This is a genomic window from Pseudomonas sp. DTU12.3 (genome assembly GCF_004124275.1).
GTDB classification, from domain to species: Bacteria; Pseudomonadota; Gammaproteobacteria; order Pseudomonadales; family Pseudomonadaceae; genus Aquipseudomonas; species Aquipseudomonas helmanticensis.
Map to the genome: position 1 here is coordinate 3058581 of NZ_CP027218.1, position 115343 is coordinate 3173923.

General features: G+C 60.4%; 99 protein-coding genes, 1 tRNA gene and 2 pseudogenes (2 of these 102 cut by a window edge). 43 read left to right on the top strand and 59 right to left on the bottom strand.

The features are described from left to right. On the top strand, positions 1–1698 hold the 3' portion of the coding sequence (locus C2E19_RS14030) for a U32 family peptidase (RefSeq protein WP_129393207.1). Its footprint begins 291 nt before the window's first position; the window shows 1698 of its 1989 coding nt (coding positions 292–1989); its start codon lies off the left edge, out of view; its stop codon occupies positions 1696–1698. Between the two features lie 78 nt (positions 1699–1776). Here C2E19_RS14030 and phnE read toward each other — a convergent pair whose 3' ends face one another. The 8 genes from phnE to C2E19_RS14070 form a co-directional block, all read right to left on the bottom strand. Further along, positions 1777–2544 carry a phosphonate ABC transporter, permease protein PhnE gene (phnE, locus tag C2E19_RS14035; protein WP_129393210.1) on the bottom strand — a complete coding sequence of 256 codons (768 nt, stop codon included), beginning with the start codon at positions 2542–2544 and terminating at the stop codon, positions 1777–1779. Next, on the bottom strand, positions 2541–3368 hold the full coding sequence (locus C2E19_RS14040) for an ABC transporter permease (RefSeq protein WP_129393214.1): 828 nt from the start codon (positions 3366–3368) through the stop codon (positions 2541–2543). Before C2E19_RS14040 ends, phnE begins: the two co-directional genes overlap by 4 nt. Then, positions 3362–4159 carry a phosphonate ABC transporter ATP-binding protein gene (locus C2E19_RS14045; protein WP_129393217.1) on the bottom strand — a complete coding sequence of 266 codons (798 nt, stop codon included), beginning with the start codon at positions 4157–4159 and terminating at the stop codon, positions 3362–3364. The genes C2E19_RS14040 and C2E19_RS14045 overlap by 7 nt, the downstream gene beginning before the upstream one ends. Further along, positions 4156–5019 carry a putative selenate ABC transporter substrate-binding protein gene (locus C2E19_RS14050; protein WP_129393220.1) on the bottom strand — a complete coding sequence of 288 codons (864 nt, stop codon included), beginning with the start codon at positions 5017–5019 and terminating at the stop codon, positions 4156–4158. Before C2E19_RS14050 ends, C2E19_RS14045 begins: the two co-directional genes overlap by 4 nt. A gap of 258 nt (positions 5020–5277) precedes the next feature. Continuing rightward, positions 5278–5400 (bottom strand): hypothetical protein, encoded by a 123-nt coding sequence (locus tag C2E19_RS29180; protein WP_256661302.1) that lies wholly within the window; start codon positions 5398–5400, stop codon positions 5278–5280. A 23-nt stretch (positions 5401–5423) separates the two neighbouring features. Further along, a complete protein-coding gene (locus C2E19_RS14060) occupies positions 5424–6038 on the bottom strand; it encodes an HD domain-containing protein (protein ID WP_129393223.1) in 615 nt (204 codons plus the stop codon). 75 nt (positions 6039–6113) lie between these two features. After that, positions 6114–6671, bottom strand: a complete 558-nt coding sequence (locus C2E19_RS14065; protein ID WP_129393226.1) for a DNA-binding transcriptional regulator — start codon at positions 6669–6671, stop codon at positions 6114–6116. A gap of 73 nt (positions 6672–6744) precedes the next feature. Continuing rightward, the gene (locus tag C2E19_RS14070; protein WP_129393229.1) at positions 6745–7146 is read right to left on the bottom strand and encodes a RidA family protein; all 402 of its coding nucleotides are present in this window, start codon (positions 7144–7146) and stop codon (positions 6745–6747) included. Between the two features lie 114 nt (positions 7147–7260). Here C2E19_RS14070 and C2E19_RS14075 point away from each other — a divergent pair, with 114 nt between their 5' ends. Continuing rightward, complete coding sequence (locus C2E19_RS14075; protein WP_129393232.1) at positions 7261–8154, top strand: LysR family transcriptional regulator; 894 nt, start codon at positions 7261–7263, stop codon at positions 8152–8154. 122 nt (positions 8155–8276) lie between these two features. After that, positions 8277–9437, top strand: coding sequence for a radical SAM/SPASM domain-containing protein (locus C2E19_RS14080; protein WP_129393235.1), 1161 nt, complete (start codon positions 8277–8279; stop codon positions 9435–9437). On the opposite strand, the gene C2E19_RS14085 is transcribed toward C2E19_RS14080, so the two are convergent. Next, on the bottom strand, positions 9386–10294 hold the full coding sequence (locus tag C2E19_RS14085; protein WP_129393238.1) for a LysR substrate-binding domain-containing protein: 909 nt from the start codon (positions 10292–10294) through the stop codon (positions 9386–9388). The two genes, C2E19_RS14080 and C2E19_RS14085, sit on opposite strands and share 52 nt — an antisense overlap. Positions 10295–10405: 111 nt before the next feature. Here C2E19_RS14085 and C2E19_RS14090 point away from each other — a divergent pair, with 111 nt between their 5' ends. Genes C2E19_RS14090 through C2E19_RS14110 form a run of 5 tightly spaced genes read left to right on the top strand, consistent with a single transcriptional unit; the run spans position 10406 to position 15724 of the window. Further along, positions 10406–11458 (top strand): agmatine/peptidylarginine deiminase, encoded by a 1053-nt coding sequence (locus tag C2E19_RS14090; protein ID WP_129393241.1) that lies wholly within the window; start codon positions 10406–10408, stop codon positions 11456–11458. Positions 11459–11462: 4 nt separating this feature from the next. Then, the gene (gene aguB, locus C2E19_RS14095; RefSeq protein ID WP_129393244.1) at positions 11463–12371 is read left to right on the top strand and encodes an N-carbamoylputrescine amidase; all 909 of its coding nucleotides are present in this window, start codon (positions 11463–11465) and stop codon (positions 12369–12371) included. Position 12372: 1 nt separating this feature from the next. Next, positions 12373–13476: an extracellular solute-binding protein gene (locus tag C2E19_RS14100; protein WP_129393247.1), complete on the top strand. Its 1104-nt coding sequence runs from the start codon at positions 12373–12375 to the stop codon at positions 13474–13476. 50 nt (positions 13477–13526) lie between these two features. Beyond that, a complete protein-coding gene (locus C2E19_RS14105; RefSeq protein WP_129393250.1) occupies positions 13527–14648 on the top strand; it encodes an agmatine/peptidylarginine deiminase in 1122 nt (373 codons plus the stop codon). A gap of 50 nt (positions 14649–14698) precedes the next feature. After that, positions 14699–15724, top strand: a complete 1026-nt coding sequence (locus C2E19_RS14110) for a GlxA family transcriptional regulator (protein ID WP_129393253.1) — start codon at positions 14699–14701, stop codon at positions 15722–15724. 25 nt (positions 15725–15749) lie between these two features. On the opposite strand, the gene C2E19_RS14115 is transcribed toward C2E19_RS14110, so the two are convergent. From C2E19_RS14115 to gstA, 3 genes are all read right to left on the bottom strand, one after another. Then, entirely contained in the window at positions 15750–16778 is a 1029-nt protein-coding gene (locus C2E19_RS14115) for an alpha/beta fold hydrolase (protein ID WP_129393256.1), read from the bottom strand. Between the two features lie 249 nt (positions 16779–17027). Further along, complete coding sequence (locus C2E19_RS14120; RefSeq protein WP_129393259.1) at positions 17028–17408, bottom strand: RidA family protein; 381 nt, start codon at positions 17406–17408, stop codon at positions 17028–17030. 158 nt (positions 17409–17566) lie between these two features. Beyond that, a complete protein-coding gene (gene gstA / locus C2E19_RS14125) occupies positions 17567–18178 on the bottom strand; it encodes a glutathione transferase GstA (RefSeq protein ID WP_129393262.1) in 612 nt (203 codons plus the stop codon). 110 nt (positions 18179–18288) lie between these two features. Between gstA and C2E19_RS14130 the strand changes: the two genes are divergently transcribed. Beyond that, positions 18289–19197 (top strand): transcriptional regulator GcvA, encoded by a 909-nt coding sequence (locus C2E19_RS14130; RefSeq protein ID WP_129393265.1) that lies wholly within the window; start codon positions 18289–18291, stop codon positions 19195–19197. Between the two features lie 144 nt (positions 19198–19341). Here the strand turns inward: C2E19_RS14130 and C2E19_RS14135 are convergent, their stop codons facing one another. Continuing rightward, on the bottom strand, positions 19342–19551 hold the full coding sequence (locus C2E19_RS14135) for a hypothetical protein (protein ID WP_129393268.1): 210 nt from the start codon (positions 19549–19551) through the stop codon (positions 19342–19344). Between the two features lie 102 nt (positions 19552–19653). Further along, the gene (locus C2E19_RS14140) at positions 19654–21513 is read right to left on the bottom strand and encodes an ABC transporter ATP-binding protein (RefSeq protein ID WP_129393272.1); all 1860 of its coding nucleotides are present in this window, start codon (positions 21511–21513) and stop codon (positions 19654–19656) included. A gap of 544 nt (positions 21514–22057) precedes the next feature. Between C2E19_RS14140 and C2E19_RS14145 the strand changes: the two genes are divergently transcribed. Next, positions 22058–22621, top strand: a complete 564-nt coding sequence (locus tag C2E19_RS14145) for a hypothetical protein (RefSeq protein WP_256661303.1) — start codon at positions 22058–22060, stop codon at positions 22619–22621. Positions 22622–22957: 336 nt separating this feature from the next. Here the strand turns inward: C2E19_RS14145 and C2E19_RS29185 are convergent, their stop codons facing one another. From C2E19_RS29185 to C2E19_RS14160, 3 genes are all read right to left on the bottom strand, one after another. Next, on the bottom strand, positions 22958–23089 hold the full coding sequence (locus C2E19_RS29185; RefSeq protein WP_256661304.1) for a lipoprotein: 132 nt from the start codon (positions 23087–23089) through the stop codon (positions 22958–22960). Positions 23090–23216: 127 nt separating this feature from the next. Then, complete coding sequence (locus C2E19_RS14155; protein ID WP_129393278.1) at positions 23217–23843, bottom strand: hypothetical protein; 627 nt, start codon at positions 23841–23843, stop codon at positions 23217–23219. Between the two features lie 232 nt (positions 23844–24075). After that, a complete protein-coding gene (locus C2E19_RS14160; RefSeq protein WP_129393281.1) occupies positions 24076–24465 on the bottom strand; it encodes a hypothetical protein in 390 nt (129 codons plus the stop codon). 384 nt (positions 24466–24849) lie between these two features. Between C2E19_RS14160 and C2E19_RS14165 the strand changes: the two genes are divergently transcribed. Next, positions 24850–25056, top strand: a complete 207-nt coding sequence (locus C2E19_RS14165) for a YceK/YidQ family lipoprotein (RefSeq protein ID WP_129393284.1) — start codon at positions 24850–24852, stop codon at positions 25054–25056. 313 nt (positions 25057–25369) lie between these two features. On the opposite strand, the gene C2E19_RS14170 is transcribed toward C2E19_RS14165, so the two are convergent. Next, positions 25370–25457 (bottom strand) — tRNA-Ser (locus tag C2E19_RS14170). Between the two features lie 122 nt (positions 25458–25579). Between C2E19_RS14170 and C2E19_RS14175 the strand changes: the two genes are divergently transcribed. Further along, positions 25580–26251 (top strand): Bax inhibitor-1/YccA family protein, encoded by a 672-nt coding sequence (locus C2E19_RS14175; RefSeq protein ID WP_129393287.1) that lies wholly within the window; start codon positions 25580–25582, stop codon positions 26249–26251. 86 nt (positions 26252–26337) lie between these two features. On the opposite strand, the gene C2E19_RS14180 is transcribed toward C2E19_RS14175, so the two are convergent. After that, a complete protein-coding gene (locus tag C2E19_RS14180; protein ID WP_129393290.1) occupies positions 26338–26667 on the bottom strand; it encodes a YceK/YidQ family lipoprotein in 330 nt (109 codons plus the stop codon). A 58-nt stretch (positions 26668–26725) separates the two neighbouring features. Beyond that, positions 26726–27163: an Lrp/AsnC family transcriptional regulator gene (locus C2E19_RS14185; protein ID WP_129393293.1), complete on the bottom strand. Its 438-nt coding sequence runs from the start codon at positions 27161–27163 to the stop codon at positions 26726–26728. 149 nt (positions 27164–27312) lie between these two features. On the opposite strand from C2E19_RS14185, the pseudogene C2E19_RS14190 reads away from it, so the two are divergent. Next, a pseudogene (locus C2E19_RS14190) lies at positions 27313–28222 on the top strand (DMT family transporter). Here the strand turns inward: C2E19_RS14190 and C2E19_RS29190 are convergent. From C2E19_RS29190 to C2E19_RS14215, 6 genes and pseudogenes are all read right to left on the bottom strand, one after another. Further along, positions 28209–28388, bottom strand: coding sequence for an SGNH hydrolase domain-containing protein (locus tag C2E19_RS29190; RefSeq protein ID WP_256661312.1), 180 nt, complete (start codon positions 28386–28388; stop codon positions 28209–28211). The pseudogene C2E19_RS14190 and the gene C2E19_RS29190 sit on opposite strands and share 14 nt — an antisense overlap. Then, a pseudogene (locus tag C2E19_RS14195) lies at positions 28383–28628 on the bottom strand (acyltransferase family protein); the annotation flags it as partial. The gene C2E19_RS29190 and the pseudogene C2E19_RS14195, both read right to left, overlap by 6 nt. Before the next feature lie 83 nt (positions 28629–28711). Then, positions 28712–29752, bottom strand: a complete 1041-nt coding sequence (locus tag C2E19_RS14200; protein ID WP_174823934.1) for an FUSC family protein — start codon at positions 29750–29752, stop codon at positions 28712–28714. Positions 29753–29809: 57 nt separating this feature from the next. Further along, entirely contained in the window at positions 29810–30769 is a 960-nt protein-coding gene (locus C2E19_RS14205) for an HlyD family secretion protein (RefSeq protein WP_129393299.1), read from the bottom strand. A gap of 3 nt (positions 30770–30772) precedes the next feature. Then, complete coding sequence (locus tag C2E19_RS14210; protein ID WP_129393302.1) at positions 30773–31138, bottom strand: DUF3302 domain-containing protein; 366 nt, start codon at positions 31136–31138, stop codon at positions 30773–30775. Between the two features lie 128 nt (positions 31139–31266). After that, on the bottom strand, positions 31267–32892 hold the full coding sequence (locus C2E19_RS14215) for an NADP-dependent glyceraldehyde-3-phosphate dehydrogenase (RefSeq protein ID WP_129393305.1): 1626 nt from the start codon (positions 32890–32892) through the stop codon (positions 31267–31269). Between the two features lie 350 nt (positions 32893–33242). Between C2E19_RS14215 and C2E19_RS14220 the strand changes: the two genes are divergently transcribed. The 14 genes from C2E19_RS14220 (at position 33243) to C2E19_RS14290 (ending at position 47398) form a co-directional block, all read left to right on the top strand. Beyond that, positions 33243–33599 carry a cytochrome c5 family protein gene (locus C2E19_RS14220; RefSeq protein WP_129393308.1) on the top strand — a complete coding sequence of 119 codons (357 nt, stop codon included), beginning with the start codon at positions 33243–33245 and terminating at the stop codon, positions 33597–33599. Positions 33600–33675: 76 nt separating this feature from the next. Next, positions 33676–35004 (top strand): D-arabinono-1,4-lactone oxidase, encoded by a 1329-nt coding sequence (locus tag C2E19_RS14225; protein WP_164979472.1) that lies wholly within the window; start codon positions 33676–33678, stop codon positions 35002–35004. Positions 35005–35078: 74 nt separating this feature from the next. Further along, complete coding sequence (locus tag C2E19_RS14230) at positions 35079–36287, top strand: DSD1 family PLP-dependent enzyme (protein ID WP_164979473.1); 1209 nt, start codon at positions 35079–35081, stop codon at positions 36285–36287. Positions 36288–36517: 230 nt separating this feature from the next. Beyond that, positions 36518–37129 carry a transposase gene (locus tag C2E19_RS14235; protein WP_129393318.1) on the top strand — a complete coding sequence of 204 codons (612 nt, stop codon included), beginning with the start codon at positions 36518–36520 and terminating at the stop codon, positions 37127–37129. A gap of 56 nt (positions 37130–37185) precedes the next feature. After that, entirely contained in the window at positions 37186–38784 is a 1599-nt protein-coding gene (locus tag C2E19_RS14240) for a ShlB/FhaC/HecB family hemolysin secretion/activation protein (protein ID WP_129393321.1), read from the top strand. Between the two features lie 14 nt (positions 38785–38798). Next, entirely contained in the window at positions 38799–40595 is a 1797-nt protein-coding gene (locus tag C2E19_RS14245) for a DUF2341 domain-containing protein (protein ID WP_129393324.1), read from the top strand. Between the two features lie 11 nt (positions 40596–40606). After that, positions 40607–41032, top strand: coding sequence for a biopolymer transporter ExbD (locus C2E19_RS14250; protein WP_129393327.1), 426 nt, complete (start codon positions 40607–40609; stop codon positions 41030–41032). 3 nt (positions 41033–41035) lie between these two features. Then, on the top strand, positions 41036–41740 hold the full coding sequence (locus C2E19_RS14255) for an energy transducer TonB (protein ID WP_129393330.1): 705 nt from the start codon (positions 41036–41038) through the stop codon (positions 41738–41740). A gap of 52 nt (positions 41741–41792) precedes the next feature. Then, a complete protein-coding gene (locus tag C2E19_RS14260) occupies positions 41793–43496 on the top strand; it encodes a putative porin (protein WP_129393333.1) in 1704 nt (567 codons plus the stop codon). 17 nt (positions 43497–43513) lie between these two features. Then, complete coding sequence (locus tag C2E19_RS14265; RefSeq protein ID WP_129393336.1) at positions 43514–44143, top strand: DNA repair protein; 630 nt, start codon at positions 43514–43516, stop codon at positions 44141–44143. A gap of 17 nt (positions 44144–44160) precedes the next feature. Further along, complete coding sequence (locus C2E19_RS14270; RefSeq protein WP_129393339.1) at positions 44161–44631, top strand: YbjN domain-containing protein; 471 nt, start codon at positions 44161–44163, stop codon at positions 44629–44631. Further along, complete coding sequence (locus C2E19_RS14275; protein ID WP_129393343.1) at positions 44628–45575, top strand: peptidylprolyl isomerase; 948 nt, start codon at positions 44628–44630, stop codon at positions 45573–45575. Before C2E19_RS14270 ends, C2E19_RS14275 begins: the two co-directional genes overlap by 4 nt. Positions 45576–45735: 160 nt before the next feature. Continuing rightward, on the top strand, positions 45736–46713 hold the full coding sequence (locus C2E19_RS14285; protein ID WP_129393349.1) for a LysR family transcriptional regulator: 978 nt from the start codon (positions 45736–45738) through the stop codon (positions 46711–46713). A 166-nt stretch (positions 46714–46879) separates the two neighbouring features. After that, positions 46880–47398: a GNAT family N-acetyltransferase gene (locus C2E19_RS14290; RefSeq protein WP_129393352.1), complete on the top strand. Its 519-nt coding sequence runs from the start codon at positions 46880–46882 to the stop codon at positions 47396–47398. Between the two features lies 1 nt (position 47399). Here C2E19_RS14290 and C2E19_RS14295 read toward each other — a convergent pair whose 3' ends face one another. Beyond that, a complete protein-coding gene (locus tag C2E19_RS14295; protein WP_129393355.1) occupies positions 47400–48092 on the bottom strand; it encodes an aspartate/glutamate racemase family protein in 693 nt (230 codons plus the stop codon). 207 nt (positions 48093–48299) lie between these two features. On the opposite strand from C2E19_RS14295, the gene C2E19_RS14300 reads away from it, so the two are divergent. After that, on the top strand, positions 48300–48791 hold the full coding sequence (locus tag C2E19_RS14300; RefSeq protein ID WP_129393358.1) for a hypothetical protein: 492 nt from the start codon (positions 48300–48302) through the stop codon (positions 48789–48791). Between the two features lie 191 nt (positions 48792–48982). On the opposite strand, the gene C2E19_RS14305 is transcribed toward C2E19_RS14300, so the two are convergent. Together C2E19_RS14305 and ccoN are read right to left on the bottom strand one after the other, a co-directional pair. Further along, the gene (locus tag C2E19_RS14305; protein ID WP_129396121.1) at positions 48983–49201 is read right to left on the bottom strand and encodes a cbb3-type cytochrome c oxidase subunit 3; all 219 of its coding nucleotides are present in this window, start codon (positions 49199–49201) and stop codon (positions 48983–48985) included. 18 nt (positions 49202–49219) lie between these two features. Continuing rightward, the gene (gene ccoN, locus C2E19_RS14310) at positions 49220–50647 is read right to left on the bottom strand and encodes a cytochrome-c oxidase, cbb3-type subunit I (RefSeq protein ID WP_129393361.1); all 1428 of its coding nucleotides are present in this window, start codon (positions 50645–50647) and stop codon (positions 49220–49222) included. A 339-nt stretch (positions 50648–50986) separates the two neighbouring features. Here ccoN and C2E19_RS14320 point away from each other — a divergent pair, with 339 nt between their 5' ends. The 3 genes from C2E19_RS14320 to C2E19_RS14330 all read left to right on the top strand — a co-directional run bounded on the left by C2E19_RS14320 (position 50987) and on the right by C2E19_RS14330 (position 54448). After that, positions 50987–52660: a nitrite/sulfite reductase gene (locus C2E19_RS14320; protein ID WP_129393365.1), complete on the top strand. Its 1674-nt coding sequence runs from the start codon at positions 50987–50989 to the stop codon at positions 52658–52660. Next, positions 52657–53136: a DUF934 domain-containing protein gene (locus tag C2E19_RS14325; RefSeq protein WP_129393368.1), complete on the top strand. Its 480-nt coding sequence runs from the start codon at positions 52657–52659 to the stop codon at positions 53134–53136. The genes C2E19_RS14320 and C2E19_RS14325 overlap by 4 nt, the downstream gene beginning before the upstream one ends. Positions 53137–53476: 340 nt before the next feature. After that, complete coding sequence (locus C2E19_RS14330) at positions 53477–54448, top strand: hypothetical protein (protein ID WP_129393372.1); 972 nt, start codon at positions 53477–53479, stop codon at positions 54446–54448. A 104-nt stretch (positions 54449–54552) separates the two neighbouring features. Here C2E19_RS14330 and C2E19_RS14335 read toward each other — a convergent pair whose 3' ends face one another. Next, a complete protein-coding gene (locus C2E19_RS14335; RefSeq protein ID WP_129393375.1) occupies positions 54553–56913 on the bottom strand; it encodes a tetratricopeptide repeat protein in 2361 nt (786 codons plus the stop codon). 212 nt (positions 56914–57125) lie between these two features. On the opposite strand from C2E19_RS14335, the gene C2E19_RS14340 reads away from it, so the two are divergent. Beyond that, positions 57126–57803, top strand: a complete 678-nt coding sequence (locus C2E19_RS14340) for a DUF3313 domain-containing protein (protein ID WP_129393380.1) — start codon at positions 57126–57128, stop codon at positions 57801–57803. Positions 57804–57969: 166 nt separating this feature from the next. Here C2E19_RS14340 and C2E19_RS14345 read toward each other — a convergent pair whose 3' ends face one another. The 13 genes from C2E19_RS14345 to C2E19_RS14405 form a co-directional block, all read right to left on the bottom strand. Then, positions 57970–60474: a fused MFS/spermidine synthase gene (locus C2E19_RS14345; RefSeq protein WP_129393383.1), complete on the bottom strand. Its 2505-nt coding sequence runs from the start codon at positions 60472–60474 to the stop codon at positions 57970–57972. Positions 60475–60661: 187 nt separating this feature from the next. Then, the gene (locus C2E19_RS14350) at positions 60662–62248 is read right to left on the bottom strand and encodes an arylsulfatase (protein ID WP_129393386.1); all 1587 of its coding nucleotides are present in this window, start codon (positions 62246–62248) and stop codon (positions 60662–60664) included. A gap of 71 nt (positions 62249–62319) precedes the next feature. Next, on the bottom strand, positions 62320–63342 hold the full coding sequence (locus tag C2E19_RS14355; protein ID WP_129393390.1) for an HAD family phosphatase: 1023 nt from the start codon (positions 63340–63342) through the stop codon (positions 62320–62322). Then, a complete protein-coding gene (locus C2E19_RS14360; protein ID WP_129393393.1) occupies positions 63339–64763 on the bottom strand; it encodes a BatD family protein in 1425 nt (474 codons plus the stop codon). The genes C2E19_RS14355 and C2E19_RS14360 overlap by 4 nt, the downstream gene beginning before the upstream one ends. Further along, positions 64760–66340: a VWA domain-containing protein gene (locus C2E19_RS14365; protein WP_129393396.1), complete on the bottom strand. Its 1581-nt coding sequence runs from the start codon at positions 66338–66340 to the stop codon at positions 64760–64762. The genes C2E19_RS14360 and C2E19_RS14365 overlap by 4 nt, the downstream gene beginning before the upstream one ends. Before the next feature lies 1 nt (position 66341). Next, on the bottom strand, positions 66342–67334 hold the full coding sequence (locus C2E19_RS14370) for a VWA domain-containing protein (RefSeq protein WP_129393401.1): 993 nt from the start codon (positions 67332–67334) through the stop codon (positions 66342–66344). After that, positions 67321–67920 carry a DUF4381 domain-containing protein gene (locus tag C2E19_RS14375; RefSeq protein WP_129393404.1) on the bottom strand — a complete coding sequence of 200 codons (600 nt, stop codon included), beginning with the start codon at positions 67918–67920 and terminating at the stop codon, positions 67321–67323. The genes C2E19_RS14370 and C2E19_RS14375 overlap by 14 nt, the downstream gene beginning before the upstream one ends. After that, entirely contained in the window at positions 67917–68852 is a 936-nt protein-coding gene (locus C2E19_RS14380; RefSeq protein ID WP_129393408.1) for a DUF58 domain-containing protein, read from the bottom strand. The genes C2E19_RS14375 and C2E19_RS14380 overlap by 4 nt, the downstream gene beginning before the upstream one ends. Beyond that, a complete protein-coding gene (locus C2E19_RS14385; RefSeq protein ID WP_129393411.1) occupies positions 68849–69829 on the bottom strand; it encodes a MoxR family ATPase in 981 nt (326 codons plus the stop codon). The genes C2E19_RS14380 and C2E19_RS14385 overlap by 4 nt, the downstream gene beginning before the upstream one ends. A gap of 23 nt (positions 69830–69852) precedes the next feature. Then, positions 69853–70803 carry a transporter gene (locus C2E19_RS14390; protein WP_129393414.1) on the bottom strand — a complete coding sequence of 317 codons (951 nt, stop codon included), beginning with the start codon at positions 70801–70803 and terminating at the stop codon, positions 69853–69855. Between the two features lie 12 nt (positions 70804–70815). Next, positions 70816–72228, bottom strand: a complete 1413-nt coding sequence (locus C2E19_RS14395; RefSeq protein WP_129393417.1) for a DUF1254 domain-containing protein — start codon at positions 72226–72228, stop codon at positions 70816–70818. Positions 72229–72238: 10 nt separating this feature from the next. Continuing rightward, the gene (locus tag C2E19_RS14400; RefSeq protein WP_129396122.1) at positions 72239–73027 is read right to left on the bottom strand and encodes a hypothetical protein; all 789 of its coding nucleotides are present in this window, start codon (positions 73025–73027) and stop codon (positions 72239–72241) included. A 293-nt stretch (positions 73028–73320) separates the two neighbouring features. Then, complete coding sequence (locus C2E19_RS14405) at positions 73321–73746, bottom strand: YciI family protein (protein WP_129393420.1); 426 nt, start codon at positions 73744–73746, stop codon at positions 73321–73323. 413 nt (positions 73747–74159) lie between these two features. Between C2E19_RS14405 and tpx the strand changes: the two genes are divergently transcribed. The 7 genes from tpx to C2E19_RS14440 all read left to right on the top strand — a co-directional run bounded on the left by tpx (position 74160) and on the right by C2E19_RS14440 (position 87389). After that, on the top strand, positions 74160–74660 hold the full coding sequence (gene tpx / locus C2E19_RS14410; RefSeq protein ID WP_129393423.1) for a thiol peroxidase: 501 nt from the start codon (positions 74160–74162) through the stop codon (positions 74658–74660). A 188-nt stretch (positions 74661–74848) separates the two neighbouring features. Further along, positions 74849–76156: an MdtA/MuxA family multidrug efflux RND transporter periplasmic adaptor subunit gene (locus C2E19_RS14415; RefSeq protein WP_129393426.1), complete on the top strand. Its 1308-nt coding sequence runs from the start codon at positions 74849–74851 to the stop codon at positions 76154–76156. Beyond that, positions 76153–79254: an MdtB/MuxB family multidrug efflux RND transporter permease subunit gene (locus C2E19_RS14420; RefSeq protein ID WP_129393429.1), complete on the top strand. Its 3102-nt coding sequence runs from the start codon at positions 76153–76155 to the stop codon at positions 79252–79254. The genes C2E19_RS14415 and C2E19_RS14420 overlap by 4 nt, the downstream gene beginning before the upstream one ends. A gap of 142 nt (positions 79255–79396) precedes the next feature. Then, entirely contained in the window at positions 79397–82504 is a 3108-nt protein-coding gene (locus tag C2E19_RS14425; protein WP_129393432.1) for an efflux RND transporter permease subunit, read from the top strand. Continuing rightward, entirely contained in the window at positions 82501–83970 is a 1470-nt protein-coding gene (locus C2E19_RS14430; protein ID WP_129393435.1) for an efflux transporter outer membrane subunit, read from the top strand. Before C2E19_RS14425 ends, C2E19_RS14430 begins: the two co-directional genes overlap by 4 nt. Before the next feature lie 337 nt (positions 83971–84307). Next, positions 84308–86389 carry a bifunctional diguanylate cyclase/phosphodiesterase gene (locus tag C2E19_RS14435; RefSeq protein WP_129393438.1) on the top strand — a complete coding sequence of 694 codons (2082 nt, stop codon included), beginning with the start codon at positions 84308–84310 and terminating at the stop codon, positions 86387–86389. A gap of 253 nt (positions 86390–86642) precedes the next feature. After that, the gene (locus C2E19_RS14440; RefSeq protein WP_129393441.1) at positions 86643–87389 is read left to right on the top strand and encodes an SDR family oxidoreductase; all 747 of its coding nucleotides are present in this window, start codon (positions 86643–86645) and stop codon (positions 87387–87389) included. A gap of 134 nt (positions 87390–87523) precedes the next feature. Here the strand turns inward: C2E19_RS14440 and mapR are convergent, their stop codons facing one another. The 3 genes from mapR to C2E19_RS14455 all read right to left on the bottom strand — a co-directional run bounded on the left by mapR (position 87524) and on the right by C2E19_RS14455 (position 91082). Further along, a complete protein-coding gene (gene mapR / locus C2E19_RS14445) occupies positions 87524–88933 on the bottom strand; it encodes a GntR family transcriptional regulator MpaR (protein WP_129393444.1) in 1410 nt (469 codons plus the stop codon). A 274-nt stretch (positions 88934–89207) separates the two neighbouring features. Continuing rightward, on the bottom strand, positions 89208–90638 hold the full coding sequence (gene ccoG, locus C2E19_RS14450; RefSeq protein WP_129393447.1) for a cytochrome c oxidase accessory protein CcoG: 1431 nt from the start codon (positions 90636–90638) through the stop codon (positions 89208–89210). A gap of 195 nt (positions 90639–90833) precedes the next feature. Continuing rightward, positions 90834–91082 carry a DUF3203 family protein gene (locus C2E19_RS14455; protein WP_129393450.1) on the bottom strand — a complete coding sequence of 83 codons (249 nt, stop codon included), beginning with the start codon at positions 91080–91082 and terminating at the stop codon, positions 90834–90836. A gap of 123 nt (positions 91083–91205) precedes the next feature. Between C2E19_RS14455 and C2E19_RS14460 the strand changes: the two genes are divergently transcribed. Further along, positions 91206–91712: an MgtC/SapB family protein gene (locus C2E19_RS14460; RefSeq protein WP_129393453.1), complete on the top strand. Its 507-nt coding sequence runs from the start codon at positions 91206–91208 to the stop codon at positions 91710–91712. A 110-nt stretch (positions 91713–91822) separates the two neighbouring features. Here C2E19_RS14460 and C2E19_RS29000 read toward each other — a convergent pair whose 3' ends face one another. Beyond that, on the bottom strand, positions 91823–91981 hold the full coding sequence (locus C2E19_RS29000) for a hypothetical protein (RefSeq protein WP_164979430.1): 159 nt from the start codon (positions 91979–91981) through the stop codon (positions 91823–91825). A 217-nt stretch (positions 91982–92198) separates the two neighbouring features. Between C2E19_RS29000 and C2E19_RS14465 the strand changes: the two genes are divergently transcribed. The 3 genes from C2E19_RS14465 (at position 92199) to glgB (ending at position 99906) form a co-directional block, all read left to right on the top strand. Further along, positions 92199–94196 (top strand): alpha-1,4-glucan--maltose-1-phosphate maltosyltransferase, encoded by a 1998-nt coding sequence (locus C2E19_RS14465; RefSeq protein ID WP_129393456.1) that lies wholly within the window; start codon positions 92199–92201, stop codon positions 94194–94196. A gap of 134 nt (positions 94197–94330) precedes the next feature. After that, entirely contained in the window at positions 94331–97672 is a 3342-nt protein-coding gene (gene treS / locus C2E19_RS14475) for a maltose alpha-D-glucosyltransferase (RefSeq protein ID WP_129393459.1), read from the top strand. 2 nt (positions 97673–97674) lie between these two features. Then, complete coding sequence (glgB, locus tag C2E19_RS14480; protein WP_129393462.1) at positions 97675–99906, top strand: 1,4-alpha-glucan branching protein GlgB; 2232 nt, start codon at positions 97675–97677, stop codon at positions 99904–99906. Between the two features lie 129 nt (positions 99907–100035). Here the strand turns inward: glgB and C2E19_RS14490 are convergent, their stop codons facing one another. From C2E19_RS14490 to malQ, 12 genes are all read right to left on the bottom strand, one after another. After that, positions 100036–101106, bottom strand: coding sequence for an autotransporter outer membrane beta-barrel domain-containing protein (locus C2E19_RS14490; protein WP_129393464.1), 1071 nt, complete (start codon positions 101104–101106; stop codon positions 100036–100038). Positions 101107–101428: 322 nt separating this feature from the next. After that, positions 101429–103936, bottom strand: coding sequence for an autotransporter outer membrane beta-barrel domain-containing protein (locus C2E19_RS14495; RefSeq protein WP_129393468.1), 2508 nt, complete (start codon positions 103934–103936; stop codon positions 101429–101431). A 194-nt stretch (positions 103937–104130) separates the two neighbouring features. Then, positions 104131–104913, bottom strand: coding sequence for an endonuclease/exonuclease/phosphatase family protein (locus tag C2E19_RS14500; protein WP_129393471.1), 783 nt, complete (start codon positions 104911–104913; stop codon positions 104131–104133). A gap of 178 nt (positions 104914–105091) precedes the next feature. After that, positions 105092–105847 carry a PIG-L deacetylase family protein gene (locus C2E19_RS14505; RefSeq protein ID WP_129393474.1) on the bottom strand — a complete coding sequence of 252 codons (756 nt, stop codon included), beginning with the start codon at positions 105845–105847 and terminating at the stop codon, positions 105092–105094. 187 nt (positions 105848–106034) lie between these two features. After that, positions 106035–106691: a glycosyltransferase family 2 protein gene (locus tag C2E19_RS14510; protein WP_129393477.1), complete on the bottom strand. Its 657-nt coding sequence runs from the start codon at positions 106689–106691 to the stop codon at positions 106035–106037. Further along, entirely contained in the window at positions 106688–107287 is a 600-nt protein-coding gene (locus tag C2E19_RS14515) for an SAM-dependent methyltransferase (protein WP_129393479.1), read from the bottom strand. Before C2E19_RS14515 ends, C2E19_RS14510 begins: the two co-directional genes overlap by 4 nt. Beyond that, complete coding sequence (locus tag C2E19_RS14520; protein ID WP_129396123.1) at positions 107284–108042, bottom strand: PIG-L deacetylase family protein; 759 nt, start codon at positions 108040–108042, stop codon at positions 107284–107286. Before C2E19_RS14520 ends, C2E19_RS14515 begins: the two co-directional genes overlap by 4 nt. Then, entirely contained in the window at positions 108039–109037 is a 999-nt protein-coding gene (locus C2E19_RS14525) for an acyl-CoA dehydrogenase family protein (protein WP_129393482.1), read from the bottom strand. The genes C2E19_RS14520 and C2E19_RS14525 overlap by 4 nt, the downstream gene beginning before the upstream one ends. 1 nt (position 109038) lies before the next feature. Continuing rightward, positions 109039–111198, bottom strand: coding sequence for a glycogen debranching protein GlgX (gene glgX, locus C2E19_RS14530; protein WP_129393485.1), 2160 nt, complete (start codon positions 111196–111198; stop codon positions 109039–109041). A 221-nt stretch (positions 111199–111419) separates the two neighbouring features. Continuing rightward, the gene (locus C2E19_RS14540; RefSeq protein ID WP_129393491.1) at positions 111420–111719 is read right to left on the bottom strand and encodes a DUF2934 domain-containing protein; all 300 of its coding nucleotides are present in this window, start codon (positions 111717–111719) and stop codon (positions 111420–111422) included. Between the two features lie 27 nt (positions 111720–111746). Continuing rightward, on the bottom strand, positions 111747–114515 hold the full coding sequence (locus C2E19_RS14545; RefSeq protein WP_129393494.1) for a malto-oligosyltrehalose synthase: 2769 nt from the start codon (positions 114513–114515) through the stop codon (positions 111747–111749). Then, on the bottom strand, positions 114512–115343 hold the 3' end of the coding sequence (gene malQ / locus C2E19_RS14550) for a 4-alpha-glucanotransferase (RefSeq protein ID WP_129393497.1). It continues 1247 nt past the right edge of the window; only the last 832 of its 2079 coding nucleotides appear in the window; its start codon lies beyond the right edge, outside the window; it ends in the stop codon at positions 114512–114514. Before malQ ends, C2E19_RS14545 begins: the two co-directional genes overlap by 4 nt.

Below are 115343 nucleotides of genomic sequence, written 5' to 3' on the forward strand. Positions count from 1 at the left end.
GTCCAGGATCTGGGCGTGATGGAGCTGGACATTCCGCCGATCGAGCTGCATGCCTCGACCCAGACCGACATTCGCACCCTTGAGCGGGCGAAGTTCCTCGATCAGGCCGGTTTCTCGCAATTGGTGTTGGCCCGTGAGCTGAACCTGCAGGAAATCCGTGCGATCGCCGATGAAACCGACGCCGCCGTCGAGTTCTTCATCCACGGCGCGTTGTGCGTGGCCTTCTCCGGCCAGTGCAATATTTCCCACGCGCAGACCGGGCGCAGCGCCAACCGTGGCGACTGCTCGCAGGCCTGCCGCTTGCCGTACACCCTGAAAGACGAAAAGGGTGGCGTGATCGCCTACGAAAAACACCTGCTGTCGATGAAGGACAACAACCAGAGCGCCAACATCCGCGCCTTGGTCGAAGCCGGTGTGCGTTCGTTCAAGATCGAAGGTCGCTACAAGGACATGGGCTATGTGAAGAACATCACCGCCTATTACCGCCAGCGCCTCGACGACGTCCTTGAAGATCGCCCGGATCTGGCCCGCGCTTCCAGCGGTCGCACCGCGCATTTCTTCCTGCCCGACCCGGAAAAGACCTTCCACCGTGGCAGCACCGATTACTTCGTCACCGACCGCAAGATCGACATCGGCGCCTTCGATTCGCCAACCTTCACCGGGCTACCGGTCGGCATCGTCGAGAAAGTTGCCAAGCGTGACATGCAAGTGGTGACCCACGAGCCGCTGTCCAACGGTGACGGCCTGAACGTCTTGGTCAAACGCGAAGTGGTCGGTTACCGCGCCAACATCGCCGAGGCCAAAGGCGAGTTCGAGGAAGACGGCGAGAAGCGTTACCGCTACCGTGTCGAGCCGAACGAAATGCCCGAAGGCCTGTACAAGCTGCGCCCGAATCATCCGTTGAATCGCAATCTCGATCACAACTGGCAACAGGCACTGCAAAAGACTTCTTCGGAGCGTCGCGTGGCCCTCAGCTGGGTTGCGCGTCTGCGTGAACAACAGCTGGAAGTGACCGCCACCAGCGAGGAAGGCATCAGCGCCAGCGTCACCCTCGACGGGCCGTTCGGTGTGGCCAACAAGCCTGAGCAAGCGCTGGAACAACTGCGCGATCTGCTCGGTCAACTCGGCACCACGCAGTACCACGCCACCGACATCAAACTGGATGCGCCAGAGGCGTTCTTCATCCCCAACTCACAGCTCAAAGCCCTGCGCCGTGAAGTGATCGAGAACCTCACCGCTGCCCGTGTTTCCGCTCACCCGCGTGGCAGCCGCAAAGCCGAAACCAGTCCGCCGCCGGTGTACCCGGATTCGCACCTGACGTTCCTTGCCAACGTCTACAACCAGAAGGCTCGCGACTTCTATCACCGTCACGGCGTGAAGCTGATCGACGCTGCTTACGAAGCTCACGAGGAGGCGGGTGAAGTGCCGGTGATGATCACCAAGCACTGCCTGCGCTTCTCCTTCAACCTGTGCCCGAAACAGGCCAAAGGCGTGACCGGCGTGCGCACCAAGGTCGCGCCGATGCAGTTGATTCACGGCGATGAAGTACTGACGCTGAAATTCGACTGCAAACCGTGCGAGATGCACATCATCGGCAAAATGAAGGGGCACATCCTCAACCTGCCGCAACCGGGCAGCGTGGTCGGCCACATCAGCCCTGAAGACCTGATGAAAACCATCCCGCGCGCACCGCACTAAGCGACCGGCAAGCGCGCTGTCCGGGTAGCGCGCTTGCCGACGTTGAGCGGATTGCACGAATGATCGAGGCGGGGTGTTTTACGCCTTGACCCAGCGCTGCCGGCTCCAGGCACTCAGCGAATCCACTGCCAATACCAGCAACAGCATCGCCAGGATCACCGTGCTGGCTTGCGCCTCCTGAAACAGGCTGAGGCTCACATAGAGCATCTGCCCCAATCCGCCTGCGCCGACAAAACCCAGCACGCTGGCCATGCGGATGTTGTTTTCCCAGCGGTACAGAATGTAGGCGAGCAGTTGTGGCGTCAGGTTCGGCAAGGTGCCGTAGCAGAACGCCAGAAGTGGATTGCCGCCTTGCAAACGAATCGCTTCGGCAGGTTGCGGCGGGGTGTTTTCCAGTGCCTCGGCAAACAGACGGCCGAGCACGCCCGTGGTGTGCAGGGCGAGAGCGAGGGTGCCGGCATTCGGCCCGAGCCCGGCAGCGAGCACCATCAATGCCGCCCAGACCAGTTCCGGAATCGCCCGCAAACCATTGAGCAACAGGCGCGAAACGCTTTGCAGCGGCCAGCCGAAACGGCCGGCGGCGGGCAGGGCGAGGATAATCCCCAACACTGCCGCGAGCAGGGTGCCGAGGGCCGACATGGCGAGGGTTTCCAGCGACCCGTGAACAATCGCTTGCAGGTAACCGGCGCTCAAGTCCGGGCTGAGAAAGCGCTGCACGTAAGCGCCCATCTGCTTCAGGCTGTTGGCGCTGCTCAGCTCGCCGAGATCGAGGCCCAGATAGCTGAACGAGGCAATCACCGCCGCGACGATGCCGATGATCAGCGCCAGATTGATCAGCCGGTTCATGCCAGCCTCCAGCGCAACAAGCGACTGAGCTGGTCGGCGGCCAGCACCAATACCAGGAAGGTCAGCAGCATGCTGGCGACTTCACCGCCGGCAAACATGCGGATCGACAGATCGATCTGCTGGCCGAGCCCACCCGCACCGACAAAACCCATCACCACGGAAGCGCGGATTGCGCATTCCCAGCGATAGACCGTGTACGAGAGCAATTCCGCCGCGACATTGGGCACGATGCCGTAGGCAAAACTCGCCAGCCGGCCGCTGCCCGATTGCAGCAAGGCGTGGGCCGGGCGCTGATCGGTGGATTCGAAAATCTCCGCGTAGACCTTGCCGAGCATGCCGCTGTAGGTGATGGCGATGGCCAGCACGCCCGCCGCCGGCCCGAGGCCGACCGCGCGGACAAACAACAGCGCCCAGACAATCTCCGGCACGCTGCGCAGGAAGATCAGCAAGCCGCGAATCGGCCAGCGCAACAACCGGCCCATGGCGCTCGGCACGCCACCGCGCGAGGCGGCGGACAACGACAGCGCGCGACTCGCCAGCAGCCCGGCCGGCACCGCCAGCAGCAGGGCCAAGGCCATGCCGGCAGTGGCGATGGCGAGGGTTTGCAACGTGGCTTTGAGCAACAGTTGCAAGAACGCTTGATCGTGCGCCGGTGGCCAGAACGCCGACACGAAGCGGCCCATCTCGCTGCGGCTGTCATCTTGCAGCAACACGCCGAGGTTCAGTTCACTGAGCTGGATCCCCGGCCACAACAAGGCGATCGCCAAAACGCTCAGCAACAGTCGCGGCCATGCGGCGGGATCGCGTGAATCGGCGCTCAGCATCGTGGAATCTGCACAGTCAGCGGCGCGACCGCAGTGGTCGGCGATTGCAGTTTTTCGTTGGCGTACAAGGCGTCGAGCATGTCCGCGCTGACTTGCCCGGAAGGGCTATCGAAAAAGATCTGACCGTCGCGCAAACCGATGATGCGTGGAAAGTGCGACAACGCCAGATCGACAGCATGCAGGCTCGCCACCAGCGTGACGTTGTGCTCGCGGGCATGCCGCGACAGGATCGACAGGGTGTGCCCGGCCATCACCGGGTCCATCGCCGACACTGGTTCATCGGCGAGCAGGATTTGTGGCGCCTGATACAGCACCCGGGCGATGCCGACGCGCTGCAATTGGCCGCCGGACAGTTGCTGGCAATGGGCGAACAGTTTGTCGCCGAGATCCAGTCGCGCCAATACCGCGCGAGCACCGGCGACGTCCAGCGGATGCATCAGGTTCAGCAGGCTTTTGCCTAGGCTCCACTGGCCGAGTTTACCGGCCAGCACGGCGGTCACCACACGCTGGCGCGGCGGCAGCGGCGGCGCCTGATGCACCAGGCCGATACGCGCACGCAGACGTTGGCGTTGGCCGGCGGACAAGTGCCAGGCGCGTTCGCCAAGCACTTCGATCTCGCCGCTGCTCGGTCGCAACGCGGTGGCCAGCAGATTGAGCAAACTCGATTTGCCGGCCCCGGACGGACCGATGATCGCCACCTGTTCGCCAGCGCCAATCTGCAAATCGATGCCACGCAGGGCCTCGACTCCGTTGGCGTGGCGCAGGTTGCCCTGGTTGAGGCTCAGGGTCATTTCAGCAGTTCGGCGGCGCGGGCGGCTTCCTCGATGCCCTTGTAGTTCTCGGGCTTGGTGTCGATGAAGCGGCTGGCTGCCTGCAGATCAAGAATCTTCTTCTGCTCGGGGTTGGCCGGGTCGAGGTCGAGGAAGGCTTTTTTGATCTTCGCCGCGAGTGCCGGATCAAGCGTGCCGCGCACGGTCCAGTTGTAATCGAAGTAAGTCGGGGTGGTGGCGAAGACTTTGACCTTGTTGGTGTCGACCTTGCCGCTGTCGACCAGTTTTTGCCAGACGCTGGCGTTCAACACGCCGGCATCGACCTTGCCGGCCTGAACCCAGGCGACGGTGGCGTCGTGCGCACCGGAATAGGCGACACGGCTGAAATAGGCTTCCGGCTTGATGCCGTCGTTTTTCAGCATGAAATAGCGCGGCATCAGGCTGCCGGAAGTGGACGACACCGAACCGAAGGCGAAGGTCTTGCCCTTGAGGTCGGCAAGGCTGTGCACATTCGGGTCGGCGGTGATGAATTTGCTGGTGAATTGCGCATCCTGTTCACGCTGCACCAACGGGATCACCGGCGTCGTGGCATCGGTCTTCAAGCGCGCCTGAACAAAGGTGAAGCCGCCCAGCCAGGCCATGTCGAGACGATCGGTCGCCAGGGCTTCAACCACTGCCGGATAATCGGCCACCGGCACGAACTGCACCTTCATGCCCAACTGCTGCTCCAGATAAGCACCCAGCGGCTCGAATTTGCGCAGCAGTTCAGTCGGGGCTTCATCAGGAATCGCGCTGACCCGCAAAACGTCAGCGGCCTGCGCCACCAGCGCATTAAAGGACAGGGCCAGGCCGGCGGTCAGTGCCAGGGTTCGTTTGAGCATGGAATTCTCCGTTTCGTGAGCGTCAAAAAAGCTGAAGTGGCGAGGTAAGGCGCAAGCTCAGGGTAGACGAAACGGCGAGGTTATACGTATTCCCGCGCGCAAAGGCCAGCGTCATCAAGGCTGGATTGCTCAGCGTGTTATCGCTCGTCTCCCTGATCTGCCTGCTGATGTGGGAGAGCATGCAAACAGACGACCTCTGAAATGGCAAACAAATGGGTGTGTCGGAATATTTTCCGGTAGTTCGCGCCAGCCAGATACTTATTCGCTAGCCACAAATGCATCGTGGTATTTCACTTCTCCGGCAGGCAGCTCAGCGCCGAATGACAGCACTTGAAAGTTTTCCTGCGGCACACCGGGCAACGTCAGCTCAGGGTGATTCATTTCTGGAACGCCGCTGCGGTCAGTCAAGCGATGGTGTCGATGTCGTCGGGTTGTTCGTTGCGAATAGTCAGGTTCATGTTCATCCTTTTTCGGGTGTCCTGATCGATAAGCGCTCGCAACGCTGCGAACACCGGCTCGGTACTGGTGTGTTTGATGCCGTAAGTCAGATTGAAGCGGTAGTCGAAATCGGCCGGGTTCTGCCCTTGAGTGTGTTGCAGCAGGGTCTCGAGTTTGTCCAGCGCCTTGACTGCTTTGGCCTCGGCAGACAGGGCATTTTCGTAGTCGTCCCACAACGCGAGGATTTCGTTTCTCACCGTCTCGTCGAGTGAGCGAGTCAGTAGCAGGAGGTCGTTACGCTCCTGTTCGCCCTTGGCGGGGAATGCGGCTTGATCGACCGCCGGGATGTCGCCGTTGATCGCCTCGCCCAAGTCGTGAATGACACACATCTTGAGCACTTTAAGCAGGTCGAGACCGGCCAGTTCATCGGCGAAGACGATCGCCATCAGGCACAGACGCCAGCTGTGTTCGGCGGTGCTCTCGGTGCGACCGCTGGAAGTGTGTGCGCTTCTGAGGACATCCTTGAGTTTTTCCGCTTCACGCAGGAACTCGAGGCGTCCACTGAGTTTTTCGAGGTTCATGAGCTTGCCCGGTGGTGGAGCCGAGAAGCAAGCCTAGAGCCGATGGTGGTGAGCGTCCACGCATAAAATATGCGTTCAGAGTGTCTCGACCAGCCGCGCCGCCGTACCGTCGGACAGGGGAATGCGTGTCCAGCGGCACAGGCTCTGGCGAATTGGCACGAGGTCGGAGTCGTTGCTGCCGGTGATGAATTGCAGCGCCGGTGGTGCCTGCAGTTCGCGCCAGCCCAAGGTGTCGAGTGCCAGTTCGTTGCTGGCGATTTCTGGCGTGACGAAACGCCACAGCGATTGCCCGAGCAATTCGCTCAGCGGGCTGGTGAACTGTGCGGCGCGGGACGCAGAGCAGGCCAGCAAACGGTGGGTCAGGTCGCAGACCAGGTGCACCGGGCGTGCGCTGTCGCAGACCAGCCGGGCGAGGGCCTGGTCGGCAGCCGTGTCGAGACGCGCGGCCAGCAGTTGCTCAAGCTGTAAGTGTGCCGCCGGATCCATCGCCAGCACGCCGCTTTCCCAGCGGGAAATAGTCGATTGGGTGACATTGAACATCTGCGCGGCGTGGCTTTGCTTGACGCGATGCAACAAGCGCCAACGACGCATGGCGATGCCGGGGAGGGCAGGTTTGAGCAATGAAACTGACATGACGGATGGCGGAAAAGTCGAAAGGGTCGACAGTCTGAAGACTGGCGACCCATGCTGCAAATCGATCTGACGATCAGGCTGCTTCGGGCAGCCTGGCAATCACCTTGATCTCGAAATCAAATCCATACAGCCAGGTCACGCCAACCGCCGTCACGGTCGGATGCGGCGCGTCGCCCCAGAACTCTGTCAGCACAACATTCCAGATCGTCTCGAACTTCGTCTGCGGATCGACAATGAACACCGTGACGTCGACCACGTCGTCGAAGCTGCAACCGGCCTCGTCGAGAATCGCATTGAGGTTGTGGAACGCCTGGCGCACCTGGTTCTGCAGATCCGCTTCAGGCTTGCCGTCTTCACCGCTGCCAACTTGCCCCGAGACAAACAGAAAACCGTTCGAGCGAAGCGCCGGGGAGTAGCGGTTGCGCTCGTAAAGCGTGCGGCGTGCCGGTGGAAAAACAACATCGCGCTGCGTCATGGGGTGTCTCCTGCAGTTGAGTGGTGACGCCACTTTAGGTATTTGCAGGGCAGCGATAAACGCGCAAGCTTGGCCTTCACTGTTTGTGAATCCCAAACAATCAAGGGGCGAATCTTGGACCGTTTCGATGCAATGCAGGCTTTCGCGCGGGTGGTCGAGGCGGGGAGTTTCACCAAGGCGGCAGAAACCCTGCACATGAGCAAAACCACGGTGACGCAACTGGTTCAGCAGTTGGAGGCACGCTTGCGAGTCAAGCTGCTCAATCGCACCACGCGCAAGGTCAACGTCACCGCTGATGGCGCTGCTTACTACGAGCGCGTGATCAAATTGCTGGCCGACATGGAAGACGCTGAAACCAGCCTGCCCGGCGTCTCGGCAGTGCCCTCCGGCCGATTGCGGGTCGATGTACCGAGTCCTTTCGCCCGGCACATTCTGATGCCGGCGCTGCCTGACTTTCACCGACGCTACCCCGACATCCAGATCGACATGGGCGTCAGCGATCGCATGGTCGACATCATCGATGAGAACGTCGATTGCGTGGTGCGCGGCGGTGAGCTGCTCGATCAATCGCTGATGGCGCGGCGGATCGCAGATCTGCGATTGGGCGTATTCGCCGCACCCGCGTATCTGGCTCGCGAAGGCACGCCCAGGCACCCAAGGGAGCTGGAAGATTCCCGGCATCGGGTGGTCGGTTTTCTCTGGGCGCGCACCGGCAAACCGCTGCCGTATGCCTTGCACAACGCCGATGAACATCTACAAATCAAGGGGCGGCATGTGTTGGCGGTCGATGACGGCAATGCCTATCTGGCTGCCGGACTCGCCGGAATGGGCGTGCTCTGGTTACCGACGTATATGTCCGATGCCCACGTTGCCCGAGGTGAACTGGTGCCCTTGTTCGAAGACTGGCAACTCGAACCCATGCCGCTCTACGTGGCGTATCCGCCAAACCGGCATGTCAGCCTGAAGTTGCGGGTATTCATCGACTGGGTTGTGGCCTTGATGGCGTAGGCAAGTTGGTGCACTTATTGCTTGCGTAGGGGTAAATGTCGTCAAAAAACCAACACGAGCGGCAGTCCGAAAGTTTGCAGTGATGAGATGCAAAGCTTTCGACTCATGGAGCAACACCCAGAATGAATATGTACATCGATATCGTTGGCGCCTGCAATCTGAGCTGCCCTTCATGCCCGATGGGTAACTCGGAAAACCTCAACTTCAAAAAAGCCATGCAACTCGACATGTTCAAGCAGATCGTCGAGAAAGCCCAAACTGAAGGCGTCAAGGCGATCTATCTGTACAACTGGACCGAGCCTCTGGTTCATCCAAAAATTGGCGAATTCATCGAAGTCATCAATGCCGCCGGTATGGGCAGCGGTATCAGCACCAACCTCAATCTTGCCAAGAACATGGAAAAAGCCTTGTTGGCCGAACCGGGTTACTTCCGTATTTCGCTGTCAGGCTTTTATCAGGAAACCTACAAGAAGGGCCATGTAGGCGGTGATATCGAAGTTGTAAAACAGAACATGATTGCGCTGCACGAGATCAAGCAGCGCTTGGGTTTGAGTACCCGGGTCGACGTCTACTATCACCGCTACCTCGATAACATCGAAGAGGAAGCGCTGATGCGTGAATTCAGCGAGCGCCTCGGCTTCAAGTTCACTACCGGGTATTCGGTGATGATGCCGCTGGAGAAAACGCTGGCCATTATCGACCGCGATCCTTCAGTTACCGATAGCGATTACGAAACCCTGAAAAGACTCGCGCTGCCGCCCTACGACGATATTGTCAATGTAGCCCAGCAGCATCATCAGCAAGATTGCCTGCTCAAGGATGACTGGCTGGTGATCGACTGCAATGGCAATACGATTTTGTGCTGCACGATCTTCAATCAGAACGAATATCAGGTCGGCAAGTACCTCGACATGCCGGTGGCGGAACTGATGCAGCGCAAAAACACGCAGAAAAACTGCGTCGACATGTGCAGCCGCTGCGCGAAAAAGGGCATGCATGTCTACTCGATGTTCCCCAACCAAGGGGTACTGGAGCGACACGCGGTCAGTCGCATCATTGATTTCGAGAATCTCGCCAGCATGGGACTTCCGGTGGACAGCGAGATGCTGGGACGTGCTGGCGAAGTCAGTGCGGAAAATTTCGATGAGGCCCAGTATCTGCAATTGAACGAAGACGTCAGGCGCGCAGTGTCTACCGGTGAATTGAAGAATGGCTATCAGCACTATGTGCTTTATGGCCGCTTGGAAGGAAGACTCGGCGCCGGTGTTTTCTCGGTGATCTGATCAGCGCTGAGATTGGCTGACAACCAGGCGATAAAGCTTTTCGCCAGCGGGTCATGCTCACTGTCGCGATGGGTCAACAAGGCCCAGTTCGGTCCGCGAATGGTGTCCTCGACCAGCGCTTGCAACAAGCCGTCAGCTTGCGCCTGACGGCTGAGCAACTGACTGACCAGAGCGATGCCAAGCCCCGCACAGGCGGCGTCGAGCAGCAATCCCGGATCGGAAAAGTTTAGCCCCTGATCCTGCTGGCCGACGTCGATCCCGGCCTCCACAGCCCAATGACTCCAGTCCATTTCCCGCTCACCATGCAACGTGGTGCGTCCGGCTGCTGGCTGGGTCAACAGGCTCGGATGGCAGGCGGGATAGAGGCGGTCGGCGTGCAGCACCTTGAAACTGCATTCGGCCTGCGAGCTGATGTCGTCGCGCACCGCGATGTCGATGGTTTGCGTGGCCATGTCCGGCACCTCATCAGTGCTGTAGATCCACAGATCGACCTCTGGATGCTGCGCGCGGAAATCCGCCAGACGCGGCAGCAACCAATGTCGGGCGAAGGCTGGCGTGGTGTTGAGCACCAATTGATTGGGTTTCTGATATTGCCCCAGGCGACGAATGCCGACCGACAATTGCTGCAGCATCGCCTGCGTGGTGCTGAGCAAATCGTGGCCGGCATCGGTGAGCGCGACGCTACGTCCGCTACGGAAAAACAGCGGCTGTTCCAGATACGCCTCAAGGCTGCGGATCTGCTGGCTGATCGCTGATTGAGTGAGGCTCAGCTCTTCAGCCGCCTTGTGAAAACTGCCAAGTCGGGCAGCCGCTTCAAAGCCGCGCAGCGAGCTGAGCGGTGGCCAGTGCTTGAGCATATCGATAAGTTCCTCTAATCAGTTATCCGCAAAATCCATCGTTTGTTTGCCTGTTTGCGCCTCCGTAGCATTGGCGTCGTGAACACATTGGCTTAACTAACGAGGCATATCATGCAGCACAACGACAATAAAAACAGCGCCTGGATGATGCCGGCAGAATGGGTCACGCATGCCGCGACGTGGATGGTCTGGCCGCACAACAAGGCTTTGTGGGAGTCAGGTTGGGGCGTGACGATGGCGCAGGTGCAGGAAGATTTCGCCCGTGTGGCCAACGCCATCGCCCGGTTCGAACCGGTGAGACTGGTGGTCGATCCTTCGGCCATCGCCAGCGCGAAAGCACTGTGCGGCGCCAACATTGAATTGATTCCGTTGACGGTGAACGACAGCTGGTGCCGCGACTCCGGCCCGACGTTTGTCTGCCACCCGCAACAAGGGCTGGCTGGCGTGAGCTGGCGCTTCAATGCGTGGGGTGGCAAGTCGGCCCACGATCTCGACGAAAGCCTGGCGCGGCGTGCGCTTAATCATCTCGGCCTGGAATGTTTCGGCACACCGCTGAGCAACGAGGGCGGGGCGATTCACGTTGACGGCGAAGGCACGTTGATCACCACCGAATCGGTGCTGCTCAACCCGAACCGCAACCCGGGCATGAGCAAGGCCGAGATGGAAGAGGTCTTCAGCCGTTTGCTCGGCGTGAAGAAGACCATTTGGCTGCCGGGCGATCCGGATTACGTCACCGGCGACATGACTGACGGCCACGTCGATGGCGTCTGCGCATTTGCCCGCCCCGGCGTTTTATTGGTGGATGCGACTCACGAGCAATCGTCGGTGTACGCCGAAGTGGCGCGGGAAAACCGTCGAGCGCTGGAACTCGCCACCGATGCACAGGGGCGCAAATTCGAGCTGATCGAACTGTTCGAAGCCAGCGACGCGGTCGACACCGAGGCCGAAGTATTCTGCGCCTCGTATACCAATTTCTACATCGCCAACGGCGCGATCATCATGCCGGCGTATGGCATCGAGGCCGACGACGTTGCAGCCAAGGTATTGGCGCAAGCCTTCCCCGGACGCGAAGTGGTGCCGGTGCGCATCAATCATCTGGCGCATGGCGGCGGCGGGGTGCATTGCATTACCCAGCAGCAGCCAGCCTGGCCGGTGAAGGGTTGAAATCATGACAACGCTGACCATCGCTACCACCCAGATGCCGTGCACTTGGGATCTGCCGGGCAACCTCGATCGTGCCGAACAACTCGTCCGCGATGCGGCGCAGCAGGGCGCGCAAGTGATCCTGTTGCAGGAGCTGTTCGCCACGCCGTATTTCTGCATCGAACAAAGCCATAAACACATGACCCTGGCCGAAGAATATCGCGACAGCCGCGTGCTCGAACGCTTCGCCGCGCTGGCCCGCGAGTTGGGCGTGGTGTTGCCGCTGAGCTGGTTCGAGAAGGCCGGCAACGCCTACTTCAATTCGCTGGCCGTGGCCGATGCCGACGGGCGCTTGTTGGGGGTGTATCGCAAGACTCACATCCCCAATGCCATCGGCTATCAGGAGAAGGAATATTTCAGCCCCGGCGATAGCGGTTTCAAAGTCTGGGACACGGCATTTGGCCGTCTCGGCGTGGGTATTTGTTGGGATCAGTGGTTCCCCGAGACCGCGCGCTGCCTGGCGTTGATGGGCGCCGAAGTGCTGCTGTATCCAACCGCCATCGGCTCGGAACCGGGCTGCGCGGCGCTGGATTCACGCGATCACTGGCAGATGACTATGCGCGGTCATGCGGCGGCGAATCTGTTGCCGGTGGTGGCCTCGAACCGCGTCGGGCGTGAGGTGGCGACCACCGATCCCGCGCTGCAAATGAGCTTCTACGGTTCATCGTTCATCAGCGATCACAAAGGCCAGTTGCTCGCCACAGCCGACCGCGACAGCACTGGCGTGCTCCTGCAAAGCTTCGATCTGGCGGCGATGCGCGAAGAACGTTTGAGCTGGGGCATCTACCGCGATCGCCGTCCGGAAATGTACGGCGCACTGCTCAGCCAGGACGGCCGTCACCTTCATGCACGCTGGAATACTCAAGGGGTCTGACATGGTTATGAACCACAAGCGGTTGCTCGGCGCGATGGGCCTGGCACTGATCTGCGTTATCCCGTCATTGCATGCCGAGGACAAAACCCTGCGCCTGTACAACTGGGCCGATTATTTTGCCGAAGACACCCTGAGCCGCTTCACTGCGGAAACCGGGATCAAGGTGCTCTACGACGTCATGGATGGCAGCGAAACCCTTGAAGCGAAGATGCTCTCCGGCGGCAGCGGCTATGACCTGATCTTCCCCGGCGACACCGTGGCCGAACGGCTGATGCGCGCCGGCAGCCTGATGCCACTGGACCAGGCGAAGTTGACTGAAACAGCGGACATCGAACCCGGGTTACAGAAACTGCGCAGCCATTACGAGCACTCCAACAAAGCCACGGTGCCTTACACCTGGGGCACCATCGGCCTGACTTACAACGAAGAACAGATCAAAAAGCGCATGGCTGAAGCACCGGTTAACAGCCTGGACATGCTGTTCAAGCCGGAGCTGGCGGCGAAATTCGCCGACTGCGGGATCTCGATGATCGACTCGCCGGACGAAGTGCTGGCGGTGGTGCTCAATTATCTCGGTCGTGATCCGCGCAGCGCAAAACCTGCGGATCTGGCGGCGGCGAGTGATTTGCTGATGAAGCTGCGGCCGTACATCCGCAAGTTCCAGTCGCAACCGGTGACCGATCTGGTCAACGGCAACCTGTGCCTTTCGCTCGGCTACAGCGGCGACATGACCCAGGCGCAACGCACCTCCGACAGCGCCGGCAAACACACGCGCTTCGAATATCGCGTGCCGCGTGAAGGCACCACGGTATGGATGGACACCATGGCCATTGCGGTCGACGCCAAACACCCGGAATACGCCTACGCGTTCATCAACTTCGTCATGCGCCCGCAGAACATGGCGGCGATCAGCAATTTCACCGGTTACCCGACCTCCAACGCCAAGGCGCGGGCAAGTGTCGATGCGAGCATGCGTGACAACCCCGACATCTACCTCGACGAGGCAACCTATGCTCGATTGATCCCGGGCAAGGATATTCCCCAGGCGGACATGCGCGCACGCATGCGCACCTGGACCAAGTTCAAGACTGCCACTGGCAAATGATCCACGGCCGGCGTCAGTGCCGGCCTTCACTGATTCACGGGAAAACCAACATGACGACTCGTCGCGATTTCATCAAACAGGCCTCGGTGGTCGCTGGCGTCAGCGCTGCGTTCATGGGCCTCGGCCTGTCTCCGGGCAAAGTGCTTGCCGCCGCACCAGGGCGCTGGTTCATGCCCGACGAGGGCGACAAACATGAACGCGCCTACATTGCCTTCGGCGCGCAGGATGCAATCTGGGAAGATTTCACCAAAGACGTGCAAGAAGCCCTCGGCCGCATCGCCCGCGCCATCGCCCGTTTCGAACCGGTCACGGTGTTCTGCCGCAAGAACGAGCGCAGCCTCGCCGAAGAATTCTGTGGCAGCAAAAACATCACCTACGTTACCGCCGGGCTCGACGACATCTGGATGCGCGATATCGGTGCCAATTTCGTCATCGACGACGAGGGCGGATTGGGCGCCGTCGATTTCAATTTCAATGGTTGGGGCAATAAGCAGCAGCACAGCAAGGATGCGCAAATCGCCGCGCTGGTCGCCGACGACGCGCAAGCCACTTATATCCGTACCGAGTTGGTCGGTGAGGGCGGCGCCATTGAAGTCGATGGCCACGGCACCGGGATCATGACCGAAAGCAGCTGGATCAACAGCAACCGTAATCCCGACTGGAGCAAGGCTGACGTTGAAGCTGAACTGAAAGAGCGCCTCGGCCTGCGCAAAATCATCTGGCTGCCGGGGATCAAGAACAAGGACATCACCGACGCCCATGTCGATTTCTACGCGCGCTTCATCAAACCCGGTGTGGTGATTGCCAACCTCGACACCGACCCTGAATCCTACGATCACAAGGTCACTTTGGCACACCTGGAAATCCTCAAGAACGCCACCGATGCCGATGGCCGCAAATTGCAAGTCCACACGATTTCGCCGCCACTGAATCCACGCAAGAGCAAGTTCAACAAGAACAACCCGGACTTCGCCGCCGGTTACATCAACTACTTCGTGATCAACGGCGCGATCATCGCCCCGCAGTTCGGCGATAAAGCCGCCGACCAGAAGGCCTTTGACCTGTTGTCGCAGCTGTACCCGGATCGTGAAATCGTCCAGCTCGACATCGATGCGGTTGCTGCCGGTGGCGGCGGGATTCACTGTGTAACCAGCCATCAGCCGCAGGCGTGATTGACTCTGGCGCGGATCAAGCCAACTATCGGTGGATAACAACATCATCGATGGACCTGAACTTGATCGAACGACGTCAATTCAGCGGAGGCATGAAAGGCAAAAACCTCCGCTATCTGAATGAGCAATCTGCTGACAGCACGCGCGTGACTCGCACCGGTTTCTTGCTGCTCGAACACTTTTCACTGCCGGCCTTCACCCAGGCACTGGATACGGTGGTCACCACCAACCTGTTGCGGCCGGGGCTGTTTTCTTCACGCACGTTCGGCTTGGGAGATGGCGAGGTGATCAGTGATCTGGGCCTGGTGATCCGGCCTGATGCGCGTATTGATTCAGCCGCGTTGCAGGAACTGGATCTGCTGGTGGTGTGCGGCGGTTACCGCACTGAGCTGCGCGCCAGTGACGAGTTCATTCATTTGCTCAGGGTTGCCGCAGAGCGCGGTATCAGCCTCGCCGGATTGTGGAACGGCTCGTGGTTTCTCGGGCGTGCCGGTTTGCTTGATGGCTATCGTTGCGCGATTCACCCGGAACATCGTCCGGCGCTGACCGAAATCGCCAAGAACACCCACGTCAGCAGCGAACCCTACGTGATTGATCGCGACCGGCTCACGGCCTCGAGTCCGTCCGGGGCTTTCCACATGGCGCTGGACTGGATCAAAAGCCTGCACGGCAAAGCGCTGGTCGAGGGCATCGAAGACATTCTGGCTTTCGAAGAGTCGCGCTACCGGCGGATCAAACCGGATGAAAACATCTGCGTCAGTGCGCCGCTGCGAGAAGTGGTGAAACTGATGGACGCCAATCTGGAAGAGCCGCTGGAGCTGGAACAATTGGCGGTGTACGCCGGGCGCTCGCGCCGGCAGTTGGAGCGTCTGTTCAAGGAACAATTGGGCACCACGCCACAGCGTTACTACCTGGAACTGCGGATTACCGAAGCGCGGCGCCTGCTGCAACACACCGAGCTGTCGCAAGTGGAAGTGCTGGTGGCATGCGGTTTCGTTTCGCCGAGCCATTTCAGCAAATGCTACAGCGCGTATTTCGGCTATCGGCCGTCGAAAGAAAAACGTCTGGTCAAATAGCACCAGCCGTTTTCTTCAGGTTTGCTCAGAGGTGATCAGCATCGATCAGCGCTTTGGCAAACGCCTGCGGGTCTTCCTGCGGCAGGTTGTGGCCGATGCCACCGTTGATCAAACGGAACTGATACTTGCCGCTGAAGCGTTTGGCGTAATCCTCCGGCGCCGGGTGCGGGGCACCGTTGGCGTCGCCTTCAAGGGTGATGGTTGGCACGCTGATCGACGGCGCGGTGGCGAGTTTCTGTTCCAGCGCAGCGTAGCGCGCTTCGCCCTGCACCAGACCCAGACGCCAGCGGTAGTTGAACACGGTGATGGCGACGTGATCGGGGTTCTCCAGCGCTTTGGCACTGCGCTCGAAGGTGGCGTCGTCAAACTTCCACTGCGGCGAGGCGGTCTGCCAGATCAGCTTGGCGAAATCGTGAGTATTCTTCTCGTAACCGGCGCGCCCACGCTCGGTGGCAAAGTAGAACTGATACCACCACTGTAATTCCGCCTTGGGTGGCAGCGGGTTTTGCCCGGCCGCCTGATTGCCGATCAGGTAACCGCTGACCGACACCAGCGCCTTCACGCGTTCCGGCCACAGCGCCGAGACGATGTCCGCCGAACGCGCGCCCCAGTCATAGCCGCCGAGCACTGCTTGCTTGATCTTCAGCGCATCCATGAAGTCGATAACGTCGCTGGCCAGTGCCGCTGGCTGGCCGTTACGCAGGGTGTCTTTGGCGAGGAATTGCGTATCGCCATAACCGCGCGCATATGGCATCAACACCCGATAGCCCTTGGCCGCGAGCAATGGTGCGACTTCGTCATAGCTGTGAATGTCGTAGGGCCAGCCGTGCAGCAGGATCACCACCGGGCCATCGGCCGGACCGGTTTCGGCGTAGGCCACGTCGAGCACCCCGGCTTGCACATGCTTGAGTGGGCCAAAAGGCGAGGGCGCGGAGTAACTGACAGCGGCAGGTTCAGCCGTTTGCGCTTGAGCGGTGGCAAGCGTGCCGGACAACGCCAACGCCAGAATCGACAAACCAAATGCGCTTGTGCGGGTGAGCAGGGCCTTCTTCATGCTGACGTCTCCTGTGCGAGCCTGTTGGCCAAGGGTGCTGAATGAACCCCTGAAACCTTGAGTGCATTGGAGCGTGCAGACGTATCCGGTCTGTGTCGAAGAAGGCTGCAGTTGCAAGTCGCTGTATCGCCAGCAGCTTCGTACACACTGCGATACACAACCCTGAGTGGGAGCGAGCCTGCTCGCGAAAGCGTCGGCACATTTAATTTCAATGCGCGCAGATCAAACGCCATCGCGAGCAGTCCGGAATCAGGCCTTGGCCGCCATCGCCGTAACTTCCACGCGCATCCCTGCAACCGCCAGCGACGCCACGCCCACCGCCGCACGCACCGGCCACGGTTTGGCGAAGAAGCGTTGGTAGACTTCGTTGAACGCGGCGCGGTCAGCCATGTCGGTGAGGTAGATGGTCAGGTGCATGACGCGATCCATCGAACTGCCGGCGCGTTCCAGTGCGACTTTCAGCGCTTGCAGCGTGCATTCGCTCTGCTCGGTGATGCCACCCAGTTCCAGGCTGCCATCGGCGCGGGTCGGGATCTGGGTGGAAACCATGATGCCGTTGAACGTGGTGACGTCAGAGGAAATCGAATCGGCGTCCGGATCGGGGGTGAAGATGATGTCTTGATTGGCCATGGGGTTCTCTTGTTTGAGCGAGTGAAGATCGCGCCAGTTTACAGATTCGTTGTCGACATGGCCCGTTCGGGCGATCGGCACCTGCGGATAACCAGCGGCAAACGTCGGCACGGCTGGACACGAAAGATCATCACGCCGGACTCAGCCTGCCTCGCTGATCAGACTGGTTGCGTCGCCGCTTCTGCGGCGATGGCGGCCAGCACGCAGGGACGCGCGCCGATGCGGCGCATGTACGCACCGAGGGCTGGCCAGTCGGCGATGTCGATGTTGAAGGTCGGCAGCCATCTGAGCACGGTAAACAGATAGGTATCGGCGACACTGAAGTCGCCGATCAGCCACTCCTGATTGGCGATTGTTTGGTTCAGATAGTCCAGGCGCTTGCACAGCTTGCCTTTGAAGATGGCCTTGACCGCTTCGGGAATGTCCGCGCTGAACAGCGGCGCGCTGCCGCCATGGATTTCCGTGCTGATGAAATTCAGCTGTTCCTGCAAGCGCGTGCGCGCCCAGGTTGCAGGTGCGGGCGCCAGTCGATGGCCCGGTACGAGGTCGACAAGGTATTGCAGGATCGCCGGGCCTTCCGTCAGCACTTCAGCGTTATCCAGCACCAGCGCGGCGACATAACCCTTGGGATTTATCTCGAGAAAATCACGGCCGTCGGCAGTGCGCTTGGTCTGGTTATTGACGCGAATCAGTTCGAAAGGCAGACCCAATTCTCGCAGTACGATGTGCGGGGAGAGCGAACAGGTCATCGGGGCGAAGTACAGTTTCATGGCATTTTCCTGACGGTGAAAGGGCGTCAGAATCGACTTTCAACAAGGCTTTCGCAAAGGGCATTTTGGGTGATAGCGTATGACAAAATCTCATGGGTGTGAATTGTCATATGGTCGCCAGACTTCCCTCGCTAAACGGCTTGCGAGCTTTCGAATGCGCCGCGCGCCACATGAGTTTTACCCAGGCGGGCGCGGAGTTGAATGTCACGCAAACCGCTATCAGTCATCAGATTCGCAGGCTTGAAGAAGAACTTGGCGTTGTCCTGTTTCTGCGGCGCAAGGACGGCCTGACGCTGAGCGAAGCAGGGCAAGAGTATCTGCCCGGTGTGCGCGCGGCGTTTCAGGAACTGCGCTACTCGACGCAAAGACTGCTCGAATCAGGCAGCCACAGCGTGTTGACCATCAGCACCTTGGTCTCGCTGGCGTCGAAGTGGTTGCTGCCGCGTTTGCCGGCCTTCCAGCAGGCATTTGCCGATATCGATGTGCGGGTCAGTGCTTCGACCGAACTGGTGGATTTTCGCCACGGTGGTATCGATGCGGCGATCCGTTATGGACGCGGCGACTGGAAGGGTTTGCGCGCGGACTGGCTGATGTCCGACGAAATTTTTCCGGTGTGCAGCCCGGCGTTGCTTGCCGGAACGCAGGCCTTGCGGACGCCGGCCGATCTGGCCGGACAGACGATGCTGCAGGTCAGCGGCATGACCGCCAACGACTGGAGCACTTGGCTGGGTGCTGCCGGTCAGCCGCAAGCATTGGCCAAAGGTTCACGGTTGACCTTTGACCTGGCGATGATGGCGGTGCAGGCGGCGATTGACGGGCAGGGCGTGTGCATCGGGCGCTCAAGTTATGTCGACGATGACTTGCGCGCGGGGCGGCTGGTGGCGCCCTTTGATCTGCGCCTGAAAGATGATCTGGGCTTCTATCTGGTCACGCCGCATGAAACGGCTGATTCGAAAAAGATCGTCGCTTTCCGAACCTGGCTGTTGGCGCTGCTGCAAAAAGAAGCCTCCTTTGTATAAACGTGTATCCATCCCGTGCGCGTACACATGCGCATAAAAAACCCCAGGCTGGCGACACATTCCGCTGACATGCCGCATTCAGAGTAAAGCCCTCCACACCACTACGTTTGAGAGGGCAACACCATCAAGCCGTAAGCGCAAGGCTCAATGCAGGGTCGCGGCCCTGCGGCTCTCGCCAATGCGGATTCGGTCGAGCGCCCGGTTCAAGGCGTCGAGGGCATCGAGCAGGGCTTTGGCTTCCGCTTCGCGACCCTCGCCCCAAAGGCGCTCGGCCATTTTATTCAGGGCCTGGATCGAGCGCTCGATGTCGGCGGCGCTGGCGGCTGGTTGGCTAACGGGCGGTTTTTTCGGCATACGAGGATCATCCTGCATTGATCGCTTTGGCCCGTTTGGCGGGCCGCTGGCTCTGAGTGACAAGGACCGCGCGACGGCGAGCGACGGTCCTTGGGCACGCGTTTACGCCTGATCCAGCGCCGCGCTCACGCCCTGATCCTCACCCAGAAATCCACCACTCTGATGCTGCCAGAGTCGCGCGTAGATGCCGTTTTTTTCCAGCAGTTCGGCGTGAGTGCCTTGTTCGACGATGCGCCCCTCATCCATGACGATAAGCCGATCCATCGCGGCAATTGTCGACAGCCGATGAGCGATGGCGATGACGGTCTTGCCCTTCATCATCTCATCGAGGCTTTCCTGGATCGCCACTTCGACTTCCGAATCCAGAGCGCTTGTCGCTTCGTCAAGCAACAGGATCGGCGCGTTCTTGAGCATCACCCGAGCGATGGCGATGCGTTGGCGCTGGCCGCCCGACAGCTTGATGCCGCGCTCGCCGACCAGCGTGTCGTAGCCGTTGTGACCTTGTTTGTCGCTCAATTGGCTGATGAAACCGTCGGCCTGAGCATTGGCTGCGGCGCGATGGATTTGCGCGTCGGTTGCGTCCGGCCGGCCATAGGCGATGTTGTCGCGAATCGAGCGGTGCAGCAGGGACGTATCCTGAGTGACCATGCCAATCGTGCTGCGCAGGCTGTCTTGTGTCACCTTCGCGATGTTTTGCCCGTCGATGCGAATCTCGCCGCTTTCTACGTCATAGAAGCGCAGCAGCAGGTTGATCAGCGTCGATTTGCCCGCGCCGGAGCGGCCCACCAGACCGATTTTCTCACCCGGACGAATATTCAGGCTCAAGCTGTCGAGCACCTGGCGTTCACCGTTGTAGTTGAAACTGACGTTGTCGAAACTCACCGCGCCGCCCGAGGGCACCAGCGTGGTGGCGTTCGGCGCGTCCTGCACCTTGGGGCCACGGGTGAGGGTGGCCATGCCGTCTTGAACGGTGCCGATGTTTTCGAACAGCGAGGTCATTTGCCACATGATCCAGTGCGACATGCCGTTGATGCGCAACGCCATGGCGGTAATCGCCGCGACGGCGCCCGTGCCGACTTCGCCCTGGTGCCACAGCCACAACGCATAGCCGCCGGCGCCCATGATCAACGCGACCACCAGTGCCTGATTGACGATCTCGAACTGGCTGACCAGACGCATCTGGCGAAAACCGGTCTGCTTGAAGTCCTCCATCGCCGCACGCGCGAAATGCGCTTCACGTTTGGAGTGGGAGAACAGTTTCACCGTGGTGATGTTGGTATAAGCGTCGGAAATCCGCCCGGTCATCGACGAGCGCGCATGCGCCTGTTCCTGCCCGACCTCACCCAGGCGCGGGACAAAGTACAGCATCGCTACTGCGAACAATGCGACCCAGATAATGAAAGGCAGCATCAGTTTCAGCGCGAAACCGCCGGCCAAGGCAATGATGGCGATGAAATAAACGCCGATGCCGGGGAGGATTTCGATCAGGGTAAACAGCACTTCGCGCACCGCCAATGCGGTCTGCATGACCTTGGTCGTGACCCGCCCGGAAAACTCGTCGGAGAAGAATGAAAGGCTTTGGCGCAACATCAGTCGGTGGAAATCCCAGCGCAGGCGCAGCGGCAAATTGATCGCCAATATCTGGTGCTGGACCATGGTTCGCAGCGCCACCAGGCCAATGCTGGTGAGCAACACGATGCCGATCCCCCAAAGCACTCGGGTTTCCTGGCCATTCGCCTCGCCGCCGGCCTGCCATGTCGACAGCAGATCGACGACCTGGCCGAGAAATGAAAACAGCCACGCTTCATAGATCGACACGCTGGCGCTGAGCAGCGCCAGCACCAGCACATAACCGCGCGCACCGCGCATGCAGGCCCACAGAAACCGCATCAGACCGACTGGCGGAGGCGGCGCCTCGTCGGGCGGGAATGGGTCGAGCCGTTGTTCAAACACGCGAAGCATTGTGGTCTCCGAAATGATCAGGATGAGGGGATTCTGCCATTTATCGGCGGCTTTGGCTGTGGATGCTGTCAAGCGCGAACACGCGTGGCACGGCAGGATGGAGCCGGCGGCGGGCTTTAACGTCGCGCCGTCGGCAAAGTGCAGGGTTATTCCAATGTACAGATCCAGCGGTGTTTGTGCCGGTACGGCGCCCGTGTGAAAGCTACATCGGCAACCAAGGTCATGCCGCGCTCTTGCAGCGCTTCGGTCAATTCTACGAGTGTCTCTGCTTCGATAGTCATCGCTGTTACCTCGTCAGATTTACTGCGTTCATGATTCTTGACCGGGTGGATGACTGGCTAATTCAATTTTTCTGGGAAAAGACACAACTGTTCCTGAGCGTGTTGCAACCTGCCGAAGCCAGTCGGGCAGTCCTTGAAAGAACACGAGAATGGCGGCGGAGGGACCCACTGAGTTGTCGGGGAGAATTGCTGGGTGGTTGAAAATATGGCCAAGTGCTAGCATTTGCAATCTCGTTGGAATCTACACTCTCAAGGATTTTCAAATGATCTATCTTCGCCTGCTTTTAGCTTCTGCTTTCATCGCTCTCTGCACTGGCTGTGCCTCCTCCGCACAAGTTTCCGGCATGACCGTCGCGGCCGATCAAGACAAGGCAAGCTCCTATGACGCACAGCTGAAGAAAAATGTGCGAGTTTCCGAAGTGAATGGCGGGGATAAAACCAACCCTCTGTGGACTTCGGAAATCGACAGCCCTGACTTCGGCGCAGCACTCAAGCAATCGCTCGCTAACGCTGATTTGCTTGGCGACGAAAAATCAGCCACTTATGCTCTGCGGGCGAATTTGCTGCGCGTTGACCAGCCTCTGTTCGGACTGAATTTCGAGGTCACCAGCGAAGTGGAATACACGCTGGTGGAAGCCAATACCAACAAGGTCGTTCTGCGTGAAGTCATCCGTACGCCTTTCACCGCAGGCTTCGGTGACTCCGTGATTGGCGTCAAGCGCCTGCGCCTGGCTAATGAAGGCTCTGCTCGCGTCAACATCATCGCGATGCTCAAGCGCCTCAGTGAACTGAAAATCGAGGCCAAACAGGTTGCGTTGCAGAACTAGGCATCTTCCGATGTTGAGTCAGGCGAAAGAATTTTTGCGCCTCGCATGTACGCCGGGCGGATACTGCGGCGGCTAGCAAACTGTTCACAGGGATCGGCGGCGATCGTGGGCCAATAGAAGAAAGCCGCGTTCGCTGCCGGTATTTGTCGAGGCTTCACCGGGGCGGGTAATAAATCATGGTCAGGATCAACAGCTCTGTCACGGCGACTACCATGCAGAAACAGACGAAACCCGTAGTGAAGACCCTGCGAGGCTTTCGGTAGCTAAAGTCGGCATTGCAAAACAGCAACAGAATGCCCAGGCAAAATTTTATCGCGCCCATCGACGAACGCTGATTCAAAGGCATCCCGCCTGCTTCTGAGCGGTTTTGCAGCCGGGGTCTTCGGAGCTGCGCGGGTGTCCGTCAGAGTAGGTGTTGCAGCCGGCCAGCACGCTGATGAGCGTGAACAGCAGGAAAATCTTGTTCATGAACAGCTCCTTGTTCGCAGGGTTGAGGCTGTGAGTGTATTTGCAAATCCTGAAGACGACAAAACCCCGGATGGTCGGGGCTTTTTTGTAAATGAACTGGTGCGGGCGAGGTGCTCGCAAATGACGGTTATGGGATGTGCGTGTTTGTGCTTTCGAATTTCTTGTACTTCCAGATGAACCCGTCTCGTTGTGTCGGGGCAAAGCTTTTAAACCAATCCACCCAGTTGCTTGCGGAGGGCATCCACCAACCCTTGATGGTGTTCGCCCAGTGAGCAAGCCCTAGTTCGGAAACCAGGTAGTGGCTATGGCTGACACAATTTTGGTATTGGGTTTTCGCGCTGGCAAGATTTGGCCAAAGGACATCGTAGGTGGTCTTGGTTTTCTTTAGTCTGGCTTCAAGTTTTCTATACTTTTTAATGAATTGCTGGTTTACGCCTATGTAGTAAACGTACGTTGTTGCACTTCCCGTGGCGCGTGCCCAATCTTGTGCATCAAGCGCATCTGTGTCGAACTCCCAGCCGTCTTCACTAATGCCCGTCAGCGTGATGTTTGCTCCATCGACAAGAAACGTCGTGGCGTGTCCATCCTCAGCAAGCTTGCCTAGCGTCTTTGCCCAAGAACCAAGGCTTAAAGGGTTGAATCCTTTTCCTACACCACTCCATGTAAGAATCGAATAACATATTCCGAAAATTCCATCTGACCCGGCGATTGCTTCCAGATCGGCTACCAGTTCAGTTCCTTTTTTGTTCGCCATCCGCTTGCTCCCTTAGTCCACTTTGCCGGTTCCGGTCGGCCAGGAAAAGGTTAGGACACCGTGCCTGTTAGCGCCAGCGCATCCGTGGGGATTTGGATGAGCAAGTTGCTCCACCCTTGGCTTGCTCTCAACGCGGGGCAAGAGCGCCATGTTCAAGGGGCAGCAGAACGCAGGCCCCTCGTGGCGAAGCGCACAGTCGTGGCCCGTCTGTCAGGCCGCACTGCAAACACGCTTAGTTGGTGATGACTTTTTTTGCAATGATGGTTGTGCCTTCCGTATAGCTGTAGCCATATCCATAGCTGTAGCAGGTTGAAGCTCCGGTGTCAGCCGAGCTGTATTTATCCCATTTGTAATCATATGCCCCGGAAATGATGGGTTGGATTGCAACGACTTCGTAACCTTCGGCATTAAGCTCCGCAACGGCTGACGCTATATCCTGAGAAAGAACTTCCCCATCAATTTCACAGTCCGACCAGCCGGTTTGTTGCCATTCCGTATCTTTGACAGTCACTTCCTTCAAACCACCAAAAAAACCCTTTTTGGTTTCTCCTGTTGGGATTTTTACGGTGACTTCTTTTCCGACTGGTTTAAATTTTGCCGGTACGTAAACAACCTTGTTCAAGGTGATCTCCTGAGTTCTAACTGATATTGGATGTTCTATGATGTTGTGTCGTACAACGTTGTCTGTCGTCCTTGCTCGCCGTTGGCTCAAAGGTGATTGCACGAACGCGGTGTTGTTTTGGGAAAATCGCTGCACGGACGAAGGCGGAATCTGCTGTTCGCTGATGCCGCAGGCAGAACGCCGGACACTATCCAATTGCCATCATCGTGTCCACCTTAGGGTGTGGATTCAACCCTGGCAGTTTCACCACAGATCTTCACCCCTCCGCGCCGCTGGTTGCCCTTGGGCGCGGAGGGGGGTGCATTCGGGTTGTGTCGGAAAAGTAACTAACTCTTCGCGACAGCGTCTACAGATCGCACAATGGAAAAATAATAAGGAAGTTACGTGCTACGGAAGCTCATCTTGATTTTGGCCATAGCTCAACTCGGTGGTTGTGCTTGGCTTGGGGCCGTAACGAACCCACCCTATGAGTGCTATGACGGCGTCAAGGGTGAATATGTACTCGCGCAATTTCTCGGTCCGCTTGTAATCATCGACTTACCATTCACTTTCGTGGCTGATACGGCATCACTGCCTTTTTGCTGGTACTGATCTGCGCCAAACGCTGACATGAGTGCGACCATGCAATAGGACGTTACGTGGTTCGAAAAACGATTCTGCTGGCCCTGAGGGAGGGGAGCAGATCTGAATTCGGCATCGGGTTTCCTGCGTGGAAGAACCCAGCGTGGCACCGTGTTACATGAAGAGTGTTTCAGGTTCAGCAGGACGCCGTAGAAGGGTGCAAACAGGTCGAGTCATGGAGCGCGTCCATAAAAGTCATGGAACACATTCGTCAGGGCTGGTATTTCCGCGAACCCCAGAAACGACAAAGCCCTGAATAATCAGGGCTTTGTCGGTACAAATATGGCGGAGGCGATGGGATTCGAACTCATGGACCTGTTACAGTCGACGGTTTTCAAGACCGTTGCCTTAAACCACTCGGCCACACCTCCGTTGCGTTGCGGGCGCCATAATACCTGAATGAAACACACTGTCAAACTCTCTGCATGGCTTGTTACAGAGCGTCTGTTATGATCTTTGCGACTGAACGTTTCAAACCAACAGGAGTGTCGCCATGCGCGAACAGGATTACGCAGTTAATAACGGCGTGCAGGCTGAGCAGCTAGAGGTTAGCCGCGTCCTGCGCAACACTTACGGCCTACTGGCTCTCACCCTTGCATTCAGCGGCGTGATGGCTTTCGTTGCCCAGCAGATGCGCGTTGGCTACCCGAATATTTTCGTGGTGCTGATCGGCTTCTACGGGTTGTTCTTCCTTACCAACAAGCTGCGTGATTCCGCGTGGGGCCTGGTGTCCGCTTTCGCGCTGACCGGTTTCATGGGTTTCCTGCTTGGCCCGATCCTCAACCGTTACCTGGGCATGCAGGGCGGCGCTGAAGTGGTCAGCTCGGCTTTCGCCATGACTGCACTGGTGTTTGGTGGTCTGTCGGCTTACGTGCTGATTACCCGCAAGGACATGAGCTTCCTCGGTGGTTTCATCACCGCCGGCTTCTTCGTCCTGCTGGGTGCAACGCTGGCGAGCTTCTTCTTCCAGATCAGCGGCCTGCAACTGGCGATCAGCGCAGGTTTCGTGCTGTTCTCGTCGGTGTGCATCCTGTTCCAGACCAGCGCCATCATCCAGGGCGGCGAGCGTAACTACATCATGGCGACCATCAGCCTGTATGTATCGATCTACAACCTGTTCATCAGCTTGTTGCAGATCTTCGGCATCATGAGCCGCGACGACTGATCGCAGTCTGTGTAATAACGAAAAACCCGCCTAGGCGGGTTTTTTGTTGTCTGAGGGAATGCGGTCGACTACATGTCCCGCGGTGGTCAGTTGATCACGATGCTGCCGTCAGTCTGTTGTTTGTAGACGGTGTAGGGCAGCAAAAGCGTATCGAGTGCCCCGGACACCACGGCATCGATCAACACCACAGGAATTGCGGCGTTTTTGTAGTCGTCGGCATCCACGCCTTCGCCCAGAGGAGCATGCAAACTGCAAAAGTCGTAGGCGAGGCCGCTGTAGATTCTTGGCACCGCCCCGCAATAACTCTTCTGCTTCTTGAGGCCGTCCACCGCGACCTGATCATCGCGCACCACGGTCTGTACCGTCCCGCAACCGCCGAGTATCACCGCCGCGAGCACTATTGCCTGAATTCTCATTACCGCCAATCCTTCGCCGGAAAAACCTCAATCTACGCCGAACGTGCAAAAAAAGCACTCACGCCATCGGCGGCAGTCGGCGCTTGACCGGGGTCTTCTTGACGATCGCGGTATTGGTTTCCGCCAAGGTGTTGAGGCGGTCGAGGAGGGTGTCCAGTTGCTCCATCGAGCGCACGTGCAAGCGGGCGATAAAGCAGTCTTCGCCGGTGACCTTGTCGCACTCGGTAAACTCGGGAATCGCCATAATCTGCCGCTCCACTTCCTGCAACTGCCCCGGCAGCGGCCGCACGCGCACGATGGCCTGCAACTGATAACCGAAGCATTTAGGGTCGATTTCGACGGTATAACCCTGAAGCACACCGCGCTCCTCCAGCCTGCGCAAACGTTCGGCCACGCTCGGCGACGACAGCCCGCTGAGCTGTGCCAGCGCCTTCAGCGAGCGTCGCGAATCTTCCATCAAGGCACTGATGAGAATCTGGTCGATATCGTCGGTCATGAGCTCGCTCCGGGATTAGGCAATCGAGGGAAATCACCCGCGATAAAAAAGGCGTAAATCGAGTTTAGCCTGCTTTTTACTCTGGAGAACACCCGGCCGGGGTTGGCATACTTTTGTCAGGTTTTCGCCAACTGCTCAGGAGATTGATAATGGACAACCCAATCCGGCGCGGCTCATTTGAAATGACCGCGGCCATGCTGATTTCCGGGACGATCGGCTGGTTCGTACTTATGTCCGGGCAACCGGTACTCGATGTGGTGTTCTGGCGCTGTGTGTTCGGCGCCGGCACCTTGCTGCTGATCTGCGCGGCCTTCGGCTTCTTGCGTCCGGGCGTTCTCACGCGCACGACGTTCCTGCTGGCGGTGCTCAGCGGGGTCGCGATTGTCGGCAATTGGCTGCTGTTGTTTGCCTCTTACTCGCGGGCTTCGATTGCCATCGGCACGGCCGTGTACAACGTGCAGCCGTTCATGCTGGTCGGTCTGGCCGCGCTGTTTCTTGGCGAGAAAATCACCCTGCAGAAGCTGTTCTGGCTGGCGGTTTCGTTCATCGGCATGCTGGCGATTGTCAGTGCTCACAGTACGCAGGGCGAGGGCGGCAACGACTACTTGCTGGGCATCGGCCTGGCCTTGGGCGCGGCGTTTCTCTATGCGATTGCGGCGCTGATCATCAAGCGCCTGACCGGCACGCCACCGCATTTGATCGCACTGATTCAGGTGTGCACCGGCGTACTGTTGCTGGCACCGTTCGCGCACTTTTCGGCGCTGCCGCAAGCACCCGGTGCCTGGGCCAGCCTGGTGACACTGGGCATCGTCCACACCGGCCTGATGTATGTGCTGCTGTATGGCGCGATCCAGAAACTGCCGACGGCATTGACCGGCGCGCTGTCGTTTGTCTACCCGATCGCGGCGATCTTCGTCGACTGGTTTGCCTTTGGCCATCGCCTGCAACCCCTGCAATGGCTCGGGGTGGCAGCGATCCTGCTGGCGGCCGCCGGCATGCAACAGGGTTGGGGGGTGAAATCCAGGGCCGGCGTGGCGGCGCGGCCCTAGATTGGCTTGAGCAGATCCTTGAACAGGTCTTTCAACTGCTGGTTACCGGCATCGACCAGATGGTTGTCATCGAAGTACAACGCCACGCCGTCCTTGGAGCCCATGCAAGTACCCGCCGGGCGAAGGTACGGCGTCGGATCGATCACCGTCGCATGGCAGCGTTTGGCGGCCGCCACACACAGGGTCAGTAGCGCCGGAATGATCCGTCGGGCACGGGAGGCATAGAAGCCGAGAAGGGAGAACTTTTGTTGCTGCAGACCGCTGACAATGATCCCGGTCATCAGAAAGCCGGAGATCACGAAGAATATGTCAACGCCGACAAAACCGCCGTCAAAGCCCGGAATCCGGAAGTGAAAAAGTACCACCGCGAGGACGGCGAGCGCTCGTAAAGCATTGATATTATTCCTGAATTGCATTTATGCGCCCATGACACGTCCACTGTGATGGCGCATTGTAATGATCCTGTCGGTTTTGTTGCATGTAAATTCTCCGGCGCTGTTCAGATGTTCCAGCGCGGTGCGGTCTTCGCCAGGCGCTGGCGCATCTCGCCGATGTTCGCGGCCAGTTGCCGGGTCAACAGGCGATAGCCGTCCAGTGCGCTGTAGACCGCTGTGTCGAGGCTGGCGTCCGGCAACTCCAGCGGTCGCTCCAGTCGTTGCGAAGCGCCGGTTTTCAAGGCCCGCGCCATGCCGATCAGTTGCACCCGAATCTGCCGGTGTTCAGCCTTCAGTGCGGTTTGCAGATGGGCCATGGCCTGCGGATCGTTGCTGTCCGGCCGGGTATTGCCGAGGATCTCCAGGGTGCTGATGCACATGCGCAGGTTGCGCTGGATGGCATCGAGTTCGGTCATGGAAATCTTCACTTCCTTGGACACCGATGGCATCAGCGACCGCAGTTGCACCATCACCGCACCAAGGCGGCTCATCAGTTTCAGGTGCTCATCGGCGCTCACCGCCTGGCCGCTGATGATGCGCCCGTACACCGTGGCGCAATCGCGCAAGGCGTCGGCCAGGTTGTAGCGCCACGAGTACACGGCGTACAGCGGCAGGGCGAAAGAGAAGGCCAGGGCGAGGGCGATGCCGATCAGAATGTCGACACCGCGCCACAAGCCGTCGGTGATCGGATTGTCGCCATGCCCGGCGACGATGAACACAGTGATGGCCGAGAGCAGGGCGGTGTAGCCGCCCTTGCCGATGGCGTGATAGGAGAAAAATCCGCAGACCACCGCCATCGCAAAATAGGTCAGCCATGGCATGCCGAGCCAGGCCTGCTGTGCCACCAGTAACAAACCGACGCCGGCGCCGATCAACGTGCCGGTGGCGCGCTCAGCGGCTTTCTTGCCGATGTTGCCGTGATGCTGCAAACCGCCGATCACCACCAGCATGGTCACCGAAGCCCATTCACCGTGAGGCAGGTTGATGCCGGTGGTCAGCAGGATGGTCGCCAACAATCCGAGGGCAACGCGTACCGCATGGATCAACCGCGCATGCCGGTAACGTCGATAGGGATCAAGCAACGGACGCAAGACACGGCGCAGCAACGGCGGAAGTCGATGGGTGCTGTAAGTACTCAGTGCGGGCCTCTCGTTATCAATTTCTTAGTGGAATGGAAAAATGTAATTCATCCACGCTGACATGCGCAGAAGGATTTTGCGCATTGCGCCGATGTGATGGAAGTGCTGGCTGTACAACGCCGCCTGACCGTAAGCGCCGCCGGGCATCAGCTTGCTGTACTGGGCGAAGTCGGGATCGGTGATTTCGATGATCACCGGCACCCGTCCGGCCGGCGGCGAACCGGTATAGCCGATCAGTGTGCCGGACGGTTGTACCTGGCCTTCGGCAATCACCCCGATGACGTTCTTCACCCGACCTTCGAATACCTTGCCCGGGATGCCGTCGAACGCCACTTCCGCCTCATCGCCGACGGTCAGCCGCAACAGGCTGTTCTGGCGCATCCACGCGGCAAAATATTGACCCTCTTCGGGAATGAACACCATGGACGGGCGCAACGGCAACTTGCTCGCCATCATCCCCGGGCGCAACGAAACATGGGTGACAAAGCCTTTGCTCGGCGCGCGAACCGTGGTGTTGTCCAGTTCGAACTGGGCGTTATCCAGCTGCGCCTGCAGGTCATCGGTGCGGGCAATTGCCGCATCCAGTTCGCGTTGGGTGCCGAAATTGCGGCGGATCAGTTCGGTGATGCGATAGCGATCACCCTTGGCGGCAACCAGTTGCGCCTTGAGCGATTTCAAGCGGTTTTCGAAAGGCGTGGGATCAATGCGAAACAGCACATCGCCTTTTTCCAGCGGTTCGTTGCCGTGTACCGGCACCTCGATGACCTGGCCACTGACAATCGGAATCACCGGTACCGAGACGAAATAGGAACGCGCCACTTCAGAATAGGGATGGTTGTAATTCATGGTGAAAATCAGCGCGCCGACCAACGCAATACCGCCAAGAACTGCCGTGGGCACTGTCCATTTGTTCAATGGAATGCGGAAGATCTTGAAGATTGCAACGCAGATGGCGGCATAAGTCAGAACGAGGAGAAGATCCATTGCTCAAATGCCCTCGCCAGGATGACTGGAGGACGGCGCAGCGCTGGGCGTGCGGGCTTCGAGTTGCTCGAGGCGGGTTTGCAACTGGATCACTTGTTGTTCGAGGCGGGTGACATGGCTTTGCACCGATTTGCCATCGCCGAATCCCCAGCCGCGATCCTCTCGGTACGCCATCGCCCAGATCCACAGGAATGGCCAGAGCGCGTGCAGGGTAAACAGACTGACCCAGCCGGTGGCGTGGATCGCATCCTGATGCGGGTGGTTGCGATGAACGGCAATCTCATACGGTATGTCATGCAACACGATGATCCCGTAGAACAGCACGAGACCGACGAACACCAACAGTCCCAACGCGAAGTAATCAAGCATGATTCACCTCCCGGCATCCAGCGCAGCGCTGGGAACAGTGTAGACACTGAATGGCCGGGAGGGTCGTGGCCTTAGACCCGAAGCTGATGACTTCTCCTGCGTTTATCGCCAAGCGCTCTGCGCACAGGTCAGAAAATGTAATCGGTGGTCAGGAAGCTCGAATCGCGGCCGCGAATGATCTCGCTGATCAGCTCCTTGTTGCTGTCCTGGAACTTGGTCGCCACCAGCGTACGGATCGAAAACACCCGCAGCGCATCGTGCACCGACAGCGTCCCTTCGGCGGAATTTTTGCGGCCGTTGAACGGGTAAGTGTCCGGCCCGCGCTGGCACTGCGCGTTGAGATTGATCCGCCCGACCTGGTTGGCAAAGGTGTCGACCAGACGGCCGACCGCCACCGGATTGGTGCCGAAAATGCTCAACTGCTGGCCGAAATCCGACTCCAGCACGTAGTCGATCACCGTATCGAGATGACGGTACGGCACGATCGGCACCACCGGGCCGAACTGCTCTTCCTGGTAGACGCGCATCTGCGGGTTCGCCGGGTACAGCACTGCCGGATAGAAGAACGATTCGCGGGATTCGCCGCCATTCGGATTGACCACTTGTGCGCCTTTGCTTTGCGCGTCTGCTACCAGACCATGCAGGTAATCGACCTTGCCCGACTCGGGCAACGGCGTCAGCGAAACGCCGCTGTCCCACGGCATGCCCGGTTTCAGTGTGGCCAGTCGAGCGTTGAATTTCTCGATGAAGCTGTCGACGACGTCTTCATGCACGAAGAGAATTTTCAGTGCGGTGCAGCGCTGACCGTTGAACGACAGCGAACCGGTCACGGCCTCGCTGACGGCGTTGTCGAGGTCGACTTCCGGCAGGACGATGCCGGGGTTTTTCGCGTCCAGACCGAGCGCGGCGCGCAAACGGTGCGGTTTCGGGTGCAGCTTCTTCAGGTCGCTGGCAGCTTTGTTGGTGCCGATGAAGGCGAAGATATCGATCTTGCCGCTGGCCATCAGCGCGCTGACGGTTTCGCGGCCGCTGCCGTAGATCACGTTGATCACACCGGTCGGGAAGCTGTCGCGGAACGCTTCCAGCAACGGACGAATCAGCAGCACGCCGAGCTTGGCCGGTTTGAACACCACGGTGTTGCCCATGATCAGCGCCGGGATCAGCGTGGTGAAAGTCTCGTTCAGTGGATAGTTGTAAGGGCCCATGCACAGCGCCACACCCAAAGGCACGCGACGGATCTGCCCGAGGGTGTCCTGTTCCAGCTCGAAACGGCTGGAGCGACGGTCGAGTTCCTTGAGCGCATTGATGGTGTCGACGATGTAATCGCAGGTGCGGTCGAACTCTTTTTCCGAGTCCTTGAGGTTCTTGCCGATTTCCCACATCAACAGCTTGACCACGGCATCGCGCTGCTGGCGCATGCGCCCGAGGAAGGCTTCGACGTGCTGGATGCGTTCGGCCACGCGCATGGTCGGCCACAGGCCCTGGCCCCGGTCGTAGGCGCGCACGGCGGCGTCGAGGGCAGTGAGGGCGGTGTCGGCATCGAGCAGCGGCGTGCTGCCGAGAATCACTTGTTCGTCGCCGTTGGCGCCCGTGAGATACACCGGACTGCGCACGGTAGCGAGCGGGCCGTCCCAACGGCGCAACTGGCCGTCGACCAGATATTCGCGTTGCTCGACCTGAGCGTCGAGGCGGTATTTTTCCGGGATGTCGCTGACAGAAGGGAACAGATTGCCAAGGATGTTTGCTGTGGTCATGTCGCTACCCCGTGTTGATGTCCGCATGCAGATCAAAAAGTCTCTACAGGTTATACGCCTGAATGTGGCGAAATTTAAACCCGCAAATGTCACCCGAATGTCACGCAAAGGCGCAAAGCAGAGCGGGCCTATACACCGAACCCCTGTGTAGGAGCTGCCGCAGGCGGCGATCTCTTGATCTTGTTTTTCAAAATTAATATCAAGATCAAAAGATCGCAGCCTGCGGCAGCTCCTACATGGGCTATGTCGGATTCGGCTGGCCCCGTTTGCCCCCCTCGCTGTCCCGCAATGCCCTCAACCCGGTGCAGCCGCTGCCTTAAGGTATGAGCACAACAATAAGCGAGGCCGTTATGCGGGCAATCCGACTCACTCTACTGCTGGCGTTGGCCGTGGCGCTGCCTGGCTGCGGCGAAGACCCCAAACCCCCAGCCAGCGCCAACAGCAACGCCATGCCCCAAGACCCGGCACTGGCGCAGATCTACGCCAACAGCTGCCAGCTCTGCCACGCCAACCCGGCCGCCAACGCGCCGCTCACCGGTGACCGCAAAGCCTGGGAGCCGCGCATCCAGCAGGGCAGCGACACACTGCTCGACCATGCCATCAACGGCTATAACGGCATGCCGCCGATGGGCCAATGCGTCGAGTGCTCGCAGGAGCAATTCCTGCAATTGATCGGCTTCATGGCCGACCAGCCTCTCCCTCAATAAGGTGCCTGGCATGACCATGGATCTGACACGGCGTCAGTTGTTGCAACGGGCAAGTATCGTCGGCGCATTCAGCGCGTTGGCGAGCAATCCGGCATTGGGCCAATTGATGCGCGCGCCACGGCTGATCCCATGGCGCAACTGGTCGGGCGCACAGAGTTGCCTGCCAGCGGCGCGGTTGGCACCGAAGAATCTCGATGAACTGACAACTGTGGTAAGGCAGGCACAAGGCAAGATCCGCCCGGTCGGTTCGGCGCATTCCTTCAGCGCACTGGTGCCTACCGACGGCACGCTGTTGTCGCTGAGCTACTTCAACGGTCTGCTCGACCACGACGCGAAAACCCTGCAAGCCGAATTCGCCGCCGGCACACCGATGTCACGCATGGGCACGCCGTTGAAAGACATCGGCCAGGCCCTGCAAAACATGGCCGACATCGATTACCAGACCCTCGCCGGGGCGATCTCGACGTCCACTCACGGCACCGGTAAAACCTTCCAGTCCTACTCGGCGCATGTCTGCGGCATGCAACTGGTGACCGCCAGTGGCGAGGTGCTCGACTGCGACAGTCAGCGCCATGCGGACGTGTTCAACGCTGCTCGCGTATCCCTCGGCGCCCTTGGCGTGGCGACGAAAATCCGCCTGCAAAATCGCCCGGCCTATCGCCTGCGCGAGCGTCAATGGATCGCCAAGACTGAGGAATTGCTCGAAGACATCGACAAGAACACCGCTGAAAACCAGCACTGGGAAATGCTCGTCGTCACCCATTCCGACTACGCCTTGTCCATAGCCCTCAACGAAACCGACGACCCGGCGACGCCGCCAATCCCGCCCGAAGAGGAGGGCGGCAACGAGTTCGTCACCCTCATCGAAAAGATCGACAAGTACGGCAGCGACTTCCCCGAGCTGCGCCGCACGATGCTCAACAGCCTGCGGCATCTGGCGAGTTTCGATGACCGCGTCGGCGACTCGTTCGACATCTACGCCAACGTGCGCACCGTGCGCTTCAACGAGATGGAATATTCAGTGCCGGCCCAACACGGCCCGGCCTGCCTGCGCGAGATTCTCAAGCTGATTCAGGACAAGGACCTGCGCACCTGGTTTCCCATCGAGTACCGCTACGTCAAAGCCGATGACATTCCATTGAGCATGTTCGAGGGCCGCGACAGCTGTTCGATCTCGGTGCACCAGCATTACCAGATGGATCATCACAACTTCTTTGCCGCCGTCGAGCCGATCTTCTGGAAGTACAACGGCCGGCCGCACTGGGGCAAGTTGCACACACTCAACGCGAAGAATCTGCAGCCGCTGTATCCGCGCTGGCGCGAGTTTGTCGAGGTGCGCCAGGCGCTTGATCCGAGCGGGCGCTTTCTCAATGCGCATCTGTCGTCGATTCTGGGGGTGAGCTGATGGCGGTCAATCGACGTAATTTCCTCCTCGGTACATTGGGTGCAGGCGTGTTGCTGGTGGGTGTCGGGGCGTGGCTGCGGCCGGGTGATCGTGGCGGGCCGTATACCGAGTATTTCCGTGCTTTGAACAAGGAGCTGAAGGACAAAGGCCCAATGCGCCCGGTGCTGTTGATCGATCTGGATCGTCTCGATCACAACATCGATGTGGTGATGCAGTCGGTCAAACGCGGCGGCAAGCAACTGCGTCTGGTGGAAAAGTCGCTGCCGTCACCGGGACTGTTGAGCTACATCGCGCAACGTGCCGGGACGCAAAAATTGATGTCGTTCCATCAGCCGTTTCTCAATCACGATGCTGTCACGTTCCCCCAGTCCGACATTCTGCTCGGCAAGCCGTTGCCGGTGCGTTCGGCAGAGCTGTTTTATCAATCCCACAAAGGCCCGTTCGATCCCGCGAAGCAACTGCAATGGTTGCTCGACGGCCCCGAACGTTTGCAGCAATACCTGCAACTCGCGCAGGGCTTGGGTACGCGGATGCGCGTCAACATCGAACTGGATGTCGGCCTGCATCGCGGCGGCGTCAGTGATTTGAATGTGCTGGGGCAGATGCTCACGCTGATCAGCGCCAATTCGCAGCATCTGGAGTTTGCCGGGTTCATGGGCTACGACCCGTTCGTGGGCATGGGCGTGCCGGGGATTCTCGGTTCGCCTGAAGAACTGTTCGCCAAGGTCATGCTGATTTATCAGCGTTGCGTGGATTTTACCCGGCAGCAGTTTCCGGGCCTGTGGCACGACGGCTTGTGCCTGAACACCGCCGGCAGCCCGAGTTACCGCATTCATGAAAATGAAAAGCTCAGCACCGAGGTGTCGGTGGGGACGGCGATGCTCAAGCCGACGCACTATGATTTGCCGTCGCTGGTCGAGCACGAACCGGCGGTTTACATCGCCACGCCAGTGCTGAAAAGCACCGGTGCGGTGAACATCCCGGCGCTGGATGACAAGTCGAAGCTGTTCTCCTGGTGGGACGCCAACCAGCGCCAGACCTTTTTCATCTACGGCGGCAACTGGATGGCCGAGTTCGAATCGCCGTCCGGTTTGCAGAGCAATAGCGTGTATGGCCGCAGCTCCAATCAGGAGATGGTCAACGGCTCGAATGCCGTGGGCCTGACCGTTGAGGATCAAGTGTTCCTGCGCCCTACCCAGACCGAAGCGGTGTTGTTGCAATTCGGTGATCTGCTGGCGGTGCGCGGCGGCAAGATCGTCGACACCTGGCCGGTCTATTCCTGAAAACCCAGATCAAAAGATCGCAGCCTGCGGCAGCTCCTACATCGAAATGCGATCCCATGTAGGAGCTGCCGCAGGCTGCGATCTTTTGATCTTGATCCCCATCCAGTAATGAAGCTTTTATGACAAAAGTTCGGTAGCACATCGCCGGTCCGGTCATGCCTATGTAACGCGCTTGAGGGGCCCAACGGGGCGCTTTTCACAAGCCGAGGCGGGACGCCGGGAGTGAGGCAATGGGGACTATGGAACGCTACTCGAAAGTGGGCATGCAGGAACTCGATCAACGCCTGTCGAAGATCGTCGAAGCCGCGCGCAAGAAGCCGGTTTCGGTGTATCGCTACGGCGCGCCGTGGGTCTGGATCGTCTCGCAGGATGATTGGCAGGGCGCCTTGAAAGAGGTTTCCAGCTACATTCCGCCAGGCCATTCGCTGGTGCTGCTGCGCCCGCAGATCGACGATTTGCTCGACGCGCACAAAGGCCTCATGCATGACCTCAATGCCGAGCCCGGCATGCTCATTCCCGCGCAAACGGTCATGCACATCCTGCTCCTGCAACTGCTGTATTCGGTGCCCAGCGAACAGCAGCTTTACGAACAGCTCAACTACAACCTGCTGTTCCGCTGGTTCGTCGGCCTCGGTCTGAACCAGAAAGTCTGGAGCTTCAACGTCCTCAGTCGCGACATCGCCACGCTGCTCAACAACCCGCGTGCGGTGCTGCTCATTCAAAAAATCATCGGCGAAGTGTTTTGCGGCGCGTTGCTGCAAATGCCCGAGTTCTCGCTGAACTTCGCGCTCTTGCACACGTGGCTGGGCAAGCACGCCTGTGCCTCGACAGCCAGCAATTGACGCCATACACGCGGCGTTCGAAACGCCAACAGGTCATCGCGAATTCAGGGGGTAGTGTGGAACCGATTTTCAAGTCACGGCTGGCGCTGTGGGGCTGGCTGCTGGTGACGGCGGGCGCGCAGCCGGCGTTGGCCGAAGAGGGCGCCGAGCAAGCGGCAGCTCAGCGTCTGGTCGATGTCAACGAATACTTCGTGCGCGGCAACACCGTGCTCGATGCGCGTGCCATTGAAGAAGCGGTGTACCCGTTCCTCGGCCCGCAGAAAGCCCTCACGGATATCGAAGGCGCGCGCGACGCGTTGCAAAAAGTTTATCAAGAGCGCGGCTATCAATCGGTGTTCGTCGAGTTGCCCGAGCAAGCGGTTGCCGACGGCATCGTCTACCTGCAAGTCAGCGAAACCAAGGTCGGCCGGGTGCGAGTGGTGGGTGCCAAACACTATTCGCCGCTGGACATCCGCGACAACGTTCCGGCACTGAAAGAAGGCGAGGTGCCGGACTTTGCCAAGGTCCAGGTTGAACTGGCGCAGCTCAATAAAACCCCGGGCCGTCAGGTGATGCCGCTAGTGCGCGAAGGTCAGCGCCCCGGCACCATGGACGTGGATTTGCAGGTCGAAGACCAGAACCCGTGGACCGCCAGCGTCGGCCTCAATAACGATTACAGCGCCGACACGGAAAAGCTGCGCACCGTCACCAGCCTCGGCTACAACAACCTTTGGCAGCTCGGCCACAGCGTCAACCTGACGTTCTTCACCGCGCCGCAGGACACCGACAACGCCAAGGTCTGGTCGGGTTCCTACACCGCGCCGCTGACCGATCGCTGGAGTGTGCAGTTCTCCGGTTACCAGTCCGACAGCAACGTCGCCACCATCGGCGGCAGCAACGTGCTCGGCAAGGGCCACTCCTATGGCCTCTCGGCGATTTATACGTTGCCCTCCAGCGGCAACTGGTCGAACTCGCTGTCGGCCGGCATCGACTTCAAGGACTTCGACGAACGCCTGACCCTGTCCGGCGAGAGCGACAAAGTCCCGCTGCAATACGCACCGTTCACCTTCGCCTACAACGGCTATCGCTACACCGAAAAGAGCCAGCTCGGCCTCGGCCTGAGCCTGGTCGCCGCCACCCGCAGCATCTTCGGCTACGGCAGTTCCGACGAAGACTTCGACTACAAACGCTACCGCGCCAAGCCGAGTTTTGCCGTGGTCAAGGGCGACAGCAATTACACCTGGACCTTCGACAGCGACTGGCAGAGCGCAAGCAAAGCCGCGTTCCAGTTGGCGTCGGGGCCACTGGTTTCCAACGAACAATTCTCTGCCGGCGGCGCCACCTCGGTGCGCGGCTACCTGGCTGCCGAACGCACCGGTGATGACGGCGTGTTGCTCAGCCAGGAAGTACGCACGCCATCGCTGGCCAAGTACGCCGGCACGTGGATGCAGGACTGGCGCTTCTACGCCTTTGCCGAGGGCGCGCAGTTGTATCTGCGCGACGAACTGCCGGATCAGGACGCCAGTTATGCCTTGGCCAGCGTCGGCCTCGGCACCCGCGCCAGCCTGAGCAAATGGCTGTCCGGCAGCCTCGACTGGGGCTACCCGCTACTCGAAGGGCCGAACACCTCGAAACAGGAATCGCGCCTGCACTTCAACCTTCAAGCCACTTTCTGACAAGGAGCACGTTCATGCAGCGCCTCTTCCTTTCGTTGTTGATCTGCCTGGGCTTCGTGCTCCCGGCCACGGCTCAGGCCTGGTGGCAGGACGACTGGCACTACCGCAAACAGATTGCCGTCGACACCACGCCACAAGGCGCGGCGATCAATCAGGCCCTCGGCCGCACCGCGCTGCTGGTGCGCCTGCACACCGGCAACTTCACCTTTGACGGGGTGAAGGAGGACGGTTCGGATCTGCGCTTTGTCGCCGCCGATGACAAGACCGTGCTCAATCATCAGATCGAAAGCTTCGACGCGCTGATGGGCATGGCGCTGATCTGGGTCGATGTGCCGAATGTCGAGGGCGGTCAGCGCCAGGACATCTGGATGTATTACGGCAATCAAAAGGCCCCGGCGACCGGTAACGGCCAACTGACCTTCGACCCGAATTACACCGCGCTGTATCACTTCGAGGGCGCCACCGGCACCCCGGCCAAAGACACCACCGCCTACGGCAACACCGCGCAAAGTGCGACCGGCGCGGCGATTGACGGTGTAGTAGGGCGCGCCTTGCAGTTCAGCGGCCAGCCGTTGTTGCTGCCAGCCAGTCCTTCGTTGCAGCACAACGCCGGCAGTGCGTTCACCTTCAGTGCCTGGTTGCGTCTGGACCAGGCCAATGGCGAGCAACTGATTCTCGCCCGTCGTGAAGGCGCCACCAGCCTGCTGATCGGTGCCAACCAAGGCGTGCCGTTTGTGGAGATCGATGGCCAACGCGCCGTCGCCACGCAAGCGCTGAATCCGGGCCAATGGCAACACGTCGCACTGACCGCTGAAGGCGCGAAAGTCACCCTTTACATCAATGGCCGTGAAGGCGCGACTCTCGCTCAGGCGATGCCGGCTTTCAACTCGGTGATGGCCATCGGCGCCGACCTGCACGAAGGTCCATTCCAGCCGTTCGTAGGCGCCATCGATGAACTGCGCCTGTCGAAAGTCGCCCGTCCGGCGCCGCTGTTGCTGGCCGACGCGACCTCGCAGGGCGCCGAGTCGAAGCTGGTGGCTTACGGTGTCGATGAAGAACAGTCCGGGTTCGGTTTCGGCAGCCTCGGCTTCCTGCTCAACGCCGTGCCGATCGACGCCTGGGTGATCATCGCCGTGCTGGTGCTGATGATGTTTCAGTCGTGGATCATCATGCTGCGCAAGAACCGCACCCTCAGCCGCGTGTCTGCCGCCAACGAAGACTTCCGCGTGCAGTTCGCCAAGGTCGGCACGCGTCTGGAGATGTTCGCCGACGACGCGCAACTCGCCCAGCGCCTGCAGCATTCGTCGCTGTGGCGCCTGTATCTGGTGGCGGTCAAAGAGATTCGCACCCGGCGTGAGCAGGGCGCCGATACCTCGTCGGTTTCCGCAGCGACTATCGAAGCGATCCGCTGCTCGATGGACGGCGTGCGCACCCGCGAAAACCAGCAGCTCAGCTCGAAGCTCTCGACCCTGTCCAACGCCATCGCCGGCGGCCCATACATCGGCCTGCTCGGCACCGTGTTGGGGATCATGGTGGTGTTCCTCGGTACCGCGATGGCCGGCGACGTCAACATCAATGCCATCGCACCCGGTATGGCCGCCGCTTTGCTCGCTACCGCCATGGGTCTGTTCGTCGCGATCCCGGCGCTGTTTGGCTACAACCGCCTGATCACCCGCAACAAGGAAGTCAGCGCCGACATGCGCGTGTTCGTCGACGAGTTCATCACCCGTCTGGCGGAGATGCACGGCGAGAGCCAGTTCAGTGAGGCGTCGCATCGCGGCCATCACGCCAACCACTCCGTACCGGCCTGAGGAGCATTGACATGGCGTCTGTAAATGCCTCCAACGACGATGACGAAGATGCAGCGGTGGACAGCATCAACATCACCCCGCTGGTCGACGTGCTGATGGTGGTGCTGGTGATGTTCATCCTCACCGCGACCGCGCAGGTCTCCGGGATCCAGATCAACCTGCCCAAGGCCAGCGCCGCCGTATCGCTGTCGGAAGCCAAGACCAAGGCGATCTCGGTCAACGATGGCGGCCAGGTGTTCCTCGACGCTTATCCGGTGACCCTGGCCGAGCTGGAAGAACGCCTGCGCATCGAGAAGGCGCAGAGTCCGGACTTCCCGGTGATCGTGCGCGGCGACGCGACGGTGCAATACCAGAAAGTCATCGAAGTGCTGGATCTGTTGCGCCGGCTCGAACTGTCCCAGGTCGGTCTCGTCACCGGCAAACCGAGTCAGGGCTGAGTCATGACCGCACAACTCCCGATCGAGCCGCTGCCGGTGAAAAAGCCCGCGCTGCGTTATGCCAAGTGGGGCGCCGGATTACTGATCGGCGCGCTCGCCGCGTGGTTTCTGTGGCAGTGGGCCAATGACATGAGCGGCATCCGCCGCGAAGCGCCAAAGGTGCCGACGATCATTCCGTTGCCGCCACCGCCACCTCCGCCGCCGGAGAAACCGCCGGAGCCTGAGACCCCGGTGGAAGAAAAAGTCGTCGAACCGGAGCCAACGCCGGAGCCGCAAGAGGTCAAGCCCGAGGAAGAAGCACCGCCATCACCGGCGGACGATCTGGCCAACCCGATGCAAATGGACGGTGACGCGCAATCCGGCAGCGACGCTTTCAACATCGGCGCGGGTAAGGGCGGCGGCATGGCTGGCACTGGCGGCGGGCGTTTGGGCACGGGGACGTATAGCCAGTTTCTGGCGTTCACCTTCCAGCGCTTGCTGCGTGAGAACCCTGAGCTGCGCAACCTCGCGTTCTCGTTGCAGGCCGATGTCTGGCTGAGCAGCGTCGGCGAAATCACCCGGGTCGAGCTGATCAAGTCCAGCGGCAACCCCGACATCGATACGCAAGTGTTGGCCGCGCTGCGCGGTGCGCCGGCCCTCAGCGAACGGCCTCCGGCCTCTATCACTTTGCCTGTGCGCCTGTCCCTGCAAGGGCGGCGTCCGGGTTAACCGAATATTTATTGCCAAGCCTTCAAGCTTTGCCAAAAGGAGTTGTGTGCAGATGATTTCCAACGTGAATCGATTGTCCCTGGCGGTCGGCATGGTCGTTGCGACCCTGGTCGGTCAGGCCGTGGCAGCGCCTGCGCCCGCGCCTTCGGAGAACGCCACGATCAATCTGATCCGCTTGCTGGTCGAGCAGGGCATTTTGAAACAGGACAAGGCTGACGCTTTGATTGCCCAGGCGCAAAACGAAGCCGCCCAAGCCAAGCAGGCTGCGGCGTCCACCGCTGTTGCGGCCGGGCCGGTGGCGGCGCCGGGTGATGTGCGAGTGCAATACGTGCCGGCAGCGGTGCGCGACCAGATCCGCGATCAGGTCAAAGCCGAAGTCATGGCCACCGCCAAACAGGAAAACTGGGCCGCGCCCAACACCTTCCCGGACTGGGCCTCGCGCATCAGTTTTGATGGCGACATTCGTCTGCGTGATGAATCGCGCTACTACTCGGATAACAACAGCAACGAAATCGTCGACTTCGCCAAGCTCAACAACAACGGCCCGTACGACGTAAACCCCAACAGCAGCACCAGCCTGCCGCCGCTGCTCAACACCCGCGAAGACCGCACCAATCAGTTCCGCATCCGCGCGCGGCTTGGCATGAAAGCGGTGATCTCGCCGGAATGGACCGCCGGTATTCGCATCGGCACCGGCTCGGACAACAACCCGGTGTCGACCACGCAAAGCCTCGGCGGCGGGTTCGCCAAGAAGGACATCTGGCTCGATCAGGGTTACCTGAACTGGAAGCCGACGGATGAACTGACCCTGACTGGCGGGCGCTTCGCCAACCCGTTCATGTCCACCGACATGCTCTATTCCAACGACTTGAATTTCGACGGTGTGGCAGCGATTTTCGACCACAAGCTCAACCGCGATTGGGGTGTGTTCGGTACTGTCGGCGCGTTCCCGGTGGATTACACCAACGACACCACCAGCAGCAACGGCTTCGACAAGGAAGAGAGCGACAACAAGTGGTTGTACGGCGCACAAGTCGGCGCCAAGTGGGCGATCAACAGCAACAACCGCCTGAAGGGCGCACTGGCTTACTACCGTTTCGACGACATTCAGGGCGAACGCTCCAGCCCTTGCGAACCGTGGGCCGGCGCGCCGGGTTGCGACAGCGACGGCACCCGCGCGGCGTTCATGCAGAAGGGCAACAGCGTGTTCCTGCTGCGCGATATCACCCCGAACCCGCTCAACCCGAGCACCACGCCACAGCCGCAATTCGTTGGTCTGGCCTCCGAGTTCAACCTGCTGGATCTGAACGTGGTGTGGGATGCCGACTTGCCGGAAGATTTCAAGTTGCGCAGCCAGGGCAACTACATCCACAACCTCAGCTACGACGAAGGCGAGATGCGCAAGCGTTCTGCCGGGCAGATCGTCAACAACCTCGACAGCAACGGCAACATCGAAAGCGGCGCCAATGCATGGATGGTGCAGTTCACCCTCGGCAGCGCGCTGGAGCTGAAGAAGCAGGGCGACTGGAACATGTTCGCCGGCTACAAATACATCCAGCCGGATGCCTTGCCGGACGGCTTCAACGACTCCTCGTTCCACCTCGGCGGCACCAACGCCAAGGGCTACTTCATTGGCGGCAACTACGGTCTGGCGAAGAACGTTTATGCGACGGGTCGCTGGTTGAGCACCGAAGCGGTGTACGGCGCGCCGTTCGACATCGACGTCTTGCAGCTTGAGATCAACACGCGCTTCTAAGGCGCCGGGAGAGGGTTATGAAAACGCGTTTGTTGGGGCTGGGCCTGGGTTTGTTGATCGCCACCGGGGCGAATGCCGAAGGCATGGAAGAGCGCTTGCGCACCCAGTTGCGCAGCACCGCCCAGCAGTTGCAGGCACTGCAAAGCCAGCAGGCCCAGGCCAGCGCTGCACAACTGGCGGCGCAGAACGAGGTCAAGGCGGCGCAGGCGCAAATCAAGCAATTGAGCGCTGAACTGGCCAAGGCCAAAGGCCTCGCCGAGCAGCTTTCCGGGCAGCAACAGAGCCTGCACAGCCAGGCCCAGGCGCAAGTGGCGGCCAGCGCCGAGCAGACCGGCAAGTTCAAGAAAGCCTATGACGACTTGCTGGTGTTGGCCCGTGCCAAAGAAGCAGAACGGTCTAAGCTTCAAGCGCAATTGACTGAACGTGACACACAAGTGCAGCAATGTTCAGTCAAGAATCAGCAGATGTACGGCGTCGCCAAACAGATCCTCACCGCCTACGAAAACATCGATGTGGCCGAGGTGATGAAGATCCGTCAGCCCTTCGCGGGCAGCGCCCGGGTCAAGTTCGATGAACTGGCCCAGGGGTTCGGCGATGACCTTTACAAGACTCAATTCGACGCGCCGCAAGCTGCGCTCTCGCACTGATAGACAAGGAAGAAGTAATGACTCAATTGATCAGCCACGTATCGCCAAAATCCCTGACCGAAGTCCTGCAAGCGGCCGGTTATCGCGTCAACGAAACCGAGCAGAACGGCATCGTCCAGTTGCTCAGCGCCAGCCAGGGCATTGGTTACGCCGTGCGTTTCGGCAACCCGGCGGTGGAGCAGGGCAGCTACGTCGATTTCACTTTCAGCTGTGCGCTCCGCGTGCAGGGTGAGTTGCCGCAGGGTGTGGCCGAGCAGTGGAACGCCACGCGGCGTTTCGCGCGGTTGTCGTTGCAGGGCGAGTTTCTGGTGATGGAAATGGACGTGGTGGTGGCAGCCGGTGTGAGCAACGATCACCTGCGCGGCAATCTGGAATTGTGGGATCGCCTGTTGCAGGAATTCATCGTTTATCTGCGTGATTTCACCCAGGCCGGTGCAGCGCAAACCGCGAAAGTCGCGGTGGCCGAAGAAGAGGAAGTCGCGCTGTGAAAAAGCCTGCCATGGTGATCAGCGCCGCTGCGGTGGCGCTGTTGGTGGTGGCCGTGGCGCTGGTGGTGCGACCGGGCAATGACCCGGTCGCCGCCCAGCAATCGTCGCCGCTGGCGGCGGTTGCCGGCGGGCCGGCGCTGGCACGGTTGGGCAATCAGCAGGTGACGCCGGAGGAGTTGCAGGCGTTGCTCGCAACGGTTCCAGCCGAGACCCGCGAACAATTGCGCGGTAATCGCCAAGCGCTGGAGCGCTGGATCCGGACCCGTCTGGCCGAGAAAGCGGTGTTGGAGCAGGCCGATGCGCAAGGCTGGGCGCAGCGCCCGGACGTGGCGCGACAAACGCGTGCCGCGACCGAGCAGATCGTCTTTCGCGATTATTTGCGTTCGGTCAGCGAGGTGCCGGCGGAGTATCCGAGTGCCGCCGAGTTGCAGCAGGCGTATGACGCCGGCAAGGCGAACTGGCAGACCCCGGCGCTGTATCGGGTCAGTCAGATTTTCCTCGGCGTGAGTGATCCGCAGACTCTGGAAACGGTGCGCAAACAGGCAGCCGAATTGAGCAAAAAAGCTCAGGCGACGCCGGCGGAATTTGCCGCACTGGCGACTCAATATTCGCAGGATCGCGTCACTGCTGAACGCGGTGGTGATAGCGGTCTGCAACCTTTGCAGCAATTGGTGCCGGAAGTGCGTGGCGCCGTGGCACGGCTCAAGGTCGGTGCGGTTTCCGATCCGCTGCAAAGTGCTGCCGGGTTTCATGTGATCAAACTCACCGAGCAACAACCGGCGCGCACTGCGACCCTCGATGAACTGCGCGATCAACTGACCCAGGCCTTGCGTGCGCAACGTCAGGAGCAAATCGCCCAGGCCTACCTGGACGGCATGCTCAACACCGCGACGTTGAGTATCGATGGCGCTGAACTGAACAAAGTCCTCGAGGAAAAACACTGATTACACCTACACAACAACCCCTGTGGGAGCGAGCCTGCTCGCGAAAGCGTCTGCACATTCAACACTTGCGGTGACTGACGCACCGCTTTCGCGAGCAGGCTCGCTCCCACAGGGGCATTCATGGACATTCATAAATACAAAGATCGACAGGGAGTCATCGATGTCATTCACCGAACCCGCAGGACGACAGGGCAGCGCCGAGTATCGTTGGGCGCAGGACAAGGGCGATTCCTGGCTGATACAGGCTGCCGCGATCGATGGCGATATTGCGCAGTATTTTCTGGTCAGTGCCCGCTGTGGCTGTTTCATGCAGGCGGCGCGTAGCCTCAATGTGCGTTCGACCCTGCTGCGCAAACAGCTGGCGCAACTTGAACAGGAACTCGAGCATTCACTGTTCAGCTTTCAAGGCAGCGCCTTGAGCCTGACCCGTGAAGGCCAACAACTGCAGGCCAAACTCGTCGCGCTGGCCAACGAACGCAAACTGCCGGTGATCGAACAACCATTGATTCGCCTCGCCGTCGCCGAGTCGATCCTGCACGACATCCTCGGCCGCGACCTCATCGCACTGCTGCGCCGCAACGCCAGCGTGCGCCTGGAAATCATCGCGCTGGACAGCGAACTGTCGCTGCGTGCAGTGAGTGCCGACATCGTCCTGTGGCTGGCCCACGGCGATACGCCTTACCCCGGGCCGACGTTCGCCATTGGCAAACCGCAACGCCTGGCGAAGCTTGATTACCTGCCTCACATTGCCAAGCGCTACTCCCGCGTCACCGCACGCCCGGACACCCCCGACGACCTCGCTGACTTCATGCTCGTGCAATGGCAGCACGACCGGCAGATCGACAGCTTCCGGCCGTGGAATGAACTGGTCGAGCAGCGTCTGGCCGGGGTGGTGCAGATGCAGTCCTACGAATTGATGCTGGAGATGATCCGTTGCAGCGCCTGCATCGGGTTGTTGCCGGCTTACATGAGCCGCTTCGATCGGGGCCTGATCGCGCTGCCGGGGCTGTTCGCTGAACCGATGCAATTGCAGGCCTGGCTGGCGGTGAATGCCGAATCGCAAGAGATCGCCGAAGTGCAAACTCTGCTGGACCTCATCCACCACACCTTCAACGAACGCCACGAATGGTTCGAATAACCACCCCTGTAGGAGCTGCCGCAGGCTGCGATCTTTTGATCTGTTTTTTCTAAAATTAAAAATCAAGATCAAAAGCTCGCAGCCTGCGGCAGCTCCTACCGTTTGTATGTGTTGAGGTGGGCGGTTTAGAGTGGACGGCCACACATCGATCCAGGAAGGATCAGCCATGCCAGAGCACAATCCCGCCATTCACCTCGAGCGTTTCAACGAATCGCACATCGAGGGCATCACCGCGCTCTACAACGATCCGGCCGTGGCACGGCAGGTGTTGCAGATGCCGTTTCAGTCCACCGAGGTCTGGCGGCAACGCCTGCTGGCAGACAATGAACGCGCGGTGAAACTGGTGGCGCTGCATCAGGGCGTGGTGATCGGCAATCTCGGCCTCGAAGCCCACTCGCGGATGCGCCGGGCGCACGCCGGCAGTTTCGGCATGGCGGTCGCGGTCGCGTGGCAGGGCAAAGGCGTGGGTTCGCAGCTGTTGGCGGCGGCGCTGGACGTCGCCGACAACTGGATGAATCTGCACCGCGTCGAACTCACGGTCTATGCCGATAACGAAGCGGCCATCGGTCTCTATCAGAAATTCGGTTTCGAAACCGAAGGCCTGTTCCGCGACTACGCCGTGCGCGACGGGCAATGGGTCGACACCCTGAGCATGGCCCGCCTGCGCACTCGTCCGAAAACCTGAGTCAGTCGCCGAGCGCGAACGCCACCGCCGACTGCGCATGCAGTTCGGTGGTGTCGAGCAGGGGCAGGGCGCTGTGTTCAGGTTTGATCAGCATGCCGATTTCGGTGCAGCCGAGGATAATTGCCTGGGCGCCACGCGCGGTCAGCGATTCGATCACCCGCTGATAGATTTGCCGCGACGGTTCACTGATCACGCCGACACAGAGTTCGTCGTAGATGATCCGGTGCACGTCCTTGCGCTCGGCTTCGTCCGGCACCAGCACCGTCAACCCCTGAGCGATCAGGCGTTGCTTGAGGAAATCCTGCTCCATGGTGAACGCCGTGCCAAGCAGGCCTACGGTGCGCGCGTCAATGGCCAGCGCGGCGTGTGCAGCCGGTTCGGCAATGTGCAGGAATGGAATACTGATCGCTGCCTGAATCTGCTCCGCCACCTTGTGCATGGTGTTGGTACACAGCACCACACACTCCGCACCGCCGGCTTCAAGGCTGCGCGCGGCCTTCACCAGAATCGCCGCCGCATCATCCCAACGCCCGGCGTGCTGAGCCTGTTCGACCGGGCCGAAGTCGACGCTGTACATGAGCATCTGCGCCGAACGCAGCGGGCCGAGACGATCCCGGACCTGTTGGTTGATCAGGCGATAATATTCGGCGCTGGACTCCCAGCTCATGCCGCCGATAAGGCCGATGGTGCGCATTGGATTTCCTCTGGCAAATGTCGGTGTCGAACGTTCAGCTCTGCCCGCAGTTTCCTTCTGTTCGCGGTGCGATGCCAGCGGCCACTGACTGTACCGTCGATCTTTCACTCAGGTGTGCTGCTTCAGCGCGATTCGCAGCTTAAACGTACGCCGTGACCGGGATCTGCCACTATTACGGTTCGCAGGTCCTTTACGAGGAACACCGCAATGAACGACGTACAGCAACTGGGCGAGATGCTTCGTCACTATGCCGAAAGTGAAGCGCACAAGAAGCAACTGTTCGAAACGCAATCTGCGGCATGGGCCAGTCGCATTACCGCGCTGTTCGGGCAGATTCAGCAATGGCTGGAACCGGTGCAGGCGCCGCACCTGCTGGAGGTGCACCGTGAGGCTTACGTGGCTTTCGGGCCAAGCGCACCGGTGGAAACCTCGACCTTCAAGACGGAAAAGCTGAGCATCGTGATTGCCGGCAAACCGGTGGAGTTCGTGCCCGATGTGATGGGCAGTGCAGGGCAGATCTCCTTGGCGGTGATGGGCCTGACGGCAGCGCGCTATGGCAGCATTTCCCTGGTCGGCCTGCCGGATGGCGAGTGGCAATGGCGCAAGACCAATGGGCTGAAGGATCCGGATACATTTGCCTTTGATGCGAACTTTCTGGCGCAGCAGTTGCAGAGTTTGATTCCGCGCGAACGCGGTTAGGATCAAGAGCTTACCCCCTCACCCCAACCCTCTCCCCCAGGGGGGCGAGGGGGAAAGGGGGCAGACCGAGTGTTGTTCAAAACCTGAGTTCGACTTGATATTTCAGGTCGACGTAACACGAGCAAACAACTCGGTCAGTTCCCTCGCCCTCCGGGAGAGGGCTAGGGTGAGGGCAGCCTACCTGACACGCCTCACATCTCTAGATTGATCCAGCCCGGCTTCGCCACCTCCGGCGCCACCGCTTTCACCGGTTTACCCGTGGCCAGCTCAACCCGCCGTGCCACCTCCGGGTCATCGGCAAACGGCACCATGCTCGCCTCATCCAGACTATCCGCCGTCTCGCGCCGCAAGCAGTACTCGACCGCCAGCCACAGAAACACCACGCCCAGCACATTGAAAAAAATATCCATCACGTCCGGCTCCCTGCCTCAGGCGATCTGCGCTTCACGGTGGGCCAGCGCCACGTCGGCAACCCGCACCGTGCGCCAGACGTTGTAAGCCATCAGCAACATCCCGGTGAGGAAGAATACCCCGCCGGCAAAGCGCACGATGAACCCTGGATGACTGGCCTGCAGCGCTTCGACAAACGAATAGGTCAGCGTGCCGTCTTCGTTGATCGCCCGCCACATCAGGCCCTGGGTGATGCCGTTGACCCACATCGAGGCGATGTACAAAACGGTGCCAATGGTTGCCAGCCAGAAGTGCAGGTTGATCAGCGGCGTGCTGTACATCTGCTCGCGGCCAAAGACTTTCGGCACCATGTGATAGGTCGCGCCGAAGGTAATCATCGCCACCCAGCCCAACGCCCCGGCGTGCACGTGGCCGATGGTCCAGTCGGTGTAGTGGGAGAGGGCGTTGACGGTCTTGATCGCCATCATCGGCCCTTCGAATGTCGACATGCCGTAGAACGCCAGCGACAACACGAGGAAGCGCAAAATCGGGTCAGTGCGCAACTTATGCCAGGCACCGGACAAGGTCATCATGCCGTTGATCATCCCGCCCCAGCTTGGTGCCAGCAGGATCAGCGACATGGCCATGCCCAGCGATTGCGCCCAGTCCGGCAGCGCGGTGTAGTGCAAATGGTGCGGGCCGGCCCAAATGTACAGGGTGATCAGCGCCCAGAAGTGCACGATCGACAACCGGTACGAATACACCGGCCGATTGACTTGTTTCGGCACGAAGTAATACATCATCCCGAGGAACCCGGTGGTGAGGAAAAAGCCCACCGCGTTGTGCCCATACCACCACTGCACCATCGCATCGGTGGCGCCGGCATACACCGGATATGACTTGAACCAGTCGACCGGGATCGACAGGTGATTGACCACATGGAGCATGGCGATCACCAGAATGAACGCGCCGAAAAACCAGTTACCGACGTAGATGTGTTTGGTCTTGCGCTGCACCACGGTGGTGAAGAACACCACGGCATAGGCGACCCAAACGACGGCCATCCACACCGCGCCGGAGAACTCGATCTCGGCGTATTCCTTGGTGGTGGTGTAGCCCATCGGCAAGGTGATCAGCATGATCACGATCACCGATTGCCAGCCCCAGAAGGTGAACGCGGCGAGGGTGTCGGAATACAGCCGCACCTGGCAGGTGCGCTGCACCGCGTAGTAACTCGCAGCGAATTGTGCGCTGCCGGCGAAGCCGAAAATCACCAGGCTGGTGTGCAAAGGGCGCAAGCGGCCGAAAGTGGTCCATGGCAGGTCCAGGTTCATCTCCGGCCACACCAGTTGCGAGGCGATCAACACGCCCATCGCCATGCCCACCACACCCCAGAAAATCGTCGCAATGACGAATTGGCGGACGACCTTGTAGTTATAAGCCTGTCCGATTGTTGCTGTGCTCATCGTCAGTTCATCCACGGTTGCAAAGTCTTGCCAGGCCACCCGGTCTGGCATGAGCTGCACTGTAGAAACCCCGCCGGAAACAAAACAGGCTCAGGAATTGTTCATTTGTGCGGATCAGATTGAAGTGCTGGCTGCGGCGTTCTGCCGCGCCCTGATATGGTTTTTATCGCTTCAGGTGAATCTGTAACGTGCTGCGCTGCTTCGTCATAGTGCTCTGAAGAAAACTGTGGGAGCGAGCCTGCTCGCGAATGCGGTGTGTCAGGCAACTGCATTGTTGTCTGACACACCGCATTCGCGAGCAGGCTCGCTCCCACAGGAATAACTGATGAGGTGGCAGGCATGTATCAATACGATGATTACGACCGCGCGCTGGTGTTCGAGCGCGTCGCGCAGTTTCGCGATCAGGTCGAGCGCTTCATGGCTGGGGAATTGAGCGAAGAGGAGTTCCTGCCGCTGCGCCTGCAAAACGGCCTGTACCTGCAAAAACACGCGTACATGCTGCGGGTGGCGATTCCCTACGGCACACTCAGCGCCGAGCAGATGCGCACATTGGCGAGCATTGCCAGCGATTACGACCGCGGTTACGGCCACTTCACCACGCGGCAGAACATGCAGTTCAACTGGATCGAACTGGCCGAGGTGCCGGACATCCTCGAACGCCTTGCGCAGGTCAACATGCACGCGATCCAGACCTCCGGCAACTGCGTGCGCAACATCACCACCGAGGCGTTTGCCGGGGTCGCGGCAGATGAGCTGATTGACCCGCGACCGCTGGCCGAGATCCTCCGGCAGTGGTCGACGATCAACCCGGAGTTCCTGTTTCTGCCGCGTAAATTCAAGATCGCCATCTGCTCGGCGAAGCAGGATCGCGCGGCGATCATGATGCACGACATCGGCCTCTATCTTTACCCCGCTCGCGACGGGCAAATGCTCCTGCGGGTGATCGTCGGCGGTGGTTTGGGGCGTACGCCGATCCTCGGTTTGCAAATCCGCGAAGGTTTGCCGTGGCAGCATCTGCTGTCGTACGTCGAGGCCGTTTTGCGCGTGTACAACCGTCATGGTCGGCGCGACAACAAGTACAAGGCGCGAATCAAGATACTGGTCAAGGCACTCGGTATCGAGGCGTTCGCCAGGGAAGTCGAAGAGGAATGGCAGCACCTCAAGGACGGTCCGGCGCAGTTGACCGAGACTGAATACCAGCGGGTCGCCAGTGCCTTCGTACCGCCAACTTACCGCGTGCTGGCCGACACCGATCTGGATTTCGGCACGCGCCTGGCCGATAGCCCGGCGTTCGCGCGTTGGGTCGCGCGCAATGTGCAGCCGCACAAGGTGGCGGGTTACACCAGTGTGGTGCTGTCGACCAAACCGGGCATGGCTTCGCCGCCGGGGGACGTCACCGGTGCGCAGATGCTGGCGGTGGCCGACTGGTCGCAGCGTTTCGGTTTCGGCGAGATTCGTATTGCCCACGAGCAGAACATCGTTCTCCCGGATGTGCCGAAATCCGACCTGCATGCCCTGTGGCAACTGGCGTGTAAACACGATCTGGGCAGCGCTAACGTCGGCTTGCTCACCGACATCATTGCCTGCCCCGGCGGCGATTTCTGCGCCTTGGCGAATGCCAAGTCGATCCCGATTGCCCAGGCGATCCAGGCACGTTTCGATAACCTCGATTACCTGCATGATCTGGGCGATATCAGCCTGAACATCTCCGGTTGCATGAACGCTTGCGGTCATCACCACATCGGCAATATCGGCATCCTCGGCGTCGACAAGAATGGCAGCGAGTGGTACCAGATCACCCTGGGCGGCGCACAGGGCAAAAACAGTGCGCTGGGTAAGGTGATCGGCCCGTCGTTCAGCGCCGCCGAGGTGCCGCAGGTGATCGAGCGGATCATCGGCACGTTCGTGCGCTATCGCGAAAGTGAGGAATTGTTTGTCGATACCCTCGCGCGGATCGGCCTCGAGCCGTTCAAGGAACGGGTGTACCCGAAGACGCTGGAGGCGACGGCATGAACAATTTGCTGCGACTGGAGCAGGGTTTGGCGCGGCTGGTGCACGATGATCCGTGGACGCTGGTGCGTGATCCTTTGGCGGCCAGGCCTTCGGGGCTGCAGATTTTGCCCCTGGCGCATTGGCTGCAATCGCCCGCGACCCACGCCGTGTGGCTCGGCCCGGACGATGAAGTGGAAAGTCTGGTGCCGTGGCTGGGTTCGTTGCCGCTGATCGCGCTGGATTTCCCGAGTTTTCGTGATGGTCGGGCGTATAGCCAGGCCTATCTGCTGCGCAGTCGTTTTGGCTGGACCGGCGAGTTGCGCGCGATTGGCGATGTGTTGCGCGATCAGCTCAGCCACATGCGCCAGTGCGGTTTTGACAGTTTTGCCGTGCGTGAGGACAAGTCTGCCGAGGATGCACTGAAGGGGTTGGCTGGCATGAGCGTGCTCTACGGCCGCTCAGTTATCGAACCGCGCCCACTTTTCCGAAGACGCTGACGCTTTAAAAGATCGCAGCCTGCGGCAGCTCCTACAGGGATCATGCCGTGCTTTAGTGGCGAGGGGGCTTGCCCCCGTCAGGCTACGAAGTAGCCTCTGTCCCCGGTACATGCGGTGTGTCAGTCATTTGACAGCAACCGGGTTTGCGACTGCTGCGCAGCCGAACGGGGGCAAGCCCCCTCGCCACAGAGGTTTTATGTCGTTATTACGCACCGGGGAAACCCTTAGAAACCTCATGAATTGGGCATTTTCCCTTGGGTCAGTGATGGCCTTTTGGTAGAGTCGCCGTCGCCAGCGGGTTTTCGGCTGGACGATGGAACCGAAGAAGGGAGTCTGATCAGTGAGTCCGGGCAAAAAAATCCTCGGTCTCACAGCATTGCTGTTAATGGTGACGCTGTGGGCCAGTTACTTTTATGTGTTCAAGGAAAGCCGCGACGGTCAGCTCGGCGCTGCCGGCGAAAGTACCGCGTGGTGCGGCACGCCGCCGACCAACGAAGCGGCGTTGCTGGGCAAGGATCAACTGACCTTGCGCGTCACCAACAACCTGCGCGGCGAGTTCATGCTCAGCGGTTCGCTGGTGGTCTCCGAACGCACCTTCAACCGTTATGACCTCAGCCGCAACGAACTGCGCCTGCGTCTGGAACCGTTGCAGTGGACCTACGGCGCCACACCGATCTTCCTCGAACAAGTGAAGCTCCAGCCACTGAGTCGCAACCTCTCGGCGACCAACAAAAGTGCCTACACGCAACTCGAATCCCGCCCGATCGGCGTTCAGGGCCAGGTCAGCGAATTCCCGTTCGACACTTATCGCTACGGCTACAAACCGGTGCTCTATTACCTCAAGGGCAGCGAACGCATCGACCTGCGTTTCAAGAACATCACCACGCTGATGGAGATGTCCAATACTTTCACGCCGATCCAGAAGTACAACCGCGTCGATTACATCAACGAGCAGAACCCGATGATCCGCGACGAAGATTACAAGGCCTACGGGCCGCACGAATGTGCCTTCAGCGTCGAGCGCAAAGCTTCGTTCAAGATGGTCGTGCTGATGCTTCTGCTGGTGCTGTGCCTGCCGCTGATGCTGGTGTTCTATCGCGACGCGCCAGGGATCGATTTCCTTGCCACACTGGTCGGCGTTGCCGTGGTGCGCGGGCTGTTGATCGGGCCGGTGCAGGACTTCCAGCTGTACAACATCGATTTCCTGTTTGGCGCGGCGATATTGATGGTCGGCACGGTGTCGCTGATCAAGGCGATGCGCATCCACAGCCGCCGCGAAATCGCCCTGCGCAGCGGCGAATCCTCCTGGTAAAACCCATACCCCTGTAGGAGCTGCCGCAGGCTGCGATCTGTTGATCTTAAAGACCAACATCAACAGATCGCAGCCTGCGGCAGCTCCTACAGGGGGGGTGTGGGTTATTTCAGGGCGGGATCGCCCATGTTCATTTTCTTCCAGCCCTGCAGCAGTATTTGTGCCTTGGGTTCCTGCCCGCTGTCGAGATACCACTGGATCAGCGACAACCGTGCATTGCGGTTCGCCGGTTGCGCCTTGAGCAAGCCTTCGAGGATGGCGCAGGCCTCATCGACCTTGCCACTTTCATGCAGCGCCACCGCCAGCACATACCCGTATTGGGCGTTCTGCGGCTCCAGTTGTGCGGCTTTGCGCAGCGGTGCCATGGCCTCGCCAGCCTTGCCGGCGCGGATCAGCGATAACCCTTGAGTGTGCTGCAACAACGCTGCGTCCGGGTGTTCCTTGAGGCTGTCAGCCAGCAGTTTTTGCGCTTCACCACCGCGACCATTGCTCTCCAGCCATTGCACCAGGGTCACCAGCGCCGGGTAGAAGTCCGCATCGCGCTTGAGCGCCGAGCGCAGCAAGCCTTCGACCTCGCCACTGCGGCCACTGGCCTGATAGAGCATTGCCAGGTTCAGATTGGCTTCGGCGCGTTCCAGCAGGCTTTTCTGTACCGCCTCGTATTCGCCAATCGCCGCTTGCCAATTGGCTTGCGCAGTGCCCAGGCCGTTCCGCGCGACACTGAGTAGATCCCGCGCGGCAACAATGCGCACGGCTTTCACCGGATCGGCCAGCAACGGTGTCAGCAGCGGCGCGCGTTCCGGTGGCGGGAGGAACGCACTGATCGCCCGCACCGCACTTTCGCGAACCTGAGGCTGCGGATTTTTCAGGTCCTGTGTCGCCAGTTTCAAGGCCTGTTCACTTGGATACAGCGGCAGTTCCGCGAGCAACGTTGCGCGCTGGATTGCCGGCAGATCGCTGCGTTGTAACTGCTGATATAGCGCGTCGGCAGCGCCGGGCTGGCCATTGCGGATCAGCCACAGGCTTTCGTCGTAGCGCGGCGCCTGCACAGCGGTGGAGGCGCTCCACAGCTTGAATTGCGCGATGACCTTGTCGCCGGCCTTGCCCTGGTGACAGGTCAGGCAGGCGTCCGGCGTGCCGAGCTTCTGCGCGCGTTCCGGGTTGGGAATGCTGAAGCTGTGGTCATGCCGGAAGTCGTTGCCCATGTAGAACTTGCCGGGCATGTGACAATCGACGCACTGCGAACCGGGTTGGCCCATGGTGTGCCGGGTGTGTTCGATGGAGTCGTAGTTCTTCGCTTGCAGGCCTTTGCCGTCAACGCCTTCGACCGAAGTCTTGCCGGCCGTGTTGTGACATTGCAGGCACACCGCGTTGCCGGGTGCTTTCAGTTCGCTGCTGTGCGGGTTGTGGCAATTGCTGCAACGCACCCCCTTGTCGAACATTTTGCTTTGCAGGAACGAGCCGTGTTCGAACACTTCATCCTTGATCTTGCCGTCCAGCGCATACAGTTCGCGGGTGAGGGTGCTTGGCAGGTAATCGTCCATCAAGCGCTTGCCGACCGTGTAGCCATCGCCCAGCGGCGCGCGCCGCGCATGGCAGCGGGCGCAGGTTTCGATTTCGACCGTAGCGTTTTTATCCTTGAGATCGACGTCGAAACCCTGATGGATCAAATCGGTTTTTTTCGCCGTCCATTCGAGGTGATTGGACGCCGGTCCGTGACAGGCCTGACAGCCGACACCGAGACTGTTCCACTGGCTGTTGAATGTGTTGCTCGCGGCATCGAAATGGCGCTTGAAACCGGTGGTGTGGCACTCGACGCACATGAAGTTGGCGTTCTGGCTCGGCTTGCTCCAGTGCAGCGGATTCTTGAAGTTGACGCCCTGGCCGGGATAGAGGTGGAACCAGCGATGCTTCTCGGTATCCCACGCCACACCGAGCGCCTGCAAGCGGCCTTCGCCGACCTCGATCAAGTATTGCTGCAACGGTGCAATGCCGAAGGTGTAGGCGACTTTGAAGTCGGCATTCTTGCCGTCGATGCCCGGCGTGTTGACCCAGAACTGATCGCCCTTGCGCGAGAAACGTGTGGTCTCGTTTTCGGCTTTGAAGGTGATGTTGTTGAAATCGCCGAGCATCGTTTCAGCGTTCGCCGGCTGCATCGCCAACTGGTGATGCGAGCCTTGCCAGTCCTTGACCTGTCCGGTGTGGCAGCCCTGGCATTGTTGTTCGTCGACCATCGTTGCCGGTTGCAGTGCGACCGGTTGCGGCTTGGGCGGCGTTGGTGCAGGCGCGCTGATCGGCGCCACCTTGGTCGGCTTTGTCGCCGGAGCCGGGCTGAACAGAAACCAGCCGATACCCGCTACAGCGGCCAGCAACACACCGATGGTGATCGGGAACAGGTACTTTGAAAGTGGAGATCGAGTCGAATCAGGGTCAGGTTGTGCTGCTTTATTTTTATGCTTGGGCATTGCGACTTCCGTAGTCCAGGTGCATTTGCCGACTGGCGTGCGTTCAAGCTCGGTGCAGCTTTGCCGGATGGCCGGCGTCTGTCAAATGACGGTTGTGATCTGTCGCTCAGGCTTGCGTGAATTTTGTAATTTGCAATCGCAAATGCTGAGGTTTTAGCTATACCTGTAACTCCCCCAGGCAAAGTTTTCGGCCTTCTGACAGGAGTTACAGCATGAAGCTAGCAGTAATGATGGGCACGCTGTGTTTTGCCACCCTCGCCGTAGTGGGCTGTTCCAGCAAAACCGTCGACCCGAAAGAGTATTCGGGCTTCCTCAAGGACTACAGCCAACTGAAGGAGGCCAAGTCAACGTCCGGTGCCGAGGTGATGCGCTGGATGGACCCTAAATTCGACATCAACAAGTACACCAGTGTCTACATCGAACCAAGCCAGCTCTATCCCAAGCCGCAGCCGACCGCGAAGATTCCGCAGCAGACCCTCAACGGCATCACCAGTTACTACGATCAGGCACTCAAGCGTGAAATCGGCAAATCGTTGCCGCTGGCTACCGGCCCCGGTCCTGGTGTGATCGTGGTGCGTCCGGCCATTACCGCCGTCAGCAGCAAGACCGAAGGCCTGCACGCCTATGAAGTGATCCCGATTGCGCTGGTCGCTGCCGCCGTCAGTACCGCCAGCGGCATCCGCGATCAGGAAACCACCCTGGCCACCGAGGCGGTATTCCTCGATGGCGGCAGCAACAAGGTCGTGGCGCAGGTGGTGCGCAAAGGCACCGGCAAGCCGCTGGAAAATGACTCGCAGGTGATGAAGGCCAGCGATGTCAAAGCGGTGATCGATGGCTGGGCGGTGGATATGCACCAGATGTATCTGAAGCTCAAGTCCGAATCCAAATAACCACCCCCCCATGATGTAGGAACTGCCGAAGGCTGCGATCTTTTGATCTTGCTGTTCAACAGACCAAAGATCAAAAGATCAAAAGATCAAAAGATCAAAAGATCGCAGCCTTCGGCAGCTCCTACATGAATGGTTTATCAGGTTCATCGGTGGATCAGGCGCTGAGTCATTGCCCGGTAAACCAGCGAAAATACGGATTCGCACCCTCCCAACGCATCACCTCGCGCATGTCCCGTCCCCACGCATCCCGATCGCCGTCATACGCATGCAGGCTCGCCCGGTAAAATTGCATCAGACGCTGGCGATGGGTTTCCATGCGCTCGTTGAAGCCGGCATCGGCATTCACCAGTGGCGGCGCCTGATACAGGTCCAGCAACGCTGGCAGTACCCGCGTGATCTCCTTGCTGCGCACCCACGGCGCGTATTCGATGCGCGGCTGATCATCGGTCACGGCCTGGGCATCGGCGGCAAAGCGTTCAAGCCCGGCGCGATCAGTCACCCACGTCGCGAGCAGCGCAGCGGCCGAGCCGATGCCGACATCCTGCAAGGTGCTGCGTACGCTGTCCTGCTGGAAACGTTCGGTGATTTTCGCCGCGTCGAGTTGCATCGGCTGCATTGAGCCGACCAGCAACATCTCGTGGAACTCACTGGTCCACAGCGAGGCATACGGGAACACATCGAGGAAGCTGCGCACCAGCGAACGCGAGTCGTCGATGTTCTGCGTTGGCAACGGCAACCACTGGGCAACAATGCCTTGGTTCTCCAGGCGACTCGCCGCTAACTGGTAGAAGTCGCGCGAATACAGATTGACCACGCCGGCGGCGGAGGGCGGCGGTGGTTCCAGCGTGATCAGGTCGTAGGCTTGCGTGCTGCGCAGCAGTTCCTGACGGCCATCGCGCAGGCGCACCTCGACGCCGGGATCGCTGGCGGCGTTGAAGTTGCCTTTGAACAGCGGCGCAGCCTTGACCACCGACGGCAGCAATTCGGCGACCACGCGGTGCTCCAGCCCGGGATAACGCAACATCGCACCGGCGGTTATACCGGTGCCGAAACCGATCACCAGCGTCGAGCGCGGCTCACCGTTGTGAATCAGCAACGGCAGCAAGGCTTGGACGCGCATGTAGCGCAGTGACGGCATGGCGTCGCCGGTGTTCGACACGCCTTGAATATACAAACGATGGAAGGTGTTGTCGCCGCGCCCCTGGGCGACCACCGCGACGGTGCCGCCGCGACCCTCTTCATAAAAAGCCAATGTGCCGTTGCGTGCGCCGGGCAACAGGCTGGCCAGTTTGTCGACCGGGGTCAGCAGCGCCAGTGCCACCGAGACCAGTCCCAGTGCAACGACGGCCTGGCGCCGGCCTTTCTTGACGTGGTGTCCCTTGCGCACGGCGAAGTAGCCGATGCCCGCCGCGACAATCGCCAGCAGTCCCAGCGTACGCACCAATCCCAGCAGCGGAATCAACAGGAAGCCGCAAAGCATCACGCCGATAATCCCGCCGAGGGTATTGAACGCCACCACCGCGCCGACATCACGGCCGACGCGCTCATGACCAACACTCAGGCGCAGGGCCAGCGGGAATGCCGCACCGAGCAGCAACGTCGGCACAAATACGATGCTCAGCGCCGCTACGGCAAAGCGTGCACTCATGCCGGCCAGCTCACTGGCGCCGAGACCCAGCAACCACATTTCCGCCTGGCTTTGCGCGATCACCAGCCAACGCCCAAGCACAGCGATCTCCAGCAGTGCGATCAGCCCGGCGCCGGCAATCAGCAAACCGAATACGCCCCATGGATCGCGGATGCGCTCAACGCGACGCGCAAGCAGGGCGCTGCCGATAAATAACCCGGTCAGATAAGTCGCCAGCACCACGGCAAACGCATAGGTGCGCGTGCTCATGAACTGCACGATCGATTGCGACCAGACCACTTCGTAGCCCAGCGCTACGCCGCCAGCGATTGAGTACAACCAGAGTGCAGTGCGATCCGGGGCTTTTTCCGCGTGATGTTTGACGTGGGTGGTCACTGGCAGCGGATGTTGCCGGGCAAACCATAACGCGCCGACGGCAGCCAGCAGGTTGAGCATCGCTGCAAACAGCGCACTGCCGCGTACACCGAGGGTGGCGATCAACACGAACGCGGCGAGCAACGTGCCGACAATCGCGCCCAGCGTGTTCGCCGCATACAACTGACCGCCGGCCTTGCCCGGGTCCGTCGCCAGCGCACGCACCAGCACCGGCAGCGTACCGCCCATCAACACCGCCGGAATGCCCACCAGGGCAAACGGTAGCAGCCACGCGAGGATCCCGACGTGGCCTTGCAGCCAGGCAAACGGACTGGCCGCCAGGCTCATGGCAAACGTCGCACCGACGCCGAGAATCGCCACCAGCACTTCCAGCCCGGCATACAGCAACGCTGGCTGCTGCAAGCGATCGGCCCAACGCCCGAACAGCCAGCCACCCATCGCCAGCCCTGCGAAAAACGCGCTGATGCCGGTGGTGATCGCGTAGACCTCGACGCCGACCACCAGCGACAGTTGCTTGATCCACAGCACCTGATAGACCAATGCTGCCGCACCGGAGATGCACAGCAGCAGGGCGGGAATCAGCAGTGCCGCAGTGGCGGTGTGCGGGACGGGTACGGCCGACGACTTGCTGGCGATACGTGAAGACATGCGAATTGCCTTATACAAAATGACCGACCGCACACCCTGTAGGAGCTGCCGAAGACTGCGATCTTTTGATCTTGTTTTTTTAGAATCAGGATCAAAAGATCGCAGCCTTCGGCAGCTCCTGCAAGGGTTACGGCCGGTTTGGGATAGAGGCCGCCCGCCGGTGAGGGCGGGCGGCAGTCTTGCGGTCTTACTGTGCAGGTTGTGCTTTCATTTTTTCGGCGATTTTCGCGTCTACCGCAGCACGGATCTGGTCAACACTGAAGCTGGCCGGTCTCTGGCTTGGCGGGTATTCGACAAAGGTCTGCAGGAACGCTGCGGACTTGCCTACGGCCATCTCGGTCAGATAAACGTTTTTCGTCGTCCAGTCGTAATACTGGTCGGAAACGATATCGGCACGTTCATACGGGTCCATGCGCAGGTTGAAGATTTTCGGTACGCGCAGGCATACGAACGGTTCGCTCCAGACTTTGAAACCGCCCGGTGCACGCTGTTCGCAGAATACGGCTTTCCAGTTGCCGAATCGCATCGACACCAGCACGCCGTCATCGTTGAAGTAGTAGAACTCCTTCCGCTCACTCTTAGGGCTCTGGCCGGTCAGGTAAGGCAGTTGGTTGTAGCCGTCCAGATGCACTTTGAAGTTGGTGCCGCCGGAAGTCGGCGCCCAGCCCTTGAGCAACTTGTTCGCCACATCGGTTTCACCGGCAGCCGCAAGCAGCGTCGGGAACCAGTCGAGACCGGAGAACAGCTCGTTGGACACTTCACCCGGTTTGATTTTACCCGGCCAGCGAACCATCGCCGGCACCCGGTACGCACCTTCCCAGTTGGAGTTCTTCTCGTTGCGGAACGGCGTGGTCGCCGCGTCCGGCCAGGAGAACTGGTTCGGGCCGTTGTCGGTGGTATAGACGACGATGGTGTTGTCGGTGATTTTCAGGTCATCGAGGGTTTTCAGCAGTTTGCCGACGTCGCCGTCGTGCTCGACCATGCCGTCCGCGTATTCGTTGCCGGGCATGCCGCTCTGGCCCTTCATCGAATCACGCACGTGGGTGAACAAGTGCATGCGCGTGGTGTTCATCCAGACGAAGAACGGTTTGTCCGCCTTGGCCTGTTTCTCGATGAACGCCTGTGCAGCAGCAGTGGTTTCGTCGTCGATGGTTTCCATGCGTTTGGCGGTCAACGCGCCGGTATCTTCAATCTTGCCGTCGGCAAAACTGTGGATCACACCACGCGGGGAGGTTGCCTTGACGAAGTCGGGGTCATCCTTGGGCCAGTACGGACGCTCCGGCTCCTCTTCGGCGTTGAGGTGATACAGGTTGCCGAAAAATTCATCGAAACCGTGGTTGGTCGGCAGGTACTCGTCCTTGTCGCCCAAGTGGTTCTTGCCGAACTGACCGGTGGCGTAGCCTTGGGACTTGAGTGCCTGGGCGATGGTGATATCGCGCTTTTGCAGGCCCACGGGGGCGCCCGGAATGCCGACTTTCGACAGGCCGGTACGCAGTGGCGTCTGTCCGGTGATGAACGAGGATCGCCCGGCCGTGCAACTGTTCTCCGCATAGTAATCGGTGAACATCATGCCTTCTTTGGCGATGCGGTCGATGTTCGGCGTTTTGTAGCCCACAACGCCCATCGAATAGGCGCTGATGTTGGTCTGGCCGATGTCATCGCCGAAGATCACCAGTATGTTGGGTTTTTCAGCCGCTGTGGCAGTTGCCGACAGCGCCATCACCGAGGTTGCCACCAGGGCGAATTTCGGTAGCCACTTGCGTATGCGAGTCATCTGACTTGCTCCTTTTCGCGGGGGTCGTTTATTGCGACTTACGTTTATTGCAGTCCTGCAGCACGCTTTTCTTATTGCACCTGCTCGGAGACCGGTGACTCGAACGGGTAGATCCGGCGCCATTCGGACGCCATGTCGACCACGGTCCAGCCACGGGAATTGGCTTCGTCGAGGGCCTTATCGAGCCGCCCGATATCGGATTTGCGGTCATAGGCCCACTCGCGCTTGGCGTCGGTGTGGTGCACCAGGCCCATGAAACGCTTGCCGGAACCTGCGGCAGTCCACTGGAGCATTTGCAGGTCACCGTCGGAGTTGCCGAAGGCGAGGATCGGCCGCCGACCGATGACCGCATCGATGCTTTCCGGTTTGCCCGGGCCATCGTCGTTGTGCGCGAGTTTCGGTGTGCGCAGGATCGACGCCCGGCCGTCCTTGAATTGGAATGAAGTGATGAACGTGGTGCCGATCACCTGTTCCGGCGGGATGCCGTAGACCTTCTCGGCAAATGCACGCATGAACGCCGTATCACCGCCGGAAACGATGTAGGTCTTGAAGTCCTGGCTGCGCAGGTAGTCGAGCATTTCCAGCATCGGCTGGAAGATCATTTCGGTGTAGGGTTTACCGGTTTTCGGATGGCGCGCCTGACTCAGCCAGGTCTTGGCGTAGTCGTCGAACGCCTCGGTGGTCATGCCGGTGTGGGTTGCGCCGACGATTTTCAATAAGCCATCCATGCCCGCCGCGGCGAGGGCCTTGTGGTCGTTTTCAAGGACCGCTTTGAAGGGCTGGGTGGTTTTCCATTCCGGGTGCTGTGCGGCCGTGCGTTTGACCTCGTCCAGCGCAAACAGCAACTCGAAATACATCGGCTGCTCGCTCCATAAGGTGCCGTCGTTATCGAACACGGCGATGCGCTCGGCCGGTTTGACGAAGTCCTTGCTGCTTTGGTCAGTGACCGTTTGTACGAACTCGATAATGCTCTTTTTGGCTGGCCCGTCGTTCCACGATGGCAGTGGCTCGCTGGCCTGCGCGAGCAGGGGCAACGCCAGGCTGAACAGCAGGGCGAGTCCGAAACGTTGGCGGTACAGCATCGGGTTCGTCATGGGAAATCCTTCTCGTGAACGGGATTGAGCGGGCGCAGGGCTGACGCCGGTTTTACCTGCTGCTGTTGGACCTGACTGTGAAGCGTAGTCAAGGATTCGCGCAGTTGAACGAGTGTTTGCTCGGCGGTTGGGTGGCGACCGTAAAGCCCGCGTAACAGTCCTTGCAGGCGTGGGCCGGCATCGACCAGTTTCAGGCCCAGCCGACTGCGCCGCAGCCATAGATACAGCGCCGTCAGTTGTGGCGGCTTGGCTTGAAGTTCGCCGTTGATGTGCTGCCAGGCGTAGTCAGGTGATTGCTCCCAGGCCAGTTGCCTGGCGTGTTTGCGCGCTTGCCATTGCTGCCAGGCGCGAGTCATTCGCGGACGGCAGACATAAGTTGCGCCGACGAGGACGACGAGCAGGGTCAACCACACCAGCCAGCGCGCAGAGAAGTACAGGCGATTCTGGCCGATTTGCTTGAGGTCCTCGGCGATCGAGAACACTGGTTTGTAAGCACTGTTGGCTGCCGCTTCGAACGTCACTGCCGGCACCTGGGTGGTGCGCGTCTGTCTGGCGCCCGAATCCCACCACTTCACCGCGATCGCCGGCAGGGTGTAGGCGCCGGCCTTGTCGATGCGGTAGCTGACAGCGTCGATGCGCTGCCCACCCAGAATGTCACCGCGACCGTCATCGAGGCTGGTGACTTGCGGGGTTTTCACATAGCGGCTCAAACCGGCAACCTCACCCAGCACCGGTGCGGGCAGGGCCATCGCCAATGTGCCGTCGGCTTGCAAGGTCAATTGGCGGGTAATGCTGTCGCCGACTTTCAGCGGGGTCGCCGAGTTGACGAGGCTTTGTGTGAAGCGCAGGCCGGTCGCAACCAGCGGCGTTTCCCCGGGTTTGAAACCGGGCGGCTGGGCGGCGCTGAAATGCACGGGCTGACTCTGTGCGCTGATTTCCTTCGTGGCCTGGCCGGGTGTGGCGCGCACGGTCAGCGCCGGAATGTCGAAGCCTTGCGCGATATTCGGGGTGATCAGGTAGCTGTAGCGCAGGCCGCTGAAGGACTGGCCGTCAATGGTTTGATTGAGATGTTGGGCCTGGCCGTCTGGTGGCATCACCAGTGCGCCATCGAGCTTGAGGTCGGGCAGGGTGGCACCGCTGGTGAACCAGGTGTCGGTGAGGACATCGACTTGCAACTCGACCAGACCGCCGACCATGGCGCCTTCGGCGGGTTGCAGGTGGGCCTGGACTTTGAGTTGCGGATCGGCGGCGAAGGCGTTGAGGCTGAACAGGCCAGTCAGCAGCAAGGCGCCGAATCTTGTGGTGATTGATCTGGCCCCTTCGCGAGCAAGCCCGCTCCCACACGGGGGCTGCGCTGTACACACGTCCAATGTGGGAGCGGGCTTGCTCGCGAAGGCGTCAGCCGGATTTCGCTGAATCATGGCTTCGCTCCCTGCTGATCCTGCAAGCTGAACTTCTGCTTGAGAAACTTCGCCGGTGAGGTGGTCAGGTTCTGCAACCACAGCGCATCGGACGCGGCCTGCTCGGTCGCAACTTTTTTGCTCTGGCCCTTGCCCGGTGCCTTGTCGAATTTCACCTCGTCGGGTTTGGTCTGCGGTGCATTCTTCTCGGCGCTTTCGGTGTCTTTCAACAAGGCCTGCGCCAGCGCCAGATTGGCCGTCGCTTCGGTGAACTGCGGTTGCAGTTTCAAGGCTTGTGTATAGGCAGCTATCGCCTCATCGAACTTGAAGCGGCGCACGTAGATATTGCCCAGATAGAAGTACGCCTGCGGCGTGTCCAGTCGCGCAAAGGTCGCCAGTGCGAGGTCGTAGTCCGCAGCGTGATAGGCGGCGACACCTTTCCAGTACAGGTCGACAAACAGTGCCGCAGCCTGCGGCCAGTGTTCGTGCTCGAAGGCCCAGCGACCTTGCTGGTCACGGGTGAAAAACGCATCGGTCAAGGCATTGGCCTGCGCCGGTGCCGATGGCCAGCCAAGGCCTGCGGCCAGTATTAACGCCGGCATCCAGTTGACGCTCCAGCCCTTGCGCACGCTGAACAACGCCAGCAGCAACAGCGGCGAGCACAGCCAGTAACCGGCATCTTTCCAGTGCAGTTCACGCTGTTCGGCGCTGGCACTCTGAAAGTGCGCTTGTGCATGCAACTCGATCCAGTCCAGGTCATCGTCGTTGAGGGTCAGGCTGCCGAGCGGTGCATCGACAGCCGAAGCCAGCTGTTTGATTGCCGCTTGATCGAAACTGCCGAGGATCGGTCGCCCGTTGCTATCGATTTTCGGTTGGCCGTTGGCACCGTTAACGATCCCGCCGTCCTCACTGCCCACCGCCAATACCAATACTTGCAGCTGACTGCCGCTGAGGCGTTTGTCGAGGCTGCCGAGTTGCGCGGTATCGGCGCCGTCGGTGATCAGCAGCAGGCTGCCCGGAGTTTTCTCGGCACTGAGCAGGCGCTTGGCTTGATCAATCACCGCGCCGACATCCTTGCCCGGTTTGTCGATCAACCCGGTGCTCAAGGCCTGAATGAAGGTGTCGAGCAGCGCCGGGTCGTCAGTCGGCGGTAACACCAGATGCGCGCTGCCGGCATAGGCGATCAGTGCGGTGCGTGCGCCGGCACGACGCTGGATCAGGTCGTGAAGCTTGTGTTTGGCCGCTTCCAGGCGCGTCGGCTGGAGATCGCTGGCGTCCATCGACGGCGACAGATCCACCGCGACAATCAACGGCGCACGATTCTCGAGAAAGTCCGGGCGATCCTGTTCCCAGGTCGGCCCGGCCGCCGCGAGTGCACCGAGGATCAACAGCGCACAGAGCAGATGCACCGGACGCAGCCGTTGATGATCCTGCGGGGTGACCAACAGGTGCGGCAGTAAATGTTCGGCGATGTTGCCGCGCAGCCGTCGTTGCAGGTCACGGCTGCGGCGCCAGATCAGCGGCAACAGCGCGCCGAACACCGCGAGCAGCAGCCATAGCGGCCGGAGGAAATGCAAGTCGCTGAGATTGATGTCCATCTCAGGCCTCCTGCCTTTGCCGTGCGCTCGCCAGGCGCGGGCGCAACAGCGCGCCAAGCTGATACACCGCGAGCAACAGCAGCGCCGCGCCCAGCGGCCAATAAAACAATTCGCGCTGTGGCTGGTGGCGGAAGGTTTTCACCTGATGCGGCGTCAGTTGATCGAGGGTGCTGTAAACCCGATCCAGCGCGCTGCGGTCTTCGGCGCGAAAGAACTGGCCGCCGGTGGTGCGGGCGATCTGTTCAAGCCCCGCCAGATTGACCTTGGCCTCACCGGAGGCGCTGGGGTCGCCAATGCCGATGGTGTGAATGATCACGCCTTTGTTGGCGGCCATTTCGGCGGCATGATCCGGGGTGATAGCGCTGCTGGTGTCGTTGCCATCGGTGAGCAGGATGAGGACTTTTTCCTGTTCGTGGGCCTGGTCGAGCAACTTCAGGCTGAGGCCGATAGCGTCGCCGATCGCGGTGTTGGGGCCGGCCATGCCGATGCCGGTGTCGGCCAGCAACAGCGACAGGCTGGCGTGATCGAGGGTCAATGGCGCCTGCGGATACGCACCGCTGCCGAAGACGATCAGGCCGAGGCGGTCGTCCTTGCGCTTGTCGATAAAGCCTTGCACGACCTCTTTGACGGCAGCGAGGCGATTGATCTTTTCCCCGTTGGCGTTGGTGAAGTCTTCGGTTTCCATCGACTGCGAAATGTCGATGGCGAGCATCAGGTCGCGCACCGGTTGCTGGCGTTCGATGGGCTTTTCGACGAACACCGGCCGCGCAACTGCCAGCAGGATCAGTGCCCATACCAGTACATTGAGCAGCAACTGCCAGGCATTGCGTCGACTGCCGACGTTACTCGGTGCTTCGCCGACCGCGCGGCTCATGGCACTGAAAAACGGCACGCGCACTGCGCTGCGCGCTTCGTTGTAGGCGGGCAGGTACCGGTAGGCCAACCAAGGCAGCGGCAGCAGCAACAACAACCACGGATAATCAAGCTGCCACATGATGATGCTCCACCCAGTCCTGGCAGGTCTCGAACAGGCTCTGTCGTTGCGGCGCGGGGAGGGCGCGCAAGACCTCGTCCGGCGCGTAGGCGAGTTGTGCCAGTTGCGCGCTGAAATCCGTCGGCAACGGTTTCCTACAGTGTTGCTGCAAAAAGACTTGCCAATCCTCGCGCCCAAGCGCCGCAGAACCCTGTAGGAGTGAGCCTGCTCGCGATGGCGTCCGGTCAGTCGATGAATGTGTTGAACGTGATGACGCTATCGCGAGCAGGCTCACTCCTACAGAGATCGGGTTCCAGCTCGGGGATTGTGGGGGCATCGACAGGGCCACGCGTTTGAGCAACTCCGGGAGTTCGCGCAAGGCATTGAGGTCGTCGCTACGGCTGCGCAACTGCTCCAGTCGCGCCAGGGCTTCACGCCGGTACTGATCACGCTGCCATTGCCGATAACGACGGATTGCGATAATCAGCGTGAGCATCAGCAAAACCCCCAGCAACACCCACCAACCCCACGTCTGCGGCGCATAACTGACCGGCGCGGGCAGGCCCAACTCCTTGAGCTGGTCGATGCTGGGGATATTCGGATTCACCGTCGCGCTCCCGCTTTCTTGCCCAGTTCGGCGCGCAGTTGTTCATGGGCTTCTTCGGCGGTACTGATCATCATCAGCGGCACCTGACTGCGCCGCAGCAAGGTGGCGACGTCCTTGAGACGACCGCTGAGAAAATCCCCCAGCGGCTGATGCACGTTGCGTTTTTCGATGGCCAGCTCCACCTGCAATTCACCCTGGGTGACCAGCAAGCGGCCGTTGCTCGGCAGCTTCAGCGCCAGTGGATCGTAGACTTGCAGGGCGATCACATCGTTATGCGCCGACAGTTGCCGCATCAGTTGCAGGGTGCGTTCACCGGCGCCGGCGAAATCGCTGACGATGCAGATCAGATGATCGTGCCCGACCACGGCGAGGCAACGCTGCAAGACCTTGTCCAGTTGATCCTCGTCCTCGGCATCGCGGTTGCCGGCGTTCAAGGCGCGGTTCTGTTCGGCCACGCGACTGAGCAACGCCTCGACTCGCTTGCGACTGCGCAGCGGCGCGATGCTGTCGATACGCTGGTCATTGAACACCAGACCGCCGACCCGGTCGCCGGCATGGAACACCATCCACGCTGCAAGTGCCGCGAGCTCGGCGGCCACGGCGGATTTGAAGCTGCGTTGCGAGCCGAAGAACATCGACATGCGTTGATCAACCACGATCAACGCCGGGCGGTCGCGCTCTTCGGTGAAGGTACGCACCACCGGTTTGCCGGTGCGCAGCGAGGCGCGCCAGTCGAGGTGGCGTAAATCATCGCCGGGCTGATAACGGCGCAGTTCATCGAAGTTCAAGCCACGGCCACGCAGGCGCGAAGCATGATTGCCGGCAAGAATGCTGCCCTGCGGCTGGCGGGCAAGAAAACTCAGGTCGCGGGCCTTGAACTCCAACGCCATCAATTGCGCGAGAGAGACGTAGACCAGCCCTTCGTCGTTCATGCCGGAATCGCCACTTTGTCGAGAATCCGGTCGAGCACCTGATCGGCGCTGACGCCATCGGCCACCGCGTCGTAGCTCAGCTGCAGGCGATGACGCAACACCGGATGCACCACCGCGCGGACGTTGTCCGGCGAAACGAAATCCTGGCCTTGCAACCACGCATCGGCACGCGCGCAACGATCCAGACCGATGCCGCCACGCGGACTGGCGCCGATGCTGATCCAGCGCGCGAGGTCTTCATCGTAGTCAGCCGGGTGGCGGGTGGCGTTGATCAGATCAATCAGATAGCTGTCGATGGCCGGCGATACATGCACCGCGCTGACCTCTTTGCGCGCCGCGAAGATCACTTCCTGCGACAGGCTGAAGCCCTTCGCCAGCGTGGTGCTGGCACCTTGGGCGAACTCTTCGTTGCGCAGCAAACGCAACACCTGACTCTCGTTTTCGGCGCTCGGGTAATCGAGCAGAACCTTCATCAGGAACCGGTCCATTTGCGCTTCCGGCAACGGATAGGTGCCTTCCTGTTCAATCGGATTTTGCGTCGCCACCACGATAAACAGCTCCGGCAGCGCATGGCTGTTGCCGGCGACGGTGATCTGCCGCTCTTCCATGGCTTCGAGCAACGCTGCCTGGACTTTCGCCGGCGCGCGGTTGATCTCGTCGGCAAGAATCAGATTGCCGAACAGCGGGCCAGGCTGAAAGCGGATTTCGTTCTTGCCTTCGACCTGATGCAGCACCTCGGCCCCGGTGATGTCCGAGGGCAACAGGTCGGGGGTGAACTGGATGCGGCTCATCTTCGCATCGAGGTGCTTGGCCAGTGCCTTGACCGTGCGGGTCTTGGCCAGCCCCGGCAAACTTTCCAGAAGCAAATGCCCATTGGCCAACAGACCGAGGAGGATCTGCCGAATGACTTGATCCTGGCCGAGCACTGCTTCGGCGATGCTGGCTTGCAGGGCGTTGAGGTCGGTAAGAGCAGTCATGGCAGCAGTCCTTTGTGTCCGGTCTAGAAAAACGCGAGGGTCAGGTTGACGCTGAAGCCGTTGCCTTCGGGACGATTCTTGGTGTCGAACTCCGGCACCCAGCGGGCGCTGATGTTGGCCTGGGCGTCAGCGAATTTACCGGCCCAGCCGATCACCGGCCCGGCACCGACCGAACGTCCGCGATAGCCGTTGAAGGTATTGGCAGTCTGGCCTTTGTCGTCAGTCAGTTGCTGGATATAACCGGCGGCGACACCGGCGTTCCAGCCTTCGCCGAAGCCGTGGGTCCACAGTGCATCGAGGCGGAAGATGTTGCCGTTGCGGTAATCGGTCGCGTCGTTTTCGGTGTAGCGCTCGAATGCGCTCATCAGGCTGAACTCACCACCTTTGCCGTCCAGATGAGTGAACGCCACGGTCGGCATGAACGTGTAATTGTTCTGACCCGGGTTGGCCAGACGATCTTTGTTATAGGCACCCGTAGGCACGTAGATCGGCAGCGAAAACGAGATGTGGTTGAACTCATCGAAGTGGTAACCGGCGGCAATCGGGGTGATCAGCGCGTCGGCGAATTGCGTGCCGGAATCGCTGTCGCCCAGCGTCCGTCCGCGCGGGCCGGTGATGCTGGCTTTGATGTCGGTGTACTGCACCGGCACGCCGATCGCCGAGGCGTAATTCCAGCGACCTTTGCCGGTATCCCAGACGTGGGTGAAATTGCCCATGGTGTAGGAGACTTTCATGTCGATCCCGCCACTGACAGCGCCGGAGATCGGCGCTCCGGAACTGCCCTTGAGCGAGCCGTCGTACCAGATGCTGGTCAGCGACATGATCCAGCCGGGCTCCGGTGGCACGACCCCGGCGTTGGAAAACACTTGCTGGCCGGTAATCGGCCGGCCCACGCCGCCTTCTGCCGCGTAAAGCAGAGGACTGCCGATCATGCACAGCGCCAACAGCGGACGCACAACGTAAGGCTTGACCATCAAAAGCTCCGCTTATTGTTTTGAATTGACCGGATCGAGCAGGGGCATTTTCCATTCGCCACTGGCCACCTCCGGTTTCGGCAGGTAAAGACGCAAAATCCCGTAGAACGGTCCGTTGGGTGCCGGCAGCCAATTGGTCTGCTTGTCCTTGCCGGGGTTGGCGTGCTGCACGTACAGGGTCAGCCCGCCGTCGGCGTCGAGCGCAAGATCCGGCAGCATCCGCGAGTTGATCAGGTACCGATTGAGCGGGTTGGCCACGAGCAATTTGTTTTTGCCGTCATACATCGTCAGCGACCAGAAGGCGTCAGCCGGGGGCAGGGCGCCCTTGTCGAAATGCAGGGTGTAATCGTGTTTCGACGCATCGGCGGGTTGACCGTCCTTGTCGACGAAGTAACCGATGTAATTGGCTTCCTCCGCGGAGTTGCCGAAGATGCCCATGTTGGCCCCGGCATAGCGATACAGGTAATTGCCCTTGAGGTGGTCGCGGGTGCCGAAGAAATCGCCGCTGCTGACCTGATGGCTATCGACTTTGTCCTTCTTGAACCCGGCGAATTCGGCTTTGGCGTCGCTGATGCCGTCCTCCAGCGCCTGGCGCTGTTCGGTGCTGAGCTTCTTCACGTCGAACGGTGCGCCGGCGCCGATACCGATTTTGGCGAAACGCGCCAACAGGTCTTTCTCGACGTCCTGCGGCGGGGCGAAGGCCAGCATGAAGTTCAGGTAACGGAACAGATCCGGCGTTTCACTCATGGTCGGCGTCGGTTTCGGCCAACTGACTTTTGGTGCAGGCGCCGGGGCTTTCTGCTTGAGGTAATGGCTGAGGGTTTCGACCTTGTAGCCTTGCTGGATCTGCTTGACCTTGGTCAGGTCCTTTTCGTCGAACAGTTGGGTGCGATACAGCGCGTAGGTGATATTGCTTTCGCTGCGCAGCAGACGGTCGATATTCACCGGTTGCTGACCTTGCCATTCGGGGCCGGCAATCATGAAGTGACCGCCGTTGTTGCCGGTACTGCGGGTGCCCAGGTAGGCGAAGTTTTGTGTATAGGCGTCGATCAGCTGCACCGAGTAATAGCGGTGCTCTTCGATGGGCGGCAAGGACAGGATCAGCGGCTCGCTGCGCAGGTCCATCCAGACGAACGAGTAAGGCGTGTCGGCGTTGGGTGTGACGAATGCGGTGTCCTTGGCGGTAAAAGCCTTCGCCGTGTTGCCGATCCGGTTGAACGGTGCCTTGTAGTTCGGGCTTTTGCTGTCGATGGCCTGGGTGTAGAGGGTCTTGTACATCTCCACGACCGGGAAGCCATAGAGGTAAGCTTCCTTGGCAATTGCGCGTGCCTCTTCGGGGCTGGCGGTGAAACCCTGGGCACCGACGCCGCAACTGACGAACATCGTCATCAGGCTATATCCGGCGGCTTTGATGGCTCCTTGCATGGCGTTTTCCTTACTTGCCGAATGTCACGTTAATGCCTGTGTACACGACGAACTGCGGCAGTCCGTCGCCTTGGCGGTCGACTGTCCACTGCGGCTCGACGAAGGCGTTGAGGATGTTGCTGCCGGACTTCCAGGCTTTGCCCACACCGAGGCCGATGGGGATGTAGTGGGTGTCGTTTTTCAGGTCGAAAGTCCAGGTGCCGGTGGAGCGCAAGTACCAGCCTTTTTCCAGGTTGTGGATGATGAACGGCTGCATCGTTGCGCTCTCGACGTGCGCGCGGTCGCTGTCGCCGGCAAACGAACTTTGGTATTGCACCAGTGCGCCGAGCAAGCCGCGCGGCGAAGCGTCGATAGCCACTGCGGCGAGGCCACCTTGCCATTTGCCAGTGCCGAGTTCGTCCTGTTCAGCCGTCGGCGCAGTGATCAGTGGGCCAATGCCTAATTGCACGCCTTCGGTTTTCAGAATGAAGATGTCGAACAGGTTCAGATCGCCGATGCCGGTGCTGTAACCGTTGTGCGGGTCGGGGCGGGTGCTGATCGGCAGGGTGGCGCGAACCAGTTGCGGTACGCCGATGAAGTCGTTCGGCGCGATCGGCAAGGTGCCGCGCAGCAACACGTCATTGGTATGCGCGTTGCTGTCGTAAAGCCTGGGCGTGTAGTAATCCTGCAGGTTGGCACCCGGAGCGACGTTCAACGGGTTGTTGCTTTTGTTCGAATCCTCGGCGTTATCCGCTTGAGCGCTGCACGCAGCCGCCAGCGAACTCGCCAGAAACAGAGTTTTCCCCACTCGATTGAACATCATCCCCGATTCCCTGGTGGCTTATGGACAACTCGGCACTTGTCGGCCGTTACGGCGTAATCCCTTTCTTATCAAGCCTGTAGGACACGTCCGTTTGAAGCTAGCAGCTAATCGGGGGTTAGCCAGTCGAATGGATTAATTCTTTGGTTTTGTGTACGGGATCACAATCAAGTTGTGTTCACAAAAATACCCATGTAGGAGCTGCCGCAGGCTGCGATCTTTTGATCTCGCCGTAGATCACAAAAACAAGATCAAAAGATCGCAGCCTGCGGCAGCTCCTACATGGCCATTGTTCAGGCGTTTTTCTTGGCCTGGTCGCGGACGCGTTCTTCTTGGGCGCGGGCTTCGGGGGTGAATTCGGCGCCGAAGTCTTCGGCGGAGAATATCTGGCGGATTTCAATATCAGACTCGCCCGGCATCGGATTGGGGCAGCGTTTGACCCATTCGATGGCTTCTTCTTTGGATTTCACTTCCCAGATCCAGTATCCCGCCACCAGTTCTTTGGTTTCGATGAACGGCCCGTCGATGACCGTGCGTTTGTCACCGGAGAAATGCACGCGCGCACCTTTACTGCTCGGGTGCAGGCCGTCGGCGTCGATGAGAATGCCGGCCTTGACCAGTTCTTCGTTGAAGTTGCCCATCGCGGTGATCAGTTCTTCGCTGGGCATGATGCCGGCTTCCGAATCGACGCTGGCTTTGACAAGGATCATGAATCGCATGGTGGTGACTCCGTGGAATGTGGGGGATTCAATGGTTAGTCGAACGGGCCGGACTTGAATCGACAAGGTGCCTGAATAAAGATGCAAATCTGCGCTTTAACAACCATTGTCCCGAACGCAACGCAACGCAACGCAACGCAACGCAACGCAACGCAACGGACACGCTGCAACGACTACTGTAGGAGCTGCCGAAGGCTCGGGCCGCGATCGGACGATCTTTTGATGTTGGTTTTTAAAGGGCAAGATCAAAAGATCGCAGCCTGCGGCAGCTCCTACAGGGGTGTCGGGTTGTATACAATTTTTTGTTGCGTACCCCGACAATTTTCAAGCGGGGCATAGGTCGTCGGACAATTTCGTGGTTAACTTCGGCCTCTTGCATGCTTTCCAATCAAAACATCAGAAGGACTCAAGTCATGGCTCAAGTCACCCTTAAAGGCAATCCGGTTCAAGTCAACGGCCAACTGCCACAAGCCGGTTCCAAGGCGCCAGCCTTTTCTCTGGTTGCCGGCAATCTGTCCGACGTCACCCTGAAAGACTTTGCCGGCAAGCGCAAAGTGCTGAACATCTTCCCAAGCGTCGACACCCCGACCTGCGCCACTTCCGTGCGTAAGTTCAACGCCCAGGCCAACGAAGTGGCCAACACGGTAGTGCTGTGCATTTCAGCTGACCTGCCGTTCGCCCAAGCACGCTTCTGCGGCGCTGAAGGCCTTGAAAACGTGCAGAACCTGTCGACCCTGCGCGGCGTCGAGTTCATCGAAAACTACGGCGTGGCCATTGCTGACGGCCCGCTGAAAGGCCTGACCGCCCGCGCGGTAGTGGTTCTGGACGAAAACGACAACGTCCTGCACAGCGAACTGGTCAAGGAAATCGCTGAAGAACCAAACTACGATGCAGCCCTCGCTGTGTTGAAATAAGTGTTCTGAAACAAACGCTTTACAATTGTTAACGGCCTGGCCCTGTCCAGGCCGTTTTCATTTGTGTATCAGTGTTTTGCCTCACACCTTGAAACGTAAGTTGAAGGTAAATTGCCGGTAAAGCTGCTTTGCTTAATCGTCACCAGTGCTTATCGTTCAGCCTCCCGTAAAAGAAGCCCACGCGCCCAATGGTTAATCACTCCATGCAATCGTCCCCCCGCAACTCCCGTCGCTGGCTGATCAGCCTGCTTGTCTTGTTGGTTATCGCCGTGCTGTGCTGGAAATTCTGGCCTGCCGGCTCGGCCCACAAGGAGGGCGCCGAGAAAGCGGCCGCTGGGCACGCCGGGCGTTCGGGGATGATGCGGCCGGGCTTCGGTGGCGGCACCGGACCGATTCCGGTGCGCGTGGCGCCGGCAGTCACCGGTGACTTCCCGCTGTATTACAAGGCGTTGGGCACGGTTACGGCGCTCAATACCATCAACGTGCGCAGCCGGGTTGGCGGCGAATTGATGAAAATCAATTTCGAAGAAGGGCAGATGGTCAAGGCCGGCGACCTGCTGGCAGAGATCGACCCACGTCCTTACCAGAATGCCTTGCTGCAGGCGGAAGGCACGCTGTTGCAGAATCAGGCGCAACTGAAAAACGCTCAGGTCGATGTCGAGCGGTATCGCGGCCTGTTCAAGGAAGACAGCATCGCCAAGCAGACGCTGGACACCGCCGAAGCGCTGGTCGGCCAGTATCTGGGCACGGTCAAGACCAATCAGGCGGCGGTCAACGACGCCAAGCTCAATCTCGAATTCACCAAAATCCGCGCGCCGATTGCCGGTCGCGTCGGCCTGCGTCAGCTTGATGTCGGCAACCTGGTGGCGGCCAACGACACCACGTTCCTCGCGGTGATCACCCAGACGCAACCGATCAGCGTCGCGTTCACCCTGCCGGAAAACAGCCTCGAAACCGTGCTCGCCCGCTATCGCAGCGGCGCCAAACTGCCGGCCGAAGCGTGGGATCGCGGCGATAGCAAACTGCAAGCCACTGGCGTGCTGCAAAGCCTCGACAACCAGATCGACGTCGCCACCGGCACCCTGAAATTCAAGGCGCGTTACGAAAACCGTGACCAGTCGCTGTTCCCCAACCAGTTCGTCAACGTGCACTTGCTCGCCGACACCCTCAAGGGCGTGGTGCTGGCACCGTCGGCAGCCATCCAGTTCGGCACCAATGGCACCTTTGTCTACGCGATGGACGGCGACAAGAAGGTCACTATCCGCCAGTTGAAGATTGGCGCGAGCGACGGTTCAAATACTGTGGTCACCGAAGGCCTGTCCGCAGGCGACCGCGTAGTCCTCGAAGGCACCGACCGCCTGAAGGAAGGCAGCGAAGTGGAAGTGGTCAACGACAGCAATCAGGTGCCGACCACGCCGACCGAACATCTGCAAGGCAAATCCGCCGCCAACGCCCCGGACGCTGCTGTCACTGACAAGGCCAAGAAGGGCGCATGAACATTTCGCGGCTGTTCATTCTCCGTCCGGTAGCCACTACCCTGAGCATGCTGGCCATTGTGCTGGCCGGTCTGATCGCTTATCGCCTGTTGCCGGTGTCGGCCTTGCCTCAGGTCGATTACCCGACCATCCGCGTCATGACGCTGTACCCCGGCGCCAGCCCGGATGTGATGACCAGCGCGGTCACGGCGCCGCTTGAGCGCCAGTTCGGCCAGATGCCCGGCCTGACGCAAATGGCCTCGACCAGCTCCGGCGGCGCTTCGGTGCTGACCCTGCGTTTCAGCCTCGACATCAACATGGATGTCGCCGAGCAACAGGTGCAAGCGGCGATCAACGCGGCGACCAATCTGCTGCCCACCGACCTGCCGGCGCCACCGGTGTACAACAAGGTCAACCCGGCGGACACCCCGGTGCTGACCCTGGCCATCACTTCGAAAACCATGTTGCTGCCCAAGCTCAACGACCTGGTCGATACGCGCATGGCGCAGAAGATCGCCCAGATCAGCGGCGTCGGCATGGTCAGCATTGCCGGCGGCCAACGCCAGGCGGTGCGGATCAAGGTCAACCCAGAGGCACTGGCGGCCAACAGCCTGAACCTGTCGGATGTGCGCACGCTGATCAGTGCCTCCAACGTCAACCAGCCAAAAGGCAACTTTGACGGCCCGACCCGGGTGTCGATGCTCGATGCCAACGACCAGCTGACCTCACCCAAGGATTACGCCAACCTGATCCTTGCCTACAAGAACGGCGCGCCGTTGCGGCTCAAGGACGTTGCGGAAATCGTCGACGGCGCCGAAAACGAACGCCTCGCCGCGTGGGCCAACCAGAATCAGGCGGTATTGCTGAATATCCAGCGTCAGCCGGGCGCCAACGTCATCGAAGTGGTCGACCGCATCAAGGCGCTGCTGCCGAGCATCACCGATAACTTGCCGGCCGGCCTCGATGTCACGGTGCTGACTGACCGCACCCAGACCATCCGCGCCTCGGTCACCGATGTGCAGCATGAATTGCTGATCGCCATCGCACTGGTGGTGATGGTGACGTTCCTGTTTCTGCGCCGCGCCAGTGCGACGATCATTCCGTCGGTGGCTGTGCCGCTGTCGTTGATCGGTACCTTCGGGGTGATGTACCTGGCGGGGTTCTCGGTCAACAACCTGACCTTGATGGCGCTGACCATCGCCACCGGTTTTGTCGTCGACGATGCGATCGTGATGCTGGAAAACATCGCGCGCTTCATCGAAGAAGGCGACAGCCCGATGCAGGCCGCGCTCAAGGGCGCGAAACAGATTGGCTTCACCCTGATTTCCCTGACCCTGTCGCTGATCGCGGTGCTGATTCCGCTGCTGTTCATGGCGGATGTGGTCGGGCGGTTGTTTCGCGAATTCGCCATCACCCTGGCCGTGGCAATCCTGATTTCGCTGGTGGTCTCGCTGACCCTGACGCCGATGATGTGCGCGCGTCTGCTCAAGCGTGAGCCGGAGGTTCATGAACAGGGCCGTTTCTACCGCGCCAGCGGTGCGGTCATCGACTGGATGATCGCTGCTTACGGGCGCAAGTTGCAGTGGGTGCTCAAGCATCAGCCGCTGACATTGCTGGTCGCTATCGGCACACTCGCACTGACGGTTGTCCTTTATATGGTGGTGCCGAAAGGCTTCTTCCCGGTGCAGGACACCGGGGTGATCCAGGGCATTTCCGAAGCGCCGCAGTCGATTTCCTTCGCGGCGATGGGCGACCGTCAGCAGGAACTGGCGAAGATCATTCTCGAAGACCCGGCCGTGCAAAGCCTGTCGTCCTACATCGGTGTCGACGGCGACAACGCCACGCTCAACAGCGGCCGTTTGCTGATCAATCTCAAGCCGCATGGCCAGCGTGACCTGACCGCTACCGAGGTAATCGCGCGCTTGCAACCGCAAGTGGACAAACTGGTCGGCATTCGCCTGTTCATGCAGCCGGTACAGGACCTGACCATCGAGGATCGGGTCAGCCGCACCCAGTACCAGTTCAGCATGTCGTCACCGGATTCCGAGCTGCTCAGCCAGTGGAGCGGGCGTCTGGTCGAGGCACTGGCGCAGCGTCCGGAACTGACCGACGTTGCCAGCGATTTGCAGGACAAGGGCTTGCAGGTTTATCTGGTGATCGATCGCGATGCCGCCTCACGCCTCGGCGTGTCGGTGGCGAACATCACCGATGCGCTGTACGACGCCTTCGGTCAGCGGCAGATTTCGACCATTTACACCCAGGCCAGCCAGTACCGCGTGGTGTTGCAAGCGCAGGCCGGGGAGAAGATCGGTCCGCAGGCGCTGGATCAGATTCATGTGAAGACCACTGACGGCGCACAGGTGCGCCTGTCGAGCCTGGCCCATGTCGAGGAGCGTCAGGCGCAACTGGCCATCACTCACATCGACCAGTTCCCGGCAGTGATGATGTCGTTCAACCTTGCGCCCGGCGTCGCGCTGGGGCACGCGGTGGACATCATCGAGCAGGTGCAGAAGGACATCGGCATGCCGGTGGGCGTGCAAACCCAGTTCCAGGGTGCAGCCGAAGCGTTCCAGGCTTCGCTGTCGAGTACCTTGCTGCTGATTCTCGCGGCAGTGGTGACCATGTACATCGTGCTGGGCGTGCTGTACGAGAGCTACATCCATCCGATCACCATTCTCTCGACGTTGCCGTCGGCGGCGGTCGGTGCCTTGCTGGCGTTGCTGCTCAGTGGCAACGATCTGGGGATGATCGCGATCATCGGCATCATTCTGCTGATCGGTATCGTCAAGAAAAACGCGATCATGATGATCGACTTCGCCCTCGACGCCGAGCGCACGCAAGGCATGGCGCCTGAACAGGCGATCTATCAGGCGGCACTGCTGCGTTTCCGGCCGATCCTGATGACCACGCTGGCCGCGTTGTTCGGCGCGGTGCCGTTGATGCTCGCCACCGGTTCAGGCGCCGAGTTGCGTCAACCGTTGGGTCTGGTGATGGTCGGCGGCTTGCTGGTGAGCCAGGTGCTGACGCTGTTCACCACCCCGGTGATCTACCTGTATTTCGACCGTCTCGGCCGACGCTTCGGCAAAACCAATGTCGACGCCGGAGAGGTGTCGGTATGACTGTCCTTACACTTACCCCTTGTGGGAGCGGGCTTGCTCACGAAAACGGAGTATCAGCCACTACATCTATTGGATGTGCCGGCCTTTTCGCGAGCAAGCCGGCTCCCACAGGAGTGTGGTGTGACGTTGGGGATTGCGTTCGATGAACCTGTCCGGTCCTTTCATCAAGCGTCCGGTCGCAACGATGCTGCTGAGCCTGGCGATCATGCTGCTGGGCGGTGTCAGCTTCGGCTTGTTGCCAGTGGCGCCACTGCCGCAAATGGACTTCCCGGTGATCGTCGTGCAGGCGAGCCTGCCCGGTGCCAGCCCCGAGGTCATGGCGTCTACCGTGGCGACGCCGCTGGAGCGCTCGTTCGGCGCGATTGCTGGCGTCAACACCATGAGCAGTCGTTCCAGCCAGGGCTCGACCCGGGTCATTCTGCAATTCGACCTCGATCGCGACATCAATGGCGCGGCGCGCGAAGTACAGGCGGCGATCAACGCCTCGCGCAACCTGTTGCCCAGCGGCATGCGCAGCATGCCGACCTACAAGAAGGTCAACCCGTCGCAGGCACCGATCATGGTGTTGTCGTTGACATCGGACGTGCTGGAAAAAGGCCAGCTCTACGATTTGGCCTCGACCATCCTGTCGCAGAGCCTGTCGCAGGTGCAGGGTGTCGGTGAAGTGCAGATCGGCGGCAGTTCGCTGCCGGCGGTGCGCATCGAACTCGAACCGCAGGCACTCAACCAGTACGGCGTGGCACTCGATGACGTGCGCAAGACCATCGCCGATGCCAACGTACGCCGGCCCAAAGGCTCGGTCGAGGACGGTCAGCGTCTGTGGCAGATTCAGGCCAACGATCAACTGGAAAAAGCCAAAGATTACGAATCGCTGATCATCCACTACGCCGACGGTGCCGCGCTGCGCCTGAAGGACGTGGCCAAGGTCAGCGATGGCGTCGAAGACCGCTACAACAGCGGGTTCTTCAACGATGACGCGGCGGTGCTGCTGGTGATCAACCGCCAGGCCGGGGCCAACATCATCGAGACGGTCAACGATATCAAGGCGCAACTGCCGGCACTGCAGGCCGTGCTGCCAGCCAGCGTCAAACTCAACCTGGCGATGGACCGCTCGCCGGTGATCAAAGCCACGTTGCATGAAGCCGAGATGACCCTGCTGATTGCCGTGGCGCTGGTGATCCTCGTGGTGTTCCTGTTCCTCGGTAACTTCCGCGCCTCGCTGATTCCGACGCTGGCGGTGCCGGTGTCGCTGGTCGGCACCTTTGCGGTGATGTACCTCTACGGATTCTCGCTGAACAATCTGTCGTTGATGGCACTGATTCTGGCCACCGGGCTGGTGGTCGACGACGCCATCGTGGTGCTGGAGAACATTTCCCGGCACATCGACGAAGGCGTCAAACCGATGCAGGCCGCGTACCTCGGGGCCAAGGAAGTCGGGTTTACCTTGCTGTCGATGAACGTATCGCTGGTGGCCGTGTTCCTGTCGATCCTGTTCATGGGCGGGATCGTCGAAAGCCTGTTCCGTGAATTCTCGATTACGTTGGCGGCGGCGATTGTGGTGTCGCTGGTGGTCTCGCTGACGCTGACACCGATGCTGTGCGCGCGCTGGCTCAAGCCGCACACGCCGGGGCAGGAAAACCGTCTGCAACGCTGGAGCCGGCGGACCAACGACTGGATGGTCGGCAAGTACGCGACCAGCCTCGATTGGGTTCTGCGTCACCGGCGCCTGACATTGCTCAGTCTGCTGATCACCGTGGGCGTGAACGTCGCGTTGTACGTGGTCGTGCCGAAAACCTTCATGCCGCAGCAGGACACCGGCCAGTTGATCGGTTTCGTGCGCGGCGATGACGGTCTGTCGTTCAGCGTGATGCAGCCGAAAATGGAGATCTTTCGTCGCGCCGTGCTCAAGGATGATGCGGTGGAAAGCGTCGCCGGCTTCATCGGCGGCACCAACGGCACCAACAACGCCTTCATGCTCGTACGTTTGAAACCGATCAAGGATCGCCAGTTGTCGGCGCAGAAAGTCATCGAACGCCTGCGCAAGGAAATGCCCAAGGTCGCCGGTGCGCAACTGATGTTGATGGCGGATCAGGATCTGCAGTTCGGCGGCGGTCGCGAGCAGACCACGTCGCAATACAGCTACATCCTGCAAAGCGCTGACCTCGGTTCGCTGCGCGAGTGGTATCCGAAAGTGGTCGCCGCGTTGCGTGCGCTACCCGAGTTGACGGCCATCGACGCCCGCGAAGGCAAGGGCGCGCAGCAGGTGACGCTGATTGTCGACCGCGATCAGGCGAAACGCCTGGGCGTCGACATGGACATGGTCACCGCCGTGCTCAATAACGCCTACAGCCAGCGGCAGATTTCGACGATCTACGACAGCCTCAACCAGTATCAGGTGGTGATGGAGGTCGCCCCGAAATATGCCCAGGACCCGGTGACGCTCAAGCAGGTACAAGTGATCACGGCGGACGGCGCGCGCGTGCCGTTGTCGACCTTCGCTCACTACGAAAACAGCCTGGAAGACGACCGCGTCAGCCACGAAGGGCAGTTCGCCTCGGAAGACATTTCCTTCGACATGGCCGAAGGCGTGACCGTGGAGCAGGGCAGTGCCGCCATTGAGCGGGCGATTGCCAAGCTCGGTTTGCCGGAAGATGTCATTGCGAAAATGGCCGGCACCGCCGACGCGTTTGCCGCTACGCAGAAAAGTCAGCCGTTCATGATTCTCGGCGCGTTGCTGGCGGTGTACCTGGTGCTGGGTGTGCTGTATGAAAGCTACATTCACCCGCTGACGATTCTCTCGACCCTGCCGTCGGCCGGGGTCGGTGCGCTGCTGTCGATCTATGCGCTGGGTGGCGAGTTCAGCCTGATTTCCCTGCTCGGCCTGTTCCTGCTGATCGGTGTGGTGAAGAAAAACGCCATTCTGATGATCGACCTCGCATTGCAACTGGAGCGCCATCAGGGCATGACGCCACTGGAGTCGATTCGCAGCGCTTGCCTGCAGCGTCTGCGGCCGATCCTGATGACCACATTGGCGGCGATTCTCGGTGCCTTGCCATTGCTGCTGAGCCGGGCCGAAGGCGCGGAAATGCGCCAGCCGCTGGGCCTGACCATCATCGGCGGGTTGATCTTCAGCCAGGTGCTGACTCTTTACACCACTCCGGTGGTTTACCTCTATCTCGACAAGCTGCGCCATCGTTTCAATAAATGGCGTGGCGTGCGTACTGACGCCGCTCTGGAAACTCCGCTATGACTGACCGTTCGCTTATCCATCTGGCCACTGTGCGCGGCTCGCGCCTGTTGAGTCTGTCGCTGTGCGTGGCGATGCTCAGTGCCTGCGCCGTCGGCCCCGATTACCAGCGCCCGCAGACTGCCGAAATCGCCCAGTACAAGGAAGCTCAGGGCTGGCGCCAGGCCAACCCCAGCGATTCGCTGGCTCGCGGCGCCTGGTGGGAGTTGTATGGCGATCAGCAGCTCAACGGGTTGATCGAGAAACTCAACAGTTCCAACCAGACCGTTGCGCAATCGGAAGCCCAGTTCCGCCAGGCCCAGGCTCTGGTGCGCAGTGCGCGCGGGGCGTTTTACCCGAATGTCGACCTCAGCGTTGGCAAGACCCGCTCCAGCCAGGGCACCGGCAGCAGCAGTTCGAGCCTGAGCAGTTCTTCCAGCGGTATTCGTGACACGTACAACGCGCAGTTGGGCGTCAGTTGGGAAGCCGATATCTGGGGCAAATTGCGCCGTGGACTTGAAGCGGATAAAGCCAGTGCGCAGGCGAGTTTTGCCGATCTGGCAGCCATGCGCCTGAGCCAGCAGTCGGAGCTGGTGCAGAACTACCTGCAATTGCGCGTGATCGATCAGCAGAAACGTCTGCTCGAAGCCACCGTCGTCGCCTATGAGCGTTCGCTGAAAATGACGCAAAACCAGTACCGCGCCGGTGTTTCCGGGCGTGATGCGGTGGCCCAGGCGCAGACGCAGCTGAAAAGCACCCAGGCCGACCTGGTCGATCTGATCTGGCAGCGGGCGCAGTTCGAGAACGCCATTGCCGTGCTCACCGGGCAAGCGCCCGCCGAGTTCAGCATCGCCGAAACCCAGAACATTCCGAACCTGCCGCAGATTCCGCTGAACCTGCCGTCGCAGTTGCTCGAACGTCGCCCCGACATCGCCTCGGCCGAGCGTTCGGTGATTGCCGCCAACGCCAATATCGGTGTGGCGAAAGCCGCCTACTACCCGGATCTGTCCCTGAGCCTCAGCGGTGGCTACAGCAGCAGTACTTCACAAAACCTGATCAGCTTGCCCAACCGTTTCTGGTCGGTCGGGCCGAAGCTGGACTTGCCGCTGTTCGACGGCGGCATCCGTTCGGCCGAGGTCGATCGCACCGAAGCAGTCTACGACCAGACCGTGGCCAAGTATCGCCAGACCGTGCTTGATGGCTTCCGCGAGGTGGAAAACTATCTGGTGCAACTCAAGGTGTACGAGGACGAAGCCGCGGTGCGCCAGGAAGCGCTGGATGCCGCGCGTGATTCCTTGCGCCTGACCGAAAACCAGTACAAGGCTGGCTTGATTGCCTACATCGACGTGGTGGTGGTGCAAGCCACGGCACTGAGCAACGAGCGCACGGTGCTGAACATATTGCAGAGCCGTTTGATTGCCAGCGTGCAGTTGATTGCGGCGCTGGGCGGTGGTTGGGATGGACAGCTCGACGTCTCGGATTCCAACTAGATACATACCCCAAATACCGTGACAACTCGGTACTGAGCTATTCCCCGGTAGGAGCTGCCGAAGGCTCGGGCCGCGATCGGACGATCTTTTGATCCTGATGTTTAAAAACAAGATCAAAAGATCGCAGCCTGCGGCAGCTCCTACAGGGCTTGATCTGAATTTGGAGTGGGCTGTGAGGGGCGGGCCAGAGCCTTGTAGGACGATCTGACAAGCGTTTCATCGGGTTGATGGCAATTTGCTTACTTTGTCAGTGCGTTCTGCTGTGCAATCAGTACAATCGCCGCATTTGCCCGACCGAGAACGGACGCAGTACGGTTTGGGAATCACGAGAATTTCCATGCTCATCGGTAGCTATTCCTTCACCCTGGTGTTCATTTCTTTGTGTGTGGCGATCCTCGCGTCATACACCGCGCTCGACCTCACCGGGCGCATCGCCACTGCCAAGGGCCGCGCCGTGCATTTCTGGACAGCGGGCGGCGCACTGGCCATGGGTGTCGGCGTCTGGTCGATGCATTTCATCGGCATGCTCGCTTTCAAGCTGCCGATCGATCTGGGCTATGACATCACTATCACGGCGCTGTCATTGCTGATTGCGGTGCTGTCCTGCGGGTTTGCCTTGTGGCTGGTCAGCCAGCCGAAACTGCCGATCCTGCAACTGGCATTCGGCGCCTTGATCATGGGCGCCGGCATCAGTGCCATGCATTACACCGGCATGGCGGCGCTGCGCATGACCCCCGGCATCGACTACGATCCGGCGCTGTTCGGCGCCTCGTTGCTGATCGCGGTCGGTGCCTCGGCAGCGGCGCTGTGGATTGCCTTTCGCCTGCGTCAGCATTCGCCGTATGTGCGTCTGATCCGTGGTGGCGCCGCGATCATCATGGGCATCGCCATTGTCGGCATGCATTACACCGGCATGGCGGCTGCGCAATTTCCCGATGGCAGCTTCTGCGGCGCAACGCTCAATGGCCTCAAAGGCAACGGCCTCGACAGTCTGGTGCTGATCACCACGCTGGCGGTGTTGTCGATTGCCTTGCTGACGTCGATCCTCGACGCGCGGCTGGAAGCGCGTACCGCCGACCTCGCGCATTCCCTGACCGTGGCCAACCGTGAACTCACCCAACTGGCCCTGCATGACCCGCTGACCGGCCTGCCGAACCGCATGCTGCTCGACGACCGGATCAATCAGGCGATCAAAAAGGTCCATGAGCAGGGCGGTTGCTTTGCCTTGATGTTCATCGATCTCGACGGCTTCAAACCGGTCAACGATGCGTTCGGCCATCACATGGGCGACCAGTTGTTGCGTGAGGTCGGCTTGCGTCTGCGCGAAGATTTGCGCAGCCAGGACACGCTGGCGCGCATCGGTGGCGATGAATTCGTGCTGTTGGTGCGCCTGACCGAACCGAATGATGCCCTCGGGCTGGCGGCACGCCAGGTCGGCTTGATCGCGCAGTCGTTCCATGTCGCGGAACATGACTTGCAGATTTCCGCCAGCGTCGGCATTGCCCTGTACCCGGGCAATGGCCACAACGCTCAGGAGCTGCTGATGAACGCTGACGCGGCGATGTACCACGCCAAGGGCGGCGGCAAAAACGGTTACAGCTTCTTCGACGCATCGATGAACAACAACGCGCGCAAGCAACTGCAACTGCTGCAGGATTTGCGTGCGGCGCTGGAACACAGCCAGTTCAGCCTGCATTACCAGCCGAAGTTCGACGCCGCCAATGGCCAACCGGTCGGTGCGGAAGCGCTGCTACGCTGGGAGCATCCGCTGCACGGCATGTTGATGCCGGACAAATTCATCGATCTGGCCGAGAAAACCGGGCTGATCATTCCCATCGGCGAATGGGTGCTCAACGAAGCCTGCCGGCAGATGCGCGAGTGGTACGTGCTCGGCTATACCGACTGGCGTATCGCGGTAAATCTGTCGGCGTTGCAGTTCTGCCACACCGGGCTGGTGCGCAGCGTCGCCAAGGCACTGGCAACGCATCACCTGCCGTCCAACAGCCTGACCCTGGAAATCACTGAAACCACCGCCATGAGCGATGCCGATGCGAGCATGACGGTGTTGCAGGAGTTGTCGGACATGGGCGTCGACCTGTCCATCGATGACTTCGGTACCGGGTATTCGAGCCTGATGTACCTCAAGCGCTTGCCGGCCAACGAGTTGAAGATCGATCGGGGTTTCGTCCGCGATCTGGAACATGACAGTGATGATGCCGCAATTGTTTCGGCGATTGTCGCGTTGGGGCAGGCGCTGGGTTTGCGCATCGTGGCCGAGGGCGTAGAGACCGGCGTGCAGCAGCAATTCCTGACGCAGTTGGGCTGTGATTCGTTGCAGGGTTATCTGCTCGGGCATCCGATGCCGGCGGACAAATTCATGCAGGATATTGCGCGCGGTGAGCAGCTGGCGGCGGTCTGACCTCCCGCTGAGCGAAGTTCAGGAAAAACATTGTGGCGAGGGAGCTTGCTCCCGCCAGGTCGCGAAGCGGCCCCTCCTTTGAAGGTTGGGCCGGCTGTGCAGGCCAGCGGGAGTAAGCTCCCTTGCCACAAATGCACTACAACTTGAAAATTCGGGGTGCCGGTTGAGCCTTTGACAGAGCCCATGCAAAACCCGCCAATGGCGGTTATTCTTCCCCCCGACTGTTACGTGTGCATTCGGGGGAAAGGCCAGCATGGATAAAGTCATTGTGATCACCGGTGGCGGGCGCGGGATTGGTGCCGCGACGGCGTTGTTGGCTGCCGAGCAGGGCTATCGGATCTGCATCAACTACCAGCAAGACGAACAGGCCGCGCAAAGCGTGCTCGAACAAGTCCGCGCGCTGGGCGCACAAGCCATCGCCGTACGCGCCGATGTCAGCATCGAAGACGAAGTGATCGCGCTGTTCCAGCGGGTCGACAGCGAACTGGGCCGCGTCACCGCACTGGTGAACAACGCCGGCACTGTCGGACATAAATCGCGGGTCGATGAAATGTCCGAATTCCGCATCCTCAAAATCATGAAGACCAATGTCCTCGCGCCGATCCTCTGTGCCAAGCACGCGATCCTGCGCATGTCGCCCAAACATGGTGGGCAGGGCGGCAGCATCGTCAATGTGTCGTCGGTGGCCTCACGTCTGGGTTCACCCAATGAATACGTCGACTACGCCGCCTCGAAAGGCGCGCTCGACACCTTCACCATCGGTCTGTCCAAGGAAGTCGCGGGCGAGGGCATTCGCGTCAACGCGGTGCGCCCGGGGTTCATCTACACCGATTTCCACGCGTTGAGCGGCGATCCGGATCGGGTCAGCAAGCTTGAATCAGCGATTCCGATGGCCCGTGGGGGGCGGCCGGATGAGGTGGCGGAGGCGATTGTCTGGTTGTTGTCGGACAAGGCTTCGTATGCGACCGGGACGTTTGTCGATCTGGGTGGCGGGCGTTAAGTCCAGAGCGTTTCGCTGTCAGGTCGGCCCTCTTCGCGAGCAGGCTCGCTCCCACATTGGTTCTGTGTCCGGCACAAATCCAGGGTGGGAGCGAGCCTGCTCGCGAAGGCAATAGCCCAGACAACACAGGACTGTCAGAACGACCGCACAATCCGCCCCAACGTCTCCATGGCCTTTTCCGAATCCTCGGTCCATGGGCTGCCGTAATTCAGGCGAATACAATTCCTGAACCGCTGCGTCGGCGAGAAAATCGGCCCCGGCGCGATGCTGATGCCTTGCGCCAGTGCCATCTGAAACAACTTCAACGAATCCATCTGTGGCGGTAATTCCAGCCACAAAAAGTAGCCACCTGCCGGCTGACTGACTCGCGTCTGCGCCGGGAAATAACGCGCGATCGCGGCGAGCATCGCGCTTTGCTGTTCTTCCAGCGCATAACGCAGTTTGCGCAGGTGACGGTCATAGCCGCCATGTTGCAGATAATCGGCAATCGCCGCTTGCGCCGGCATCGAGGCGCACAGCGAGGTCATCAGTTTCAGCCGTTCGATTTTCTGCGCATAACGCCCGGCGGCGACCCAGCCGATGCGGTAGCCGGGGGCGAGGCTTTTGGCGAACGAGCCGCAATGCATCACCAGGCCTTCGGTGTCAAAAGCCTTGGCCGGTTTCGGTGCCTGTTGGCCGTAATAGAGTTCGGCGTAGACGTCGTCTTCGATCAGCGGCACCTGATGGCGGCGTAGCAGTTCGACCAGTTCCTGTTTCTTCGCCTCGGGCATGGTCGCGCCCATCGGGTTCTGGAAACTGGTCATGCACCAGCAGGCCTTGATCGGATGGCGTTCCAGGGTTTGCGCGAGGACGCCAAGGTCGATGCCGTCGCGCGGGTGCACGGGGATTTCCACGGCTTTGAGTTTCAGCCGTTCGAGCACTTGCAGGCTGGCGTAGAACGCCGGGGCTTCGATGGCCACCAGGTCGCCGGGTTCGGTCACGGCTTGCAGGCACAGGTTCAGCGCTTCGAGGGCGCCGTTGGTGATCAGCAGTTCTTCCATCGGCAACATCAGCCCGCCGACCATGTAGCGCAGGGCGATCTGTCGGCGCAGTTGCGGGTTGCCCGGCGACATGTCGGTGACGACCATGCGCGGGTCCATTTCCCGCGCGGCGCTGGCCAGCGAGCGCGACAGGCGTTGCAGCGGGAACAGCGTCGGGCTGGGGAACGCCGAGCCGAACGGTACGGTGTTTGGGTCCTTGATCGACTCAAGGACAGAGAACACCAATTCGCTGACGTCGACTTCAGTGGAGTCGTTGACGTGGCTGCTGATCACCGGCTCCGAGAACGGGCTTGGCGCATGGGTGTTGACGAAGTAGCCGGAGCGCGGCCGCGCACGGATCAGGCCGCGACGTTCGAGCAGGTAATAGGCTTGGAACACCGTGGACGGGCTGACGCCGTAGGTCTGGCTGGCGTAGCGCACCGAAGGCACGCGCTGGCCGGGGCCAAGCACGCCGGAGCGGATCAGTTCAGCGATGTCGTCGGCGAATTTTTCGTAGCGTTTCATCGAGGAGCCTTGGTGCTGGTTGATTGTGGGTGTCAGGTAAAAAGCCCCTCACCCTAGCCCTCTCCCGGAGGGAGAGGGGACTGATTGCGGGATGCTTGTGAACTACACCGACCTGACAGTACTTTGCTGAATCCATAATCGATTCGGCCGGAAAGTGCTTTGGCGAATCCATAATCAACTCGGTCTGTCAGGTCGATGTATAGCGACAGACACCTCGGTCGGCCCCCTCTACCCCTGGGAGAGGGCTGGGGTGAGGGGAAAGGATTCTAACGGCTCAGCGATTCATCGGCGCCACAAACCTGCTCTTCGCCACGCTGTAGATGTCTGGTTCATCGCTGTCGGCAATCTTGAAACTCAAGGTCTGCGAGCTGCTGCTCGGGCGCTCGGTGGTCATCGCCACCGACACTGGTACGTCGACAATTTCGCCCGGCGCCAGGCTCAGTTCGGTCTTGCCTTGCAACTGGAAGCCTTCAGCGTCAACCAGACTCAAGTTGTAATCCTGGCGTTGTTGGGTCTTGTTGATGACTTTCAGGCTATAGATGTTCTCGATCTGGCCCTGACCGTTCTCACGGAATAACCCGCGATCCTTGGTCACGTCCAGCGAGACCATTGGCCGTTCAACCAGCGCCAACGCGAGTGCACCGATCATCGCCAGCAGCACCACGGTGTAGCCGATCAATCGTGGCCGCAGCAGGTGCGTCTTGCCACCCTGCAATTCGCGCTCGGAGCTGTAGCGGATCAAGCCGCGCGGGTAGTTCATTTTGTCCATGATCGAATCGCAGGCGTCGATGCACGCGGCGCAACCGATGCATTCCATCTGCAAGCCGTCGCGGATGTCGATGCCGGTCGGGCAGACCTGCACGCACAGATGGCAATCGATGCAATCGCCGAGGCCGGCTTCGAGCGGTTTTACATCACGTTTGCGCGGGCCACGGTTTTCACCCCGGGCGACGTCGTAGGAAATCGCCAGAGTGTCCTTGTCGAACATCACGCTCTGGAAGCGCGCATACGGGCACATGTGCATGCACACCGCTTCGCGCAGCCAGCCGGCGTTGATGTAAGTGGCGGCGGTGAAGAACAGCACCCAGAACAGGCTGACGCCGCCGATTTGCAAGGTCAGCAACTCTTCGGTCAGTGGCCGGATCGGTGTGAAGTAGCCGACGAAGGTCAGGCCGGTCAGCACGCTGATCGCCAGCCACAGCGTGTGCTTGGCCGCACGCCGCGCCAGTTTGTTGAGGCCCCACGGCGCCGCTTGCAGTTTGATCCGCTGGTTGCGTTCGCCTTCGGTGATCTTCTCGCACCACATGAAAATCCACGTCCACGAACTCTGCGGGCAGGTGTAGCCGCACCAGACCCGGCCAGCGAACACGGTGATGGCGAACAGGCCGAACGCGGCAATGATCAGCAGGGCCGAGAGCAGAATGAAATCCTGTGGCCAGAAGGTCGCGCCAAAGATGTGGAATTTGCTTTCGGAAAGGTCCCAGAGCACCGCCTGGCGTCCACCCCAGTTCAGCCACACGGTGCCGAAAAACAGCATAAACAGAAATCCCGCACCGCTCATGCGCAGCGTGCGAAACAGGCCGGTGAAGCTGCGGGTGTGAATTTGATTGTCGCTGGATTTGGCCGTCGCCTTCATTGGGCGTGCGGGCACACTTTTTATCGTGGGAGATGCTTCTACGGTTCGGACGGGGATTTGTTCGCTCATGGTTATTCGCTCATCAGCCTCCATCAGGCCAGAGCACTATGAGCGTCGATCTGTTTGCATAACAGACTCAGGTATTTCAATAAAAAGCGTATCAGATGGGCTTTTGCGCAGCGCCTGCGACAACTTGAAGCAGCCCGCAGGCACGGGCGCAAACGCCTATCGCAGGCGTTTGCGCGGGGTGTTGACCAAGGTCAGTCAAATCACCGAATCACTCTCGTCAGCCTTCAGGTGTTTGCGACCGTCCTTCGCGCCAGCAACGGTCAAGGCGTCGGCTTCGGATTCGGTGATGTAAACGCGCCGACCTTCTATTTCCACGAACGACATGGATTTTTCGCTATCGGTGCGGATTTCCAGGGTGTCGCAGATGCGAATTTCCTCGCCATGTTCGACAGTGAAAAAACACACTTTCTGTTCGGGATTGCTTTCATCGACTCGAAGGGGCATGGGGCAGTCCTTTTTTCAGGGAGGTCTGCAAGGTTAGGGCACGCGCTGCGCCGATCGTTCTGCGCAACTGATTAATGGTCGCCGCTGTCCATCATCTATCGAGCCAATAACAAGGACTGCACGATGAACGCGTGGTGGCATGAAGTGTGGGAAACCCTGCAAGTGGAATTCGCCGACATTGGCGATGCTTCGCAACTGACGCGGATTACCGTGCGGCTGTTGATGGCAGCGGTGCTTGGCGGGATTCTCGGGTTCGAACGCGAGCACAAGGGCAAGGCTGCCGGGGTGCGCACCCACATGTTGGTGGCGCTTGGCGCTGCGTTGTTTGTGCTGGTGCCGCAAACGTCAGGGGCAGAGTCCGATGCGATGAGTCGGGTGCTGCAGGGGGTGATCGCCGGGATCGGTTTTCTTGGCGCCGGGACGATCCTGAAAAATCATGAGGGTGATGAAGGTCACGTCAAAGGCCTGACCACGGCGGCCGGACTGTGGATGACGGCGGCTATTGGTGTCGCGGCGGGATTGGGCAAGGAAGCGACCGCGTTGCTCAGTACCTTGCTGGCGTTGGCCATCTTCAGCGTGATGCCGCGCATCGTCCGCCTGTTCGAAAAAGATGATCAGAAACACCTGTAACCACCAACGAATATCCCCTGTAGGAGCTGCCGCAGGCTGCGATCTTTTGATTTTGTCTGATCGTTCCCACGCTCTGCGTGGGAACGATCAGGCACGAGGGGGTGGCGGATTCAGACGATCACGGGGGGCATCGTGCTCGGTGGTTCTTCCTTGGGCGGTGGCGTGGTGCCCGGTGGTTCCTGCTCGGGAACCGGCTGCGGTTCCGTCTCCGGCAGGGTGGGTTTGTCGATGTTCGGATCGGGCGTTTCCGCCGGGATCGGGATATTCATCTGATGACCTCCGTGTGGCACATGGCGTGAGAAGTGCTTAAGTGGATTGACCACCCTGCGCGTAATTCGATCCGCTTTTGTGTCACGGCAATTTCATCTGAACTTTTCCCGGCGGCGGTCGCTCGGAACCTAAGTGAGTTCATTGCGGGGCAGGCGCTTCGTTGCGAATACCGATCCGGCACAAGAGCGTCCTTGGGGCGTTAAGGAGAGATGCTCAATGACTGCTGAAAAACCCTCAGAGCTGAGCTACAACCCACACATGCCGCTGTCGCAGGCGTTGCTGCTGCCGCGTATCGCCATCGAAAACAGCATGCCGACCCTTGATGGCGGGCAGTTTGCCGTGAAGTCGATTGCCGGGCGTGCGGTGATCGTCACCAGCAAGGTGTTCGCCGACGGTCACGACAAGCTGGCTGTACGCATTCGTTGGCGCGAAGAATGCGAAGAGACCTGGCAGAGCGAGGTCATGTCCGATCAGGGCAACAATGGCTGGCAAGGCCAATTCCGCCCCGAACATCAAGGGCGCTTCCTCTATTGCATCGAGGCGTGGATCGACCATTTCGCCAGTTTCCAGTACGAGCTGGAGAAGAAACACAACGCAGCGGTACCGGTTTCGCTGGAGCTGCAGGAAGGCCGCAGCATGGTGCAACAGGCCGCCGAGCGCAGTGAAGGTCAACTTAGCGAACACTTGGCCGCTTTGCACCATGAGCTCTCCGGCCTGCTCGAAACCGAGCAGGTGGCGCTGTTTCTGCACTCGCGCAGTGCGCAATTGATGGCTGAGGCCGATCACCGCGCCTATCTGAGTGTCAGCGCCGAATTCCCTATGGATGTCGAGCGCGAACTGGCCGAGTTCGCCAGTTGGTACGAGCTGTTTCCCCGCTCGATCACCGACGATCCGCGCCGTCACGGCACCTTCAATGACGTGCATTCACGCTTGCCGATGATTCAGGACATGGGTTTCGACGTGCTGTATTTCACGCCGATTCATCCCATCGGTCGCGCGCACCGCAAGGGCCGCAACAACTCGCTGACCGCTGGCCCGGACGATCCCGGCAGCCCCTACGCGATTGGTAGCGAGGAGGGCGGGCACGAGGCGATTCACTCGCAACTCGGCACTCGCGAAGACTTTCGCCGGCTAGTGGCGGCGGCTGCCGATCATGGACTGGAGATCGCCCTCGATTTCGCCATTCAGTGTTCCCAGGATCACCCGTGGCTCAAGCAGCATCCGGGCTGGTTCAACTGGCGCCCGGACGGCACGATCAAATACGCGGAAAACCCGCCGAAGAAATATCAGGACATCGTCAACGTCGACTTCTACGCGCCGGACGCCATTCCGAGTCTCTGGGTCGAGCTGCGCGACATCGTCATTGGCTGGGTTGAGGAGGGCGTGAAGATCTTTCGCGTCGACAACCCGCACACCAAGCCACTGCCGTTCTGGCAATGGCTGATCGCCGATGTGCGCGCGCTATACCCGGAAGTGATCTTCCTCGCAGAAGCCTTCACTACCCCGGCGATGATGGCGCGCCTCGGCAAGGTCGGTTACACGCAGAGCTACACCTATTTCACCTGGCGCAACACCAAGGCCGAACTGGCGACGTATCTGACCGAACTGAATGAATCGCCGTGGCGCGAGTGCTATCGGCCGAACTTCTTCGTCAACACGCCCGACATCAACCCGGCGTTCCTGCATGAGTCGGGACGCCCGGGTTTTCTCATCCGTGCGGCGCTGGCGACCATGGGTTCAGGGTTGTGGGGCATGTATTCCGGGTTCGAGCTGTGCGAAGCGGCGCCGGTGCCAGGCAAGGAGGAATACCTCGATTCGGAGAAGTACGAGATCCGCGTTCGCGACTTCACCGCGCCGGGCAACATCATTGCCGAGATCGCCCAGCTCAATCGCATTCGTCGGCAGAACCCGGCGTTGCACACGCATTTGGGCCTGAAGGTCTACAACGCCTGGAACGACAACATTCTCTACTTCGGCAAACGCAGTGCCGACGGCAGCAATTTCATTCTGGTCGCGGTGAGCCTTGATCCGCATAACGTGCAGGAGGCGAATTTTGAACTGCCGTTGTGGGAGATGGGTTTGCCGGACGATGCGACGACCCATGGCGAGGACTTGATGAACGGCCATCGCTGGGACTGGCATGGCAAGTACCAATTCATGCGCATTGACCCGGCGTACCAGCCGTTTGGCATCTGGCGAATCACCACCGATTGATGCACGCCTAATCCAATGTAGGAGCTGCCGAAGGCTGCGATCTTTTGATCTTGCTTGCAGAAAACAAAATCAAAAGATCGCAGCCTTCGGCAGCTCCTACACAGGAATTGAATAGAATTCAGCAGGAGTTTCACATGGCGAAGAAACCCAAGGCAGCCACCTTCATCAAAGACCCGCTCTGGTACAAAGATGCGGTGATCTATCAGGTTCACGTCAAATCGTTTTTCGACTCCAACAACGACGGGATCGGCGACTTTCCCGGCCTGATCGCCAAACTCGACTACATCGCCGAACTCGGCGTCAACACCATCTGGCTGTTGCCGTTCTACCCATCGCCGCGTCGCGATGACGGCTACGACATTGCCGAATACCGTGGCGTGCACAGCGATTACGGGACCATGGCCGATGCCAAGCGCTTCATCGCCGAGGCGCACAAGCGCGGCTTGCGGGTGATCACTGAGCTGGTGATCAACCACACCTCCGATCAGCACCCGTGGTTCCAGCGTGCGCGTAAAGCCAAACCCGGCTCGGCTGCGCGGGACTTTTATGTGTGGTCGGATGACGACCAGAAATACGACGGCACGCGGATCATTTTTCTCGACACGGAGAAATCCAACTGGACTTGGGACCCGGTCGCGGGCCAGTACTTCTGGCACCGTTTTTATTCGCACCAGCCCGACCTGAATTTCGACAATCCGCAAGTGATGAAAGCGGTGCTGTCGGTGATGCGTTACTGGCTCGACATGGGCATCGACGGCCTGCGCCTCGACGCCATTCCGTACCTGATCGAGCGTGACGGCACCAACAACGAAAACCTTCCCGAGACCCACGACGTCCTCAAGCAGATTCGCGCCGAGATCGACGCCAATTACCCCGACCGCATGCTGCTCGCCGAGGCCAACCAATGGCCTGAAGACACTCAGCTGTATTTCGGCGACACCGATGCCAAAGGCCTGAATGGCGATGAATGCCACATGGCGTTCCACTTTCCGCTGATGCCGCGCATGTACATGGCGCTGGCGCAGGAAGACCGCTTTCCGATCACCGATATCTTGCGCCAGACCCCGGAAATTCCTGCCAACTGCCAATGGGCGATTTTCCTCCGTAACCACGATGAACTGACCCTGGAAATGGTCACCGACAAAGAGCGTGACTACCTGTGGAATTACTACGCCGCTGACCGTCGCGCGCGGATCAATCTCGGCATCCGCCGGCGTCTGGCGCCGCTGATGGAGCGCGACCGTCGCCGCGTCGAGTTGCTCAACAGCCTGCTGCTGTCGATGCCGGGCACGCCGACCCTGTATTACGGCGATGAAATCGGCATGGGCGACAACATCTACCTCGGCGACCGCGATGGCGTGCGCACGCCGATGCAGTGGTCGATCGACCGCAATGGCGGCTTCTCCCGAGCCGACCCGGCCAGCCTGGTGTTGCCGCCGATCATGGACCCGCAATACGGCTATCTCTCGGTCAACGTCGAAACCCAGGCCGGTGATCCGCATTCGCTGCTCAACTGGACGCGGCGCATGCTCGCCGTGCGCAAGCAGTCGAAGGCGTTCGGTCGCGGCACGCTGAAAATGCTCTCGCCGAGCAATCGCCGGATTCTCGCCTACACCCGCGAATTCACCGACGCCGACGGCAAACACGAAATCATCCTCTGCGTGGCTAACGTCTCGCGCAGCGCGCAAGCGGCGGAGCTGGACCTGTCAGCGTACGTCGGCATGGTGCCGGTGGAGATGCTGGGCGGTAATGCCTTCCCGCCGATTGGCCAGTTGAATTTCCTCCTGACCCTGGCGCCGTATGGTTTCTACTGGTTTGCGCTGGCCAGCGAAAACCAGATGCCGAGCTGGCACGTCGAACCGGCGCAGAGCCTGCCGGACTTCACCACGCTGGTGCTGAAAAAACGCATGGAAGAGCTGCTCGAAGCGCCGTCCCGCACGACGCTGGAGCAAAACATCCTGCCGAGCTGGCTGCAAAACCGCCGCTGGTTTGCCGGCAAGGACGCGGCCATCGATAAAGTCCATCTGGCCTATGGCGTGCGCTTCGGCGATGCCCAGCATCCAGTGCTGCTCAGCGAAATCGAAGTCAGCAGTGGCGGCCAGACCAGTCGTTATCAACTGCCGTTCGGCTTCATTGCGGAAGATCAGGTTGGCCCGGCGTTGCCGCAGCAACTGGCGTTGTCACGTGTGCGTCGCGTGCGTCAGGTCGGTTTGATCACTGATGCGTTCAGCCTCGAAGCGTTTATTCGCGCGGTGCTGCAAGGCATGCAGAGCCACACGGTGCTGGAATCCAGCGAAGGTGAAATCCGTTTTGCACCGACGCCGCAGCTGGAACAACTCGGCCTCGGCGACGAGTCGGAAGTGCGTTACCTGTCCGCCGAGCAATCCAACAGTTCGGTGGTGATCGGCAACAGTCTGGTGCTGAAACTGATCCGCAAAGTCGCCTCTGGCGTTCACCCGGAACTGGAGATGAGTGCGTATCTGACCGAGGCTGCTTTCGGCAATATTTCACCCTTGCTCGGTTCGGTGATTCGCCGTGACGCTCAGGGCCAGGACAATCTGCTGATGATCGCCCAGGGTTACCTGAGCAATCAGGGCGATGCCTGGGAATGGACGCAGAACAACCTCGAACGAGCGCTGCGCGATGAACTCGCCGATGCCATGTCCGAGCAGGAACAGCATTACAACGCCTTGGGCGAATTGAAGGATTTTGCCGGCATGCTCGGCCAGCGTCTGGGCGAAATGCATCAGGTACTGGCGGCAGCGACGGACAACGCCGACTTCGCCCCGCAAGTGTCGTCCGCCAAGGATATGCAGGCTTCCGGCAAGGACGTTGCCGCGCAAGTCGAGCATGCGCTGAAGCTGCTCAAGCAGCATCAGGGCGAACTCGGTGCGGCGGATCAGAAATTGGTCAAACGCCTGCTCGACGAGAAAAAAACCATCCTTGATCACGTGCAGGATCTGGCGAAAAAAGCCGTCGGCGGCTTACGCATTCGCGTTCACGGCGACCTGCATCTGGGGCAGGTGCTGGTGATCAAGGGCGATGCCTACCTGATCGACTTCGAGGGCGAGCCGGCGCGGCCATTGAGCGAGCGCCGTGGCAAACACAGTCCGTACAAGGATGTCAGTGGCGTGCTGCGCTCGTTCGATTACGCGGCGGCGATGACCATCAACGTGCACAACGTCGATCACAGCCCCGAGTCCGAAGACGCTCGTCGCCGGGTGGCGCAACGCTATTTGCGTGAAGCGCGGGAAGCATTTGTCGAGGCATATCGCCGCGCGGCAGCTAGTCTTGAGCATGCCTGGCAAGATCCTGAAGGTGCCGACGCTGCGCTGGCGTTGTTCGGCCTGGAGAAGGCGGCCTATGAAGTGGCCTATGAAGCCGAAAATCGCCCCACGTGGCTGCCCGTGCCGTTGCACGGTTTGTATGGGTTATTGACGGGGCTTAAACCCTTTTCCGATCTTGGTGGAGAGTAGTCATGAGTTTCTCGAACAAGGAACAGGGACAGGTCAAAGAAGCATTGCTGCCCTCGGCGAAAGATATCGATGCCTTGGTGCGTGCTGAACACCAGGACCCTTTTTCCATTCTTGGCCCGCACGGCGATGGCGCTGGCGGGCAATTCATTCGCGCCTATCTTCCGGGGGCGTTGAGCGTTGTCGTGCTGGACAAAGACAGCGGCGAAGAACGCGGTCCGCTGCAACAGACGGAAACGCCGGGGTTGTTTGTCGGTCATTTCGAGCAGGCGCGACCGTATCAGTTGCGCACGCGCTGGGCCGGTGGCGAGCAGGTGGCAGAAGACCCGTATAGCTTCGGCCAATTGCTCGGTGAAATGGATTTGTATCTATTCGCCGAGGGCAATCACCGCGACCTCAGCGCTTGCCTCGGCGCGCAGTTGAAAACCGTCGATGGCGTCGACGGCGTGCGGTTCGCCGTGTGGGCGCCGAATGCCCGGCGCGTGTCGGTGGTCGGCGATTTCAACGTCTGGGACGGCCGTCGCCATCCGATGCGCCTGCGGCATCCGTCCGGGGTCTGGGAGTTGTTCATTCCACGGCTGCAAGCGGGCGAGTTGTACAAATACGAAATCCTCGGCGCCCACGGGATTCTGCCGCTGAAGGCCGACCCGATGGCGCTGGCCACCAGCCTGCCGCCGGACACCGCGTCGAAAGTCGCCGAGCCGCTGCAGATCGACTGGCAGGATCACGACTGGATGAACAGTCGCCGCGAGCGCCAGAAGCATTCGGCACCGCTGTCGATCTACGAACTGCACGCCGGTTCGTGGCAATGCGAGCTGGATGATCTCGGCGAAGTGGCGCGCCAGTACAGCTGGCCGGAACTGGCGGAACGGCTGATTCCCTATGTGAAGGAACTCGGTTTTACCCACATCGAACTGATGCCGATCATGGAACACCCGTTCGGTGGTTCCTGGGGTTATCAGTTGCTTTCGCAATTCGCGCCGAGCGCGCGGTATGGCTCGCCGGCGCAGTTCGCCGAATTCGTCGACGCCTGCCACCGGGCCGAAATCGGCGTGATCCTCGATTGGGTACCGGCGCATTTCCCCACCGACACCCACGGGCTGGCGCAATTCGACGGCACGGCGTTGTACGAATACGGCAACCCGCTGGAAGGTTTTCATCAGGACTGGGACACGCTGATCTACAACCTCGGGCGCACCGAAGTGCACGGTTACATGCTCGCTTCAGGGCTGCACTGGTTGAAGCATTTCCACGTCGATGGCCTGCGCGTCGATGCCGTGGCTTCGATGCTCTATCGCGACTATTCGCGCAAGGCTGGCGAGTGGGTGCCGAACCGTCACGGCGGACGCGAGAATCTCGAAGCCATCGACTTCTTGCGGCACTTGAACGACGTCGTCGAGCTGGAAGCGCCGGGTGCGCTGGTCATCGCTGAAGAATCCACCGCGTGGCCGGGTGTCAGCCAAAGCACCCAGCAGGGCGGTCTGGGGTTCGCCTACAAGTGGAACATGGGCTGGATGCACGATTCGCTGCATTACATTCAGCAGGATCCGGTGTACCGCGCGCATCATCACAATGAACTGAGTTTTGGCCTGGTCTACGCCTGGTCCGAGCGTTTTATCCTGCCGATCTCCCACGACGAAGTGGTGCACGGCAAGCATTCGCTGATCGACAAGATGCCCGGCGATCGCTGGCAGAAATTTGCCAACCTGCGCGCTTACCTGAGCTTCATGTGGACGCATCCGGGCAAGAAGTTGTTGTTCATGGGCTGCGAGTTTGGCCAGTGGCGCGAGTGGAATCACGATCAGCAGCTGGATTGGTATCTGCTGCAGTATTCCGAGCACAAGGGCGTACAGAAACTGGTTGGCGACCTTAATCGGCTGTACCGCGAGGAGCCGGCGCTGCACGATCAGGATGACGCGCCGCAGGGGTTTCAGTGGTTGATTGGCGATGATGCGATCAACAGCGTTTACGCCTGGCTGCGCTGGAGCAAGGACGGTAAACCGGTGGTGGTCGTGGCCAACTTTACCCCGGTGCCGCGTCAGTCGTATCGCGTCGGTGTGCCGTTTGCCGGGCGCTGGACCGAGTTGCTCAACAGCGATGCAGGGATTTATGCCGGGTCGAATTATGGCAACGGCGGCGGGGCGCAGACCGAAGAAGTGCCGAGCCATGGGCAGGCGTTGTCGCTGGAGCTGAATCTGCCGCCGCTGGCGGTGTTGATCCTTAAACCGGAGGGTTGATCCAGGCACCGCAAAACCTGTGGGAGCGAGCCTGCTCGCGAAAGCGGTTGAGCATTCAACATCATCGTTGACTGACAAACCGCGTTCGCGAGCAGGCTCGCTCCCACAGGGTTATTCGCCAAGTTGGGATCACCAACGCATCCGCACGCCAAGGCTGCCGATCAGGCCATTCAAATCATTGTCATCGACATCGCTGCTGTAATCGGCGCTGACATACAAACTCACCGAAGGCGTCATCCGCGCCACCAGGCCCAAGCCCAACTCCACCGTCGAGGATTTGCGGCTGCTGCTGATCTTGTCGACCTGATCCAGTGTCACCGTGTTGCCGGTGTACACCGTGTGCCAGAGGTTGGTGCGCACATAGGGTTCGACCGGCAGGCCATTCAAATCATAACTGCCTTTCAAACGGGCGCCGACGCGACCGCTCCAGGCGCTGAGATCCGTCGATGAGGCATTGCCGGAACCGGCATAGGGCGTGTCGAGCGTGATGCGCTGGTTGATAATTTGTGCCTGCGGTTCGACCACCCAGTTTTCACTCAAGCCAATCGGGAAGCCGCCTTCGACCGAGAAGGTCATCGCGCTGCCTTCGGTGGCTTGCCGCGCGCCTTGTTCGTTGCGACTGAAACCGCTGACGCGGCCGCCGCTGGCCGACAGATCGACGTGCCAGCCTTGGGCGCCGGTCAGGCTGTAATAGGCGCCGAGGCTCTGGCCTTGCAGGTTGAGGGTGTCGGTGGTCGGGTCGTCGAGGGCGCGACTGGTGAGCAAGCCGTTGCCGTTGGCTTGAATCTGATTGAGGCCGCCGATCAGGCCGATGGTCTGCGTATGGCCGCTGCCGCTTTGCAGAGTCAGGACGGCGGGGCCTTTGAACTCGCCGCTGCCGGGTGTGGCAAAACCCGAAGACAACACGTCGGTTTGCGCTTGCCGGGCGCTGCGGCCGTAGAGCTGGTCCCAGGCGCCGGGGGCGAGATCCTCAGTAATCAGGTTGGCCCCACGCAGGTCGGGCCGCGGGCTTAAGCGTTGCTGATCGGGGGTGATGACCGTGGCGGGCAAGGTCATCACCGGAACGTCCGCGCGATACCACGGCGTGGTTTCATCCGCCGCAGGGCCGGCCTGCGCCTCCATGGATGAGCACAGCAAGATGGAACTCGACACTGTGCAGAAAGTGATTTTGATCTCGTGTGGGGTGAATGAAATTTTCATGGAGGTCTACCTTGCAAGCGCATGCGACATCTCGATGTGGCGTCTCTCCTACCCCGAACGAGGGGCGACCGAATGGAGCGGGACAAACCGTGGCCGCTCGATTTCGCGAGTGTCCGAAGGCTCGTTCCGGGTGGTGATTCCGGGGGTAGTAAGGTAGAGATAAGAAGAGCGGGAGGCGTCCGTCAAGAAATTGGACGATGAACGGTAGTAGCCAATCAGGATTCGCAAGCGTTTGTTTTTCTGCACATAACTAAGTGGTTGTTTGTATGGAATATCGTTTTGCAGGCCTCGTGTTAGAGCGGTTTTATGTCCGACGGAAGGTCTACCAACTGATGCGCACGCCGAGATTGCCGGCCACGCCACGCAGGTCATTACTGTCAATATTGCGGCTGTAATCGGTACTCGCGTACACGCTCACGGCACGGTCGAGTGTCACTATGACGCCGAGGCCGATATCGGCCGTGGAAGATTTCTGTTCGCTGCTGATGACATCTGTGTCGCCGAATGTCACCGAGTCGGTACCGGAAAAGGTGTGCCACAGGTTAGCGCGCAGATACGGTTCCACTGGTAGACCACTGACCTGATAGCGACCCTTCAGCCGTGCGCCGAGGCGTCCGGTCCAGGCGCCGTCGGAGTCGAACGAGACCCGCGAGATGCCGTCGTCCTGGCTGTCGAGGGAGATTTTCTGGTGGATGACCTGAGCCTGCGGTTCGACCACCCACGTGTCGTTGATAGGGAACGGATAGCCGCCCTCTGCCGACAGCGTCAGTGCATGCCCGCGGTTGTCCAGTTTGACGCCACGGTCGGAGCGGTTGTCGCCATCGAACCGGGTGCCCATCACTACGGTGTCGATGTACCAGCCATACGGATCGACCAAGGTCCAGTACACGCCGTAGCTGTCGCCTTCGAGTTTGATTTTGCCGGCACTGTTGTTCTCGAAGCCTTCATTGAATCCATCGACGTCGCCTTGCAAACGACTGTGGCCGACGAAGAAACCGAGGCGTTGCGTCTGCCCACCAGCGGTCAGCGAACTGTACAGATCATTGCCGACCTGAAAGCCATTGAGCGAGCCGTCCAGGCGCGGCGTGACGGTGCCGGCCCAACGCTGATCGAAGTTCTTCCCGTAGACCCGGCCCCATCCGGCGCCGAACGCCCCGGTCTCATTGAGCAGGCGTTGGTCGCCCTGACGGTCGTGGAACGTGCCCAGTGCATTCAGCGTGAGTTGCGCGGCGGCGGGGGGCAACACCGACCAGGTCGGCACTTCCGGACGGTACAACGGAATCGGCTCGGCCCCGGCCACGGCGGCGGGCAACACCGGTAACGGCGGGCTGCCAGCCGGGGCGATGGCCGCAACCGGCACGGCAGCCACCGGTACCAGAATCGGTGGCAGCGTCGGGTCGGGGTTTGGCACGGCAACCACTTGCGGCGCAACCACGGCAGAGCGCAAGTACCAGCTGTTCTCGGTGCCGGCAGTGACGCCGCCCTTGAACAGGTAGTAATCGTAGGCGCCGGCGGAAATCGGGCCATTGAGGGTAAAGGCGTTATTGCTGCTGACCGTGCTGCCTTGGGCCTGTACCAGCTGAATGCCATTGGCCTGGGTCAGCCCACCCGCGCCGCCGAGATTGCTCACGCTGATCACCGTCGCACCGCTGAGGCTGCCATTGTTGACCGCCAGTTTGTCACTCGGTGAGTCATCGCCAGCGACGACGCTCTGCAGCAACAACTGGCCATTGTTGCCGACATAGTTGCCTTGCACCGTCAGCGTGTCATCGGCGCGGCTGTTGCCACGGGTGAGATCGATCACGCCTGCGTTGTTCAAGGTCACTGCCTGCCCGGCCACGGCGGGGGACACTGCGCCCTGGGTCGAATACAGCGAACTGCTGGCATCGATGTTCAGCACGCCCGTTCCCGTGCCGGCGTCGCCCAGTACCAGGCTGGCGGAGCCGAGGTCGAGTTGCGCGGCATTGCTCAGGTTGACCGTTTCCCAGTTGGTGAAGCGCGCGGCAAGCGCCGTGCGCGTGTTGTCGAAGGTCAGTACGTCGTTGCCGACACCGCCATCGACGCTCGGCGTCAGCGTGAGAAGACTGTCGTCGAGATTACGCAGCGTTGCGGTGTCATTGCCAACATCGAGCAGAACCGCCGAACGAATGACCCCGCCGCCGTCCCAGACAAACCGGTCATCGCCGACGCTGGCGCGGATCTCGCCGACGATTTCGCCGCCGGTCACGGTGATGCTGTCGTTGCCGCCGCTGACGCTGATGTTGCCACCGATGCGCCCGCCGGAAACGATGATGGTGTCGGTGCCGAATCCGGTGACCAGATTGCCGAGAATCTGCCCGCCAGACATATCGAAAATATTGTTATCGAGCTTCATGTCGACGCGGCCGATGGTGCCACCGGTCATGCGTGCAACATCGCCATCCTCGAAGGCACCGACGATGGTGCCGCCGGTCATCAGGAAGGTGTCGCGGCTGTCGCCCTGCGCCAGAGAGCCGATCGAACCGCCGCTCATGACAAAATCGTCGATGCCGTTGCCCTGGCTGACGGCGCCCGTGATCACCCCTGAGTTGACCTCGACCCGGTCAGTGCCCGCGCCGAACGTCACATTGCCGTTGATTTGCCCGGTGCCATTGGCCGGCAAGGTCAGGCTGTTATTGCCCGCGAGGTCGGTCAGCGGGCCGCTGCTGCCGCTGTCGCAGGTGAAGTTGTCATTGCCGGGGCCGGCGAACAGCGTACAGGCCGCCGTGGCGGGTGAGCTGCCGAGCAGCAGAAGCGAGGCGGGCAGCAGCAGGTGCGGCAAAGCCCACAGGTGACGGGTGTAGCGCGTCATGGCAATTCCCTACGGCTGATTCCGGGAATCCGTCCTTGTGTCAGCGCTGCATCAAACCCGGTCGTGCAACTGAGGCACTACGTCAGGTTGCTGCGCTAACAAACTGAATGCGCTACTCCTTGAGCTGATTTAGGTGTAGTTGGTTTTGCCGGTGGATCAACAACGGCTGACCAACGGTCTTGTCATAATCGCCATTACAAATGCACTTCCACCGCCAGCGGCAAGTGATCGGACAGATGCGTCCACGGCTTGTTGCCGAGGATTTGCGGGTCATGGCTGCTGGCATTGCGCAGGTAGATGCGGTCCAGCCGCAGCAACGGAAACCGCGCCGGGTACGTCTTCGCCGGTCGCCCGTGATGGCGCTCGAACGCTTCGTGCAAGTAATCGCGCCGGGCGAGGGCGGCGTTGCCCTGAAGCTGCCAGTCGTTGAAGTCGCCGGCAATGATCACCGGGGCGTCGTCGGGCAGGGATTCGAGCAACTGGCAGAGCAGTTGCAACTGCAATTGCCGGTGACTTTCGAGCAGGCTCAAATGCACGCAGATCGCATGCACTTCGGCATGTCCCGGGACGTCGAGCACGCAGTGCAGCAGGCCACGCCGTTCGGGGCCGGTGATCGACACATCGAGGTTGCGGTATTCGCGGATCGGGTATTTCGACAGCAGGGCGTTGCCGTGGTGACCGTCGGGGTAGACGGCGTTGCGTCCGTAGGCGAAGTCGCTCCACATGCTGTCGGCGAGAAATTCGTATTGCGAGGTTTGCGGCCATTCGTTGTAGCGGCTGGAATGACGCTCGTGTTCGCCGACCACTTCTTGCAAGAACACCAGATCGGCCGAGGTGCTGCGCACCGCTTCACGCAGCTCCGGCAGGATGAAGCGCCGATTCAGCGCGGTAAAACCCTTGTGGGTGTTGACCGTCAGCACCCGCAGACGATGAATCACTGGCGCGTCGACCGCATGACGCTTGGGATCGCTGGACACGTTCACTCCTCTGAATCCTGACTGCCTATGCATGCGACTGACGCGACGCGGCGACAGTTCCTTCCAGATCCCCGTGTAGGAGCTGCCGCAGGCTGCGATCTTTTGACTTTCATCCTCTAAAAAACAAGATCAAAAGATCGCAGCCTTCGGCAGCTCCTACAAAAGCGTCCACGGGTGTTTAGAGGAAGACGATTTCGTACGGCAGGCGCATGCGCTCGAGGATCACCGGCGGCAACATTGGTGCGATGCCGATGGCCGGTTCGCCCTTGAGCTGGCTGGCGTAGGCGTGGGTGGCGTGGCTCTTGCGGGCGACGGTCCAGGTGTCGAGGCGCAGTTTGCGCGCGCGCTGCCAGGGGATCAGCGTGTGATCGCGTTCCGGCCAGTGCCAGGCCCAGACCGGTACGTCGTGAAAACTGGCGCCGGCGAGTTCGGCGGCTTTGGCACTGGCGCGGCCGACCACTTCATGGTCATCGTTGCTGTCCTCGCGCCAGGTGCTGAATACCACGTCACCGGGGCGCAGGTAGCGGCCGATGAAGTCGGTCAGTTGCCGTTCCTGATCCTGCAGCGCGTTATCGGTGAAACCGCCGCGTACCCACTTCAAACTGTGCATCGGCAAGCCCAGGCGCCGCAGGGCTTCGACGCTTTCCTGCGGGCGGAACACGCTCAGGCGCTTCTCCGACCATTGGCGTGAACCGGGATGGCTGGCGCTGCCGTCGGTGATCGACAGCAGTTGCAACGGGTGACCGAGGCTGGCGAGCAGTTGCAGAAGGCCGCCGCAAGTCACCACTTCATCGCCGGGATGCGGGGCGATGACCACGGCGCGGGCGCCGAGAGGCACGAGGCTTTGCGTGGCGATGACCGGAATGTTGTCGAGTTGTGCAGCGCTGTTCCAGATTTGCCCGTTCGGGCTTTCACTGAGAAATAACGGTTTCATGGGGGATGACGTCCTTGTTGAGTCAGGCCCTCAGTCGTGCTCACAACCGCGAAGGCTGTCGCGAACGACCCGTGAAGGCGGGGTAATTGCCATGCGACGCTCCGAACCCTGGATTGCCGCGCAGCAGAGTATTGCTCATGAAGTACAGTTCGTCGCGTCACAGATCAATCTGATCCGCATTTATTTCTCAAAGCTGTGCCAGATTTCGCAAGTAGTCGCCAAATCCGCCACGGGCGCGGCTGTCCAGTCGCGCGCTGGTATGCACTCTCGGCCGATGGCTCCAGGCGATGTCGGCGCCGGACAATTCCAGTTGCCGGACCAACTGCACATCCTCATCGCACACCAGCGGCGGAAAGCCTCCGGCCCAACGATAGGCATCGGCGCTGATGCCGAGGTTGGCGCCGTGAATGTGTCGATGGCCATCGCGGGCCTGATAGTGGCTGTGATAACGGATTTGTGCGGCTTCGTTGAATGTCTCGTGCCAGCGTTCGACCGTCACCGTGCCACACACTGCGTCCGCGCCCAAGCCCAGTTGTGCCACCAGCCAATCGTCGGCGACGCGGCTGTCGGCATCGGAGCAGGAGATCCAGCGAGCGCCGCGCTCCAGCAGAACCTGCGCCCCGGCGGCACGCGCCTGGCCAACGTTGCGCGCCTCGATGTGCAGGCTCTGCACCGGGTAGCGGCTGACAATCTGCGCCGAGCGATCGGTGCAACTGTCGAGCACCACAAGCACTTCGACGCGCTCACCGGCGAGCAGCCCGTGCCGGCTGGCGCGCATCGCTGCGCTCAGGCAATCGTCGAGCAGGTCCTCTTCGTTGTGCGCCGGAATCAGGATGCCGATCATCGCAAACCCTCCAGTGCCGCCACCGAGCGCGGTTCGCGGCTCCATACCTCAAGAATGAAATCGGCTTCCTGGTGCAGCGCCAGTCGCGGCAGCTTTAACTGCTCGTGGATCAGGTCGTGAACCTGTCGCGCGTTGAGCGGGCAGGCATCGATCGGCGGACGCCAGTGGCAAGCGAGTAATTGCCCGTCTGCGGTCAGGCTCTGACTGATCCGACGGATTACTTCTGTCAGATCCTTGCTATCGAGGTAGTAGCCGATTTCGCTAAATACGATCAGGTCGAATTTTTCCTCCGGCCAGTCGTCCGGCAAGCGGTTTTGCCGGACTTCGGCGTGATCGAACAGACTTAATCGAGTGCGCGCCAGAGTCACTGCCGCGCTCGCCGTGTCGCAACACAGCAGACGGTCGCAGCGGCCGGCCAGTTCGGCGCTCAATTCGCCATTGGCGCAGCCCGGTTCGAAAATCGCCCGATAGTGCGCACGCGGCAGGGCGGCGAGGGTGATCGCGCGTTTGCGCTGTTCGTACCAGCGCTGGCGAAACGCCCACGGGTCGTCGTTGCCGGCGAACAGTCCTTCGAAGTAGCGATCTTCGACGCTCATAAAAACACCACTTCGAACGGTTGCAGCAGCCGATCCAGCACATACGGCGCGAGCACCGGCGCAAGTCCGGCTTCCGCGTCGCCCTCCAACTGGCTGGCGAACGCGTGCACGGCGTGACGCTTGCGCGCGATCTGCTCGGGCGACAGGAGAATCTTGCGTGCCCGCTGCCACGGCACCAAAGCGTCTTCCGGGGTTGCCCAGTGCCAGGTCCACACCGGCAGTTCGTGACAGGTGGCGCCGACACGCCGCGCCGCTTCGGCACTGGCGCGGCCGACGGCTTCATGGTCGCAATGGCCGTCTTCGCTCCAGGTGGTGAAGAGCACATCGGTGGGGCGCAGGTGGCGCTGGATGAAGTCGCGCAACGCTGGTTCTTCGGCGGCGACCTGGGTGTCGGTAAAGCCTGCGCGCAGCCATTTCAAACGATGCATCGGCAGGCCGAGACGGCGCAGGGCTTCGGCGGACTCCTGCGGACGCACCACGCTCAGGCGTGCCACCGGCCAGCGCGCGGAGCCGGGATGGCTGGCACTGCCGTCGGTGACCGAGATCAGTTGCAACGGCCGTCCGGCAGCAGCCAGCAGTTGCAGCAGGCCACCGCAGCCGAGCACTTCGTCGTCCGGGTGCGGCGCGACAATCACCGCACGTGAGCCGGGCGGTACCAGGCTGAGGATGTCGATGCTGTCGAGCTCGGCCAGATGTTGCGAGCCTTGCCACTGATGCAGCGACGTTCCCTGGCCGACGATTGGATTGGTCCTCATAGCTTCCATACCTCATCCGGTTGCGCGGCGATCAGTTGACCGAGGGCGGCGAGATCGCGTTCGGCGTGGCTTTGCCGCAGAAACACCGGCAGATCGGCGATCAACCGAGCGAAATGCCGGTCTTTGCAAAACGGTCCGGCACCGAGGGCTCGGCCCACTTCGCGCATCACCTGTTCGGCTGATCGCTCGACCACTGCGCGCGCCCGACGCGCGAGTAATTCGGCGTCGTCTTCGGGATGTGCGTCGATTTGCAGAGCGCTGAAGCGCAGGACGTCCGCGCCAGCCTGCAACGCCGTGTCGACCGCGCCGAGATGGGCCAGAGCGTGGGCTTCTTCGCGTTGTGCGCAGTGTTGGCGCAGACTCTCGCCAAGCTGCCGCGCGGCGCCGTACCAGCAGGCGGCGATGCCGATGCCGCCTTGCCAGAAACCCGGGCGTTGCAGGTAGTCGCCGGGGTTGCCGATGGCTTGTGCTTCGGCACCTTCGAACAGCACTTCGACGCTGCCGGTCGCGGCCATGCCCACCGCTTGCCAGCCCTGATCGGTGATGGTCACGCCCGGCTGATCGAGGGCGACGGCGACCAGTTGTTGCTGATCATCTGCGTCCCATGCAGTCAGCAGGGCATGGCTGAGCACCGCCGCGCCGGAACACCACGCCTTGCGCCCGTGCAACGCGACCATGTGCCCGGCTGGCGAGACCTTGACCCGGGCCTGCGGCGGTTCCGCCGCCCACATGCCCCAAGTGCTGCCGGGCGTCGGCGATCCGCCCAGTTGTTCGATGATCGCCAGTGCGTCGGTGTGGCCCTCGAAGAGTTTGCACAGGCCCAGATCATGCCCGCCGACATCGGCCAAGTGCTGAAAGCGTTCCAAAGTGCGACCGCTGCCCGGCAATGGCAAGCGGTCATGCCCGGCCTCGACCATCGCCCGCAGGCAACTGCCGAGGGCGGCGGTATTGGCGTAGTCCGGCGGACGACGGGCGAGGTAGCTGTGCAAGTCCATATCAATCTTCTTCTTCGTGTTGCAGTTCAAACAGCAGCAATGAGCGTCCGGTGACGGAATATTCGTGACCGAAATCGAAGCGTTCCTGACCCCGAATCGCCGGTTGATTGGTGTCGATCATGCACGTCCAGAAGCCGCCGTCAGGCACTTCCGGCAAGGTGAAATTGACGATGTCGTGGTGGGCGTTGACCACCAGCAGCAACGTCGCGTCGCCACCTTTGCGGCGAATCCCGGTTTCCTGCGCGCGACCGTCGAGCAACATGCCGAGGCAACGATTGTGCGCGTCATGCCAATGCTCGGTGGTCATCTCGGTGGCGTCCGGCGCCAGCCAGGTGACGTCCTTGACGCCGATGTCCTCGTTGTATTCGCCGACGAGGAAGCGCCCGCGCCGCAGGATCGGATAGGCCAGACGCAACTTGATCAGGCGTTTGACGAATTTCAGCAGGGCCTTGCCGTCCTCGCTCAGGTCCCAGTTGACCCAGCCGATCTCGCTGTCCTGACAGTAGGCGTTGTTGTTGCCGTCCTGAGTGCGGGCGAATTCATCGCCGGCAACGATCATCGGCGTGCCTTGGGCGAGCAGCAGGGTGGCGAAGAAATTGCGCATCTGCCGGTGGCGCAGGGCATTGATTTCCGGGTCGTCGGTCGGGCCTTCGACGCCATGGTTCCACGACAGATTATTGTTGCTGCCGTCCTGATTGTTCTCGTCGTTGGCTTCGTTGTGCTTGTCGTTGTACGAGACCAGGTCGTTGAGGGTAAAACCGTCGTGGGCGGTGATGAAGTTCACCGACGAATACGGCCGCCGCCCGCGCTGATTGAACATCTCACCGGAAGCGGTCATGCGGCTGGCGAAGTCGGCGACCTGGCCGTCGTCGCCTTTCCAGAAGGCACGCACGGTGTCGCGGAACTTGTCGTTCCACTCGACCCAGCCCGGCGGAAAGTTGCCCACCTGATAACCGCCGGGGCCGCAGTCCCACGGCTCGGCGATCATCTTCACCTGACGCAGGACCGGGTCCTGACGGCAGGCCACGAGGAAGCTGTGACGCTCGTCGAAACCGTCGTGATAGCGGCCGAGAATGGTCGCGAGGTCGAAGCGGAAACCATCGACGTGCATCTCGCTCGCCCAGTAACGCAGCGAGTCAGTGACCATTTGCAGCACGCACGGATGGCTCAGATCCAGCGTGTTGCCGGTGCCGGAATCGTTGATGTAGAAGCGCTTGTCGTCAGGCATCAAGCGGTAGTACGAGGCGTTGTCGATGCCGCGCATCGACAGGGTCGGGCCTTGCTCGTTGCCCTCGGCGGTGTGGTTGTAGACCACGTCGAGAATCACTTCGAGGTTGGCTTCGTGCAAGTGCGCGACCATCTCCTTGAACTCGGCGATCTTGCCGCTGGCGAGGTAACGCGGGTCGGGGGCGAAGAACGCAATACTGTTGTAGCCCCAGTAATTGGTCATGCCTTTGTGCAGCAGATGCTGGTCGTTGACGAAGGCATGGATCGGCAGTAATTCGACAGTCGACACGCCGAGTTTGCGGATGTGTTCGAGCACGTCATCGACCATCAACCCGGCAAAAGTGCCGCGCACGTTTTCCGGCACGGACGGGTGACGCATGCTGATGCCGCGTACGTGGGTTTCATAAATGATGGTCTTGTCCCACGGCACGCTGACCCGATGGTCGTTGCCCCAGGTGTGCGCCGGGTCGATGACCTTGCACTTGGGCACGAAGGGCGCGCTGTCGCGCTCATCGAAACTGAGGTCGGCGTCGGGATGGCCGATGGTGTAGCCAAACAGCGCTTCCGACCATTTCAGTTCGCCGACCAGTTGCTTGGCATACGGGTCGATGAGCAATTTGTTGTGGTTGAAACGATGACCGTTGGCCGGGTCGTACGCGCCGTAGACGCGGTAGCCGTAGATCAGCCCAGGATGCGCATCGGGCAGGTAGCCGTGGTAGATCTCGTCGGTGTATTCCGGCAGCTCGATACGTTCGAGTTCGACCTCGCCGGCGTCGTCGAAGATGCACAGTTCGACCTTGGTGGCATTGGCGGAGAACAGGGCAAAATTCACCCCCAGCCCATCCCAGGTCGCACCGAGCGGGAAGGGCAGGCCTTCACGAATTCTCGACGGCTCGACGTGCGCGGTGGGCTCGGCTTTCTTTGGACGGGTCATGATTGCTCCTGCAAAAATCGGGACAGTTCGGTTAACACCTGACCCTGTGGGAGCGGGCTTGCTCGCGAAAGCGGAATGCCAGTCGACTTCAATGTTGAATGTCAGATCGCATTCGCGAGCAAGCCCGCTCCCACAAGGGGGAATGTTTCTTGAGGACGAACGCGCCCTCAGTGGCGAGCGAACCCGCCACACAGTCGTTCAGTTCAAATATCCGGGAAGCGTCAGATCGCCGAAGGCTTTCGCGGCGCTTTAGGCTTTTTCTCGGCAGGTTTTTCGCCCGGGGGAATTACTTTGGCGGCGGTCGCCGGTTTGGCCTTGGCAGCCGCTTTGGGCTTGTCAGCGGCGCTCTTGCCCGCAGTTTTGCTGCCAGCGGCTTTCGGCGGCTTCTTCGGTGCCAGCGCTTCAGCTTCGGCCAGTTTGCGCGCCATCTCCCAGTGGCGCTCTTCGTGGCCTTCAGGTTTCCCTTCGGATTCCCAGATCTGATAGGCGAATTCGCGGATGCGTTTATCGTCGGTGCTCATCGCAATGCTCCTGAACTGAACTCGTGCTTACGTTAAGTGTTGGATAAAGAGATTGACCGGGACATCCCCCAGCGCGTCGCTGATATTCAGCTCCCTGTTTTTTGTGACTGCGCTGCTTGAAAAAAGTCCCTTCAGGTTTGTGTCAGAGGCGGCGAACGGTAAAACCACCCGTGTATCGCCCCAGCGCAGCGCATCGACCTGAGGTACAGCACTGTTTTCCAGCAACGTCGCGCAACGGATCGGCACGATCACGATGGCGTATTTCCCCTCGTGTTCGCGGGCAAACGCGAGCACGTTGTGCGCCTGGCTGCCCAGCACCTCCAGGGCCTGGTACGTGCCGCGCCGAAACAACCCGGCATGTTCGGCGCGCAGGTTCAGCACCTCGGCGATCAAGGCTTGCTTGATGCGCCCGTCACGCCAGTTCGTCAGCAATTGCACAGTCGCCAGTGGCTCCTGCAAGGACTGCGCGCGAGCGGCGTAATCCACCGGCCGGCGATTGTCCGGATCGACCAGGCTGAAATCCCAGAACTCGTTGCTCTGATACAGATCCGGTACGCCCGGCACCGTCATGCGCAGCAAGGTTTGCGCCAAACCGTTGAGGGCGCCGGCAGCGGCGATGCTGTTGACGGTCTTCGCCAGTGCGCCGCGCAGCAGTTCGCCGTCATCACCGGTGAGCAGTTGCTCGGTAAACGCCTGGGTCGCATTTTCATAGGCTTCGTTCGGCGCGCTCCAACTGCTTTGCAGCTTCGCCTCGCGCAGGGCTTTCTGTTGCCATTGCCAGATACGCTTGGCGTAGTCGGCGAAACCCTGTTGATCGTCATCCCGCAAATCCAGCGGCCAACTCCCGAGCAAGGCTTGATAGAGAATCAGCTCATCGCCGGCCGACGGTACTTGATCATCGACGCGAACCGGGCGGGCGAGGGCGCGCCACAGTTCAACCTGCTCGGCGTACCAGTGGCTGCGCTCGCTGAGCACGGCCAGACGCGCGCGGGTGTCTTCGCCACGCTTGTGATCGTGCGTCGCGGTGGCCAGCAGATTGTCGGGAAACTCGCTCAGGCGGCGCTGATTGACCGCATGGAAATCGCTGACCGGCGCGCTGAATTGTTCCGTGTTGTAGCCGACATCGTTACGCGACAGCAGCACCGCCGAGCGATACAGCGCGGTGTCTTCGACGGCTTTGGCCGCTGCCGGTGAGGTCAGTTGCTGAAAGCGCACGCAGGCATGCTTGAGGATCTTGCGTGAGCGTCCACGCGGTTTGCGCCGCCACGGCGTGCCACCGAGCCAGGCCGCCACGCAGTCGAGCACTGGCCAGTCAGCTTCGCTGAGGGTTTGCCGGGCACCGTCCATGGCCTGCCGGAAAAACACCTCGTCCTCGGCGGAACGACCCATGGCGCTGATGTAGGTGCGATAAACCGGGAAGTGCACGATCAACGCCTGTAGCACTCGGCGGATCGCGCCGAGGGTCAGGTCGCGGGTCATCAGGTCGTCGCGCGCCACTTGCAGCAAGGCCTGGGCGACGCTTTCGCAATCGCTGGCGAGCGAACCGTTGAGAATCTGCTGACGCGCCAGTTGCGCTTCTTCGATAAACGCTGCCGGGCGTTCGGTGCGCCGCTGCCACAGATCACCGAGAACGTATTCACCATCGGGATCGTGTTGCAACAGCGACAGCTGATTCATGAACTCGTAACCGGTGGTGCCGTCCACCGCCCAATCGCGGTGCAGGGTTTCGCCGGCTCCGAGGATCTTTTCCACGTAGATCGGCAAGTGCCGGCCCGGTGCCAACAGATCGACCCGGCGACGTAGCTTGCGGCAGTAACCACGCGGGTCGGCGAGGCCGTCGATGTGGTCGATGCGCAAACCGTCGACCAGGCCTTCGGCGATCAGCTGGAAGATCTTGCCGTGGGTGGCTTCGAACACGGCGGGACGTTCGACACGCAGGCCGCCGAGTTCGTTGATGTCGAAAAAGCGCCGCCAGTTGATGTCATCCGCCGCCGTGCGCCAACTGGCGAGGCGATAGCTTTGCCGTTCGAGCAATTGATGCAACTGCTGGAAGCCTTCGATCGTGGTCGAGTCGTAACGCTCAAGGTTGTGCTGAATGGCGGCAAGGATCTGCGGGTCGCGCGCCAGTTGCCGCAACTCGTCCTTCAGCGGGATCGCCAGCGCATGCGCATCGGTCTGGTAACTCAGCGTGCTGAAGCGATCTGCGAGGGGTTTCAGCGCTTCCGTGGATTTCAGCAACTCGCCGTAATCGTTCGGGCAAATCGGGAAGTGATGGTCGTAATGCTCGACATGAAAGCGGCCTTTGTCTGCATCGAAATGCAGCTTCAGCGTGCCTTCCTGCAACGCCACGCCGTAATCGCTGCCAAGGAATGGCAGCAACAACTGGCCCTCCATCAACGGATCCGGCGAGTGCCACTGAATGTCGAAGAATTCACCGTAGGGACTCAGCCGTCCCCACTCCAGCAGGTCCAGCCACCACGGGTTGTCGCTACCACCGACGGCCATGTGGTTAGAGACGATGTCGAGGATCAGCCCCATGTTGTGTTCGCGCAGGGTACTGACCAATTGCCGCAGTGCCGGCTCGCCACCGAGTTCCGGGTTGACCTGGGTCGGGTCGACCACGTCGTAGCCGTGCATCGAACCGGACCGCGCCGCAAGCAGCGGCGAGGCGTAGATATGGCTGATACCAAGACTGGCGAAATACGGCACCAGTGGCACCGCTTGTTCGAGGGTAAAACCTTGGTGAAATTGCAGGCGCAACGTCGCGCGCAGGGGCTGAATGAGCGTTTGATTCATTGGTCACGCTCGGCAGCCTGGAGGCGTGCGCACGCCAGCAACTCAAGCCGGCGCGCTGCATCGGCACCGTCGAGCAACGCTTCGCTGGTGCCGGGCAGGCGTCGCGACCAGTTCGGGTGCGTGTCGATGGTGCCGGGCAGGTTCGCCTGTTCGTTGATACCCAGCGCATCTTCCAGCGGCAGCAGCACCAGTGGCGCGCGGGTATGGCCGAGGAAACGCACCGCAGCGTCGACCACTTGATCGGCTTCGTGGGATTCCTCGCGAAAGTTTTGCGGGTCCTGGCTCAAGGCACTGCGCAGGCCTTCGCGCTCACGCTGGCGATGGTGGCGCCATTCGATTTCACCGTTGGCATCGACGAAACCCAGTCGGGCGTTCCAGTCGATGTCGCGGCCATGCCACCAGCCATTGAGTGTCGGCAGGTCGTGGGTGCTGGTGGTTGCGAGGGCGTTGTCCGGCCAGTCGAGGATGGGTTTGAAGTGGCAGTTGTCCTGTTCGAACAACAGCACGCGCATGCCGAGCATCGAACGGGCGATGAGTTTCTCGCGCAGGCCATCGGGCACGGTGCCGAGGTCTTCACCGAGGACGATCGCTTGATGACGGTGGGACTCGAGGGTCAGCAGCCGCAGCAGGTCATCGACCGGGTAATACAGATAGGCGCCGTCGGCGGGCAGCGCGCCGTTGGGAATCACCCACAGGCGTTGCAGGCCCATCACGTGGTCGATGCGCAGACCGCCCGCGTGGGCGAAATTGGCCCGGAGCATGTCGATGAAAGCGCGGAAACCATTGCGGATCAGACCCTCAGGGGAAAACGCGGAAATCCCCCAGCCC

What these genes read in the sequence shown, in the direction of transcription:
- phnE (WP_129393210.1), bottom strand. Translation starts at nt 2,544, where the DNA reads ATGAACCGGCTGATCAATCTGGCGCTGATCATCGGCATCGTCGCGGCG.
- C2E19_RS14040 (WP_129393214.1), bottom strand. Translation starts at nt 3,368, where the DNA reads ATGCTGAGCGCCGATTCACGCGATCCCGCCGCATGGCCGCGACTGTTG.
- C2E19_RS14045 (WP_129393217.1), bottom strand. Translation starts at nt 4,159, where the DNA reads ATGACCCTGAGCCTCAACCAGGGCAACCTGCGCCACGCCAACGGAGTC.
- C2E19_RS14050 (WP_129393220.1), bottom strand. Translation starts at nt 5,019, where the DNA reads ATGCTCAAACGAACCCTGGCACTGACCGCCGGCCTGGCCCTGTCCTTT.
- C2E19_RS29180 (WP_256661302.1), bottom strand. Translation starts at nt 5,400, where the DNA reads ATGAATCACCCTGAGCTGACGTTGCCCGGTGTGCCGCAGGAAAACTTT.
- C2E19_RS14060 (WP_129393223.1), bottom strand. Translation starts at nt 6,038, where the DNA reads ATGAACCTCGAAAAACTCAGTGGACGCCTCGAGTTCCTGCGTGAAGCG.
- C2E19_RS14065 (WP_129393226.1), bottom strand. Translation starts at nt 6,671, where the DNA reads ATGTCAGTTTCATTGCTCAAACCTGCCCTCCCCGGCATCGCCATGCGT.
- C2E19_RS14070 (WP_129393229.1), bottom strand. Translation starts at nt 7,146, where the DNA reads ATGACGCAGCGCGATGTTGTTTTTCCACCGGCACGCCGCACGCTTTAC.
- C2E19_RS14080 (WP_129393235.1), top strand. Translation starts at nt 8,277, where the DNA reads ATGAATATGTACATCGATATCGTTGGCGCCTGCAATCTGAGCTGCCCT.
- C2E19_RS14085 (WP_129393238.1), bottom strand. Translation starts at nt 10,294, where the DNA reads ATGCTCAAGCACTGGCCACCGCTCAGCTCGCTGCGCGGCTTTGAAGCG.
- C2E19_RS14090 (WP_129393241.1), top strand. Translation starts at nt 10,406, where the DNA reads ATGCAGCACAACGACAATAAAAACAGCGCCTGGATGATGCCGGCAGAA.
- aguB (WP_129393244.1), top strand. Translation starts at nt 11,463, where the DNA reads ATGACAACGCTGACCATCGCTACCACCCAGATGCCGTGCACTTGGGAT.
- C2E19_RS14100 (WP_129393247.1), top strand. Translation starts at nt 12,373, where the DNA reads ATGGTTATGAACCACAAGCGGTTGCTCGGCGCGATGGGCCTGGCACTG.
- C2E19_RS14105 (WP_129393250.1), top strand. Translation starts at nt 13,527, where the DNA reads ATGACGACTCGTCGCGATTTCATCAAACAGGCCTCGGTGGTCGCTGGC.
- C2E19_RS14110 (WP_129393253.1), top strand. Translation starts at nt 14,699, where the DNA reads ATGGACCTGAACTTGATCGAACGACGTCAATTCAGCGGAGGCATGAAA.
- C2E19_RS14115 (WP_129393256.1), bottom strand. Translation starts at nt 16,778, where the DNA reads ATGAAGAAGGCCCTGCTCACCCGCACAAGCGCATTTGGTTTGTCGATT.
- C2E19_RS14120 (WP_129393259.1), bottom strand. Translation starts at nt 17,408, where the DNA reads ATGGCCAATCAAGACATCATCTTCACCCCCGATCCGGACGCCGATTCG.
- gstA (WP_129393262.1), bottom strand. Translation starts at nt 18,178, where the DNA reads ATGAAACTGTACTTCGCCCCGATGACCTGTTCGCTCTCCCCGCACATC.
- C2E19_RS14130 (WP_129393265.1), top strand. Translation starts at nt 18,289, where the DNA reads ATGGTCGCCAGACTTCCCTCGCTAAACGGCTTGCGAGCTTTCGAATGC.
- C2E19_RS14135 (WP_129393268.1), bottom strand. Translation starts at nt 19,551, where the DNA reads ATGCCGAAAAAACCGCCCGTTAGCCAACCAGCCGCCAGCGCCGCCGAC.
- C2E19_RS14140 (WP_129393272.1), bottom strand. Translation starts at nt 21,513, where the DNA reads ATGCTTCGCGTGTTTGAACAACGGCTCGACCCATTCCCGCCCGACGAG.
- C2E19_RS14145 (WP_256661303.1), top strand. Translation starts at nt 22,058, where the DNA reads ATGATCTATCTTCGCCTGCTTTTAGCTTCTGCTTTCATCGCTCTCTGC.
- C2E19_RS29185 (WP_256661304.1), bottom strand. Translation starts at nt 23,089, where the DNA reads ATGAACAAGATTTTCCTGCTGTTCACGCTCATCAGCGTGCTGGCCGGC.
- C2E19_RS14155 (WP_129393278.1), bottom strand. Translation starts at nt 23,843, where the DNA reads ATGGCGAACAAAAAAGGAACTGAACTGGTAGCCGATCTGGAAGCAATC.
- C2E19_RS14175 (WP_129393287.1), top strand. Translation starts at nt 25,580, where the DNA reads ATGCGCGAACAGGATTACGCAGTTAATAACGGCGTGCAGGCTGAGCAG.
- C2E19_RS14180 (WP_129393290.1), bottom strand. Translation starts at nt 26,667, where the DNA reads ATGAGAATTCAGGCAATAGTGCTCGCGGCGGTGATACTCGGCGGTTGC.
- C2E19_RS14185 (WP_129393293.1), bottom strand. Translation starts at nt 27,163, where the DNA reads ATGACCGACGATATCGACCAGATTCTCATCAGTGCCTTGATGGAAGAT.
- C2E19_RS14205 (WP_129393299.1), bottom strand. Translation starts at nt 30,769, where the DNA reads ATGGATCTTCTCCTCGTTCTGACTTATGCCGCCATCTGCGTTGCAATC.
- C2E19_RS14210 (WP_129393302.1), bottom strand. Translation starts at nt 31,138, where the DNA reads ATGCTTGATTACTTCGCGTTGGGACTGTTGGTGTTCGTCGGTCTCGTG.
- C2E19_RS14215 (WP_129393305.1), bottom strand. Translation starts at nt 32,892, where the DNA reads ATGACCACAGCAAACATCCTTGGCAATCTGTTCCCTTCTGTCAGCGAC.
- C2E19_RS14220 (WP_129393308.1), top strand. Translation starts at nt 33,243, where the DNA reads ATGCGGGCAATCCGACTCACTCTACTGCTGGCGTTGGCCGTGGCGCTG.
- C2E19_RS14235 (WP_129393318.1), top strand. Translation starts at nt 36,518, where the DNA reads ATGGGGACTATGGAACGCTACTCGAAAGTGGGCATGCAGGAACTCGAT.
- C2E19_RS14245 (WP_129393324.1), top strand. Translation starts at nt 38,799, where the DNA reads ATGCAGCGCCTCTTCCTTTCGTTGTTGATCTGCCTGGGCTTCGTGCTC.
- C2E19_RS14250 (WP_129393327.1), top strand. Translation starts at nt 40,607, where the DNA reads ATGGCGTCTGTAAATGCCTCCAACGACGATGACGAAGATGCAGCGGTG.
- C2E19_RS14255 (WP_129393330.1), top strand. Translation starts at nt 41,036, where the DNA reads ATGACCGCACAACTCCCGATCGAGCCGCTGCCGGTGAAAAAGCCCGCG.
- C2E19_RS14260 (WP_129393333.1), top strand. Translation starts at nt 41,793, where the DNA reads ATGATTTCCAACGTGAATCGATTGTCCCTGGCGGTCGGCATGGTCGTT.
- C2E19_RS14265 (WP_129393336.1), top strand. Translation starts at nt 43,514, where the DNA reads ATGAAAACGCGTTTGTTGGGGCTGGGCCTGGGTTTGTTGATCGCCACC.
- C2E19_RS14270 (WP_129393339.1), top strand. Translation starts at nt 44,161, where the DNA reads ATGACTCAATTGATCAGCCACGTATCGCCAAAATCCCTGACCGAAGTC.
- C2E19_RS14285 (WP_129393349.1), top strand. Translation starts at nt 45,736, where the DNA reads ATGTCATTCACCGAACCCGCAGGACGACAGGGCAGCGCCGAGTATCGT.
- C2E19_RS14290 (WP_129393352.1), top strand. Translation starts at nt 46,880, where the DNA reads ATGCCAGAGCACAATCCCGCCATTCACCTCGAGCGTTTCAACGAATCG.
- C2E19_RS14295 (WP_129393355.1), bottom strand. Translation starts at nt 48,092, where the DNA reads ATGCGCACCATCGGCCTTATCGGCGGCATGAGCTGGGAGTCCAGCGCC.
- C2E19_RS14300 (WP_129393358.1), top strand. Translation starts at nt 48,300, where the DNA reads ATGAACGACGTACAGCAACTGGGCGAGATGCTTCGTCACTATGCCGAA.
- C2E19_RS14305 (WP_129396121.1), bottom strand. Translation starts at nt 49,201, where the DNA reads ATGGATATTTTTTTCAATGTGCTGGGCGTGGTGTTTCTGTGGCTGGCG.
- ccoN (WP_129393361.1), bottom strand. Translation starts at nt 50,647, where the DNA reads ATGAGCACAGCAACAATCGGACAGGCTTATAACTACAAGGTCGTCCGC.
- C2E19_RS14320 (WP_129393365.1), top strand. Translation starts at nt 50,987, where the DNA reads ATGTATCAATACGATGATTACGACCGCGCGCTGGTGTTCGAGCGCGTC.
- C2E19_RS14325 (WP_129393368.1), top strand. Translation starts at nt 52,657, where the DNA reads ATGAACAATTTGCTGCGACTGGAGCAGGGTTTGGCGCGGCTGGTGCAC.
- C2E19_RS14335 (WP_129393375.1), bottom strand. Translation starts at nt 56,913, where the DNA reads ATGCCCAAGCATAAAAATAAAGCAGCACAACCTGACCCTGATTCGACT.
- C2E19_RS14340 (WP_129393380.1), top strand. Translation starts at nt 57,126, where the DNA reads ATGAAGCTAGCAGTAATGATGGGCACGCTGTGTTTTGCCACCCTCGCC.
- C2E19_RS14345 (WP_129393383.1), bottom strand. Translation starts at nt 60,474, where the DNA reads ATGTCTTCACGTATCGCCAGCAAGTCGTCGGCCGTACCCGTCCCGCAC.
- C2E19_RS14350 (WP_129393386.1), bottom strand. Translation starts at nt 62,248, where the DNA reads ATGACTCGCATACGCAAGTGGCTACCGAAATTCGCCCTGGTGGCAACC.
- C2E19_RS14355 (WP_129393390.1), bottom strand. Translation starts at nt 63,342, where the DNA reads ATGACGAACCCGATGCTGTACCGCCAACGTTTCGGACTCGCCCTGCTG.
- C2E19_RS14360 (WP_129393393.1), bottom strand. Translation starts at nt 64,763, where the DNA reads ATGATTCAGCGAAATCCGGCTGACGCCTTCGCGAGCAAGCCCGCTCCC.
- C2E19_RS14365 (WP_129393396.1), bottom strand. Translation starts at nt 66,340, where the DNA reads ATGGACATCAATCTCAGCGACTTGCATTTCCTCCGGCCGCTATGGCTG.
- C2E19_RS14370 (WP_129393401.1), bottom strand. Translation starts at nt 67,334, where the DNA reads ATGTGGCAGCTTGATTATCCGTGGTTGTTGTTGCTGCTGCCGCTGCCT.
- C2E19_RS14380 (WP_129393408.1), bottom strand. Translation starts at nt 68,852, where the DNA reads ATGAACGACGAAGGGCTGGTCTACGTCTCTCTCGCGCAATTGATGGCG.
- C2E19_RS14385 (WP_129393411.1), bottom strand. Translation starts at nt 69,829, where the DNA reads ATGACTGCTCTTACCGACCTCAACGCCCTGCAAGCCAGCATCGCCGAA.
- C2E19_RS14390 (WP_129393414.1), bottom strand. Translation starts at nt 70,803, where the DNA reads ATGGTCAAGCCTTACGTTGTGCGTCCGCTGTTGGCGCTGTGCATGATC.
- C2E19_RS14395 (WP_129393417.1), bottom strand. Translation starts at nt 72,228, where the DNA reads ATGCAAGGAGCCATCAAAGCCGCCGGATATAGCCTGATGACGATGTTC.
- C2E19_RS14400 (WP_129396122.1), bottom strand. Translation starts at nt 73,027, where the DNA reads ATGTTCAATCGAGTGGGGAAAACTCTGTTTCTGGCGAGTTCGCTGGCG.
- C2E19_RS14405 (WP_129393420.1), bottom strand. Translation starts at nt 73,746, where the DNA reads ATGCGATTCATGATCCTTGTCAAAGCCAGCGTCGATTCGGAAGCCGGC.
- tpx (WP_129393423.1), top strand. Translation starts at nt 74,160, where the DNA reads ATGGCTCAAGTCACCCTTAAAGGCAATCCGGTTCAAGTCAACGGCCAA.
- C2E19_RS14415 (WP_129393426.1), top strand. Translation starts at nt 74,849, where the DNA reads ATGGTTAATCACTCCATGCAATCGTCCCCCCGCAACTCCCGTCGCTGG.
- C2E19_RS14420 (WP_129393429.1), top strand. Translation starts at nt 76,153, where the DNA reads ATGAACATTTCGCGGCTGTTCATTCTCCGTCCGGTAGCCACTACCCTG.
- C2E19_RS14425 (WP_129393432.1), top strand. Translation starts at nt 79,397, where the DNA reads ATGAACCTGTCCGGTCCTTTCATCAAGCGTCCGGTCGCAACGATGCTG.
- C2E19_RS14430 (WP_129393435.1), top strand. Translation starts at nt 82,501, where the DNA reads ATGACTGACCGTTCGCTTATCCATCTGGCCACTGTGCGCGGCTCGCGC.
- C2E19_RS14435 (WP_129393438.1), top strand. Translation starts at nt 84,308, where the DNA reads ATGCTCATCGGTAGCTATTCCTTCACCCTGGTGTTCATTTCTTTGTGT.
- C2E19_RS14440 (WP_129393441.1), top strand. Translation starts at nt 86,643, where the DNA reads ATGGATAAAGTCATTGTGATCACCGGTGGCGGGCGCGGGATTGGTGCC.
- mapR (WP_129393444.1), bottom strand. Translation starts at nt 88,933, where the DNA reads ATGAAACGCTACGAAAAATTCGCCGACGACATCGCTGAACTGATCCGC.
- ccoG (WP_129393447.1), bottom strand. Translation starts at nt 90,638, where the DNA reads ATGAGCGAACAAATCCCCGTCCGAACCGTAGAAGCATCTCCCACGATA.
- C2E19_RS14455 (WP_129393450.1), bottom strand. Translation starts at nt 91,082, where the DNA reads ATGCCCCTTCGAGTCGATGAAAGCAATCCCGAACAGAAAGTGTGTTTT.
- C2E19_RS14460 (WP_129393453.1), top strand. Translation starts at nt 91,206, where the DNA reads ATGAACGCGTGGTGGCATGAAGTGTGGGAAACCCTGCAAGTGGAATTC.
- C2E19_RS29000 (WP_164979430.1), bottom strand. Translation starts at nt 91,981, where the DNA reads ATGAATATCCCGATCCCGGCGGAAACGCCCGATCCGAACATCGACAAA.
- C2E19_RS14465 (WP_129393456.1), top strand. Translation starts at nt 92,199, where the DNA reads ATGACTGCTGAAAAACCCTCAGAGCTGAGCTACAACCCACACATGCCG.
- treS (WP_129393459.1), top strand. Translation starts at nt 94,331, where the DNA reads ATGGCGAAGAAACCCAAGGCAGCCACCTTCATCAAAGACCCGCTCTGG.
- glgB (WP_129393462.1), top strand. Translation starts at nt 97,675, where the DNA reads ATGAGTTTCTCGAACAAGGAACAGGGACAGGTCAAAGAAGCATTGCTG.
- C2E19_RS14490 (WP_129393464.1), bottom strand. Translation starts at nt 101,106, where the DNA reads ATGAAAATTTCATTCACCCCACACGAGATCAAAATCACTTTCTGCACA.
- C2E19_RS14495 (WP_129393468.1), bottom strand. Translation starts at nt 103,936, where the DNA reads ATGACGCGCTACACCCGTCACCTGTGGGCTTTGCCGCACCTGCTGCTG.
- C2E19_RS14505 (WP_129393474.1), bottom strand. Translation starts at nt 105,847, where the DNA reads ATGAAACCGTTATTTCTCAGTGAAAGCCCGAACGGGCAAATCTGGAAC.
- C2E19_RS14510 (WP_129393477.1), bottom strand. Translation starts at nt 106,691, where the DNA reads ATGATCGGCATCCTGATTCCGGCGCACAACGAAGAGGACCTGCTCGAC.
- C2E19_RS14515 (WP_129393479.1), bottom strand. Translation starts at nt 107,287, where the DNA reads ATGAGCGTCGAAGATCGCTACTTCGAAGGACTGTTCGCCGGCAACGAC.
- C2E19_RS14520 (WP_129396123.1), bottom strand. Translation starts at nt 108,042, where the DNA reads ATGAGGACCAATCCAATCGTCGGCCAGGGAACGTCGCTGCATCAGTGG.
- C2E19_RS14525 (WP_129393482.1), bottom strand. Translation starts at nt 109,037, where the DNA reads ATGGACTTGCACAGCTACCTCGCCCGTCGTCCGCCGGACTACGCCAAT.
- glgX (WP_129393485.1), bottom strand. Translation starts at nt 111,198, where the DNA reads ATGACCCGTCCAAAGAAAGCCGAGCCCACCGCGCACGTCGAGCCGTCG.
- C2E19_RS14540 (WP_129393491.1), bottom strand. Translation starts at nt 111,719, where the DNA reads ATGAGCACCGACGATAAACGCATCCGCGAATTCGCCTATCAGATCTGG.
- C2E19_RS14545 (WP_129393494.1), bottom strand. Translation starts at nt 114,515, where the DNA reads ATGAATCAAACGCTCATTCAGCCCCTGCGCGCGACGTTGCGCCTGCAA.